This window comes from Natrinema longum, assembly GCF_017352095.1.
In the GTDB taxonomy this organism is placed as follows: domain Archaea; phylum Halobacteriota; class Halobacteria; order Halobacteriales; family Natrialbaceae; genus Natrinema; species Natrinema longum.
In genome coordinates this window covers 3,422,981-3,536,690 of sequence record NZ_CP071463.1, presented here as the reverse complement: position 1 = coordinate 3,536,690, position 113,710 = coordinate 3,422,981, and the positions used below count along the sequence as shown (strand labels likewise).

The window sequence follows — 113,710 nt, the reverse complement described above, 5'->3', positions numbered from 1 at the left end:
GTCGATGGCCTCGAGAACTCTGTCTACTGTCTCTACGTCTCGCCGCTCAAATCGCTCGCAAACGACATTCACCGCAACCTCGAGGTGCCCCTCGAGGGGATCGAAGCGATCGTCGACGACCGGGAAGGCGAGGAGATGGGCGAGATCCGCCACGCAATTCGCCACGGCGATACCTCCTCGAGCGACCGCCAGAAGATGCTCGAGGAGACGCCCCACATCCTCAATACGACGCCCGAAACCCTCGCGATACTTCTCAACTCGCCCAAGTTCCGCGAGAAGCTCCGGACCGTCGAGTACGTCATCGTCGACGAGATCCACTCGCTGGCGGCGGGCAAACGGGGCACCCACCTCGCGGTCAGTCTGGAGCGACTCGAGGCGATGGCCGAGGGCGAGGTTACGCGGATCGGCTGCTCGGCGACGATCGAGCCGCTGTCCCGCGTGGCGGAATTCCTCGTCGGCTGTGAGGAACCCAGCGGCGAGGCACAGGGCGCTTCCCCCCGCGACTACGAGATCGTCGACGCGCGCTTCGCCCGCGAGTTCGACATGCAACTGGAGTGTCCGACCGACGACCTGATCAACACCCCCCGCGAGGTCGTCCAGGATCGGTTCTACCGGATGCTTCACGACCACATCCAGGACCACACGAACACGCTGGTGTTTACGAACACGCGGTCGGGCGCGGAACGGGTCCTCCACAACCTCCGGGAACGCTTCGACGCCTACGACGAGGACAACTCGGGCTGTCACCACGGGAGCCTCTCGAAGGAGGTCAGACAGGACATCGAGGGGCGGCTAAAGGACGGCGCTCTCGACGTGGTCACCACCTCGACCAGCCTCGAGTTGGGGATCGACATGCCCCACGTCGACCTCGTCGTACAGGTCGGCTCGCCCAAGTCCGTCGCAGCCTTGCTCCAGCGGATCGGCCGCGCGGGCCACCGCGTCGGGCAGACCGTCACGGGACGGGTGATCGCGCTCGACCGGGACGAACTCCTCGAGTGTGCGGTCATGCTGAAAAAGGCCACGGAGGGGTTCGTCGATTCCGTGTCGATCCCCCGGAACGCCCAGGACGTGGCCGCCCAGCACGTCTACGGGATGGCGATCGCGGAAATCCGGCCCGAGGCCGATCTGAAGGCGATCCTCCGGCGGGCCTACCCCTACCGCAACTACAGCGAGGACGAGTACGAATCGCTCATGCGATATCTCACCGCCGACTACGCCGGCCTCGAGGAGAAGAACGTCTACGCGAAGGTTTGGCGCGACGCGAACGACCCGCCCGACGGCCAGCACCACCACGAGGCGTTTCCGGTCGGCGAACCGCTGATCGGCAAGCGCGGTCGGCTCGCACGGGTCATCTACATGACCAACATCGGGACGATCCCGGATTCCTTCACCTGCGACGTCTACACGCGTGCGAGCGACGACTGGGTGGGCCAGTTGGACGAGGAGTACCTCGACACCTTGGAGAAGGGCGACGTCTTCGTCCTCGGTGGCGATCACTTCGAGTACCGCTACCGGCGCGGGTCGAAAGTCTACGTCGATCGCACGAGCGCGCGTCCGACCGTCCCCTCGTGGTACTCCGAGCGGCTGCCGCTCTCGTACGATCTGGGCCGCGAGATCCTCGCCTTCCAGGGCGAACTCCTCGCGCGCTACGACGACGGCGGGCCGCCGCGAGTCCGCACGTGGCTCCGGGAGTTTCCGCTGGACGACGACAGCGTGCGGGCCATCGCCCGCCTGTTCGATCACCAGTGTCAGTACGCCGGCGTCGAAAGCGTGAGCACGACCGACCGGCTCGCGATCGAAGTCGTCCGGGATCGCGAGGAGTACGAACGTCACTACTACATTCACTCGACGTACGGCCGCAAGGTCAACGACGGCCTGTCGCGGCTGCTCGCCTATCGCTGTGCTCAGGAGGCGACGGCAAACGTCCGCGTCGCCGTCGCGGACAACGGTTTCGTCCTCTCGATGCCGCTGAACCGAAAGGTCGACATCGAGGGGATCGTCGCCGACCTCGAGGCCGAGCAGGTCCGCGATAACCTCCGAGCCTCCCTCTCGGGGACGGATCTGCTCCAGCGGTACTTCCGGATCAACGCGACCCGCTCGCTGATGATCCTCAAACGCTACAAGGGCTACGAGAAGTCCGCGAGCGAACAGCAAGTTTCCAGTGAGATGCTGCTTGGCTTCGCCGAGGACCTCGCGGAGTTCGCCGTGATCGAGGAGACCTACCGCGAGATCCTCGAGGACAAACTCAACGTCGACGAGATCGAGGCTCTCGTCCGCGCGCTCGCCAGCGACGAACTGACCGTCTCCCGGAGACTCCTCGATTCGCCGACGCCGCGGGCCTTCGGCCTCGCGACGCTCTCGGCCAGCGACGTCGTCCTCGCCGAAGACGAGAGCGCCGCCCTCCAGTCGTTCCACGAGCGCGTGCTCGAGGAGATCGGCGAGGAGTCGCTCGCGGGCCTGACGGCGGGTTCGGACGACGAATAGCGGCCGTCGAGCCCCGCTCTCGGCAATCTGTCGGGGGACGGAGCCATCGCGCCATTCTACAGTATAAATAGTTAACATCGGTAGTCCTCGCCCAAACTGACTTTATCTTGGAAACTGAATGAGGGTGTGTCACCAATGATTATGTGTGAACTACCGGCACGAACCAGCCGAGACGATCGGCAGCGGCCGCACGACGGTCCGGGTCGTCCGCCGACGGAGCGCTCCGTGAACGGAGGGGTCTAAATGGTCGATCACGAGACGTGGAGCGAGCGACAATCGTCGACGACGGTCGCGGTCGACGGCCACGACCTCGAGGTGGCCTACTACGAGGACGGCCCCGACGAGAGCGACGGGCCGCCGGTGGTCTTCGTCCACGGCATCCCGACGTGGTCGTTCCTCTGGCGCGATATCGTCCCCGCGATCGCCGACGATCGACGCACGATCGCACCGGATCTGGTCGGCTACGGCAACTCCGCGATGCACGACGGCTTCGATCGCTCGATTCGCGCCCAAGAGGCGATGCTCGAGGCCCTGCTCGCGGATCTCGATGTCGATCGGATCGCACTGGTCGCCCACGACATCGGTGGCGGCGTCGCCCTGCGATTTGCCGCACACAATCCCGAGATGGTCGATCAGCTCGTCCTCTCGAACGCGGTCTGTTACGACTCCTGGCCGGTCGAGTTCGTCTCGAACCTGGGACTGCCGTCGACCGCCGAGATAGGGCGTGAGGAACTCGAAGGGCGACTCGACGCGGCGTTCGTCGAGGGGGCGTACGGTGAGGCCGATCCCGAATTCATCGCGGGAATGAAAGCACCGTGGCTCACCGACGAGGGCCACGTGTCACTCGTTCGCAATGCAGTCTCGACGAACACGAACCACACGATGGAGATCGACTACGGCGCGATCACCGCAGAGACGCTGCTGTTGTGGGGCGAAGACGACGTGATGCAACCCTACGACTACGCCGAGCAACTGGCCACAGACATTCCGGCGGCCGAACTCGCGCCGCTGTCGGAGGCCTACCACTGGGTTCCCGAGGACCAATCGGACGCGTACGCCGACCGCCTCGGCGAGTTTTTGACCGAATCGAACACATAAAACCATGTATACGATGGAATTACAGCTAGTATGAGCGACGAATCACCGAACTGGGAATTCAAAGATCGCGATATCGCGATCCTCAGCGAACTCTCGAACGATCCGCAGTTGTCCTCGCGCGAACTGACGCAAGTACTCGAGTCCGAATACGACATCGACGTCTCCCACGTCACCGTCAGCGAGTCGATCCGGCGGATGCGCGACGAGGGCGTCTTCCGCGAGGCGATCATCCCGAACGAGGAGTACTACATCTTCGCGCTGTTCGAATTCAAGTTCAACCCCGAACACTTCGCCGACAACTGGCGCGACGCCATGGAGTACGTCAAGGCGGACAAACACACCCTGTTTTTCTTCCTCTCGGACGGGGAGTACCAGTGGAAAACGGTGATGATGTTTCGGGACCGCGAAGAGATCTCCAAGTGGATCCACGACTGTTATCGGGATTACGGAACGGTCATCGCGAACATTCGAAATTCGGCGGTCCACAACGTCCTCAAGTTCCAGACCGACCCACGGATCTTCGAAGAGCTCGGCGACGATCAGGAGGAGTGACCGACTCGTGATCCTCGAGTCGGACCCGAGCGGTCACTCCTCCCCGATCCCATCGCGGAACAAGCGGTAGGTAGTGCGACCGACGGCGGCCTCGCCGTCCGCGCCGCTGACGGTGACGTCGGTGACGCCGGTCGAACCGCCGGCCCGGAGCACCTCGGCTTCGGCTCGCAGGTCGCCAGTCGCCGGTCGCAGATAGGAGACGTTGAGGTCGGTCGTCGTCAGGAACGCATCGGCGGGATTCTCGAACGTCGTCCGCAGAGCGAACGCGCTCGAGGTATCGATCAGCGTCGCGACGATGCCACCGTGGACCGGATCGTGTCCGTCGTTGCCGACCGGGTTCTCGAAGTCCTCGTCCTGTTCGATCACCAGGACTGCTCGTCCGTCCTCGAGGTGTTCGACCTCGAGGTCGAGCCACGACAGGTAGCCGTGACGCTGGACGAACGACTCCCACTCCGGCCAGCCCGATGCGTCCGCCGGTCCGTCGGTCATCTTACTTGCCCTCGAACTCGGGCTCGCGGTCCTCGGCGAACGCGGCGGTCCCTTCCAGCACGTCGTCGGTGCTCGAGAGGAGGCCAAAGCCCTGGCTCTCCATGACCAGTGCGGCGTCGAGGCTGGCGTCTTGCCCCTCGTTCATGACCTTCTTGGCGACCTTGAGACCGATCGGCGGGCCCGAACGGAGGTCGTCGAGGAACTCGCCGACGGTGTCGTCGAAGTCCTCTCGCTCGACGGAGCGGTTGATAAGACCCCAGTCCTCCGCGCGGTCGGCGTCGATGTGGTTGCCACGGAAGACGAGTTCCTTCGCGCGGGTCTCCCCGAGGATCCGGGTGAGCCGCTGCGTGCCGCCGCCGCCGGGGATCAGTCCGAGGCCGATCTCGGGCGCACCGAACGACGAGCGCTCGGTCGCGATCCGCAGGTCACAGGCTAACGCGAGCTCCAAGCCGCCGCCGAGACAGAAGCCGTCGATCTTCGCGAGGACGGGCCGGGGGAACTCGTTGACCGTCTCGAAGCCGGGCGTGACGTCCATCATATCGGTCGGAGCCGTATCCGCGAATCCGGAGATGTCCGCACCGGCGCTGAACGCCCGGTCGCCCGATCCCTCGATCGTCGCGACCCGTACCTCGTCGGTATCGACCGAGGAGAACAGGTCGTCGATCTCGGAGAGCAGATCCTCCGACAGCGCGTTCATCCGGGACGGTCGGTCGAGTTCGACCTGCAAGACGCCGTCCTCGAGCTCGTAGTTCAGGTCGTGGTAGGGACCGAGTTCGTCGTCGCCGTAGTCGTAGAAGCCAGCGCCGGCCTCCTCTCCGGTCTTGCCCTCCTCGACGAGTTCCTCGAGGTAGGGATGGGGCTCGAACCGGTCCGCGCCCGTCTCCTCGTAGAGCGTCTCGAGTTTCTCGAGGACCGTCTCGAGGCCGATCTTGTCGCCGCGTCGGCAGATGCCCTCGGGGAAGCCCAGCCCGAGCTGGACGCCGGTGTCGACTTCTTCGGGGGTCGCGACGCCCTCGCCGACGAGGAAGGCCGCGCGGTTGATCATACGGGCCTCGACGCGGAGCCAGTCGAAGTCGCCCGCGTCCTCGGGTTCGTAGTCGGCACCGTCGCCGTCCTCGTAGTCGTAGAAGCCCTTGCCGGTCTTCTGGCCGAGGTCACCGGCCTCGACTTTCTCCTCGGTGATCGGCGGGATCGGGCTGTCGCCCTCCTTGCGGACGTGGTAGCCGACGTCGATACCAGTGAGGTCGCCGAGTTCGAACGGCCCCATCGGGTAGCCCCGCTCGTGGGCCATCGTCGCGTCGGCCTCGCGGATCGTCGCCTCGTCGTTCGAGACCATAAAGGCGGGTTCGCCGCCGAAGGGTCCGACGATGGTGTTGACGACGAAGCCACGAACGTCCTTGCGGACGTAGATCGGCGTCTTGCCGATCGACTCGACCCACTCGTAGCCGGCCTCGGCGGCCTCGTCGCTGGTGTCCTCGCCGTAGATGACTTCGACGAGGTCCATCTTCACCGGCGGGTTGAAGAAGTGCAGACCGAGCACGCGCTCGGGCGTGTCGACGGCCTCCGCGATGTCCGAGATCGGCAGGCTCGAGGTATTCGTCGCCAGCAGCGTGTCGCCGCTGGTGTACTCCTCGAGGTCCGTGAAGATCTCGTGTTTCAGGTCGAGCTCTTCGGGTGCGGCCTCGATGACGAGGTCGGCGTCGGCGACGGCCTCTTCGAGATCCGTCGTCGTGTCGATCCGCGAGAGGACCTCCTCGGCCGACTCGTCGATCATCTCCTTCTCCTCGAGTTTCTCGAGGCTCCACTTGATCGACTCGTAGCCGTCCTCGACGAACTCGTCTTTGATGTCCCGCATCGTGACGTCGTAGCCGGCCATTGCCGTGACTTCCGTAATTCCGTGCCCCATGTTCCCCGCGCCCAGCACCGCAACACGGTCAATGCTTTCGAGTGACATGGTCGTGTCGTCGGTCGGGAGTCTCTTAATTCCACCGACACCGCATTACCATTGTTAAGAGTTTCTCCGGCCCGTTCACCGCGTGTACGCACATCGTTGGCTGGTGAAATTTCTGTAATAGTTGTTGCAGTTCGGGCCAGTCAGTCGGGACGGGCCGGATCGGGCTCGAGGCCGACGACCGACCGGCCACGGACGTTCGCGTAGCCCGACGGCGTGAGCTTCACCGCCGGGACGCCGGGGAACGTCAGCGTCTGGACGGTCAACAGCGGACGGTCGATGTCGACGCCGCCCTCGCGAAGGGCGTCCTCGAGCAGGTCGAACTCTGTCGCGAACGTCTCCGGGGCCAGTTCGGCGGCGGTCGCGGCGATCGGCATCGCGAGATCCGCCACCACCTCGCCGTCACGAGCGACCGCAAACCCACCGCCCATCGACGCGACCCGGTCGGCAGCGACGACGGCATCGTCGGTGTCGGCGGCGACGGTCACCAGCCCGGGGCTCTCCCAGGTTCCGGTCGTCGCGATCGCCCCCGATTCGAGACCGTAGCCGGTGAGAAAGCCGGTAAAGCCGCGGTCATCGGTCGCCGGATCCCGGTCGAGCAGCGTCGCGGTGAGGACGTCGTTGTGCGGGTCGGGACCGAGCCGCGGCTCCCTGCCGTCGCCGGCATCGACGATACCGGCATCGACGGTCGTTTCGGTCGTCACGAGGCCACTATCGGCCGTCATCGCACGAACCGTCCCGTCCGGGGCCGCCTCGAGCGGTGCGGTGAACCGCTCGCGTTCGAGCGCGACCGAAACGGTGTCGTAGACGTACTCCGGGTACGGATCGGTTCTGGCCTCGACGAGCGGATCGCCGTCGGCGACGACGACCTCGCCTTCCGCACAGACCGTTTCGACGGCCATCGTCTCGAGGTCGTCGACGACGACGAGATCGGCGACGGCCCCCGGTGCGACGATGCCCCGGTTCGCGAGTCCGAACTGCTCCGCCGTGTTCCGGGTCGCGGCGTCGATCGCGTCGGCCGGCTCCACCCCGGCATCGATCAGCCGGCGGACGAGTTCGGCCATGCCAACGCCCTCGAGCAGATCGCCCGGCCAGACGCCGTCGGTCGAGAGGGAGACGCTCCCCGGATCGAGCGCCGGATACGCCTCGATAAGTGCCGCGAGGTCGTCGCGGATCGAGCCACAGCGCCCGACCACGTGGATCCCGTTCTCGGCGCGTTCACGGATTCCGGCGGCCGAAATCGCCTCGTGGTCGTTGTCCACGACGGTCGCGAACGCCCGCAGCGAGTCACCGCGACAGCCCGCACCGTGTCCGACGATCGCGGCGTTTTTCTCGCGGGCGCGCTCGTAGAGGCGCTCGATCGGCGCATCCTGCCCGACGACGTGGATCCAGTCGATCTCGCCGACGCCGACGACCCGCTCGCGCTCGAGCAGGCTCGAGAGCGCCTCGAGTTCGGCGGGGGAGCCGGTCGCCGGCTCGAACGTATCGACGAAGGCCTGCGGCGGCAGCGTCACGTAGGTCGAAATCGGACAGTCGGCGGTCCGCTCGAGGAACGTCTCGACCCCACGGCTTCCGAACAGCAGCCCCAGCCCGGAGCTCTCGGTGACGATCGCGGTCGTCCCGGTCGCGAGCAGTTCCGGGACCGCGCGATCGAAAATCAGCTGGATGTCCGCGTGCGTGTGGGCGTCGATCAGTCCCGGCAAGACGACGCGATCGGCCGCCGAGACGACCGTCGTGTCGGGCCCCGTGACCGAACCCGCGTCCTCGGGCAACGCAGCGATCCGGTCACCGACGACCGCGACGTCGCGCTCGAGGAACTCTCGGCGGTTCGAGCAGTAGACCCGTCCACCCTCGACGACCAGATCCGCGGTCGCGCCCTCGCTCTCGAGGGCGATCGGCTGTAACTCGTTCATCTTCACTCGATCTCGTGTGCCCTCCCACGTTAATCGCTCGTGTGGCGGATGATCCGCCGGCGACACTCGTCCGCCGCGCTGGATCGCGTCTGGAAAGCCCTATTCTGTTGTCTGCGAAAGAACTATATTCGCAGCCGACCTCTCTACGGGAGAGACTCACATGAACAAACACTTCGACGACAGCCGATACTACCTCACCCGCGCCGCCGACCACGCCCGCCTCGGCGTGTCCGAATCCCTCGCCGCTCCCGTGGCTCGCGTTCGAACCCTTCTCGGCCGAGAGCCGGAACCCGCCCCCAGCCGCGTCGACGGCGTCCTGGCGGCCGTGACCGCACTCGAGACGCGAGCGACGACGCGGACCCGCCGGACGGTCGGGTCGCTGCGTGAGCGGGTGGGTGCGGGTCGCTCGAGCGAATCGGACGACGATCGGTGAAAGGAAGCCTTAAGTTGACCGCACGGGAAGCACCTCGTGCGGGTTGGTGATCTAGTCCGGTTATGATACCTCCTTCACACGGAGGAAGTCGGCAGTTCAAATCTGCCCCAACCCACTCGTCGCTTTGTTCCTCGTAACGTAGTAAACTACCAGGGAACGGAATGGCACTGCCGGTTTACCTTATTAGTCGCCTCGCAATAACCACGACTGCGATTCCAGCAACGACGACGCCGATGATCGTCGGAGCGAGTTGACTTGCTCCCCACTCCCAGCCAAAGACCTGCGTGCCCACAACTGCGACCATGGCAACGATGAGGCCGAATGCAGTGACCAGGGACGATTGGTCCGGATACCTGGACGACATATCCGCCGTATTGTTGGACGTGTACGGTGGTAAATGTACGCACGATACGTCTCGGATACTGTTCAAATACGGCGATTCCCTGCGAAGTTAACCGCCCTGACCCACTCATCGGCTGTTTCCGGTGCGGTGTTAGCAAAAATATTTGGGTAATGGTATGTTCATCATATTATTTCTATAAAGATATGTTCAGCGGTGTTCCGTCTCCAGGCTGTTCGTCTCTGCAATCGAAGTACAGCGATAACATCCAGCGTGTACGGGCTGTGAACCATCAACGAGAGACACAGCGTCGTTACCGTCGTAGTTCCCACTGCGTTCAGTGAGAGACGACTGATCGAGATCCGTTGTTAAAGCTCGTTCGAGCGTTGTATAGGGCTGATTCGCTTATGCCATGACCAATTAGGATGTTCGTACACTAGTTTCATCAGTAAATCAGATCGCGGGTTTCGTCGCCCGAAACGTGATCCGCCAATCGTTCATCGCCCGACTGTAGAGCAGTTCTGTGAACCACTTCTAAACGGTCGCCCGAGCCGCTGGAGGATTTTATATATAAACAATAGAGACAGTATTCGAAAGAGAGTCTAGGTCGGTGTAGCTGACTATTCAGTTTCGTTAGCGGTCGCGGCGTCGCTGTACAACCCTCGAATCGATTCAGTCTCCACACCCGCTACGGCGGTGGATCGTTGGCATGGACACACAATCGTACCGCCTCGTTTTCCACCGTCCCTAAACACCGCTCCGCTCGCCCCCAAAGTTCTCCTAAATCACCCTCATAGCACTTGCTGAGCAGGTATGCGAACAGCAGTCGAAAGTAACTCAACGGTCTCGCTTACTGCTCTGCCCCAACTAGATAGTACCAAGCGGATCTCCATCTCGACTGTAGACAAATAACACATCCCTGACCGGACCTCGAGTGGCCCCCTCGTTTACCGACTTCCGAAACGAATCAAACGAACTCGAGTTCCGAGTGTTCGTACGTGTAACACTTGCTCTCGTTCTCTTCACAGTGCGCAGCCAACCTCCCGGGCCAAACGCCCTCCTCATCGAAATCGGTCAGGTACGCAACAGTAACAGCGGTAGACGGATTCGAAACCTGCCAACTGAAGATAAAGTTATACAAACGATCGAGAACTGGTCTCAGTATGGAAACGAAGCGGATCTCGGAAGTCGTCCAAAACGTTAATTATTCGTATCTTCTCCCCGCTATTCAGCGGGAATTCGTCTGGGAGACGGACGACATCGTGGATCTGTTCGATTCGTTACTTCGGGACTACCCGATCGGTGCGTTGCTTCAGTGGAATCTCTCCGCGGACGCCGCCGAGTCGCAGCCGAAGTATCAGTTCGTCACACACTATATTAACGAACCGAGCTTTCCACCATCGCTGACGACACCGACACATAGAAATCCGCCATACGAATCCGACGATCCGCTTCCGTCACCAGTCAAGTTAGTCCTCGACGGGCAACAGCGGCTCACCGCGTTGAACATCGGTCTCAAAGGATCGTATTTCGAACGAAAGCATGGCCACCGGCGTGATACGGCCAGTTCGTGGGTCCAAAAACGACTGTATCTCAATCTGCTCTCCGACCCAACGACTGTCGACTCCGAACTCGGTAACAAGTACGATTTCTCTTTTCGTGCTGAACGGTCGGTGACACGGAACGCATACTGGTATCCCGTAAACAGGATCCTCTCGATTTCCGATAGCGACGAGTTTTATTCCGAGCGTCAGGAGATAGAGCGTCGCATTCGCGAGTTGGTCTCCGATGCTCCGGACGGAAAGAATCCGGATTCCCTCGTCCTGAACGCCCAGCGAAACTTCGAGGATCTCCATCGTGCGGTCCACAAAGACGAGAAACTCCACTTCTTTACGGAAGACGAGGACGACATCACTCGAGTCCGAGACGTCTTCGTCCGGATAAATCAGGGGGGCGTGACACCGAACAGATCGGAAATCTTGTTGTCGCTTATGACGAGTTGTTGGCAACAGGAGCCACCTGCGATCAACGCTCGCGACGAGGTTCACTCGATGGTCGACGAACTGAACGGGTCGATCGACGGGGGAAACTCCCCGTTCAATACGAAACACGTTCAAAAGGTCTTGTTGGCCAGTAACGAAAACGAAATTCAGTACCGATTCGACAATTATACCCTCGAGTTGCTCCGCGAACTCAAAGAGATCTGGTTGACGGACACCTTCGAAACGACGATGAACCAGCTCGCCAGGTTGTTCGAGAGTTATTATCCGACGGTTGCTCACATCCTGAGCCCGGCACTGTACACACCCGTCGCGTACTATCTCTATCAAAACGGGAATCCGTCGCTCGACCCGACTTCGGTCGACGGACGCGAACGACGCGAGTCGATCCTCTACTATATTTGTGCGGCCCGACTGAACGGCTTCACGAGACAGTCGTCAAACCAGATCGCAGAGCGCGTCCGGGACGTGATCCGAGATAGTGAGGGGACGACGTTCCCCATCGATGAGATCAGTGAGGAGGTGGAATCGAGCTACGGGAGTTCCCTTCGGTTCACGGATGAAAAGATAGAAACGCTGTTCGAGGAACTTCGGTATGGAAAACGAGGCGTTCAGTTTTTGCTACAGCTATCTCACTATCCCGATGAGCCAGCGCGGGGGAAAGACTACGAGATCGATCACATCATTCCCAAGTCCGTTTTGCCCGATGACGCGGACGCAGACCGCGTCGGGAACTTACAGTTGTTGGTCGATAAAACGAACCGGATGAAATCCGACGACGACTTTCAGGAGTGGCTGCGATCGCGGACTGAATCGTATAGGACGACACATCACATTCCAGACGGTGCGACGGAAATGACCTTCGAGGAGTTCGTCGAGCACAGAGAACAGCAAATCAAGGCACACATTCTCGACCAACAACCACTGTAGTCCCCATTGTTCGTTCCGTAGGTGTTGGATATGATCACCGATCACAGCCACTGTCAGCCGCAACGTCCGTGGAAGTCACCCGTTCGAATCCGCTTTACCGTCGGAGCGATGCGTGCCGATAAATAGCGAGACACGTTCTCTTATAGGAGAGTTCGTTCCTGTCAGGAGGCAGGTGGGGTCAGCCGACGAACGTTTAATATGGCCCGTATGGTACGGCCACACATGGTTTATCGACTCCGCTGTGACAGCTGCGAACTCGACCGTGAGTGTCCTGACTGGGCCGAAGCGAACAGGTTCGCCAGCGACCACGAAGCCGAATACGTCGATCACTGGGTGAGTATCGTCGACCTGCAGGAGGCCTAAGGTCTCCAGCAGTTCGACCGAACGACGGGCGAGCGTTCCTCGGCTGGCCCGATGAGGACGGGATGGGTGTCGATCGGACGGCGACCGAACCTTCGCACGGACTCCTGTCAGTCAGCGCTGGCCCAGCCGCGATCCGCCGCGGGTGTGCCGGGAAACTCTGACAGGGGCCGTCTCAATCGTCCTCGAGTCCGTCCCTCGTCGAAAGGGATGCGGACAGGACGGCAGTGTGTACGGTGCGACTGTCCGTCTCCTGAATCGTGGCGGCCGCCTGGAAGCGCTCGCGGGCACGCGTCACCGTCCGTGGCTCGGCGGCGAGGTGGGCGAGGACGAACGCGTCGGCGTCGACTCGCCGCGCGGCGTCGAAATCCGCCTCGTCGTACAGGTCGGCGAAGGACGCGACCACGTCCGCGAGGAGGTCGTCGGTCGCATCAGCACCGGGATCGCCCACGGGAACGCCGGAGTCGGACGGATCGAAGTAGTTCCCGTAGTCGACGACGCCGGCCTCCGCGTACAGGTACTCCGCCAGCGCATCGAAGACATCCGCCGAGAGATAGACGCCGAACAGTGTGTAGCGATCGTCACTGGTCATAGATAGCTAGCCGTTCGCTCTCCCGGAAGAGAGGGCCTCGAGTACAATAAATCTATACGGGTCGACAGCCGTCCCAGCACTGTCGATTCTCGATCACACTCGTCGTCGACACGCAACGGACGATAGGAGTCTCCGAAACGATCGACACACCGACCGCAACGCCGTCATGCGGTCGACTGTGCAGGACGTTCAGTGGCTACGACAAGCTGTGCCGTCTCGAGACCCGCAGGCGTTGGGCCTGCTCGATCCAGTTCGCCGCGTTTCTCGGTGACCTCGGCTGCCTCGGCGACGGTATCCCTGTCGGCCCGCGCGAGGTCTGCGAGCGAGGAAATGCCCGCATCGACGAGCCGCTTGCGGCCCCTCGCGTCGAGCCCGTCGACTCGCTCGCCGGGGTGCTCCCGTCTGCCTGCTATGGCTTGGGTCCGACACCGGAGCGACCGTCTCCTGCTCCCATCGTCGCGGCGGCGATTCCGACGGGTACGCTGGCGACCGTCCCGGCGAGGTTCAACTGCTGTCGCTGTAGCGCGATCCCACTGGCGATGGAGGCTCCTGCGAGGCGACCGTGAAGCTCGGCCGTCCGTTTTGCCGGCTCCAGGGTCGCTCGCTGGACGGCGAACGTGACCGACAGCGGAGTGGGTGCTCGGCTCCGATCGTCGGTCCCAGCTGTTGTCGAGGAGCCGTGGGCCGCCCCGTCTTCGGGGACCGTCTCACGGTTCTCGACGGCCGTTCGGTCGTATTCTCCGGGAGTCTCGGCGGGTCGACGATCGATTTCCGAGCCGTCCTCGGTGACGATTCGACGGTCGACGGGTTCGCGGTGGCCTTCGGATTCGATTGGCTCCCCACCGATCGTATCCGGGTCGATGTCGGGACCCGTCTCGTGGTCGATTTTCGCGGCCGATTCGAAGTCCAACCCCCGATCGAGTTCGTCGACGAGGTCTCCCGCTTCGGACGGACTCGAGTCGATAATCACCAGTGGCCCCTCTCGGTCGCCGTATCGCGTTATCGATCATGACGTACCGCTGAGGTATAAAGCGTTTTAGCGCTGAGTCCTGAACGCTCGAGCGTGGCTTCTCGAGTACCGAATCCGTTCCGCTGGCTCCTGCTGTCGATCGGCCTCCTGCTCGCGCGGGTCGGGATCGTCGACGGGCGACGGGCCGAGCGGACCACCGATCTCGCCTGGCCGCGGATCGTCACGGGCATCGCGCGTATGTCCAAATCCGCCGCGGACGTGGCGATGGTCGGCATCGCCCTCGGTCCGGCAGCGATCGCTGGCGTCGGCTTCGCGACGCCCTTCTGGGCGATGGCGTTCGCGCTCGGTGGTGGGATCGCGGGCGCGACGATCAGCCTCGTCTCCCAGCGCTACAGCGCTCGAGCTACCGAGGAGTTGTCGATGGCGGTGACGACGAGCGCGCTGGTCGTCGTCGCGATCACCGTTCCCCTCGCCGCCCTCTACTGGACCGTTCCCGAACGGCTCATCTCGCTCGTCGGGGACGATGCGACGTCGCTGGCCTACGGCGCGGACTACCTTCGGGTCGTCGCTATCGGCGTGCCGATCGCCGCGTTGAACCTGATCGGCAGCCGAACGCTCGTCGGTGCCGACGACGCGTGGACGCCGATGGTCCTCCGAGCGGGGGGCGCGGCCGTCAACGTCGCCATCAACGCCGTCCTGTTGTTCGTCCTCGAGGTCGGCGTCGTCGGGGCGGCGATCGGCACGGTACTGGCGAACGCCCTCGTCCTGGCGGCGTTCGTCACCGGATTTACCCTCGGCCGGCTTCCGCTCGTGGGCGAGTTCCCGGTCACTGTGGCCGTTTCCCGCCCGTACACGACGGTCGACGACGTCCGGAACGTGGTCGGTATCGGGACGCCGCTCGTGTTTACGAACGTCGCCCGCCGAGCCGCACAGTTCCCCATGCTCGCCATCGTCGCGTTGTTTGGGCCGAACGTGGTGGCCGCCTACGTCGTTGCCCGACGCGTCCGTGACCTGATGGACACGCCCGGTTGGGGGTTTTCGCTCGCGTCCAGTAGTCTGGTCGGACAGGAACTGGGGACCGGCGACGAAGGAGATGCCGGCACCTACGGCCGCGAAGTCCTCTGGTTTGGCACTGCCGTCTACCTCTTCAGCGCGACCGTCGTCCTCGTCTTCGCCGGGCAGATCGGCCGACTCTTCGTGACCGATCCGTCGATCCTGCCGCTCGTGACGACGTTCATCGCCGTCGCTTGCGTAAGCGTCGTCTTCCGGGGCATCAGCGGCGGTGCGACCGGTCCTCTCCGCGCGAGCGGTGACACGCACTGGCCGTTCTACGGCCAGGTGCTCGGACTCTACGTGTTCGCCCTCCCCGTGGCCGCTCTCGGCGCGATCTCGGTCCCAGTCCCGTTCCTCGGAACGGTCACCCCGCTGGGGATCGGCGCGCTCTATGCGGCGCTGGTCCTCGAGACGCTCGTTCCGGCGGTCGTCACCTACCACCGGTTCGCTGCCGGCCGCTGGAAGGTCATCAGTCGGGAGTATCGCCCGGAGTCGGCACACGGTGATTGAACCCACCGTGTGACACGGTGTTGCCCGACCTCGAGAGAGCCAGTATACCGAGATCGAACGGGGCCGGAAACGCGAGTCGCCCGTCGTGTTGGGATCGTTCCGTATAATGATTGAAAATAGATAGAAATAAGGACGTACCAGATCGGCAGTATCTGCTCTCTGAGGGAGCTCGATATTACACGCCAGTTTCGGCTCGATCTGAAAATATTACTTTATGTATACTATTATTGAAGATATTCTAGTGATAAGACACAAACTGGCGAGGGGTTGGGTAGTCCTGATAAAAGCGAAGGCGAACGACGGTGCTGTCGCTCACGAATCAGGAGAACCCGAGAAAATCAGGCGGTGCTACCCGTAATCCACCTTGGCAATCTCCCGCCGGAACGGCTTCAACCGCACTGAGTAGTCGTCATTCGGATTCCTCCCCGGTCCAGTTTGATAAGCGTATCCGCCAATACCCACGCGTCGTAGAGCGCGACCGCCTAGAACCAAAACAACACGCGAACGGCGTACTGGTCGGTGTTCGTAAACGGAATGAAGTTCTGCTTCAACCCGGTAGTCCGTCTCCACGTTCCAGCGAGCCGCGTACTCACGGAGTTTCGTACGGACGCTCTCGCGGTTGTCCGGGACGTCGTGGCTGGTGACGTAGACGAACCATGGCCCGTCGTACTCCTCGATTTCGGGGTGGAGACACCGGGCATAGTATGCTCGTGCGTGAGCGAAGGGGTTGGTGCCGCGGTGACGGTCGCCCGTGATGTCCCGAAACGTGAACTTGTTCTATGTTGTGTACGCTTAATATCGATCACCGAATAGGTGGACACAAACGATGTCTCCCCGCACAACTGATCCTCCAGAACATGACCCCGTCGTTTCGGTCTCGGGCCTCACAAAACGCTATACAGGAGAAACAGGCCGTGTCACAGCCGTTGATGACGTTTCCTTTGGTATTCAGTCCGGGGAAATTGTCGGACTCCTCGGCCCAAACGGCGCTGGCAAAACGACAATCGTCAAAACTGTTCTCGGACTCATCACTCCCACACGTGGCGATGTTTCTATTCACGGCGTCCCTGTGCATGAGGCCCGTTCACGCGCATACAACTACGTGAGTGCTGTCCTCGAAGGCGCACGCAACGTCTATTGGCGTCTGAGCGTTCGTGAAAATCTCGCGTTTTTCGCTGGCCTCCATGGCATCGATCCCCGAACACGTGTCGACAGACACGAGGCGATCATCGACACGCTCGGACTCACCGGAAAGGCAGACGAACCCGCCAAGAATCTCTCGCGTGGCATGAAGCAGAAAGTCGCGCTCGGCTGTACACTCGCCCGCGAGACTCCTGTCCTCTTCCTTGACGAACCGATGCTTGGCCTCGACGTGGAAACGTCCCGCGATCTCCAAACCGAGTTACAACGCCTTGCCCATGAGGAGGACAAAACGATCGTGATTACGAGTCACGACATGGATATCATCGAAGCCGTCTGCGACCGCGTGATCGTTCTCAGTGACGGCGACATCGTCGCTGATGATTCCGTCGACAGCTTACTCGATGTCTTCCAGTCCCGATCATACCGCGTCCAACTGACCGAGAACCCGCCAGCACACTTACGAGAGCAACTCGACACCCGCTTCCAGCTACTTGACTGGCGGACCGACACTGACTCCGTGGAGTTCGAAATCGCGCTTGCAGGCAGCGAGGAGTTCTACGAGTGTGTCGATATACTTCAGACGGCAGAGGCGACTATCAGGTCGGTCACTGAAATCGAGCCTGATCTGGAAGACGTCTTCGTTGAGCTGACGACTGCTGAGTCAGTATCACCGGAGGAGGCGGAGTCATGAATCGGCATCTCATCTTGTTTCGAGTGATTGCGAGTAAATCAGTAACGCTCTCGCGTCGCTATCCCGTGAATACAGTGGTGGGATTCGTGACGCTGTATCTGTTTTTCGCGCTCATCTTCTTCGGCGGGCAGTTTGTGGCAGCGGATTTGATTTCCCGGTCAGTGGGACCACTCGTTGTCGGGTATTTCCTCTTCACGATGGCGGTGTCGGCATATGCCGATCTCACCCACGACCTGACTGATGAGGCGCAGTGGGGAACTCTGGAACAGTTGTCGATGTCGCCGTTCGGCTTCACAGAGGTTGTTGCGGTGAAGACCGTGGTCAATCTCTTGGGAACGTTCGCTACCGGCATCGTCCTTCTGGTGTTGATGATGGCGACGACAGGGACGTGGCTTTCTATTGCACCCCTATCACTCGTTGTGCTCGGTGTGTTGACGCTGCTCCCAGTGGTCGGCCTCGGGTTCGTCTTCGGTGGGGCGGCGCTTGTCTACAAGCAGATTGAGAAGGCGTTTCCGCTGATCCAACTTTCGTTTGCAGGCCTGATTGCCCTGCCAGTCCAAGAGTTTGTACTGTTGAAGCTCCTTCCAGTGTCGCTGGGGAGTCACTTATTGCAACGAGTGACGACGGATGGGGTCCGCATGTGGGAACTTCCGGTATTCGACCTTGGGCTGCTGGTCGGGCAGTCGATTGTCTACCTAGCGATTGGATTATTGGTCTTCCGGATTGGGACAGCCAAAGCGCGCAAACGGGGTGTTCTTGGGCACTATTGATCTGTGAGGGGCAGTGGCCCATAGTTGTGCTCGATCTACATCTCCACTTTAGGATCGGTCAAGAAAGTGGACAACCTATACTGACCGGTCTAACTTCGATTGAGAGCACATCTTAGCATCTGTGATGTTCAAGCGTCGTGCGGGAGATTGTTCCCACGACTGTAGGACGGTAGTGTACACCTATTGGTCAATTTGGTATCATAAATACGCCATATAGGTTGAATAGCTGGGGATAGCGGCTGAATATTAGTTGAGGATAACGTATGAGGAAGTGTCATTTCGTCGGATGAACCGTGGATATCAATGTCACCTCAGAGAGCAGAGTATACTGTTTCGAGACAGAGTGTCCGGTTCCGACACGGTCGAAACGGGACTCAAATCTCCTGAACGTACGTGTACGCGTCCGAAAGTGCTTCGGCGTCCTCACGGAGGAGCGCGACGACGAGACAGTCGACGTACTCCTCGAAGTAATCGACGAGATCGGCGATCCGGTTCGAATCGATCGCTTCGAGCGAATCGAGCAGCATGAACGGCACGACTTCGTGAACGTCGTGGACCAGATAGCCCGCAAGCGCGAAGACGAGCCCCGTCACTTCGCGTTCGCTCTCCGAAAGGTGATCGACGGTATCCTCGTAGGTCCGTCCCTCCTCGGTCGTCCGGACGATGTGCAGGTCGAACGCCGTCCGCGTGACCTTTCGACGCCCCTCACGAACCGTTTTCTCGCGCCGTTCGATCCAGATACGGTCGATGTTCCGATACTCGAGGATCGACAGGATCGAGTCCATGTGCTCGTTGAACGCGTCGACGGCCGTTTCCTCGATCCGATCGACGCGTGTCCTGAGATCGGTTAACTCGTCTTCGACGGTCCCGCGCCGATCCTCGAGCTCGCTCCGTTCCTCGATTCGGCCGTCGATCTCGTCGATTCGAGCCTGGACCTCGTCGCGTTCGTCCTCGAGATCCTCGCGCTCGAGTTCGAGTCGGTTCAGTTCGCGGTGCGTCTCGATGACGTCGCCGTACTCCGCGTTCTCGAACGTCTCGGCGTCCGATTCGAGTTCGTCGACGCGTTCCTGTTGGTCGTCGAGTTCGGCCTCGAGCTCGTCGATCCGCGTTGCCCGTCGCTCGAGTTCGTCATCGATCGCCGCGAGTCGCGTTTCGATCTGCCCCCGGTTCTGTGCTTGCTGGCGGAGTTCCTTTCGGCGGTCGGAGAGTTCGTCGATCCGTTCTTGCAGGTCGCTGCGCTCGTCGAGCTTTTCCTGTCGAAGCGACCGCAACCGATCCAGCGTCGATTCGATTCGGTCGCGCTCGACCTGCGAGCCACACGTCCAGCAGACGACGTCGGTCGACTCCGTGAGGAGCTGCTCGGTAATATCGTCGTCGTCGCTCGACTCGGCGGACGCCTCGAGATCGAGCCCGCCGTCGGCGAGGCGTTCCTCGTTGAACCGGATCACGCTCTGGAGTTCGCTGACGGTCGTATCGAGCGATCGTTTCCGCGATCGGAGCTCCTGGACCCGTCCCTCGAGTCGGTCCGGCGACTCCTGTGGATCGTCGAACGCCTCGAGTTCGGCCTCGAGTTCGTCGCGCTCTCGCTCGAGTTCGGCGTAGCTCTCCCGTTCGGTCTCGAGGTCGTACTCGATGGATTCGAGTTCCGTCCGGGCGTCCTGGAGGTCGGCGAAGGCGGACTCTATCTCCGCTTTTCGGGCGCGACTCGCGTCCACGTCGAGATCGAAGTCGTCGAGTTCGTTCTCGAGTTCGTCGATTCGCTCGTTCGTCGCTTCTATCTCCTCTTCCAGCGTGACGCGCTCTTCCTCGAGATCGGGAAGTTCGGTATCGAGCCGCGAGAGTTCCTCGAGGCGGTCGTCTAACTCGCGTTTTTCCGCCTCGAGCGCTTCGATCTCCGCCTCGATCTCGTCCGTATCGATCGGCCGCATGATGAGTTCACGGAGGTCGTCGCCGCGTCGTACCGCCCGCCGTGCCTCGTTGGACTCGAGCAGGAACGCGAAGAGATCCGCGAGCTCCGGGTCGTCGAGATAGGGATCGCCGTCGAAGACGATGTCGCCGTTTCGCCGCTCGAGGTATCGCGTGTACTGCTCGTCGTCGAACGTCAGTTCGACGTGACCGGCGTCCGCGTCGCCTTTCAGCGACGACCGTCGGCTGCCCAGGGCCGCCATAATCGTCTGGAGGAACGACGTTCGGTTCGTCGCGTTCCGGCCAGTCAGAACGTTTACACCGGGCTGTAGCAGTACCTCGGTTGTATCGATACCGCCGATGTTCTCCGCTTGGACGGTAATCGGCGAGGTGACTGACTCTGGAGATGACACGACGAATAGTTCTCGCCGCTGGCTATAAATGCTATTTGGTTACGGCGGTTTTCCGACTCCGACGTTACGCCCCGTCGTCGGTCTCACAGTCACAGCCGCCCTGATCGAGGAGATCGGCGATCGGATAGTCGGCCCCGCAGTTTCCACAGATGGTTCTGACGTCGACGAAGACCTCGTAATTTCGGTCCGTGATCTCGTCGGCATTGCTCAGCTCCTCGAGCGTGGATTCGGTAATAACCTGCGTTCGGCCGGCGAGGCGCTGGACGGTCTCTTTTTTCCGTTCGATGCGGTCTTCGCCGTCTTCCTCGGGAAGGGAGGCGTCGCGAACGTTCGTGAGATACGTATACACGGTCTGGTGGGTAACGAAGTCCGACGTGACGTCGTCGACGTCGACCCCGGAGCGCTCGAGGTCGCGTCGTTTCCGAACCGCGTCGGATCGCGACGCGTCGTCGTCGGTCAGCGTCCGATAGAGGGATTCGATGTCGGTATCGAGCGTGGACGAGCCTGCGTCGTGAACCGCCGCGCGGAGCACTGCCTGGTTGAACGCCGTCGCGAGGTCCCGGAGACTCGTTCGCTCCGTCCCGTCCCCGATCCACTCGGCCTCCAGCCGAGCCCCCCACTCCTCGAGGTCGTACTCGGCCATCACTCGCTCGACCTTCGTTCGTCGCCCACCACTCGCGTTGTCTGCCATGTCGGATGGCACTGATGCTGACGGTACAAAGGTTGCGGTGGATGGTGGCACTGCGAGTCCGCCCGGTCGACGCCATCGGGAAGCATACGATACCGATCGGTCAACGACATACTACGTCTTCCCTCTCAATTTTATAATCACGTCATCATAATAGCTCCCTCGGCATACCTCCGGTTTGGAAGGGACAGGGCGCTTGAAATCGGGATATATGGATCTCTCCACGACAAACTATATCCAAGTCTACATTTAATGGCCGGTCGTCTCCGTGTCCGGAGCGGCGGCGACTCCGTCTTCGACCGCCGATCCTGACAGTGCGTCGACGATGGCTCCGTTTCGCGCCACGCAAGGACCGTCACGGGTTCGAATCCGCCATGTGTTCGAACACGTCGCAGTACCCGAGTCCAACCGTACACTTTTGTCGGTCCGCCGGAGACACACGGGCACGACAATGGACGAAGACGCGCTCGAGTATCATCGGAGTGAACCGCCGGGAAAGATCGAAATCGCGACGACGAAGCCGACGAACACGCAGCGTGATCTCAGTCTCGCCTACTCGCCGGGCGTCGCTGCGCCGTGCCGTGAGATCGCCGCTGACGCGGGCGATGCCTACCAGTATACGACGAAAGGGAACCTCGTCGGCGTCGTCTCGAACGGCTCGGCTGTGCTCGGCCTCGGTGACATCGGCGCGCAGGCCTCGAAGCCGGTCATGGAAGGGAAGGGCGTCCTGTTCAAGCGCTTTGCCGATATCGACGTCTTCGACATCGAACTCGATCTCGACGACCCGGACGCGTTCGTCGAATCCGTCGCTGCGATGGAGCCGACGTTCGGCGGGATCAACCTGGAGGACATCGCGGCCCCACACTGTTTCGAGATCGAAGAGCGACTCCGTGATCGGCTGTCGATCCCGGTGTTTCACGACGATCAACACGGCACCGCGATCATCAGCGGTGCCGCCCTGCTCAACGCCGTCGAAATCTCCGGCAAAGACCTCGAGGATCTCGAAGTGACGTTCGCCGGTGCGGGCGCGGCGGCGGTCGCGACGGCCACGTTTTACGTCTCGCTGGGCGTCCGCCGGGAGAACATCACCATGTGTGATATCGACGGCGTACTGACGACGGCGCGGGCCGAATCCGGCGACTTGAACGAGTACAACCGGGAGTTCGCTCGAGACCGCCCCGAGGGAGACCTCGCGGACGCCATGGTCGGTGCCGACGCGTTCGTCGGCCTCTCGGCCGGCGGCATCGTCTCGCCGGAGATGGTCCGATCGATGGCCGACGATCCGATCATCTTCGCGATGGCGAACCCCGACCCGGAGATCGCCTACGAGGACGCCAAGCGCGCTCGCGACGATACCGTCATCATGGCGACCGGTCGCTCGGACTACCCCAATCAGGTCAACAACGTCCTCGGCTTTCCCTTCATCTTCCGGGGTGCACTCGACGTCCGCGCGACGGAGATCAACGAGGAGATGAAAGTCGCAGCGGCCCACGCGCTGGCCGATCTCGCCAAACAGGACGTCCCCGATTCGGTGGTCAAAGCCTACGGCGACCAGCCGCTGCAGTTCGGCCCCGACTACATCATTCCGAAACCGCTCGACGCCCGGGTTCTCTTCGAAGTCACCCCTGCAGTCGCACGTGCGGCGGTCGAGTCGGGTGCGGCCCGCCTCGAGCGCGACCTCGACGCGTACGTCGAACGGCTCGAGGCCCGTCTCGGGAAGTCCCGCGAGATGATGCGAGTCGTGCTCAACAAAGCCAAATCCGACCCGAAGCGGATCGCGCTGGCGGAGGGGACCGACGAGACGATCGTCCGGGCGGCGGCCCAGATGATCGAACGGGGGATCGCGGAGCCGGTGTTGATCGGGGACGAGGCCGAGATCCGGGGGACGATCGCGAACCTCGGACTCGAGTTCGAACCGGACGTCGTCGACCCCGAGAGCGGCGATTACGAGGCCTACGCCGAGCACCTCTACGACCGCCGCCAGCGCAGCGGGATCACCCGCCGCGAAGCGACGGCGAGGATCCGCGACGACACCAACTACTTCGGCAGCGTCATGGTCGACCGGGGCGACGCCGACGCGATGCTCACCGGGTTGACGAATCACTACCCGTCGGCGCTGCGACCGCCTCTGCAGGTGATCGGAACGGCCGACGACGCCGAGTACGCGGCCGGGGTCTACATGCTCACCTTCAAAAACCGCGTCCTCTTCGTTGCCGACGCGACGGTCAACCAGGCCCCCGACGAGGACGTCCTCGAGGAGGTCACCCGTCACACTGCCGATCTCGCACGCCGGTTCGACGTCGAGCCCCGTGCCGCCTTGCTCTCGTACTCGGACTTCGGCAGCGTCGACAACGAGGGAACCCGAAAACCCCGCGAAGCGGCCCGACGCCTCCGCGAAGACCCCGCGGTCGACTTCCCGGTCGACGGCGAGATGCAGGCCGACACCGCCGTCCTCGAGGAGATGCTGACCGGGACCTACGAGTTCAGCGACCTCGAGAAACCGGCGAACGTGTTGGTCTTCCCCAACCTCGAGGCCGGAAACATCGGGTACAAGCTGTTGCAACGACTGGGCGGGGCCGACGCGATCGGGCCGATGTTGGTCGGGATGGACGAACCGGTCCACGTCCTCCAGCGTGGCGACGAGGTCAAAGATATCGTCAACCTCGCGGCCGTCGCGACGGTGGACGCTCAGGGCGACCGTTCCTGAGCAGGGCCGGCGACCGTCTGTTCTTGGCGGCCCCGCCTCGGAGAGGCCGCCTGCTGTTCGTCGCTACGAACGCTTGTTCCCGCCTGCCGAAGGGCGGTGCCCGGTCGGGCGCTTCGAGAGGCGACAGCCAACTCACCGGACACGACCGAGAGAGGGGTACCGCGAGCCCGGTCGAATCCGCCCGGCGAAGACGGCGAGTTCTCGACCCGGGATTACGAACCTATGGGTGTAAACGATCGGGCGTTCGCGGGTACTCCTGATCGGATTCGGACAGCGTGGAAGCGGGGCTCCGAATACATATAAAATAGCGCATATGTGCACACAAATATAGAATAATTATAATTATAGCCCACTGGGCGAGTGTCTCTCCAGTGATCGATCGTTCGAGGCCGATACAGTCGCTAACTATCGGCACATTCCACGATACTCGGACGAGCAGATCGGAGAAGAGCGAGCGCGTTCTCGCGACTGGGGAGGGACGACTCACTCGTCGCCCGAAACGACTGCACTGGCTCTCACGTGCCCGTTACTGGCAGCTCTGAGAGAACGGGTTCGCTGTGCTATCCCATCATCCTCACACAGTTCAGAATGCATATATGACTTTTTTATTAGCAGTAATTTAGATAGAGTACTTCTCGAGAACGGCCTCCGATTTACAGAACGCAGAGCCCACTCATTACCTCCGTCGTGACGGTCTCCGTCACGTTACGGTCCAGTAAATCTCGTACTCACGCTACCGAATACATTCCTGTCACGTTTTCCCGTCCGTACAGCGAATCCGTTTTTGTGGACAGATCAGCGGCTGTACCGACCGGTTCGTTGTTGGAAACGTGAAAGAACTTACGTGAAGTTTATGACCCGCCGTGTGTGTACCGCCTACACTTTTATACTCGCTGACTCTACCGTCGAACCATGCGAGCAGCCGTACTCGAGGAACATGGAGAACCGCTCGCGGTCAAAGACGTCGACTACCCGGAGCCGACAGCGGACCAGGTCATCGTCGAGACCGAGGCCTGTGGGGTCTGTCGGAGCGACTGGCACGCCTGGCAGGGCGACTGGAGCTGGATCGGTGCCGGCGTTCCGGAGGGCCAGATCCTCGGTCACGAGCCCGCGGGTATCGTTTCGGCGGTCGGCGAGGACGTCGAGACGCTCGAGGAGGGAGACCGCGTCGCGGTCCCGTTCCACCTCGGGGACGGAACCTGCACACACTGTCGTGAAGGGCGGGCGAACAACTGCGAGACGGTCGTTCCGCTGGGCCTGACGGAGTTCGCACCGGGTGCCTTCGCGGAGGCGTTCCCCGTTCGGGAAGCCGATTTCAACTGCGTCAAACTCCCCGACGAAGTCGACTTCGCCGAGATGGCCGGACTGGGCTGTCGGTTCATGACGGCCTACCACGCGCTCGCCGACCGCGCCGATCTGCGGCCCGGCGACTGGGTCGCCGTCCACGGCTGTGGCGGCGTCGGACTCTCGGCGATCCACATCGCGCAAGCGCTGGGTGCACACCCGATCGCGATCGACGTCCTCGACAGCAAACTCGAGCGCGCCGAGGAACTCGGTGCCGTCGAGACGATCAACGGAGCCGACGTCGACAGCGCGCCCCAGGAAGTCAAGGCGATCACCGACGGCGGTGCGGACGTCTCGATCGACGCGCTGGGTATCGCCGAGACCTGCCAGAACTCGGTCGACAGTCTGGGCACCCGTGGCAGCCACGTCCAGGTCGGGCTCACGACCGGCGAGGAAGAGGGCCAGATCGAACTGCCCGTCGACGTCATGACGATGCAGGAGATCGACTTCCATGGCTCCTTTGGCATGCCCCTCGTCCGCTACGAGGAACTGTTCAACCTGATCGCGCAGGGGACCCTCGAGCCCGGCAAGATCATCGGCGAGACCCTGTCGCTCGAGGACGCCCCGGAGACGCTGGCCTCGATGGACGACTACGAGACGGTCGGCATCCCCGTCATCACGGAGTTCTGAACGTCGATTCGGGGCGTCGATAACCGGACGATCGGCCACGTGAGTTCGATGCGAGGCGCAGTCGTCCGTTGTCAAGCAAGCAGTCGGCTGATAGGACTCGAGCGCATAAAGACGGGCGGGCGGGAACCGCCCGTGGCGTGAGAGACATGAGCGTACTCGAAGCGGAAACGAGTCCACGTCCGAGCGATCCGGGCATGAACGCACGCAATCGGCTGGTCAACGCATCAGTTGGGCCGAACGCGTACCCGGCGGGGGTCTTCGCCCCGCAGATCGTACACGGTGACACTCACCCATTGTTATGCGGCCGTTTGGTCGTCGGTAGCAGTTCCAAACCGGCCACAGGCACTGTGTAATCCGTTCGTAGTCCCACGCTACGGGTCGATCCGTCGGAGAAACGGTCCCCGTCCTCGCGGGAAACGGCGGGCGGCGAAAAGCCGCGTTCAGTCGTCGCTCGGCTCGGTGCGGGGCCCGGTCGTCGACGACACGTCCTGTTGGCCGATCCACGTCGACGAGACCAGCGGGGCGACGGCGAAGGCGACGATCACGAGCACGAACAACGTCAGCATGACGCTTGCGACGGCCGCGATCCCCGTCGTGACAGTGAACAGCACGATACTCGGCGCGACTCCACTGGCGACAGCGAGGCTCATTGGTATCGTTTGTACCTTTCTACTCCCTCCATATGAGGGTTACTTCCCCGGGTAGGGTTGTGGATTGATCGCACACCTCGACCGAATTCCACGCGGAACCGGCGGTCGGCCTCCGGTCGGTCGACCCCTGGCCGGCTACAGCCGCCGGACCGCACCGATCGCACTCGAGAGCGGCGGTGCGTCGAAGAACTCACGGCCGGTGTAGGCGTTGGCACCGGCACAGTAGAGGTCGCTTGCGGTCTCGAGGACCGACTCCTCGAGCGGTTCGGGCGCTTCCTCGCAGCGGGATTTCCAGTCGGCGACGCCCTCTCGCTTCGCCTGGGCCTTGGCGGCCTCGACGGCCTGGACCCACTCGGGCTGGGTGCGCTTGTGGTACTGGCGGAGCACCTCCTTCGAGAGCTGGGTGCCCTCGTAGCTGAAGCGGTTTTCGTCGAACGTCCCGACCACGTCCGCGACGCGGATCTCGCCGTGGTAATAGCAACACTCGATCTTCCCGTCCTCGTGGACCAGTCCGGCGCTATCGGCCTGCTCGGTGACGATCCGGTTGACCTCGCGGGCGAGCGACACGAGGTCCTCGATCGCCGCGTTCCCGGCGATGTCGTCGGCCTCGGTGCGCTCGAGTTGGCGGTCGCTCTCCTCGTACTTCGTGGTGAACTCGACGATCGGCTCCGCGAGGTCGACGGCCTCGTCGGGCCACTCGTCGAAGTCGAGCCCGTGGTCGGCGGGATCGGTCCGACTCCGCAGGCTCGAGCCGACGGGCACTCGGTTGCGGAAGACGATCTCGAGGGGGATCAGGTAGTTCTCGCCGGCCGCGTCGTGGTAGTGGTCGTAATCGTACTCGCGACCCTCGTGGGGGAGGTCGGGCACTTGCGTGAGGTCGATGGCCATCTCCCAAGGTGGGTGGGAGGCCTCCGCGAGTGGAACGACGTCGCCGTTCTCGACAACACCGCGGTAGTGGGTCGGGACGCCCTCACCCTCGAGCAGTTCGAAGTTGAACGCACCCATCGTACAGAGGCTCGCCCCCTTCTGTGGGATCTGGTCGGGCATCTTTCCCCAGTCGAACACCGAGTAGTCGTCGGTGAAGACGAACGATCCGCGACCGAACTCCTCGTCGGTCGCCGCTTCCTCGATGCGGAACTCTTTGACGCTCGTCATACGAGACACCCCAGGACGTGTCCGCCACCGCAGTTCATATCCCAGTTGCCGTGGCCGGACCCTAAGAAGGTTTCAGTATCGGGCGGACGGCCCGCGATCGATGGGATCCCCCTCGACTCGGGTCCTTTCCCCATGCTCAGTCGTCGACGGCCGCGAGCAGCGCTTTGGCGTCCCGCTGGAACGCCTCCTCGAGTGACCCCTCCTCGACGAGTCCGCGCAGCGTCGAATCGCACTGTGGCGTCGCTAACGCTTCGAGGGCCTGCCGGCGATACCGCTCGTCGATCCCCTCCTCGCGGACGAGCGCCCCGAGTTCGTCGCACTCGTTTGCCGTCTTCAGTTCGCGAATCGCAGCCGTGCGCTTCGATTCGTCGGCCTCCTCCTTGAGAGCGATCGCTACGCATTCCTCCGGCGTCCGTGAACTCATGGATCGCCGTTCGCGGCCCACACCGATAGTTCCGAGACCTGCGTTCGACGGATCGGGACTCGAAACCGGACTCGCAACGTGAACGCAGACCTGATGGGGCGTTTTCATCGGATCCGCCCATCCCGGCGTCGTTCCGGGTCCACGAATCCATCATGCTTTTCTCGCTGTACTGGTATCGTTACGTCGATGGAGCGACCGGTGACCGAGGCCGACCTCACGTTCGATCACGTTCCCGAGACCGACCAGTCCTTCGAGAACGCACTGGCAAAGGCACGCGACGGCGACCGACTCACGGTCGACGACGCGATCGAGTTACTCACCACGGGGACGGACAGCGAGGGGATCGACCGCCGGCGCAAGGAACGCGTCCTCGAGGCGGCCGACCGCCGTCGCGCCGAGCAGGTCGGCGAGGAAGTCACCTTCATCGCGAACCTGAACAACAACGTCACGACGGCCTGTAACGTGGGCTGTCTCTTCTGTAACTTCAAAGACGCCGCTCACACCTTCGAAAGCGAGACCGAGATCGAGACGGCCGGCTTCACGAAGACGCCCGCGGAGTCTCGGGAAATCGTCGCCGACGCGGTCGACCGGGGCATCTACGAGGTAACCTCGGTTTCCGGTCTCCACCCCGCGTTCGCGCTCGACGAGGAACACCGGGAGATCCTCGAGGAGCACCCGAATCCGAAGGAAGTCAACTACAAGCCACCCGCGGTCTACGAGACGAGCCCTGGCACCTACACGGAGCAGATTGCAGCGATGAGCGTCGACGGCGTCCACGTCCACTCGATGACGCCCGAAGAGGCCTACCACGCACGGCGCGGTACCGACTGGTCCTACGAGGAAGTTTACCGGCGGCTGAAAGACGCCGGACTCGATACCGTCCCCGGAACCGCAGCCGAGATCCTCGTCGAGGAAGTCCGCGAGGTGATCTGTCCCGGCAAGATCAGCACCGACGGCTGGCTCGAGGCGATGGAGGCCGCTGCCAACGTCGGGCTCGGGATGACGGCGACGATCATGTACGGCCACGTCGAGAACGAGGCCCACCGCGCGATGCACCTGAAACGAGTTCGGGACTTACAGGACCGAACCGGCAATATCACCGAGTTCGTTCCGCTTTCCTTTATCCACCAGAACACGCCGCTGTTCGAACACGACGTGGTCTCGGGGGGCCCGAGCATCGACGAGGACGAACTGCTGATCGCGGTCTCCCGGCTCTTTCTCGATAACGTCGACCACATCCAGTCCTCGTGGGTCAAGTACGGCGACCAGCAGGGGCTGAAGATGCTCTCGTGTGGGGCCGACGACTACATGGGGACGATCCTCTCGGAGGAGATCACCAAGCGCGCGGGCGGGGGCTACGGCGAGTTCCGGTCGTTCGAGGATTACGTCGAGATGATCGCTTCGATCGGCCGCGTTCCCGTCGAGCGTTCGACCGACTACGAGAAACGCCGGGTCATCGACCCCGACGAGCCACCCTTCGGGCCCCGGCTCGGACCGAAAGCCGACGGCACGCCGTTGCTCACTCGAGCGGAGCGGGATGCGCGGACCGTTCCCGCCGACGACTGAGCGGGACGAACGGGCGTGTGGTTCGCTGGGGTTCGAGGACCGTTCGCGTCGAGTTCGAACGGCGTCGTCGACCGCCCCCGCTCGCCGCCCTGATCGTCGTCCGCTCGTGTGACCGGTCCGTTCTCGAGACGGTCGACGGGCAACGTCGCATCGCGGCTGTGACGACCGACATGCTTGATATCACACCGCGCCTATCCTGTTCGATGAGTCCCGAAGCACGCAGAACTGAAATCGACGACGAGCTGGCGACCGGTATCGTCAGCGCCGCCCGCACCAGCCTCGGCGACACCCTCAGGAGCGTCGTGTATTTCACGCCGTCGGCGCTCGAGGTCCTGTATCTCCGCCAGGGTCTCTACGATACGACGGCGGACGCTCGGCCGGCGAAGACGCAACTCGTCGAACTCGAGCGGGTCGGGTTCGCGGAGAGTTCGGTCCGAACGACGATCACGAACCAGGGGACTGGGTCGGAGATCGGGCCCTACGAGTTCACGGTCCGATTCCACGAGGACGGATTCGTCGTCAGGGTGCTACAGGGCGACGCCGGGGTCCTCCTGACGATCGACAGCATGGATGTCAACGCCTTCGAAGACGCGGCCACCGCCGTTCGACGGCTGCTCAGCGACGCGTAGCCGCGGATTTCGACCGGCACTGCTACACGAACAACGAGCGGCGGTTCAGCGTCGAACCGAACGCTTTCCGGGGTCTATCTCGACATCGGCGGTCGATCCGTCGCCGCATCGTCACCGCACCGTCGCCGCGAACGGCGCGGCAGGGTGGCACTACTATTCCATACGCTCGACGCCGACGGCCCGCACCGGCGCGCCGTCGCTCGCGAGGGCCATCGGGTAGGCACGGAGTTCGAACCGATCCCCGACCGACTCGAGGTTCGTCAGGTTCTCGAGGATCAGCAGATCGTTCCCGAGCAGCGCGTGGTGGACCTGGAACCCCTCGGGTTCGTCCTCAGTGGCGTCGTCCGTCGGCGTAGGATCGGGGTTGAGCGCGTCCACGGCCACGTCGTAGCCCCGTTCGACGCACGTTTTGGCCGCGGCCGGCGAAAGATAGGGGTGATCGAGGTACCGATCGGTCCCCCAGTGGGCGTCCCAGCCCGTCCAGCAGGCCACGAGATCGGCGTCGACGCCCGGAATACGGTCTGCCGGAATCGGCTCGCGGGCCCCGAGATCGCGGCAATCGATCCGAACCGCGTCGAAAACGAAGCGCTCGAGCGGGTACGACTCGAGCGTTTGGCCGTCTGCTTCGGTGTGTGCCGGCGCGTCGACGTGGGTGCCGGTGTGGCTGCCACACTCGAGGGCAGCGACGCGAGCGCCGTCGTCCTCGTGGGTTGTGTGGGGGCGGACGGCGACCGCGGGATCGCCGGGGTAGGTCTGCATTCCCGTCTCGATCGGCCAGGTGAGATCGACGTGCATACAGAACGGCCGTCGGCGGAGGGAGATAACGCTGTCCGACCCGTCGGGTCGTCTCTCTCGATTCGGTGTGACAATCGTTATATAGTACCTTGATAACGTGTGGGTATGCGACTCGAAGGCAAGACAGCATTTATCACGGGAGCGGGCTCCGGCCTCGGCCGGGAAGCAGCCGAACGGTTCGCCCGGGAGGGGGCGACGATCGTCGCGGCCGACATCGATCTCGAGGGTGCCGAGGAGACGATCGATCGCGTCGAGGACGCGGGCCAGGACGGAACGGCACTCGAGTTAGACGTCCGGGATTCCGATGCGGTCCACGCGGCCGTCGACGAGGCGGTCTCGGCGTTCGGCCTCGACGTCATGGTCAATAACGCGGGTGTCAGCCACGATCGGATGCGGATCGAGGAGATCGACGAGGGCGAACGCGACCGCGTCATCGACGTGAACGTCAAGGGCGTCTGGAACGGCTGTCACGCGGTGATCCCCCACTTCAAGGAGCAAGGGTCGGGTGCGATCGTCAACACCGCGTCGCTGGCCGGCGTCATCGGCGCGCCGGAACTCGGAGCCTACTCGCTGTCGAAAGGTGCGGTCGTCAATTTCACGCGAACGGTCGCCGCGGAAGTCGGCCCCGCCGGCGTCCGGGCGAACGCGGTCTGTCCGGGGGTGACCGACACGCCGATGCCCCGGAAGGGACAGACCACCGAAGAGTGGGAAGCGACCAAAGAGGAGATGGCGCGTCACTACCCGCTCAAACGACTCGGAGAGCCCGCAGACATCGCCAACGCGATGCTGTTCCTAGCCAGCGACGAAGCCGACTGGATCACCGGTCAGGCGCTCGTCGTCGACGGCGGCTTCTCCTGTACGTAGTTCCTCGAGGGGAAGCGTTTCGGGACCGGCGACCGAACGGCCGCTATGGCCACCGACGAGTCCTACGTGCGGCAGGCGATCGACCTCGCGGAATCGGCGGTCGACCACGGCAACACGCCGTTCGGCTCCCTACTCGTCGTCGACGACGCGGTCGTCCGGACCGCGGAAAACACCACGCTGACCGACGACGACATCGCCGCGCATCCGGAGTTCAAACTGGCCCGATGGGCCGCGAGCGAACTCGAGCCGGCCGAACGCGAGTCGTGTACGATGTACACCAGCACCGAGCCGTGTCCGATGTGTGCGAGCGCGATCGGCTACGCGGGACTCGGCCGCGTCGTCTACAGTGTGCCCGTCGAGTCGCTCGCGAAACTGCGCGAGGACGGCGTGATCGAGATCCCCTGTGAGGAAGTGGTCGATCGAGCCGGCGGGTCGACGACTGTGACGGGACCGATCCTCGAGAGCGAGGGCCTCTCCGTCCACGAGGACTTCTTCCAATAACCGTCGGGAGCACGATTTTCGGCGGTCACGGGAGCGCCCTCGTCGAAATCGGAGTTCTGCAGGAGTGACACCCCAGCGACCGCGTCGGCGATCAGCGCTTTGCGTGCGAACGCGCCGCCCAACGCGATGAAGCCCGTCCCGAGGACCGGGAGGAATCGTCGGACGACGTCACCGCGACCCGGTCGCCGTCTCGCGCCCAAGTACCGACCGATAGCGCTCGCCCGCCGGGTCGTCCGCCGAGAGCGCGTCCCGGATCGTCGCCGAGATCCACTCGCGATCGCCGCCGTCCGCACCGTCGGCGACCCTCCCGTCGAACCCGTCCGTTCGCAGGTCGGGCGACAGGAACCGTTCGTAGACGGGGAGCCGCTCTCCGAGCGGTAACTCCGCGGAGGCGGCGATCTCCTCGAGTTCGCGCAGCGCGGGCCACTCGTACTCGGGGTTGATGTGGTCGTCGGTGACCGGCGAGACGCCGCCCAGATCGTCGACGCCGCAGTCGATCAACTCCGTCGCGGGGGCGAGGTTCGGCGGGACCTGCACCGACACCTCTTCGGGGAGAGCCACCCGGGCCATCGCGGTCACCTGCCGCATCGTCGCGAGATCGGGCGAGCCCTCCGACCAGCGCTCGTTGTCGACGACCGGCTGGACGATCACCTCCTGGATGTGGTCGTAGCGCTCGTGGAGTTCGCGGATCGCCAGCAGGCTTTCCGCGCGATCGCGCCAGTCCTCGCCGATGCCGACGAGGATCCCCGTGGTAAAGGCCACGTCGAGTTCGCCCGCGTTTTTCAGGGTCCGCAGTCGCTGTCCTGGCACCTTGCGCCGCGGCCCGGCGTGGGCCCCGACTTCGGCGGTCGTCTCGAGCATCACGCCCATGCTGGCGTTGACATCCGCGACGGTCGCCATCTGCTCGCGGGTCTGGTCGCCCGGGTTCGCATGGGGGAGCAGCCCCTCCTCGAGCGCGACCTCGCAGGCCGCGCGCAGGTAGCTGTGAATCGAGTCGTAGCCCCACGCCGCGAGCTGGTCGTGGATCTCGGTGTAGCGGTCGTCCGGATCGTCGCCGAAGGTGAACAACGCCTCCGTACAGCCCGCGTCGGCCCCGCGCCGGCAGATCTCGCGGACCTCCTCGAGCGAGAGGAGGGAGGCATCTCCCGGCGGGTCGAAGTACGTACAGTAGGTACAGGTGTACCGACAGGCCGTGGTGAGCGGAACGAAGACGTTCCGTGAGAACGTCAACGCCGACGGCGACTCGACGTCGTTCGGGCTGACCTGCAAGAGCTCGTCGACGGCTCCATCGTCGACGGCGATGTCGACACCGTACTCGCTCGCCCCGGGAAACATTACCTCTGAATGCCGTCGCTCGGCACATAAGGGCTTCACTTCACGGCGGTCCGACCGGTCGCTATCGGGTCACTCCGCTCCGTGGTCCCCGTCGCGACCGACGTCGACCCGTCCATCTCTATCGTCGATTTCGAACCCGAACTCCCGGAGACAGGTCGGAGCACGAGCACCCTCGCGACCGTGGACGAGCACTTCGACCAGATCCGCCGGTTCGTCGATGTCGGTCGCCAGTCGGAACGAGTCGACGGTCTCGAGCGTCGCACCGACCTCCCGAGCGATCTCGCGGTGGTCCAGATAGGAGGTCCCGTGGTAATCGACGGCAAAACCGGGGTGGCGGACGACGAGCGCGTTCGTCCCGCCGCCCCGTCCCGGCGCGATCGCGACGTCGGCCGACGTCGCCAGCAACGCCTCGAGCGCGTCAGGGGTCGCCAGCGCGAGATCGGCCATGACGACGGCGACGGGGTCGATGCCATCGGTCGCGGTCTCCCCCTCGCCACCCGGCAGTCGCGCGTTGACCGCGTCCGTCAGCGACCGCTCGTCCAGCGTGACCGATGCCGACGCGAGAACCTCGCCCGGAAGCTCGAGGGTCTCGAGGTCGAGGGGGGCAGTCGAGACCACCATCGGCTCGTGGCCCGCCCCGACGACCGCACAGAGAACGTCCGCGAGCATGGCGCGGGCGACGGCGGAGCGCTCGGCCGACGTGAGTACCGACTCGAGACGGGTCTTCGGCGTCTCGGCAGCGAACGGGACCACGACGCGCATCTGAATCTGGTTGCGGTAGTCCGGGCGCGCTCAAAAGTACGTCGGAGTGGTACCGTCGACCGTCGGTGACCACCCGCTCGCGAACCGGTCGTCTGCGACCGCGCTACTGGCAGTTCGGCTCCACCTGTTAGAACGGAGTCTCGACGGCTACTATCGCGTCGAATTCGAGCGAACGGGAGGTTAGAACAGCGGCTCGAGTTCGTCTTCGTCGTCCTCGACGAGTTCCTCGAGGTTCTCCTCGCTCTCCCGCTGGATGTCGTCGATGTTGTCCTGGGCTTCGATAGCGACCTGCTGGAGGCGCTTGATTCGTGGCACGTTCGTCACGCCCGACAGCAAGATCGCTGCAGCCACCTCGGGCTCCTGGCGCGGGAAGTCGCCACCGCGAACTTCCATGCTGCCCGTTTCCTCCTCGAGCCACTTCCGGCCGCGTTCGATCCCTTTCCGGTTGAGATACTCCGAGGGACCGGAGAGGACGAGCAAGGCGCGTTCGGTGCCTTCGATCTCGCAGGGAAGCGTCAGCCGACCGAGCGCGGCTTTGCGGACGAGGCTCGTGATGCGGTTGGTCGTGTTCGCGGCGTCGAGGTCGTCGTCGGAGCCGCCGCCTTCGCCGGTAAACCGGGAGAGTAGCCCGCCGCCGGACTCCAACTCGACTTCCTCCGATGCGTAGCCGACAGTGGAGACACCACCGCCGGAAAGCGTATTGATGATCTCGGAGGAGTCGACGACGCTTTCGGCGACCTCCTGACCGTCACCGACCTCACCAGCGCCGAAGAGAATGCCAAAGCGGCGGACGATCTCCTCGTTGATCTGGTCGTAGCCGCCCTCGACGGACTCGCCGGTCTGTCGCCAGGAGTCGTTGTCGAAGACGAGCAGGTTGTCGACCTCGCGGACGAACGTCTGGAAGGATCGCGCCGCGTTGAGCGTGTAGATTCCGCCTTCGTCCGTCCCCGGCAGGACGCCGAGTCCGTAGACGGGGATCGTATAGATCCGTTTCAGATGTTTCGCGAGGACCGGCGAGCCACCGGACCCGGTGCCACCGCCCATGCCGGCGACGATCAGGAACGCGTCGACCTCGTGGGTCGGGATCTGGTCGATGGCGTTCTGTACCTCGTCGATGTCCTCCTCGGCGATTTCCGCCCCGAGTTCGTTGTCAGCACCGACACCATGGCCCTTGACGCGGGCCTGGCCGATGAGTACCCGATTCTCCTCTGGAATGTTGTCGAGACCGATGAGATCCGCTTTCGCGGAGTTGACAGCGATCGCTGCCCGGACGATCCCGCTGTTCGTCCGATCGTCGTAATCGAGGAACCGATCGACGATTTTGCCACCGGCCTGTCCGAATCCGATCATCGCCAGCTTCATTGTTTATCTGGGGGCTCCGTTGGCTTGGAAACAGAACAATACAGGATATAAGTCTTGTGCTAATCTGAATTTCTCGAATAATTGAATATCACGCCTGATAGCGCAACTGAGGGGGATTTTGAGTGGATATTCCCCCTTTCAAAAACACCCGACAATATAATTTCCCTGGCACGCTTATTATGTTTAATCAGTCGGGACCAGATACGAGCTTGTCTCACCGATCTCCGGCCGTCTCTGCCGCTGTCTCGCTGGACCCGCGTCCCCCACGGCCGAGATACGAACCGAGCGTCGTCAGTTCGTCCTGATCGCGGCCAAACGCCGTCACGTCGTTGTCGGCGACGGTGTTGTCGAACTCGAGGGAACGAGCCTGGTCGGGGCCAAAGGGGACGAACGGCAGCGAGCCGACCGTCGAGAGGCCGAGTTTCGTCACTCCCATCGGAATCGAAACGATCGTGACATCTTTCCCCTCGGCCGCGTAGACCAATTCCGTGACGTCCGCGAGCGTGGTGACCTGTGGCCCACCGATCTCGTACGTTTCGCCAACGTGCGTTTCGTCCTCGAGGGCCTCCGCGAGCATCGGGACGAGGTCGCCGACCCAGATCGGTTGAAAACGCGTCTTGCCGCCCCCAGGCAATCCAGTCAGGTACGGCGTCGTCAACGTCTTCGTGAACTCGACGAACTCGCCGCCGTCGCCGAAGACGACCGACGGACGGACGATCGTCCACTCCAGGGACGAGTCCCTGACGACCGCCTCCGCCGTGCCCTTGGCGCGAACGTAGGCGGTGGTCCCGTTCGGATCGGCTCCGAGCGCGCTCAGCTGGAGGAACCGGGAGACGTCACCGTCCTCGGCGGCGCGGACGAGGTTCTCGGTCCCGCCGAGGTGGACTTCTTCGTGGCTCGTCCCGCTGGGTGGCCGATAGAGCGGCGAGAGCGAGACGAGGTTCACGACGGCGTCGTGGTCCCCGACGATTCCGGCGATCGAATCGTAGGCGCTGACGTCCCCGATGGCCGACTCGACGCCGTCGGGCAGCCTCCCGTCGGCGGGAGAGCGGGACAGTGCCGTCACCTGGTGGCCGCGCTCGACCAGTTCCGCACACAGATTCGTACCGATGAAACCGGTTCCGCCAGCGACGAGGACGTTCATATTCGGAACGTGATCTCGCAGCGATAAATAGATGGGCGGCTACGTTGTAAGGCTCTCTCGACACATTGTAGTAGCCGTCACGACGAGGGACGACCATGCTCGTCACGCTCGAGGGACTGGACGGCAGCGGCAAGACGACGATCTGGGAGGCCTTACGCGAGCGCTATCCCGATGCCACGTTCACGCGGGAACCGACGAATTCGTGGTACGGCGACGCCGTCTATCGCTCGATCGAGGACGACGACGCGGACCCGTTGGCGGAACTCTTCCTCTACACCGCCGACCACGCCGATCACCTCTCGCGGGTGATCGAACCGGCCCTCGAGCGCGACGACCTCGTGATCTCCGATCGCTACTCCGACTCCCGGTTTGCCTACCAGGGTGCGACGCTCGCCGCGGCTGACGGGCACGACCTCGCGGACCCCCTCGAGTACGTCGTCGACGTCCACCGGCCGTTCTCGATCCAGCCCGACCTGACGATCTACCTCGACCTCGAGCCCGAGACCGCTGCGACCCGCGCGGGGACGACGAACAAGTTCGAGCGAGCCGACTACCTCGCGTCGGTCCAGGACAACTACGAACGGCTGATCGATCGTGATCCTGATCGGTTCGTCCGCGTCGACGCGACGCAGTCACCGCCGGACGTACTCGAGGCCGTGACCGACACACTGGCGACAGCAGTCCCGGACGGACGGTGAGAGCGCGAGTTCGACGGTTCGAATCGGCGTTCGGACTGTCGAACGACGGCAAGTCGGTCGGTGACCATCCCCTACTGCGATGTCTTCGAGGCGATGCAGTGCGGCGACCTTTTTCCGAGGGAGTCGGCTGGTATCGACGCGATCGACCCAGGTATTCGTGACAGGTCGGACGGCTTCAAGCGAGTTACTAGTGACGAGGATGTCATAGAAGTCCTCTCACGGCTCTTATCACAGCTACTTCTATATGACTCCCTTGGTGATACGTTTCGCACCGACGAAAGTCGAACACGATACCACGAGGGAGCGTAGAAAGGCTTTAGTCGTGACAGAGTGTACCACACCGCCGATGGTCCACGCCTTCATCATGGTCAAGACGGCCGCCGGAAAGTCCGAGGGGCTGCTCGCGGAGATCGCCGCCCTCGAGTCGGTCAGCGACGCGCACATCGTCGCGGGCAACTACGACATCATCGCGGAGGTCGACGCGCCGGAGGTCTACGACGTGCTCCAGACCGTCTCCTCGAAGCTACAGGGTCTCAGCGGTATCACCGACACGAAGACGTACATCGCGATGGGATAGCCCGTGACGTCGAGCCAGCAGGACCGTCGACGCGGTCGGCAGCGTCGGTTTCGGTGGGAACCACTCCTCGAGGGGCAGCGTCTGACCATGTACCATGGTAATCGGGGGCAACCTTATTCATCGGGGCGAGCATACGACCCACCATGCGGTTCGTGATTATCGGGGCCGGACGGGTCGGGCTGCGCACAGCACGCGTCTTGCGTGACGAGGACCACGAGGTGACGATCGTCGAACGCGACGAGCCAACGCTCAAACGGGCTCGTGAGCAGGACTTCGCTGTCGTCGAGGGCGATGGCTCCCGAGAGAACGTTCTCGAGGAGGCCGGCATCGAAGCGGCCGACGCCATCGGCGCGCTCTCGGGTAATCTCAACGTCAACTTCACCGCCTGCATGATCGGCAACCACTACGGCTGTCGGACGGTCATGCGGATCGACGAGGCCTACCGCGAGGGAATCTACCGCAAGTACGCCGATCAGGTCGACGAGATCATCTACCCCGAACGTCTCGGCGCGATCGGTGCGAAAAACGCCTTGCTCGGCGGGACGATCCGTGCCATCGCCGACATCGCCCCATACCTGCAGGTCGTCGAACTCACGATCACCGCCGATGCTCCCGTCAACGGCTACACGATCAGTGAACTGCATCTGCCAGCCGACGCGACCGTCCTCGCGTTCGGCAAGGGGGAAACCCCCCTCGAGATCCCGACCGAGGACCTCTCGCTCGAGGACGGCGACCGACTCGTCGTCCTCGCCGATTTCGACGTCCTGAGTTCGGTCCGCCAGCTCCTGGTCGGCGAAACCGCGAGTCGAGCGGCCGCCAACGCGGGCTCGGGCTCGAGTTCGGCCGCAGAACTGCTAGAAACCGAGACGGATCCCGACTCCGAGACGGATTCCGACACTGGAGGTGTCAACTAATGGTCACAGCATTCGTCATGATCAAGGCGAACACGGGCGAGGCGGATCGGCTCAGAGATAGCATCGAATCCATCGACGGCGTTCGATCGGCCCACATCGTCGCCGGCGACGTCGACCTCATCGCGAAAGCCCAGGTCGAGACGCCGGCCGCGGTCAAGGAAATCGCAGCCACCCACATCCAGTCCATCGAGGGCATCGAGGACACGCAGACGTACATCGCGATGGACTAGAGAACCGAAATTTTACGCTGCGGTCCGGTGCGCTCGCGACAGGATTCCCGTCGCGAGCGAACTGTCCCTCGGTGAAATTTCGATCAAAAGCACTCCTCTTTCCCCTTCACTCGGCTCGCGGCTACGCCGCTCGCTTCACCGCGGCCCAAAGCGCCGCGCTCTCGTTCCGGGTCAGTCGTCGGCCCGCTCGCTCACCCTTCGGGTTCGCTCGCGGTCGGTAGTGGGTAACGGCCTGCCCTCCCCCGAGTCGCGTGGCTCTCGCGTCTGCTCGAGCCACGCTCCCGGCCACAGCAGTCGTCCGACAGGATCACTGGCAGTCGTCCAACAGGACTCCGCGGGGAGTTATCCCTCGAGAACACTATCGATCCGCTATGGGACGGAGACGACACAGGGCGATCATCGGGGTCGCGATGGTCCTGCTGGGACTCGTTCAGGCAGGCTCGTCTGTCGTGGGTAGCGACTGGCAGTTTGCCGTGTTCGGTCTCCTCTATGCTCTCATCGGAATCGGGTACCTCTGGGCGGAGGTCTACACTGTCGACCGGTAGCCCCGAGCCGGGCGAGGAGTGTCTGTCATCGAACTCTCACATCGGCATTCCGCCAGTACCTGTATCACCGTCCGCGGCCTGCTGCCCTCGGTTCTGGGCGTTCTCGAGCAGCGTCGCCGCCTCGCCGCGATACTCGTAGCCGGGGATGATCCCCTGTGCGAAGGTCCCCTCGACGAACTCGATCAGGGCCTTGGCGTCGGCGACGCCCTCGCCGGCGTCCCAGGCGGTGTACTCGAGAGTGACCTGGACGTCGTCGCCGTCGCGTTCGACGACCGGTTCGTCGTGCGTGCTCGTGTGGGCGACGGTGAAGACGTCTCGGAGGCGGCGTTCGAGGGTCTCGAACCAGCCGTCCTCGACGGGCGGTGCGACGACTTCGTCGGCCACGGCGGCGTCGAGCGTCGGGAGGACGACCGTGACGCGAAACCGGCCGTCGCGTTTCCCCTCGGCGTCGTCGGCCGTGATCGTCGTCTCGAAGACGGTCGTCGTGAGGTCGTAGCCCGCGTCGCTCCGGACGAACGCGTCGTGAGACTCGAGTTCGCGCGCGACGGGAGCTGGAAAGTCGGTCATTGTAGCCCATCACGTGACTGGCGGAAAAGGGTGTTACGCTGTTCCGATCGCAGGGCAATCGCGTCGTCGGTGATTCCGATAGCACGGCGGTCGCGTCGTACGTAACTGTTACACGACGGAAATCCGGACGAAATCGCCCGCCTTCGCGGGGATCGTTTCGGACGGGAAGTGTCGCGTTTCGACCGAAAACGGCCCCCATTACTACAAGGGAAACCGTCCTCTATCGGGGGCATGAGTCTAGATCGACACGCCGCGGAACGTCGTCGCTTCGCTCGCCTCCTCGGAACGGACGGCGACCACGGCTCCGGCCTGCCGATCGGCGGGCAGGACGCCGACACCGAGGGGACCGACCGAGAGGGGGACGACGCTACTGACGGCGACGACCGCTCGAGCGACGACCTGGTTACGAAATCTCGCGGCTGCTGAGGAACGAATCGAGTGCCGTCGCGACTTCTTCGAAGTCCTTGACCGTCAGCCCGTCGGTCGTGACGAAGACGCCCTCGCTGTCGGTGGTGACGCGGACGAGGAAGCCGTTCTCGAAGACGCGAATCGTGTAGTCGTACTCGCCGAGTTCCGACCCCTCGTACGCCGTCTGGGTCGTTTTGAACCCGCGCCACTCGTGACCGATGAACGTCGAGAGGTCGGCGTCGCGCTCGAGGTCGTCCCGGAGGTAGACCTGTTCGAAGTCGTCGCGCGTGAAGTAGGTGATCGAACGAAGGCTGTCGCCGATGGCCGTTCGGCAGGTCGCGACGATCTGCTCCGTTGCCTCTGGCGTGAGTAATCCGGTCGGCATACGGGAGCAGTCGAACCGCGCGAACTTAACGACGAGGGCTAATCACCGCGCGTTGAAACCGCCGTGACCGGGTGCGGGCGCGGTCACTGGGTACTACACCTGCTCGATCGCTCGATCGAGGTCCGCGATCACGTCGTCGACGTCTTCGATGCCCACCGAGAGGCGCACGAGGTCGTCGGTCACGCCGCCGGCCAACTTCTCCTCTTCGGTGAGTTGCTGGTGGGTCGTGCTCGCGGGGTGGATGATCAGCGTCTTCGCGTCGCCGACGTTCGCGAGCAGGCTCGTGAGATCGACCTCGTTACAGACCGTCTCCGCGGCGTCGTAGCCGCCCTCGAGTCCGAACGTGATCATGCCGCCGTACCCCCCTTCGAGGTACTCCTCGGCGTTGTCGTGGGTCTCGTGACTCTCGAGGCCGGGGTAGTTGACCCACGAAACCTTCGAGTGATCCTCGAGGTACTCCGCGACGGCCATCGCGTTCTCGCAGTGTTTCTCCATGCGCAGCGGCAGCGACTCGAGTTTCTGCAGCGTGACCCAGGCGTCGAAGGGCGACTGCTGGTTGCCCAGATCCCGCAGGCCGCGGGTACGGGCGACGACCGAGAAGGCGGCGTCGCCGAACGTTTCCCGGAAGTTCACGCCGTGGTAGGCCGGGTTCGGCTCGGTGATCTCGGGGTAGTCGCCGTCTTCCCACGGGAACGAGCCGCCGTCGACGAGGATCCCGCCGATCGTCGAGCCCGCACCGTGGATCCACTTCGTCGTCGAGTTCCAGACCAGATCCGCGCCGTGCTCGAGGGGCCGGCACAGATACGGCGTCGCGAAGGTGTTGTCGACGAACAGCGGCACGTCGTGGTCGTGGGCGATATCGGCGATGCGTTCGATATCCGGCGTCACAAGCGCGGGATTGCCGATCGTCTCGAGGTGGACGAATGCGGTGTCGTCGTCGATGGCCTCGGCGTAGGCCTCGTAGTCCAGCGTATCGACGAACTTCGTCTCGATCCCCCGCTTGGAGACGGTATGCGTGAGATAGGTGTAGGTCCCGCCATACAGCGCCGACGAGGAGACGATGTTGTCGCCGACGTCCGCGAGGATGAACGTCGCGAGGTCGAAGGCGGCCATCCCCGATGCGGTCGCGAGGGCACCGACGCCTCCCTCGAGCGTCGCGATGCGTTCCTCGAGCATCGCGTTCGTCGGGTTCATGATCCGCGAGTAGATGTTCCCCGTCTCCTCGAGGCCGAACAGGGCGGCGGCGTGGTCCGTGTCGTCGAACTCGTAGGAGCTGGTCTGGTACAGCGGCGGTGCGCGGGCACCCGTCGTCGGGTCGGGTTCCTGGCCGGCGTGAATGCTGTTCGTCGCGAATCGGTGCCCATCGGAATCGGGGTCGTCGCTCATACTCGCCCCGTCGCAGGCGGTCCAAGTAAAACCACTAGACGTACCGCTCGGGCTGGGAAGTGCCGGGCGGTAGTCCGGGGGACGATGCGGCCGTCCGCGTCAGAGAACGCTGACGACGCCGAGGCTCTCGACGAGCAGCCAGCAGACGAACGCCCCGTACAGTCCCAAGAGCAGCCACCCCTCGCGTCTGGTGAGGGCCATCCCGGTTCGGGAAATCGCGAAGAACGCGACCGTCGCCAGGACGAGAAACCCCATCATCGGAACGATGTTGGCGAAGTTGACCGTCAGTGCCCCCTTGACGACGACGCCGACCGGCACGGCCACGAGCAGGTCGAACGTGTTGCTGCCCAGGACGTTCGCCAGCGTGACCGTCGGTCGGTCGGCCCGCGCGGCCGTCAGGCTGACGAACGTGTCCGGCAGACTCGAGCCGGCGGCGACGACGGTCATCCCCCAGAGAAAGGAGGGGGTCCCGAATGCGTCCCCGAGGCCGATCGCCGCCCGAACGAGCGCTTCCACGCCGACGACGATGAACGCCAGCCCGACGACGAACCAGAACCACGTGCGCGCGAGCGGAATCGTCCCGTCCGCCTGCTGCTCCGACTCCGCGGCGTCCAAGTACTGCGTGAACAGGTAGAGGCCGTAGAGGGCGAGCGGGAACAGGGCGAGCGGTCTCGAGACGGAACCCCCGATGCGGACGCCGGCCTCGTCGACGGGGTTGTAGATGACCGCCAGCGAGAACGTCAACAGCAGGGCGGCGACCGCGAGCATGTAAAACAGCGACTCCTTGTAGACCAGTTCGCGCGTCGTGTCGACCACGCCACCGGCGACGACGACCGCGAGCCCCGGAATCACGAGGAGGTTGAACACCGCCGAGCCGACGATCGAGCCGACCCCGAGTTCGAACTCCCCGTGTACCAGCGTCGCGAGCAACACGCTCGCCAGTTCCGGCGCACTCGAGCCGACCGCGGCGATGACGGCACCCTGAACGACCGCCGGCAGCCCGTACGCGACCGCGAGCTTGTTCGCCGAATCCTCGAGCCAGGAACTCCCTTTCCACACGACCGCCGTCCCGACGGCCGCCATGAGGAGTAGCGTGACGATTTCGAGCACGAGACCTCCTTCTCAGGACCGTCGAATAAACCAATCGACAGAACCGTCCGAGTCGCGTTTCGGTCGCCGTCGCGTGATCGCGACCCCTGTACCGGGACCGAACACAGCACTCACCACGGGACCGCCGCGTCGAGGGAGGCGTCGAAAGAATTGGCCAAGCGGGTCACCGGGACCGCGCGAGCAGGGCTGCCGCGAGGAGGCCGATCGCGACGAGCGCGGTCCCGCCCTCGAAGCCGGAGACCGAGTCCGAACCCGAACCCCGGTTCGAGCCACCCGAGCCACTCCCATCACTGGAATCGGTACCGCCGTCGGCGTCGCCGTTCCCACTCTCTGGGGACGCCGGTGTCCCGTCGTCGACGGTGAGCGTTCCGGCCTCGAGCACGGGGTCGATGCGGGACCCGCCGTCCGCGTCGACTTGCAGCTCCGTGATCTCGAGCGTCGCCGAGCCGGTGTCGGTTCCGGTCACTGCGACCGTCGCGAGCGTGACGTCGGTCGCACCGGGAGTCACCTCGTCGGTGAGGTCGGCAGCCTCGACGGTTACCGACTGTCCGTCGTCGCTTACGACGGGATCGGTCGTCTTCCCGTACGTGTCGGGATAGCTGGCGTTCGAGACCGTCGCAGCGTCGGTCGATAGCTCGAGCGTGATCTCGAAGCCCGCGAGGCCGTCCGGGGCGTCGGTGAGCGCGATGCGATGGGTCGCGGTCGCTCCGGGTTCGACGGTCGCGTCGGCGACGACGAGACTGCTTCCGGTCTCCGTGGTTGCTCCGATGCCGAGAGCCGCCCCACCGCTCGCGGCCGTGACCGCGACCGGGAGCCCGACCGCAAGCCCGACCGCGAGGGCGACGGCGAGCGCGCCGACCCGATGTCGTGGCGATCTATCGCTCACAGTTCGTCGTACAGTTCGTCGATGTCGTCGTAGTCGATGCGGCCGTTGTCGTTGAAGTCGTAGGCGTCGACGTTGAGCGTGATCGACTCGTCGTCGAGGTGTTCGAAGAGGAGGACGATGTCGTCGTAGTCCAGCCGACCGTTCCCGTTGATGTCCTCGAACGTCCCGTCGCCATCGGGGTCGGTCGGAGCCCGTCCACCGGTACCGCCTCCGCCGACCGGCGGCGGGCCAGTGACGACCACGCCGGGCCGAGGCTGGGCTTCGATCGCAGTCCCCTCGTCGTCGTCCAGGGATCGTACGTCGGCCGCGATGTCTGTCGTTCCACCGCCGACGCCCTCGAGTTCGACGGTCGCCAGCGTGACGTCCGTCGTACCGGGTTCGATCTCGTCGTCGATGTCTGCGAATCGGAACTCGACCGTCGATCCGTCGTCGCTGATCGTCGGTCCGGCGGTGAGTTCGAGCGCGTCGTGATAGCTCGCGCCCACGATTTCGGCGACGTCCGTGTGCTCGAGGGAGACGGAGACTCGACCGCCGGCGAGCCCGTTCGGGACCGACGAGAGCGTCAGGTCTGCTTCGCCGCTCGTCGCCTGGCTGATCGCGACGGAGTCGACGTGAAGCGATGTCGGCGGCTCGTAGACCCACAGCGCGTCGTTGGGATACGAGCGACCGAAACTTCCCTTGTCCTCACAGAGGAGGACGCGGCCGTCGTCGAGGACCATCACGTTGTCGACGTTGATCGGCGCGGCGTCGACGACCGACTCGCGATCGGTCGCATCCGGGCCGACGACGACCGGCTCGAGCGTCGAGACGTCGTAGCCGGACTCCAGTTCGGCCCGGTAGACGACACCGCCGTCGACGCGTTCCATCCGAACGTCTCCCGCGTCGTCGGCCATGCCATCGTTGAGTTCCGAGATACCGACGTAGAGGAAATCGCCGGGTTCGGCGTCGTCGAGCGAGTCGATTCCCTCCGCCTTGCGGAACTCGACGCTGGCACCGATCGCTTTCGCTGCGGCCCGCGTCTCGAGGAACGGGACCCGACGGAGATCCTCGTCGACCCCATTGGGACCCTCCTCTGCGTACTGTGTGGCCCACTCGAGGATGTCCGCATCTGCGATGTAATCCTGGTTGCCGTTGATCGCGACTTCCTCGTCGGCTTCCGCCAGTGCGGTCTCGAGGTCCTCGGCCCAGTCGGTCTCGGCGTGGGTCTCGAGGTAATCGACCTGCGTGAGATCGTCGTAGTCGGCGATCCAGGACTCGACCTCGGCGTTGCTCGCGGTGCCCAGTTCCACCCACTCGATCTCGAGGTCGACGTCGGCGGGTGGCCGGTTCTTCGCAGCGTCCTCGTTAGTCACGCGGGCGGCAAACAGCGTCCCGCGGACGTCCATCCGGTCGTCGTAGCTCGGAATCGGCTCCTCGGCGACGAACTTGTAGAGACCCTTGTTCGCGCCATCGGAAGCGAGATACACGGTCCGCTCGTCGGGCATGAACTCGGGGCACTCGAAGGCGGCCCGACCCATGGCGTGGTGTTTGACCGGGGTCGGCTCCGCACTCGTCGGCTCGGTAATCTCGACGATGTGCCCGTATCGATACCGGTTCGGATAGCCGTCGCCGATGGGATCGGTCGTGTTCGTCTCGCCGTCCTGATCGACCGGCTCGGCCCCGAGATAGTAGGCCTGCATCTCGAGGCCCGCCAGCGCCCACGTTCCCTGTGGGTACCAACTCTCCTCGAACAGTTCCTCGATCGAGTTCCCGATCTCGGTCGGGTTTGGACGGTTCCAGAACGCTGCCGCGCCACGAACGCCGACGCCGCTTTCGGCGTCGACGACGTCGCTCACCGTCGCCGGCCCCGATACGCGCGGGTGGCCGTAGTCTTCCTCGGCGGACATCGGCGTCTCCCAGGGGCTCAGATCGCCATAACAGTTGATCCGGGTGCCGCCGATTTCACGAAAGGCCGCGAGGTTCTCGAGGTTCAGCGCGTTCTCGAGGTCGGCCTCCCAGCCGTCCTCGTCGCGGCTGATCGGCGTGCGCGTGATGCTTCCGGGACTCGTCTCGTTGTTCGTAAACAGATACCCCTCGAGCCCCTCATCGTCGGTCGGGACGAAGAAGTTCATGTCGGGGTTGTAGCCGACGTCACCGTACCGACTGCCGTCGAACGCGGCGATATCCGTGCCGTCGGGCGTCTCCGGGTGGCCCCACTTCCCGTCGCCGCCGGCGATCGGCACCCCTTCCTGGACGAGGATGTCGTACTCACCGCCAGCGACCTGGACTCGTCCCTGTGCGTCAGCAGACCGGGGAGCCTCGAGTGCGTCGAACTCGTCGTTCTTGCCGTTGAACTCGAACTGGTGGCCGGCGAGGACCCCGACGGCCGCCGTATCGTACGGCTCCGGATTGTCCCGGCTCGGATGCTGCAGGCTGAACAGTACTTCGCCGTTCTCGAAGACGAACGGGCCAGTCACTTCGGCACCGCGGGCCGTCGTCGCGAGCCGCTGGAGGTCCCCGCGTATCGTCGGTGCACCTGGAGTATCGGCGTCAGCCGCGGTTGCCGTCCCGATCGCTCCAACGCCGATCGCAGCCGCCGCTGATGTTGCCATCAGCGTCCGCCTGGTAAATTCGACCATATGCGACAGAAACGACTCTCGGTACTATAGTTAGATTTTATAATATAGATATATGCAAGAAATAACTCCGTCGAACGCTACTATTGCCATGCAATGTAATAGATCGCTATGAGCGGTACCGACCGCTATACGATCATACTGAGCGGGGACTGTACCGACACGTCGATCGGGATCACTCCACATCTCCTCGAGTGGACATCGAGCAGTTCCGTCGGATCGATCGAGTGTGCCGGTCGCTTCTGGCGAAGCGACGGCCATCCCCAGGCAGTACCCACAGAACAGAGCGTCAACCGCGCTCGAGACGACTCGAGGCAGGGCTACTCGAAGTCGCGTTCCTCGATCTGCGTTCGTATCTCGTCGGCCCGGTCACGGACCCACGAACAGTACCGGTCGATCTCCGCAGGGGTCGTCCCGTAGAACGACGCGACCCAGTTGCCGTCCGCCCAGGGGCACGTGGTGAGGTACGCAGCGAGGGTATCCTTGCCGGCCTGGACGATTTCGGGTGGGACGCCGCGTTCACCGGTGTTCTCCTCGACGAAGCCGTTGACGTCGAAGTAGACGTCCGCGTAGCGGCGAGCATCCTCGAGGTCGTCGAACGTGACCTCGGTGTGGTTCGGTGCCTCGAATCGGTACCGCGAGTCGTCGCCGTCGATCGCGTCGATCTCGACGATTCGAACGTCGAACACGTACGCGTCGACGACTGACTCGTCCGTATCGGGGGCGGGAGTTGACTGGGACATATCGAAACGGGTCCGGACGACCCTATCCTCGCCGATTTATTGAACGTTCGTATGTGGCGTATATATCACTCGGGAACCAGCCGTTCCAGTACCGAGACGTCCGGTGGTCCCCGTGACGTCTATTCCCCCGCTGGCTGCGTCACCGCGCTATCCGCCTCCGTAGACTCGAGAACGCCGGGAAGACGAACGACCGCGGTCGTGCCATCCGTCTCCGTCTCGAAGGAAAGATCGCCACCGAGTGCCGTCACGGCCCACCAGGCGATCCACAGCCCCAGTCCGCTGCCGTGTTCCAGGGCGGTCTCCTCGCCCCGCTCGAGGACGGCGAGTTCGTGTGCCGGAATGCCGGGGCCGTTATCGCGAACGGTGAAGACGGCGGTTCGATCGGCCGCCGCGCTCTCGAGGTCGATCGTCACGTGTGGATCGTCCGCGTCGCTGTGGACGAGTCCGTTCTCGACGAGGTTCGCGAATGCGACCGCGAACAGCTCCCGGTTCGTCCGGAGGGTCAGCGCCGCCGGCACTGCGACGTCGACGCGCCCCTCCTGTTGGGCCTCGAGATCGATTGCGATGGACTCGAAGACATCACGGGCGGTCACCGTCGCTGCCGACGGGGTCGTCTCGATCGCACGCTCGAAGGTGCGGGCCTTCTCGGCCATCGCGAGAACTTCATCGACGTCGTCGTGGACTCCCTCGAGCATCGCCGTGAGCTCGTCGTCGTCGACGCGGTCGGCGGCGATCCCGACGTAGCCCCGGACGGCGGTCAGATCGTTTCGGAGGTTGTGACGAAGGACCCGATTGAGGATCTCGAGGCGCTGTTCGCGTCGCCGCTGGTCGGTGATATCCTGCAGGACGAGCGTGTGACCGACGATCCGTTCGGACTCGTTTCTGAGCTGTGACGTCGAGACGGTGAGCTCCCGGTGGTCGCCGCCGTCAGTATCCGTGATGATCCGCGCATCCGCGTCAGCGACGGTCAGGCCGGTCACCCGCTCGAGCGGTTCGCCCAGAACGCCCGGTTTCGCGACATCGAATGCCGTTTCGGCCGCGGGATTGCAGTCGACGATCCGCTCGTCCGTGTCGACGACGAGAAACGGGTTCTCGAGCTCTTCGATGGCGGATCGATCGGCCGTGCGCTGGACCGACGGGCTGTACGTGAACATGTTTCCGCCGACGAACGCGTAGGTGTCGAGCACGACGTGGGGGAGAAACAGCACGGCCGAGAGGTTGAGCTGATCGACCGGGCCCAGTCCGAAGAGCCACACGAGCAGACCGACCCCCGGCGGGAGCGTACTGAGTCCGACCGCGAGCGCCTCCGTTCGGTAGAGCGGGCCGTAGCTGATGACCGTATCGAACAGGAGCAACGTTCCCGACGCCGCAAAGACCGTCCCGACCATGATCGCGAAGAACGCCCAGGCGTTGAGGTCGTAGGACACCGTCGCCGCGCCGTAGACCGGATCGATTCGGAACCCGCTCCAGACGATTTCGTGGAGCGGATTCGTCGCGACCAGTACCGTCGTGATCACCGGGACGAGGACCAGCGATCCGAACCAGGGCGTTCGAACGAGCGAGCCGCGACCGGTGTACTCGAGGCCGAAGGCCAAAAACGGCACCCCGGTCCAGACGATGCCGGTCCAGGTCAGGACTTCGAGGCCCCACCGCAACGTGGGATCGAAGACCAACAGCCCGATGCCATACGAGAAACACCACAGCGCCTGTGCGAGCAGTGCCACCAACAACCAGTCCGCGCCGGGTTTCCCCCCGTGTTGGCGGAGATACTGGAGCAAAAACAGCGTTCCGACGCCGGAGAGGATCGACCCAGCAGCCGGCCACGGAACTGCACCCATGCTACGGAGGGTACGAGCACAGCGACTTCGGTGTTGTGGCCCGCTGGGGACCCGAGGCTGGCGCGTCGTCCCGTCGCCAGAGCCCGACAGGCCGACGCCGCGCTCACTCGAGCAGCGACTCGCCGGTCATTTCGGGGGGTTGCTCGAGATCGATCACCTCGAGGATCGTGGGCGCGATGTCGGCGAGCGTTCCGCCGTCACGAATCGTTCGCCCTCCCGCGGTTCCGTCGGCTGCCTGGTAGATCAGGGGGACCTCGTTGTACGTGTGCGCGGTGTGGGGGTCTTCCGCCGTTCCCATGTCGTCCGCGTTGCCGTGATCCGCAGTGATGAGGACGTGTGCGCCGGCGTCCTCGAGCGCCGCGACGAGCCGACCGAGTTGGGCGTCGACGGCTTCGACGGCCTCGATCGCGGCCTCGTAGTCGCCGGTGTGGCCGACCATGTCCGGATTCGCGTAGTTGAGCACGAGCACGTCCGGGTCGTCGGAGTCGATGGTATCGATCGCGGTGTCGGTCACCTCGGGCGCACTCATCTCCGGCTGCAGATCGTAGGTCGGGACGTCGGGGCTCTCGACGATCGTCCGGATCTCGCCGTCGAACTCGACCTCGCGGCCGCCGTTCAGGAAGTACGTGACGTGGGCGTACTTCTCGGATTCGGCGATCCGCAGTTGCGTCCGGCCCGCGTCGGCCAGTACCTCGCCTAACACCTGTTCGGGTTGGTGCGGCGGGTAGGCCACGGGGAGGTCGAACGTCTTGTCGTACTGCGTCATCATGACGACTTCCGCATCCGGCGGGCTGGTCTCGAGGTCGTCCGCCCAGTCCGCGGGCCGAATGTCGGCGAGCATCCGGGTGAGCTGGCGGGCGCGATCCGAGCGGAAGTTGAACCAGACGACCGCATCGCCGTCCGCGAGCGCTGGCTGCTCCGCGACCACCGTCGGCTCGACGAACTCGTCGGTCTCGCCGCGGTCGTAGGATTGCTCGACGGCGTCGACCGCCGACTCGGCGGTCCACTCGCCTTCGCGGTTCACGATGGCGTCGTAGGCCCGGTTCGTCCGCTCCCAGTTCTGGTCGCGGTCCATCGCGTAGTACCGGCCCGAGACCGTCGCCACGTCGCCCGTGCCGTGCTCGGCGACGACGTCCTCGAGCGTGCCGAGGTACTCCCGGCCCCCGGTCGGAGAGGTATCACGACCATCGGTGATCGCGTGGGTGACGGCCTCGACGTCGCGGTCCGCCGCCAGTTCGATCAGCGCGTGCAGGTGTTCCTGATCCGAGTGGACTCCACCGTCGCTGACGAGGCCGAGGAAGTGAACGCGGCCGTCGTTCGCCCGCGCTCGATCGAACGCCGTATTGATCGCGTCGTTCTCCCGGAACGAGCCGTCCGCGATCGAGTCCGAGATCCGCGTGTACTCCTGGTAGACGACCCGGCCGGCACCGATATTGAGGTGGCCGACCTCGCTGTTTCCCATCTGGCCGTCCGGGAGGCCGACGCGCCGCCCCGCGACCTCGAGGCGGCCGTACGCACCCGATTCGGCGAGCCGGTCGAACACCGGCGTATCGGCTGCCTGAACCGCATCTCTGCCGCCGTCACCGAGTCCCCAGCCGTCGAGGACGATCAGCGCAGCTTCCATACTGGATCGGAAACCGGCGTATCCTAATTAGCTGTCGTTGTCTGTCGTCGGCAAACCCATTCATATCCTTAAATAGCTACCGCAATTAAGATGCTATTTATACGCCATTTTATAAAAATATATTATAAATATCATTACTAATCAGCAAATGCAATTATAATAGAAAGTAATAAGTAATGAGAGGTCATACAATTTCCTATGCCAGAAGAGAGTATGAAAAAACTCACTAGGAGAAATGTAATTAAATCAGTGGGAGCCGCAGGAATTTCTGCCGGTCTATTCACCGGAACGGCCAGCGCTGCCACGTCAAGTCCCCATACCGAAGCCATCTGGAATTTAATGAGAGACTACAATATCCCTGGGCTCTCCTGTACGATCAATACCGATTGGTACGGTTCTCGATCGACTGCGGACAGAATACACCTCGGAAAAATATACGCTGATCCAAGATCGGAAACGGAGGTTGATTCCTCACACCGATTCAGAATCGGTAGCATCTCCAAGACACTTACTTCCGCGGCGGTCCTGACACTCGTTGAAAACGGATCAATCTCGCTGGGCGATCCGGTGTTCGGAGACACCTTCTCAGAGAATGGTCCGCCTATCTTCAACAGTAAATATCCGCTGGCTACTCACAGTTATCAACCTCTGTTTGAGAACATCACCGTCGAAAACCTCCTGTCTATGACATCAGGTTTCGAGTTCGGATCGGACTACCCCGTATACGACGGAACGAAGGGAATGACCCAAGATGAGGTTATTACTGAGATATTAAATGAGCATACGGTCGAATACACCCCGGGAAGCAGATACGAATATCAGAACTTCTGTTACCTTGTCCTCGGACAGTTGATTGAAGAAGTCACCAACCGATCGTACGCGGACTACGTGCAACAGACTGTCCTTGAGCCCGTCGGCGCTACTGGTATGCAGATTGGTGGTGACAGCAAAACAGACAGAATTAATAACGAAGTGTTCTATCACAGTGACCGTCCCGTCTACGGAGATGATGCTCGACTTGAGTTTCGGGATGCACATGGTGGATGGGTTGGATCGCCAACGGAGGTGCTGCGGATCGTCGATGACATCGCCTATCTCTATAAGGACGGCGGTCACTATGAGACCGGGAGCGAGATACTCGCTACGTCGACTGCCGAGGATGCACTCGAGATACGGAAGGATCCCTACGCCCTTGGGTGGGTATCCTATGACTCGGCGATGGGACACAATGGCCGAAGCCGGGGTGCATGGTCGTCGGTTCGGTGCCGTGACGATCGATACTCATTCTGCGTGATGGCCAACCATGATAATACGGCTCCACGAAACAAGATTCTCAACCACATTGACAACTACATCGATGACGAGGTGAAAGACGACAGTAACCGAACATAGTACGGAATGCCGCCGATCATAAATTGTTCGATCCGACGACGGCCCGCTTCCCGAAACGGGCAAAGCCGATCAAAGAAGTTGTAATTTTAATATATTCTGGTCTGAATGAGGGAGATTCAACGGCTAATGGTGAAGATTATTGTGTGAAGTCGTCTGGATTGGCGGTAACTACCTCCTCTAGAGAGTCGTCCGTTTTCGTAGAGGCACGATCAGCCACCTGTATACTGGTAAAAACACATCCCATACGTCGACTAAAGTGACTTCCGACTAATGGTCCTTAATCCAACTTTTATATAAAGATACAGCCAAACCTAGCTTATTCGCCAATCTGATAGTTGTTCCACTAGAGAATGAAACCTTCGAGCAAGCGGGGAGAACGCCAGCTATTCTATCAGTAGACCGAAGCAACGACTGAAACGGACTGAGTCGAACGTGTCATCAGTTCTGATGTTCGAAGGTTGCGCCGCAGTCGCCGCAAGTCGTCCCTCGCCCCGGTTTCACCCGTTGGGCGAACACCGCGCCACACTCGTCACAGATCATAAAAAGCCGGTGTTCGGGGTCGACCCCGGCCTCGAACTCAGCCCGGATCCAGGCGTCGGCGTTACCTTCCTCGTAGAGGGTGACGCCGGAACTGTGCTGTCGCCAATTGACTGGACTGTCCCCGCACTCGACCGCCGCCGACTCTCGCTCGGACATCGGGATATGCCGACCCTCGAACCGCCCATACATACGCTTTCTGATAGTAATTTACACGGGCTCGAGTGAACGTCTTCGCCGCCACGACCACTGGCTTTTTGCCGGTCGGGTGGGAGCCACCTGTCATGACGCTCGATCCGGTCCACTTCGACGGCATCGCGCGACTCGCAGGGCGGATCGATCACGGGGCCGACGAGCGCGACCGTCGTGCGTTCGCCGAAACCGTCTGGGCGGAGTTTCTCGACCCACTGCGCTACGACGGGCGGACGGTCCTCGAGCCGGTCGACGAGCAGGCCCGTCGGGTCGTCGACTGCGAGGGGGTTGCCCTCCGCGACCGCGAGTTCCCGACCGAACACGGTCTCGACGCGGGGACGATCAACCCGACGACGTTCAAAAACGGGCTCGTCATCGATATCGCGCAGGCGGCCATGAGCGCGACGCCGAGCGACCTCGACCTCCACCGGTCGCGAACGACCGTGATGACGGTCCACTCCAACGACGAGACGATGACCGTCGACGAGTCGTGGGGGAAGTTCGACGAGGGATACAGCCGGAGTCGAGCGGTCAAGATCCCGCCGCTCCCGCGGTTCGCCGAGGGCGTCGTCCACGCCCTCGCACTCTACCTCGCGGAAAGCAAACACGCCCGCGACCACGCCGAAACGGTCTCGGATCTGCTCGTCCTCGACGGCCCGCTGTATCCCCGCGGCCTGCTGCGCTGGGCCGACCAGCACCCCGACCTCGCGGACTTCCTGCTCGAGGATCCCCGGCCGACGACGGTGCTGGAGAACTACGTCCGGCTGGTCGAAGACTTCGTCGAGCGGGACGTTCCGCTCGTCGGCTTCGTCAAAAACCCCGCGACGCGGGTGCTCACGCGGAGCCTGAAGTCAAAGCGAGACGTCGACATCAGCGTCCCCTGGAGCGACGACTCGGCGCTGTTCACCCGCCTGCTCGAACGCGGCGAGTACGTCGACGACGTCGACGGCGAGCGCTGGGAGCGGGACACCGCGGGGCTGACGTACACGAACTGGTTCCGCTCACGCGGTGGCGTCGACGGGCCGCTGTCGGCCGAGGGCGACGCACTCGGCGTCGACCGACACCTCGAGCACGAGGCCTACGAGGTCACCTTCTTCGTCGTCTACGATCCCCGCGACGACCTCCTCTATCGGATCGAGGCACCCTACGCGTTCACCAAAGACTCCGAAACGCGAGAACGGCTGACGCTGCAACTGTTACAGGACGTCGCCATCGCACACGGCCCGCCGACGATCGTCGGGAAAGCCGACGAACTCGCACGGATCAGCAACGCCGAAAAGGCGTCGCTCCGGGAGACGCTCGAGGATCGATTCGACACGGCACAGGACCGGACCTACGACGACCACCGGTGGAGCGAGGAACCGTTTTGAATCGGTCCCGCCGTGTGGCGGCGCGGGCCACCCACAGACCGGGAACCGGTCGCTGGCCGCCGCCGTCGGCCGCTGAACTGTATGATATATTATAGTCGTCTGACGTACGTTTATGTGGCCGGACCGGTCCCTAGTTGATATGTCGAACAACCGTGTCGAACAACTGGAATCGACGGTTGCGGAACTCGAATCGACGGTAGAGGGGCTGACGGACGAACTTATCGAAGCGAAAGAGCGGATCCGCGTCCTCGAGGCCGAGCTCGATGCGGAGACGCCGACGCGTGTCCCCGAGCGACGTAGCGAGGAGACGAGGACGACCGCGGTCGAGGAGGACGAAACGCCCGAAGCCGAACCCGACGAAGTCGCCGAAGCGGCGGCCGACGCCGAGGACGTCGACGAGACTGCCGGTGACGAAGCGGAAGACTCAGGTAGCGACGACATTATCGTTGCATAACTGCGGCGGAATCGAGGGGCGGGACCGTGGACCGCGGTCGGCGCTCGCTTCGACGGCTACTGGCGGTCCGGAGGGTTCGAAAGGAGCATGTACATCAAGTCGATCGTTCTCGACGATTTCAAGAGCTTCGGTAGAAAGACGAAGATACCGTTCTACGAGGATTTCACCGTCGTCACGGGCCCGAACGGCTCCGGCAAATCGAACATCATCGACGCCGTCCTCTTCGCGCTCGGACTGGCCCGGACCCGCGGGATTCGGGCCGAGAAACTGACCGATCTCATCTACAACCCCGGTCACGAGGGCGGCGACACCTCCAGTGGCCCCCGCGAGGCGACCGTCGAGGTCGTTCTCGACAACTCCGAGGGCACCCTCGAGCGATCACAGGTCGTCAACGCCGCCGGCAGCGAGGACGTCGGCGACGTCGACGAGATCCGCATCCGCCGTCGGGTCAAGGAGACCGAGGACAACTACTACTCCTACTACTACCTGAACGACCGCTCGGTCAACCTCTCGGACATCCAGGACCTGCTCGCACAGGCGGGGATCACGCCGGAAGGATACAACGTCGTCATGCAGGGCGACGTGACCGAGATCATCAACATGACGCCCCACGCCCGCCGGGAGATCATCGACGAGATCGCGGGGGTCGCGGAGTTCGACGCCAAGAAGGAAGACGCCTTCGAGGAACTCGAGACCGTTCAAGAGCGGATCGACGAGGCCGAACTCCGCATCGAGGAGAAACGCGACCGCCTCGAGCAACTCGCCGACGAGCGCCGGGAGGCAATGCGCTACCGCCGGCTCCGCCGCGAGAAAGACGAATACGAGGGCTACAAGAAGGCCAGCGAACTCGAGGAGAAACGCGAGGAACTCGAGTCCGCCGAGGCCGAGGTCGACGATCTCGAGGCCGAACTCCGGGAACTCCAGCGGGAACTCGACGAACGCGAAGGGGCGGTCGTCCGCCTCCAGGAGGACCTGGAGGACTTGAACGCCGAGATCGAGCGCAAGGGCGAGGACGAACAGCTCCGGATCAAAAGCGAGATCGAGGAGGTCAAAGGCGACATCTCGCGGCTCGAGGACAAGATCGAAGCCAGCGAGGAGGCGATCGAGGACGCCGAGTCCGAGCGACGCGAGGCGTTCGTCGAGATCGATCGCAAGCAAGAGACGATCGACGATCTCGACGACGAGATTCGCGAACACAAACTCGAGAAGGCACAGGTAAAAAGCGAGATCCAGGAACGCGAGGCCGACCGCGACGACCTCGAGGCCGAAATCGAGGCCGTCGACACCGAGTTCGACGAACTCAAGGCCGAACTCGCCGAGCGAAAGGACGATCTCGAGGCGGCCAAGACCGAGAAAAACGACCTCCAGCGCGAGCAAGACCGCCTGCTCGACGACGCTCGCCGACGCTCGAACGCGATCAGCGAGAAAGAGGCGACGATCGAAGAGAAACGCGAAACGATTCCGGAGATCGAGAGCCAGCGAAGCGACCTCGAGCGGGAACTCGAGAAGGCCGAACGGAATCGCCAGAACATCGCGGAGGTCGTCGACGACCTGAAAGCCCAGAAACGCAGGCTCCAGTCGGACGTCGACGATCTCGACGACGAGATCCAGGCCAAACAACAGGAGTACGCCGAACTCGAGGCCAACGCCGGCGAGAGCGGCGACTCCTCGTTCGGTCGTGCGGTGACGACGATCCTCAACTCGGGAATCGACGGCGTTCACGGCGCGGTCGCACAGCTGGGGACCGTCGCCGGCGAGTACGCGGTCGCCTGTGAGACCGCCGCGGGGGGTCGGCTGGCGAACGTGGTCGTCGACGACGACGTTATCGGCCAGCAGTGCATCGAGCATCTCAAGTCCCGAAACGCGGGTCGAGCGACCTTCCTGCCGCTGACGGACATGAGCCAGCGCCGGCTGCCATCGGCCCCCAGCGATCCGGGGATCGTCGACTTCGCGTACAACCTCGTCGACTTCGATCGGGAGTACGCCGGCGTTTTCTCCTACGTCCTCGGGGACACGCTGGTCGTCGAGGACATCGAGACCGCCCGCTCGTACATGGGCGACTACCGGATGGTCACCCTCGACGGCGACTTAGTCGAGAAGAGCGGCGCGATGACCGGCGGCTCCGGCGGCGGTTCGCGCTACTCCTTTACCGGCGGCGGCGAGGGGCAACTCGAGCGCGTCGCCAAACGGATCACGGAGCTCCAGGAGGAACGCGAATCGCTGCGCGAGGAAGTCCGCAGCGTCGAGGAGCGACTCGACGACGCCCGCGACCGCAAGAGCGACGCGGCCGACGAAGTCCGCTCGATCGAGTCCGAACTCGAGGGGATAGCCGAGAAACGCGAGGCCCTCGAGGCGGAGATCGAGGACCTCGAGACCGATCTCGAGGAGCTCCGCGAGGAACGCGACTCCGTCGACGAGCGGATGAACGAGATTGCCGCGGAGATCGACGCCAAGACCGAAGCGGTCGAGGAACTCGAGGCTGAGATCGAGGACCTCGAGACCGAACTCGCCGACTCGAAGATCCCCGAACTGACCGATCGGATCGAGACGCTCGAGGCCGAGATCGACGACCGCGAAGAGCGGATTCAGGAACTCGACAACGACCTCAACGAACTGAACCTCGAGAAGGAGTACGCCGAGGACGCCATCGAGGACCTCCACGACGACATCGAGGCGGCCCAGAACCGCACGGCCGAACACGAGGATCGGATCGAAGAGTACGAGGCGGAGATCGAGACGAAGCGCGAGGAACTGGCGGCAAAGCGCGAGGCCGTCGAGGAACTGGAAGCGGAGTTGACGGAGCTGAAAGACGAACGGAGCGACCTCAAAGAGGAACTCTCCGACGCCAGGACGGCACGCGATCAGCAACAAGACCGGGTCAACACCGTCGAGAGCAAACTCGAGGACGCGAGCGAGCGCGCCAACAGCCTCGAGTGGGAGATCGAATCGCTGGAGTCGGAAGTCGGCGACTACGATCCCGAAGACGTGCCCGACCACGAGACCGTCCGCGAGATGATCGACCTTCTGGGGGCCGACATGGAGGCGATGGAGCCGGTGAACATGCTCGCGATCGACGAGTACGACGAGGTCCGAAGCGACCTCGAGGAACTCGAGGAGGGACGGGAGACGTTAGTCGAGGAGGCCGACGGCATCCGCGATCGGATCGAGCAATACGAGACCCAGAAGAAGCGGACGTTCATGGACGCCTACGATGCGATCGCGTCCCACTTCACGGAAATCTTCGAGAAGCTCTCCGAAGGGACGGGGACGCTCCACCTCGAGAACGAGGCCGATCCGTTCGACGGCGGACTGACGATGAAGGCTCAGCCGGGCGACAAGCCGATCCAGCGGCTGGACGCGATGTCCGGCGGCGAGAAGTCGCTGACCGCGCTGGCTTTCATCTTCGCCATCCAGCGGCACAACCCGGCTCCCTTCTACGCGCTCGACGAGATCGACGCCTTCCTCGACGCCGTCAACGCCGAGCGGGTCGGCGAGATGGTCGAGGAACTCGCCGGCGACGCTCAGTTCGTCGTCGTCTCCCACCGCTCGGCCATGCTCGATCGCTCCGAGCGGGCGATCGGCGTGACGATGCAACAGGACAACGTGAGTGCGGTGACCGGCATCGATCTGAGTAGTGGGGAGGTGCCTGCTGATGACTAGGGAGCCGCGTAGCGGCTCCGAAACGTCGAGTAGCGCGGAACGGAGTTCCGCGAACAGTCGAGCGGCAGAGCCGCGAGACGACGGGGAGCAAAGCGACCCGCGAGACGGCGATGAGCCTGAGGAGCCAACGGCGACGCAGGGCTCCTCGAGAACGCAAGCGGGGAGCGAAGCGACCCGTGAGCGAAACGAGTCGCGAAGCGCTGAATCACACGCCCCCGGTCGAACCCTCCGAACCGACGGCGGCGACGAGATTCCGCTGCACATCGCCGGACACGAGGATCGCGAGCGGCCGGGCGACTCGAGCCCGGATTCCGACCCGAACGAGGGCGGTGCTGACGGCCGTGACCCCGAGGCGGGGGAGTCGGTCCTCGAGTTCACGGGCGTCGAGACGGGCGACCCTGCGGACGACGACGGGGAGCCGGAAGTCGAACCGGTCGAACTGCTCGTCCAACTCGCCAAAGACGGCGAGATCGACCCGTGGGACATCGACATCGTCGACGTGACGGACACGTTCCTCGAGGCGATCGACGAGGTCGACCTGCGGACCTCCGGCCGGGCGCTGTTCTACGCGAGCGTCCTCCTGCGGATGAAAAGCGACGAGCTGTTCGCGGTCGAGGAACCCGACCAAGAGGAACTCCCACCGTGGGAAGCGCCCTTCGCCGACGACGGACCGACGGATCCGGACGGCGACGACGGGAGGGAGCACCCACCGGGGTTCGACCCCGTCGAGAACCTCGAGGAAGAGATGGAGCGCCGCCTCGAGCGCAAACACGCCCGCGGGAAGCCCGAGACCCTGGACGAACTCGTTCGCGAGCTCCGGACCGCCGAACGCGACAGCTGGTGGAAGGAGTCCCGGAGTTACGACACGAGCGGCTCGCCGACGGGGTACGATCGCGGCGTCCAGGAGTTGAACTACCACTCCGGTGACGATCTGCGGGTCGACGACGAGCCGACCAGCGACGACGTCACCCATACGACCCACGAGGAGGACATCGAGGCGGTCATCGACGACGTCGAACGCGAACTCGAGACCCACTACGAACAGGGACGCGACGAGGTGTTGTACGCCGAGATCGACGAGGTCGGTGGCTCGCGCGTGATGACCTACCTCGCCTTGCTCTTCTTGGCCCACCGGGGCCGTGTCACGCTCGAGCAGGACGAACTGTTCGGCGATCTCTGGGTACAGCAGGTCGCGGTCGAGGCGGACCCGGGCGAAGCGATCGCCGACTGACTCGGTCCGGACGACGTCCGACGGGACGCGGGTCCGTCGCGTGCTCGCGTCGAAAGGGTTATTTGTTCGTTCGAAAATCGATTACACGAATGACACGACCGGACCGGCAACGGAGCGTCGGGAGCGGACTCCGACGCGTGGCCGATTACGCCGGGTTCGTGTTCGTCTGGGGCTGGATTCTCGTATCGCTGCTGTTCGTGCCGGCGATGCTCGGTGCTCCCTTCGTCGGCATCGCGCTCTTTCTCGTCGGGCTCGTCGTCTGCTGGCAGGCGGCCGAAGCCTCGAGCGACCCCGTTTACACTTTCGGCACGATGCGGGAGGTTCGAACCGGCCACGTCGACTCGGCGACCGTCGACTGCGGCGAGTGCGGGCGGCCGGCCGAGGGCGGCGAGTACCGCCGCTACGAGGAACGGCGCGTACTGTTCGGAACCACGATTGCGGTTCCGGAAGCGGGAGAGAACGTCTACTGCGAGGCGTGTGCGGTCGATCCGCGCGATCCGTTCGAATCGGGCAGAGACGGTGAACGCGACCCGACGACGGCCGGCGACCCGACCGCCCGGGAATCGCCGGACTCCGCTCCGTCCTCCGATCTCGAGTCGGAGCGGTCGTGACGGTGGGACTCGACGCCCGCGTTACTCCAGATACTCGCCGGCCAGCAGATCGACGCGCTCGAGGGTCTCTTCGGGGATCGCTTCCTGTGGCGTGTTGATCGTCCCTTCGAGGGCGCTCCAGGCCTCGCTCTCGAAGTCGTCGGGCATCGTCCTGATGGCGTGTTCGACGACCGTGTTGATCGCGTCCTCGTTGGCCGCGGCGTTCTCGAGGACCTCCTCGAGGGAGACTTCGCTGTCATCTTTCCAGACGTCGTAGTCGGTGACGCCGGCCACCGTGGCGTAGCTCAACTCGGCCTCGCGGGCGAGTTTGGCCTCGGGGATGGCGGTCATCCCGACGATGTCCCAGCCCTGGTCGCGATAGAACTCGCTTTCGGCCTTCGTGGAGAACTGCGGGCCTTCGATGCAGACGTAGGTGCCGCTCTCTTGGATTTTCGTCTCGTCGGCCGTCGCGTCGTGGCTCTCGGGGTGGCCGCTCGTGTGGGTCTCCGAGCGGAGCACGCTGCGGGCCGATTCGGCGAGGTGATCGACCATCGCCGGACAGTACGGCTCGGCAAAGCCCATGTGGACGACCATGCCGTCGCCGAAGAAGGTCGGCGAACGGTGTTTGGTCCGATCGAAGATCTGGTCGGGAACGACCAGCGTCCGGGGTGGCAACTCCTCTCGCAGGCTCCCGACCGCGTTCGTTGCGATGACCCGGTCGACCCCGACCGACTTGAGCGCGTAGATGTTCGCGCGATAGGACGCGTCGGTCGGCGGATGCTGGTGATCCTCGCCGTGACGCGGGAGGAACGCGACGTCCCGCCCGGCCAGTTCGCCGAGGGTAACCACGTCGCTTGGCTCGCCGTACGGCGTCGAAATCGCTTCCGTCCGCGTGTTCTCGAGTGGCAGTGCGTCGTAGATGCCGCTGCCCCCGATAACGCCGATCGTCATGCGTGGTCGTGGGTCGACCAGTCACCTAAACGGTCCGGTTGCCGGCCTCGAGGGCGTCCGTACCGTCGTGGTAGGCGGTATCACCGTTCACGAGTGCACAAGTAGGGTCGGCAACATTGGTCGGTTATGGCTGTCGACGAGGAGCCACCCGGCGGGCTCACCGAGGGGCCGCTCGTCCGCCCGATGGTCCGATTGGCGTGGCCGCTGGTGGTCATCCAGTTGTTGCAGGTGGCGTACAACGTCGGTGACACCTTCTGGCTGGGCGCGCTCTCGCCCGATGCAGTGGGGGCGGTGAGCCTCGCCTTTCCGCTCCTCTTCTTGCTGATCGCGATCGGCGGTGGCTTCACCACGGCCGGCGCGATCCTGATCGCCCAACACACCGGTGCGAAGAGCGGGGATGCGGGCCTGATCGCCGGGCAGACGCTGTCGTTCGTCTCGCTGGTCGCCGTCGGGCTGAGCGCGCTCGGCTTTTTCGCGACCGAGCCGATGCTCGCGGCGTTGCCCGCCGACGCCGAGACTCAGGCCGCGATCATCCCGCTCGCCGCCGAGTACCTGCGGGTGTTCTTCCTGGGACTCCCCTTCCTGTTTGGCTTCTTCGTCTTCGTCGCGCTCATGCGGGGCTACGGCAGCACGCGCGCGCCGATGAGCGTTATGCTCGTCAGCGTCGTCATCAACCTCGCGCTCGACCCGCTGTTCATTTTCGGCCTCGGTCCCGTTCCCCGCCTCGAGGTCCAGGGAGCCGCCGTCGCGACCCTCATCTCGCGGGGCATCGCGACGGCGATCGCGTTCTACCTGCTGTACTACACCGACGTGGGTCCGGACATCCGGGCGGCCCACCTCCGGCCGCGACGCGAGTACGTCGCGAAGATCACCCGGTTGGGCGTCCCGACGGCGCTCGAGCAGTCGATGACGGCGCTGGCGCTGGTCGCGATGACGGCGATGGTCGTGACCTTCCCGCCGGCAGTCGTCGCGGCCTACGGGTTGGGGAACCGGCTGATTTCGCTGGCCTTCCTGCCGGCGATGGGCATGGGACAGGCGACGGACACGATCGTCGGCCAGAACCTGGGTGCGGGCAAGCCCGACCGGGCGGCGAGGGCCGTCCGGATCGCCGCAGGGACGATTGCCGGCGTCATGGTCGTCGCCGGGCTCCTCGCCGCGCTGTTCCCGGAGCCGTTCGTCTCGGTGTTCGTCACGGCCGACGCGGCGGGGAAAGCGGCGACGATCGAGTACGGGGTGACCTACCTCCGATACGCCGCGGTCGGCTTCGCGTTCATGGGCGTGTTACAGGTCATTCAGGGGGCGTTCCGCGGGGCCGGAAACACGAAGACGGCACTCGTGTTCGCGGTGCTCGGACTGTGGATCGTGCGCGTCCCCGTTACCGCCTATCTGGTCTTCGTCGCCGACTGGGGACCGACCGGGATCTGGACCGGCGTCGTGGTCGGCGACGTCGTCGGCGCGATCGCGGCCGTCGCGTGGTTCACGCGCGGGACGTGGAAGGAGTCGCTGGTAGACGAACGGGACGGATCGGGACAGGCGATCTCGGAAACGACTGATGCCGAGTCAGTTACCGAGTAACACGTACGGTCTGCTCCCGACTGTAACTGCCGGGACGTACACGTCGCTTATTCGCTATCGGTATTGATCGTCTCGAAGCCGAGTGACTCGAGCAGTGTTACTCCGTGCTCGGAATGGAATTGAAACTCTCCATCCTCATCGGCGTCCGTCGAATCCGGTTCGTCGGCCGAGCGGGCGACAGTTCGTCTCACGATTTCTTTGAGCGCATACCGGTGGTCCCCATACTCTACGTACCGGTTTTCTGATTGATGATTCTTACACGGATCAAGCGTTGCGAGCGCGTGCAAAACGTCGACGTTCGAGACGGTCACGCTTTTAATCCGCGCAGTTCGGAGTACGGTCTCGGTTACGTTCGCCTCGTATCGTATCTTGGTTTTACCCATGTATTGAACAGTATGTTACGATAACATAAATCGTGGCACCGATTCGTCGTGGGCACCCAAATCGTGGCAGAAATCCCGAGCGGTAGCTGCTATTCGTCGACGAGCGCCCACTCGTCGGTCCCGACCGACTCGAGTAGCCCGCGTCGGTCCATCTCGCGTAGAACCTCCGACAGCCGGTCGGGCTGGGCGATCTCCATCTCGATACGCTCGATACCGTGGTGGTCGGTGAGGGAGTGGCGGATCTCCTCGTTCGTGAACGTTTCCTGGTCGGTTTTGTCCATCGCACTCGAGATGAGATCGATCAGATCTTCGATGAAGTTCCACGGGTAGACGATCCAGGTCCACTCCTCGAGGCGTTCGCCGACGTAGTCGGGTTGGAACTCGCTGGTGCCAAGCAGTTGCAGGGTCGCGGTGCGGACCTCGCCGGCGTCGCGGTCGTCGACGTACTCGTAGGCGCGTTCGATCGAGCCGCCGGTGTCGGCGATGTCGTCGATGATGAGCACGTCCTTGTCTTCGACGCTCCCCTCTGGCATCGGGTAGCGGACGGTCGGTTCGCCGGATTTCTCGGCGGTGCCGACGTAGTGTTCCATCTTCAGGCTCGTCAGGTCGTTCAGCCCGAGGAAGTCACAGAGACACCGCCCGGCGAACCAGCCGCCCCGGGCCAGTGCGACGACGACGTCCGGCTCGAACTCGTCGTCGCGGACGTCGTCGGCCACGTCCCGGCACAGACCGTAAATGTACTCCCAGTTGGTTATCGTACAGTCGAAATCGTCCGGTAGGTCGGACATCTGATGGCCACCTACTCGAGAGAGTATGGTGCAACCCCCTTAAGATAGCCGAAACCGTCCACGCGCTCGAGCCGGGTCGACTCCGGTCGACGACCGGGCCCGTCGCGTCCCGGTACGTGCCATCCCGAGATTTATTATCGAGTAGTATAACCTAGTTATCCATGGCGCATACGCAGCTGCAAGCCGCCCGCGATGGGAGGGTGACCCCCGAGATGGAACGCGTCGCCGAGCGAGAGAACCGCGAGCCGGAGTTCGTCCGCGAGCAGGTCGCGGCGGGACAGGCCGTGATCCCGGCCAACCGTCACCACGACGCACTCGACGCGATGATCATCGGCCGCGAGTTCGCGACGAAGGTCAACGCCAACATCGGCAACAGCGAGACGACCAGCGACCTCGAGACGGAACTCGGAAAGCTCCACACTGCGGTCCACTACGGTGCGGACACCGTGATGGACCTCGGCACCGGCAGCGATCTCGACGAGATCCGGGAGGCCCACGTCGAACACTCACCGGTGCCCCTGGGTACGGTGCCGCTGTACGAGGCGGTCAAACAGGCTGGCAGTCCCGAGGCGATCACGAAAGAGTTGCTGCTCGAAATCGTCGAGAAACAGGCCCGACAGGGCGTCGACTACATGACGATCCACGCGGGCATTCTCGCCGAGCACCTGCCGCTGACCGACGGCCGAAAGACCGGCATCGTCTCGCGGGGCGGTTCGATCATAGCCAAGTGGATGGAGGAGAACGGCGAGCAGAACCCGCTGTATCAGATCTTCCCCGAGATCTGTGAGATCTTCGCCGAACACGACGTCACGTTCAGCCTCGGCGACAGCCTCCGACCCGGCTGTCTGGCCGATGCCTGCGACGAGGCCCAGTACGCCGAACTCGACACGCTGGGGGAACTCACGCGGGTCGGCTGGGATCACGGCGTTCAGGTGATGGTCGAAGGGCCGGGCCACGTCCCGATGCACAAGGTCGCCGAGAACGTCGAACGCCAGCAGGAGGTCTGCGACGGTGCCCCCTTCTACGTGCTCGGGCCGCTGGTGACCGACATCGCGCCGGGCTACGACCACATCACGAGCGCCATCGGTGCGGCGATGGCGGCCCAGGCCGGCGCGGCGATGCTGTGTTACGTCACGCCGAAGGAACACCTCGGCCTCCCCGAGGAGGAAGACGTCCGCGACGGCCTCGCGGCGTACCGGATCGCCGCCCACGCCGGCGACGTGGGCAACGAACGCCCCGGCGCGCGCGACTGGGACGACGCCCTTTCCGAAGCGCGCTACGAGTTCGACTGGCGCGAGCAGTTCGACCTCGCGCTCGACCCCGACCGCGCCCGGTCGTTCCACGACCAGACCCTGCCCGGAGACAACTACAAGGAGGCCCGCTTTTGCTCGATGTGCGGGGCCGAATTCTGCTCGATGCGGATCGATCAGGATGTTCGAGAATCGCGGCGCGATTCTCGAAGCAGTCAGAGCCCGGAGGGGTCTGACCAGCCCCGCGAGGACGGCGAGATGCAAGCGATCGAAGGCGAGGCGCGGACCGACCTCGAGTCCTCGGCCGCTGCGGAGGTCAACCGGCCGCCCGTGGGAACGCATCGGTCGGGCGAGTTGCCGCCGATGGCGGACCACGATCACAGTGACCCGCTCGAGGAACTGGGGGACGACTGAGACGGGTTGCTGTCCCGATGTCCCGGTGGGTCCGCAGGGCGGTCCCGGTCCCGCCGGCACTGACGGACAGGCGACCGTATGAATCCCAGCGAACGTATCGGGATCGAATACAGTCACAGAGAAACGACCTCGTCTTTATCCGACGGACCGTGGACGGTTCGGTATCGATGGCACCCCGACGGCGAACCGTACTCGCGGCGGTATCGACGGCGACAGCGTCGGCAGTGGCCGGCTGTGCCGGTCTCCTCTCTGACACGACGGACGAGGACCCCGGGACGGAGACTGCCGACGAAACGGCGGTGGCGTTCGTCGAGGAACTCGCGACCGATCGATTCGAGCAGGCAAGCGAGCGTTTCGTCTCGGGTAACCGAGAGCGCTACGGCGACCCCGGCAGGCTCGAGCGACTCTGGATGGCCTATACTGCGATCGGTGGCGCGTTCGACGACGTCGTCGACACGGACGTGACGACGAGCAACGAGGTCGACGCGGTCGATCTGCGACTGTCGTTTGCCCGGAGTGAACACGACTGCCGCGTCATCGTCGACAGCGAGTCGCGACTCCTCGATTGTGGGATCACCGACGAGTACGAACGCCCGTCCTACGTCGATTCGAGTGCGGTCACCGACGAGGACGTGACGCTCGCGGCGGACGACTGTTCCCTGCCGGGGACCGTTACCACCCCTGCGACCGCCGGCGAGGCTCCCGGCGTCGTCCTGGTCCACGACTCCGGACCAGTGACCGGCGACACCGCTCGCGGCGGAACGCAGCTGTTTACGGATCTCGCCGCGGGGCTCTCGACCCGGGGAATCGCGTCCCTCCGGTACGACAAGCGCGTGCCCGCATGCGAGGTCCAGTCCGGTACGTACACCCTCGATCACGTCACCGTCGACGACGCGCTGGTCGCGATCGATCGCCTGCGGTCGACCGAGGGAGTCGATTCGGATCGGATCGTCGTCGTCGGCCACGGCCTCGGCGGCCGGGCAGCCCCCAGAATCGCCGCTCGAGACGGCGAACTCGCCGGCGTCGTCGGACTCGCCGCACCCGCACGACCCTACCACGACCTCACCCTCGAGCAACTCGAGTACAAGGTGTCGGTCGGCGACCACGGGTGGGCCGACCTCGAGCAGGTCTTGGAAACTTGGTCGACAGAGATCGAACGGGTTCGGTCGGGCGAGTACGAGGCCGACGAGACGCTCCTGGGCAAACCGGGCGCGTTCTGGGACAGCCTCGAGTCCTACGACCACCTGGGTGCCGCGGCGGACGTCGACGCCCCCCTGTACTTGCTCCAGGGCGAGCGCGACTTTCAGGTCACCGTAACCGACGACCTCGAGCTGTGGCGATCCGAACTCGATGGCAGGTCGGAGACGACGTTCGAGAGCTACGACGGCCTCAATCACCTCTTTATGCCGGGCGACGGCGAGTCGGTGGAGTTCGCCTACGCTGTCCGGAACAACGTCGCAGAGCGGGTCGTCGCCGATCTCGTGGACTGGATCGACGACCTGTAGTCCGACCGGGGAGCCACGACTCGAGCAGGGGCACTACGTCGCTCGCCCGCGTGCGGCTCGCGGATGGCGTGCGGGTCGGCGGCTCACGTACCAACCCGGTTTGTTACTTTGCGGGTAGCGACATCCACGCCAGTAGTAAATGAAATGATGAGGACGGCGGCCGGAAACATAGCGTAGGGATACCCAACTAAGATGTCCGACTCGCCACCTGTTCCCAGTAGTCCCCAAAACGTGAGGGTAGTCGCAGCGAACAACCCGACTAACGCGCCCACGTTTCCACGGGTTGCAAAAATGTACACTGGGACTCCGGCCTGAAGCGCCACTAGCGGAACGACGATCATGAAGACCCAGAGGGAATACTGGAACCTGAAGACACCGGAGGCAAACGTATCATGTACATATCGCGGACTAAGATAGACCACGGAACAGATTATGACGTACCAGACACTGCTGGCTGCAGCGCCACCTTCCGGTGTGTCGGCTCGCGTCTGACGGACATACAGTCCGAGGAGGGCAACCGATGCGAGCACGATCGAGACGGCAGCATTAACCAGCCTGCTCCCAAAGGCCGGGTCAATACTTCCCTGCATAATATTTCAGTACTGCTGGCGTGCAGATAGTTGCCACGTTATACTGGACAGAAAGGAGGACATCCGATACTGTCACCATCGTCGTTGATATCACCCTCGATATAATCGTAATTGCCGGAGGCAGAGTCGATATTTGCGTTTCCTGCGTATTTCGTTTTCACGTCTGTTCACTCGTCCGACACTTCCCTGCGTGTCTCTGATACTCACCAGTTGACACCACAGCCGATACCGACTGCGGAACGACCTCGACCAACCCGTTCTCGACGATCTCGTCGCTTGGATCGGCGGCCTGTAGGGCAGTCGGTAGCGGCGACCGGCGTGGTCGAGCGCCGGTATCGTGACGACGACCGAGGATTCATACGCCCCTCGCCCGACCGACGTCGTATGGAGACGATTCGGGTCTTGCAGGTCGATGCCTTCACCGACGAACCGCTGACCGGGAACCCGGCCGGCGTCGTTCCGGACGCGGACGGCCTCTCGGACGACCAGATGCAGGCGATCGCCGCCGAGATGGCCGTCAGCGAGACGGCCTTCCTTCGCTCGAGCGAGACCGCCGACCGCGGGATCAGATACTTCACGCCCACGCAGGAGGTGGACCTCTGCGGTCACGCGACGATCGGGACGTTCGCACACCTCCACGACGAGGGGCTCGAGCCCGGGACGACGACCCTCGAGACGAACGTCGGCACGCTCGAGATCGAGGTCACGGACGATGGCACGGTCTGGATGACACAGGACGAGCCGACGATCCGCGAGGTCGACGTCGGCTACGACCGCGTCGCCGACGCGCTGGGCGTCGATCGGGCCGCCCTCGAGGGAGCCAGCGCCGACCTGCCGCTCGCGGTGGCGTCGACCGGGCTCCCGTTTCTGATCGTCCCGATCACGTACCTCTCGGACGTCGGCGCGGCCGAGCCCGACCCGACTGCGATCGAGGCGCTCACCGACGAACTCGATGCGACTGGGATCTATCTGTTCACCTTCGATGCACTCGAGGCCGAGTCGACGGCCCACGGCCGCATGTTTGCGCCGGGAGCCGGGGTTCCGGAAGACCCCGTCACCGGCACCGCGAGTGGAGCCGCCGCCGCGTACCTCGACCGCTTCGACGCCTTCGACGGCGATCTACCCGCGGAGCTTCGACTCGAGCAGGGCCACTACGTCGACCGGCCGGGCCAGGTTCGGGTTCGTCTCGACGGAGCGGTACAGGTCGGCGGCCGCGGCGTGACCGTCCTCGACGGGTCGCTCGTCGTCCCCGATAGCGACGACGACGAGATACTCGAGGCCTGAGTTCGGACGACCGTGTGGCCCCTCGAAAACCCCGACTAAACGCGACGCTGACAGGTTCGAACGCGGTCGAAACAGAAACTCATTCGGTTGTGAGTTGCGATCGGTAGCGGTTGTTCGCAACCTTCTTTATTCGTACCAGCGATCACGCAGATAGAGATGGCTGTACTCTGGCTGGACGAGATCAGTGCCGGCGACCTCGAGCAGGTCGGCGGCAAAGGTGCTTCCCTGGGCGAGCTTACGGGTGCGGGGTTACCGGTGCCACCGGGATTCGTCGTGACGGCCGGCACGTATCGGCGGTTCATCGAGGACGCCGAAATCGACGAGGAACTGTTCGCCGCCGTCGACGTCGATGTCGACGACTCTGCCGCGTTGGCCGACGCGGCCGACCGCGCACAGGAACTCATCGTCGAGACGCCGTTCCCCGACGAACTGCGCGAGGAGATCCTCGAGAGCTACCGCGAGGTCGGCGACGGCGAGGCGTTCGTCGCCGTCCGATCGTCGGCGACCGCCGAGGACCTGCCCGACGCCTCGTTTGCGGGCCAACAGGAGACGTTCCTCAACGTGACCGAGGAAGACCTGTTGAATCGCGTTCGGGAGTGTTGGGCCTCGCTGTTCACCCAGCGGGCGATCTACTACCGCCAGGAACAGGGATTCGACCACTCGGCAGTGAACATCGCGGTCGTCGTCCAGCAGATGGTCGACGCCGAGAAATCCGGCGTGATGTTCACGAGCCACCCCTCGACGGGCGATCCGACCATGATCATCGAGGCGGCGTGGGGCCTGGGCGAGGCCGTCGTCTCCGGTGCCGTCTCGCCGGACAACTACGTCATCGACCGGGGAGACCGATCGATGGACCTCACCATCGCCGAGAAGAAGGTGATGCACGAGAAAGACGAGGAAACGGGGCAGACCGTCGAGCGCGACGTGCCCGAGGAGAAGCGAACGCAGCGGGTCATCTCCGACGACGAGATCGACGCGCTGATGGACCTCGGCGAGCGCGTCGAGGACCACTACGGCGAGCCACAGGACGTCGAGTGGGCGATCGTCGATGGCGACGTCTACATGCTCCAGTCCCGGCCGATCACCACCATCGACGAGGACGAAACCGCCGCCGACGCGACCGGCAGCGTCGACCCGACGAAGGGACTGACCGACGGCAGCGGCAGCGCCCAGGCCGCCGACGGAAGCAGTGCCACCGGTGCCAGCGCCGACTCGAGTGCTAGTTCGGGCGAGGTCATCGTCGACGGATTGGGCTCGAGCCCCGGAACCGTAAGCGGGCCGGCGAAGATCGTCACCAAGCTCGACGACCTGGCGAAGGTCAGCGAGGGCGACATCATCGTCACCGAGATGACGATGCCCGACATGGTCCCCGCGATGAAGCGGGCCTCGGGAATCATCACCGACGAGGGCGGCATGACCAGCCACGCCGCCATCGTCTCGCGGGAACTGGGCGTCCCAGCCATCGTCGGGACGACCAACGCCACGACCGTCCTGCAGGACGGCCAGGTCGTCACGCTCGACGGCGACAAGGGCGCGGTCCTCGAGGGGAAGACGGTCGAGCCCGACGAGGAGACCGAGCCCGTCGAGGAGGTCCGCCCGCAGTCGCCGGTCAAACCGATGACCGCGACCGAGGTCAAGGTCAACGTCTCCATTCCCGAAGCCGCCGAACGCGCGGCCGCGACGGGTGCCGACGGCGTCGGCCTGCTCCGCACGGAGCACATGATCCTCTCGCTGAACCAGACGCCAGAGAAGTTCATCGCCGAAAACGGTACGGACGCTTACATCACGGAACTGGTCGAGGGCATCCGCGGCGTCGCCGACGAGTTCTACCCCCGCCCCGTCCGCGTGCGCACCCTGGACGCCCCCACCGACGAGTTCCGCCAGCTCGAGGGCGGCGAGGACGAGCCCGAGGAACACAACCCGATGCTCGGCTACCGGGGCATCCGCCGCTCGCTCGATCGCACCGACGTCTTCGCCCACGAACTCGAGGCGTTCCACCGCCTCTACGAGCTGGGCTACGACAACGTCGAGATCATGCTCCCACTGGTCAACGACGCCGAGGACATCTATCGGGCCAAAGAGTGCATGAAGGAGGCGGGCATCGACCCCGAAAAGCGCAAGTGGGGTGCCATGATCGAGACCCCCGCCGCGGCGCTCTCCGTCGAGGAGATGGCCGACGCCGGTATCGACTTCGCTTCCTTTGGCACCAACGATCTGACCCAGTACACGCTCGCGGTCGATCGCAACAACGAGCACGTCGCCGACCGGTTCGACGAACTCCACCCGGCCGTGTTGCGACTCCTCGGCGACGTCATCGAAACCTGCCGCGAACGCGGCGTCGATACGAGTATCTGTGGCCAGGCCGGCTCCAAACCGGAAATGGTCCAGTTCCTCGTCAACGAGGGTATCAGCTCCATCTCCGCGAACATCGACGCGGTCCGCGACGTCCAACACGAGGTCAAACGCGTCGAACAGAAACTCCTGCTCGACTCGGTCCGGTAAGGAAACGGCGCTTCTGGAACCGCGTTTTTGGCCGGCGACCGACGGACACAGTCGCGACCTCGAGAGAGTCGACCACGATGGTCCGGCCCGGGGTCCCGTCACCGCGACGCGGAACCCGTCGGCTATCCGATCGCTGTCGTGGGGAAAGGCCCATGGTGCAGCCCCGCTTCAGTTGACATATGAGCGACCGCTCGGACGAGGTAACCCGGAGTCAGGACGCTCCTGGCACCGACGATCTCCTCGAGGAGACGGACCGCCTGCTCTCGGAGTCGGGCGCAGACGTCGGCGACGCATCCCACGAGTCCGCGGAGACATCCCCCGGCGCAGCCGGCGGTGATGGACGCCGGGAGTCAGCCGGCGGGTTCGATCGTGGACGGGACCTCGAGCGCGAACGACAGCCCGAATCCGACCGCGAGGCCGACGCTGGCTCGTCGCGCTCGTGGCTCCCCACGCTTCCGTCACGGTTCTCGCTTGGCGGCTATTTTTCGCCGAAGGGGTACCTCGCGCTCGTGCTCGTACTCAGTGCCAGCTTGCTGGCCGGGGCGACCGTGCTGCCGTTCGCCGGCCGTCTGATCGGCATGTTCGCCGCCGCCTTCACTATCGGACTCCTCGCGTCGAAACGCCGCTACCTCGAGATGGGCGCGGCTGGCGCTTCCGTCGGCGGCGTCGGGGCAGTGCTCAATCACGTCTTCATCGCTGCCTTGGGCACCGGACAAACGCTCGTGGCCGTCGGCGCGACCGTCGGACTCCTCGCGTCGGTCGTGGGGTACTACTTCGGCCGCGATCTTCGGAACGGGCTCTCGAGGGACGTCGACTGAGGCGGGCTGTTGCCACCGGTCCCGGCACACCCACAGCGGGTCGCGGCTGGGCTGGCACCGACTAATAGGTGTCCGTACGAGCCGTGTTCGAGGACCGTGTTACCCGTTTGTGGTTAACTCCCAGCCGTCCTCGGTCCGGCGAACGATCCCGTTGTCGGCCATCACCTCGAGCAACTCGGCGACGACTTCTCGGGGAGCGTCGATGTCCTCGCTGAGGTCGCCGACCGATTTCGGTTCCGAACGCACGCTCGCGAGCAGGTCGGCGTAAATCCGACTCTCCGGGCCAGCGCCAACGGTCTCCGAGATGCTATCGAGGACGTCGTACAGCCGCCCCTGTACCCACCGCTGGGCCAACGAGAGCTCGTTTTCGAGCTGTTCGAGGTCTTCCAACGCGGCGAGCAGTTCGTCGAGATCGTCGGTGTCGTCCAGGGTGGCATCGAACGTGAGGTGACGACAGGTCGTGATATCGAAACTGTTGTTCGAGGGATAGGCGCTCTTGCTCGCGAAGCCGTAGGGAGAGACGTTCACCTCGAGTCGAACGTTGCGTGCGATATGAAAGTACTTCCGCCGCTGGTCGTCGACGCGGCTCTCGATCAGTCCTGCCTCCTCGAGTTTTCGCAAGTGTTCGATAACCGCCTTGGGACTCACACCGAGATACTCAGAAATTTCAGTAACATAACAGGGTTTGCGGGCGAGCAACCGAAGGATCCGCCTTCGGTTTTCGTTCCCGAGTAAATCCAACAACGCGGCGGAGTCCATCGAGTGGGGGTAAGTGACCGTCGCTGAAAAGCGTGTCTGCTTCCCGGACGCGAGGCGACGGCCGACGCCCCGTTCCGTCGAGACGGAACCCATCGTCGTCCCGATAGCCACGAATCGGAACGGTAACAATTATCATACTTCCAGTGGATCTTACTCTCATGACAGACGAGAGTACCACGACCGGTCTTTCCGCGATCGCACTCGCGGCTCGAATCCGAACGGGAGCGATCACGGCGACCGAGGCCGTCGAGGCCCACCTCGAGCGAATCGATGACCGGGACGACGCGATCAACGCCTTCGTCACGGTCTGTGCGGACGACGCACGCGAGGCCGCCGCCGAAGCCGACCGGGCGCTCGCGGACGGCGAGGAGGTGGGGCCGCTTCACGGCGTGCCCCTGGCGCTGAAGGACCTCGGCGCGCTGAAAGCGGGCGTCCGTCATACGTACGGTTCGGCGCTGTTCGCGGACCACGTCGCCGAGCGAACGTCGGCGATCGTCGAGCGACTCGAGGACGCCGGCGCGGTCGTGATCGGGAAGACGAATACGCCGGAGTTCGGTCACAAGGGAACGACCGACAACGAGTTGATCGGGCCGACGGCGTCGCCGATCGACACCGACCTGAACGCGGGGGGCTCCTCGGGTGGCTCGGCGGCGGCGCTGGCCGCAGGGATGACGCCGATCGCGACGGGCAGCGACGCGGGCGGCTCGCTGCGCATTCCCGCCGCGGCGTGTGGCGTCTACGGGTTCAAACCGACGTTCGGGCTGGTTCCGGACGACGGACGACCGAGCGCGTTCGGCCGGGAACTCCAACACACGACGAAGGGGCCGATGACCCGAACCGTCGAGGACGCCGCGCTGTTGCTCTCGGTGATGGACGGGCCGCATCCGGACGACCCGAACAGCGTCCCGGTCGATATCGACTACCGTGGAGCCGTCGATCGGTCGATCGACGACTATCGCATCGCGTACAGCCCCGACCTCGACGTCTTTCCGGTCGTCGACGAGGTCCGTGCGGTCGCCGACGAGGCCGTTACCGCGTTCGCGGACGCGGGTGCGACGGTCGAGACAGTGACCGTCGATCACGGCTATTCGATGGCCGAACTGACCGAGGCCGCGATGCCGGCGTACACGACCTCCGTTCTCGAGAACGCGACCCTCATCGAGGAGAGCCACGGCGTCGACTTTCGGGACCAGTCCGAAGCGGTCTCCGACAGTCTGCTCGCGATGCTCCACGTCGCCGAGGAGTACGGCCCCGAAGACGTCGCCCGATCCGGCATCGCTCGGACGGACATGTACGACGCCGTCCAGGACGTCCTCGCCGACTACGATCTGCTCGTGACGCCGACGCTCTCGCGCGCCGACCGCGAACTCTACGCCGACCTCGGTGACGACGCCTGGGAGTGGCCGATGACCTGGCCGTTCAACTGGACCGGCCACCCCGTCGCGTCCGCACCCGCCGGAGTGACCGACCGTGGCCACCCAGTCGGCCTCCAACTCGTCGGGCGACGGTTCGCGGACGACGACGTCCTCGCGGCGAGCGCGGCACTCGAGCGCGAGCGCCCCTGGAACCACCTGTACGAGTAGCACTCGAGTGGGCCACGACTGCCATTCGTACTCCCGTTCGGTCACCGTCGGTCGATTCGGCTGTCGCAAGGCGAACCGCTGACCGGTACCAAAACCCCTTTTCGCACGCTGGCTGTTCGGTCGTACATGGCAACTCACGACGCCGATACCATCGCACCAGAGACGTGTCCGACCACCAGCGGGATACCGATGCTCGGCCTCGGAACCTGGCAAAACGAGGACCCCGAACAGTGCGCCGAGAGCGTCCGAACGGCCCTCGAGATGGGCTACCGTCACATCGATACGGCCCAGATCTACGACAACGAGGAAGCGGTCGGCGAGGGGATCGCCGCCGCGGACGTCGACCGCGAGGATATCTTCCTCGCGACCAAGATCTGGATCTCGAACCTGTCACACGAGGACGTCCTCGAGACGGCTCGGGACAGTCTCGACCGGCTCGGTGTCGAGTACGTCGACCTGCTGTACGTTCACTGGCCGGCCGGAGAGTACGACGCCGAGGAGACACTCTCGGCACTTTCCGAACTCTACGAGGAGGGACTGATCGAGAACGTCGGCGTCAGCAACTTCCAGCCCGAGCACCTCGAGGAAGCAGTCGACGTCTGTGACGCGCCGATCGTCGCGAATCAGGTCGAACTTCACCCGCTGCTTCCCCAGGCGGAGATCCGGGAAACCTGTACAGAGCACGATATCGAAGTCGTAGGCTATTCGCCGCTGGCACGTGGACGGGTCTTCGACCAACCCGAGATACAGGAGATCGCCGCGAAACACGACGCCAGCGAGGCGCAGGTCAGCCTCGCCTGGGCGCGCGAGAAGGGCGTCATCGCGATTCCGAAGGCGACGGGCGAGGACCACATCGGCGACAACTGGGAGTCGCTGACGGTCGACCTCGATCCGGCGGATATCGACGCCATCGACGCCATCGACGAGACGAACCGCGCGGTCGATCCCGACTTCGCGCCCTGGAACTGATCGGCGACCGTTACTTCGTGTCCCGGCTGTTCGGAACTCGCGTTCGCGACGTTGCCGAGCGCCCCGACGGGTGACGTGTCGTCGGCGAAGAAAAAGCAGGAAAGTTTACGGTACATCGGCTTTTTGGCTCGCGTATGGCTACCCGCTCACGAAGCGGTGGCGGTGGTGGGTTCGTCGGCGCGGTAAAAGCCGACATCCGCCGGTTACACGGTGCCTGGATGGAGCTCGTCTTCCGCCGGCAGCGTGGCCGGGGTCACTCCGTCATGGGCAAATGGAAACCCGAGACCCTCCCACAGAAGGTCGCTTACCACGGCTGGAGCGCGCTCGGAGTCCTCGGCTTGCTCGTCCTCTATCCGCTTACCGTTCTCGGACTCGCGACCCGCTTCTACGCGGCGAAACTCGACTCGACACAGACCCGGCTGGGAATCATCGGCGTCACGGCTATCGCGCTGCTGGGCTGGGGACTGTTGACCCTCGCCTGGGGCGCGATGTCGTACATGGAACAGGTCGATATCCCCCTCGACGCGGTCCTCGCGGTCGCAGCGGCGAGTGGCGTCGCGACGCTTTCGACCGCGCTCGCCGCGACGTGCTCGAAGCTCGGCGGTCGCGGGACGACGGTCGGCCTCGCGTACCCGTTCGCGATGACGGCGCTGTTCCTGCCCCCCGTCGTCGCCGCGCTCGTGACGCCGTCGCTGCATCCCTACGTTCTCGATCCCAGCTACGACTTCGCCGTCTGGGTGCTCGACAACGTGTTGTTCGTCGGCGGCCTGAGCGAGTACCTTCGCGAGAACTTCACCCTCGAGGGCGCTGCCTACGCCGGGATGTGGGTCGGAATCTCCTTCCCGCTTGGCTGGTTCCTCGGCGGCGTCGTCACGCTGGCGAACCTGGTTCGTCCCTCGGAGTAGCCGTCGGATCGCTCCGAACCAACCGTCGTGAACGGACTGCCGATTCCCGATACCATTAGGAGTCTCCTTCCTAAGGATCGCACATGAAGTTCGATCTTCCAAAGACGGCAGTCGCGTTTATCGTCGTGATCGGGATCGGAATCGGGGGCATGATCGCCACCCCCATGGGAACAGACACCATACTGATGATGGTCGCGCCGTCGATGATCGTCTTCGGGCTGCTCATGCTCGCCCTGGGCGTCAAACACGGCGAGTACCGCGCCACGGGCCGATAGCAGCGGACTGGAATTTCGTTCTCGCCGATCGACCGATTTCTACCCAGCGGAGCTGTGACGATCGCGATTCAGCGGGCGACGATCGCGCCCGCACTGCCGCTTCTTCGAGCGAGCGAACCGAAAAATCGCTACTTAGCGTCTCGAGCGGTCCTCGACCGCGGTCGGCCTACATGTAGCCCAGATCGCGCAGGCGCTCCATCAGGTCTTCCTTGTCCTGGGCGCGGCCGGCGCGTTCGGTGGTCCCCTCGAGGTCCTGCAGCCAGGCGGGGTCCTCGTCGCTCTTTTCGGTACTGACTTCGCTGCCCAGCGAGCGGAAGCCGGCGAAGTACTTCGGCGAGATCGGAATGTCGTCCTGTTCGACGCCCTCGGGGAGGTCGTCGTCGGCTTCTGGAACGTAACCTTCCTCGGGGAAGTTCTCGACCGTGTCCGGCACCACGAAGTTCCAGAAGGCCTCCCACACTGCGGCTTCGTCGAACTGCAGGATGGGCTGGATGCGGTCGTGAGGCGGGTAGATGTCGGGGTCGTGGCGCGGCGAGAAGAACGTCTCGTCGGCGCGGGCCTCCTGTTCGTCCCAGCGGACGCCGGAGATGACGCCGTCGATGTCGTGCGTCTCGAGCGCGTCGTTGAGCGCGACCGTCTTCAGCAGGTGGTTGCCGACGTAGGTGTCGAGCAGGAACGGGAAGGTGTCCTCCTCGTACTCGAGGATCTCGCGGACGTGGTGCTGGTTGTGCTCGGAGAGCTCCGAGATGTCGATGTCGTCGCCGGGCTCTAAGCCGTGTTCGTCGACGTACTCGCCGACGTCCTCGTTGCGCGCGTAGATGACCTCGAGATCCCACTCGTCGGCCCAGTGGTCGACGAAGTCGTGGATCTCGTCGAAGTGCTGGTAGTGGTCGATGAAGACCGCGGGCGGTACCTCGAGGTCGAATCGGTCGGCGACCTCCTTGATGAAGTACAGCGTGAGCGTCGAGTCCTTGCCGCCGGTCCACATGACCGCCGGGTTCTCGTACTCCTCGAGCCCCTCGCGGGTGACCTCGATCGCCTTCTCGATCTTGTCCTGAATGTGCTGGTAGTCGACGGGATCTTCGCCTTCGCCGTCAGTGTAGTCGACGTCTGCGTAGTCGGGAGCGTTGTCGCTCATCTCGTAATTAGATATAATTAGGAGGTGTAAATCCTTTGGGTCGGCGGAAAGCTCTGTCGGATTCCCGGATCGCTTCGAACCGCCGCGTCGACGGTCTGGACAACTCTTTCGCTCGCGGTCGGTCCACGATTGGCCGAAACGGCCCGTCTCGCGTGGCGACAAACGAACGTATTACTTCCTGGACGACGACTGTCACCACATGACGGATGTAGACGGCGAGACGATCATCGTTACTGGCGCGAGCAAGGGACTCGGACGCTCGATGGCACTGCATCTCTCGGGGCTCGGTGCGAACGTCGTCCTCGTCGCCCGAAGCGAGGACGAACTCGAGGCCGTCGCGGCGGACGCCGAGGGCGAGACGCTGGTCGCGCCGGCGGACGTTCGCGACGCCGACGCCGTCGACGACGTCGTCCGGTCGACGATCGATCGGTTCGGCGGTATCGACACCCTGATCAACAACGCCGGCGTCCCAGGGGAACACTTCGGCGACGAACGCGGCTCGCTCCTCAACGTCGACGAAGACGAGTGGACCCGCATCATGGATATCAACGTCAACGGCGTCTACCGGTTCACGAAGCGGGTCCTCGAGGCGATGCTCGAGGCCGATCAGCCCTCGGGGAACGTCCTGAACGTCTCCTCGGGACTCGGAAGATACGCGGTCCCCAACGCCGCACCCTATATCACGTCGAAATGGGGACTCGAGGGGTTCACCCGTGCGATCGCGCTCGAGGTCGAAGACGACGGGATCAACGTCAACGCGATCGACCCCGGCGGCCGGGTCAACACGCAGATCTGGGAGCACCTGCCCGAGGACGAACGCACGGAGATCCTGCAACCCGACGTGATGGACGACGCCGCCGCGTCGCTCGCGGCGCAGGGACCCGACGGCGTGACCGGCGAATCGAAGACCACCGAGGAGTGGGAAGCACACTTCGAATAAGACGCTGGAGCGGCGCTCGAGTAGGTAATAGGGACGAGAAACGCGCCATACCGGCTCCCTCGCGTGTGTCCGACGGGCCCGCGAGGGGTCAGGGCGATCCGAGCCGGCCCTGGCAGTCGTGACAAAACGTGACGCCCGCCCGATTCGGCGTTCCACACGCCGGACACCGGACGGTCGACGAGTCGTCAGCCTCGATGCCGACGCCGCGTGCCAGCACGGCGAGGACGTCGTCTTGGTCCGTGATGTCGTGGTTGCTCCCACGAGTTCGTGCCCACCCGTTGATCAGATCGTCGTCGCGTAACCGCTCGAGCCCCCTGACCAGCCCCAGAAAGCAAAGCGTCGGGGCGATCATCACGAACCCTGCCACGGCGAGGCGGCCGAGGAGTTCGTACGATCCCGGATCGTCCATAGGCATCGTTGGCTGTGGGGAGTACAAACGTCTACCGCTGAACGGTCCTCGGCGTGCTCGAGTGTCGGGATCGATCTGCCGCGAGGAGCGGCGTCCCCGGTCACGTGGCGGGGATCACCCGATAGAGGCCACCGTCGTCGACCCCCGTTCCGAGCACGTACAACTCCCCCGCTTCGTCACGGCCAAACGAGAAGAGTTGCTCGAGGCGGTCCCCGTCGGCGACCTCGACGACGGTAGTCGGCCACAGGTCGGTCCCGTCTTCGGGACGGGTGGCGGCGAACAACCGGCCCGCCGCCAGGAAATCACCGAAGACGTAGGCGTCCTCCAGTGCCGGCAGTTCACTGCCCCGATATACGTAGCCGCCGATGACTGAGACGCCGGCCACGCCCGATTCCGTAGCCTCGCGTGGATACTCGATGATGGGATCGCGGAGCGACTCGCCACCCCGGACATCGGCGGGCGTCTCGTCCGGACAGTCCTCGTCACGGTAACAGTGGGTTCCCTCTTTGATGTTCCAGCCGTAATTCCCGCCCTTCTCCACGAGATTTACTTCCTCGTAGTCGTTCTCGCCGACATCCGCGACGAAGAGGTCGTCGTCGTCGAACGACAGCCGCCACGGGTTCCGAAAGCCCCAGGCGTAGTACTCGTCGAGCCCCGCGCGATCGACTAACGGGTTGTCATCCGGGACGGCGTACGCTCGGTCGCCGCTCCGCTCGTCGACGTCGAGCCGCAAGACGCTGCCGAGGAAATCCGTGGTCACGTCCTGCCCGCCGCCACCACCCCCGCCGCCGGCTCCGATCCCGACGTAGAGGAAGCCATCCGGCCCGAACGCGATATCGCCGCCGTTGTGGTAGTCCTGTGGCTGTGGAACCTCGAGAATCACGCGTTCGGACTGCGGTTTCGCTCGGCTGCCGTCGTCGGTGACTTCGAACGCCGCGAGCACACCTGTGTGGTCGAACGCCGCCGGCGTCCCCGGTCGACGCGGGGAACTGTAGTGGACGAATAGCCGGCGGTTCTCCGCGAAGTCAGGGTGGAGCGTCAATCCCAGCAGGCCTCGTTCGCCACCGGTCACGACCGTCTCGCGCAGGTCGAGTAACGGGTCGTCGAGGAGGCCGTCCTGCTCGTGGACGACGACGCGGCCGTCCCGCTCTGCGACGTATCGCCGATCGTCTTCGGGCGGGAATCCGACGGCCAGTGGTGACTCCAGCCCGTCGACTATCGGCTCGAGGGCCACCGTCTCCGGCAGCCGGTCGATAGCCGCGGGCGAATCGTGGTCACCGGTGGCCGACCCGATCGCGGATCCGATGACCCCCGCCGTTGCACCGACGATCGTCGCCGACAGGACCTGCCGTCGGCTCGGTGATCGTCCCATACCGATCGTGGTACCACCTCGAGGCGCAAATAGCCACAGGAGAGTGCGTCGCTCGAGGCGGTCCCTGGTCGACTCCGAACCGCTCTGGCTGAACGTCCCCGAGAGAGCGCTCAGTCCGTGATGAACTTGTTATCTCGCCAGTTGACGCCGCCCTGCCCCGAGCCGTGGTCGCGCGGTCCTTCGACGACTTCGATGTCGGCCGGACGCGGTTCGCCGTCGACGATCCGGGTTGCCTCGAGATCGCCGTCGTGCTCCGAAATCGCCGTCAGCGTGCCTTTCTCGGCGGCTTCGGCGATCCCACAGAGAACGAGGAACATCTGGTACTGGAGCAGCGAGTTCTGGAGGACGGTCTCGCGGTCGCCCTTGAACGCGGCGAACTCGACGAGTTCGGACTCGATCTCCTCTTCCTCTTCTTCGTCCCAGCTGAACGATTTCTGTCTGCGCTCGTCCGGATCTTCCTCGTAGACCCGGTTTTCCGTGACGCTGGCCTTGAGCTGGGCCGTCGGGGTGTACTTGCTAACGGACTGATCCTCGGCGACCGCTTTCAGAATCAGCGTGTTGTTACGCCGCGTGATCTCGACGTCGGTGACCCCCTCGGGGAACGTCGCGTCGTCGATATGATCGCGGAGATCTTCGAGGGGCAATTCGAGCGTCGAGTGGAGCCGATAAACGTGTCTGGATTCCTCTGTTGACATAGTGGGAAGGTGTGTACGGCGATAGTCGTGATCTGTTAGTACGAGGGCGTGACTTATATGACCTGCTATTAGATTCGTGAGATGTCAAGATATATTGATTAACTTACGGATCAGTCTAAACGTCGGTGAGCGTCGCCTCGAGTTCGCCACGCTCGTCGAGTTCCTCGAGGATGTCGGAGCCGCCGACGAACTCGCCGTCGACGAAGGTCTGTGGGATCGTCTCCCAGCCGCTCTCCTCGTTGAGTGCCACGCGGTACTCGTCGAGGGACTCGAGGACGTCGACGGTTTCGTACTCGTCGCGGTACTGGTCGATCAGGCCGAGCGCTTTCCGAGAGTACCCACACTGGGGCATCAGCTCGGTGCCTTTCATGAAGAGGACGACGTCGTTTTCCTCGATGGCGTCGGTGACCTGCTGGGTGACTTCTTCCTGATCCTGGCCCTGGTTCGGTGGGAACTCCATGCTCGCCTCTAGGGCGGTGATCGGGATATGCCTTGCGTCATCGACACTCTCCGGGTCCGTTCGCCTCCCAGCCGAAGACGACACAGGGACAACGGGATCGATGTCACAGCGGTCGGCAGGGGACCCCGACCACCCGGCCACGGCTTCAGCCGTGGGCGTTCTTTCGATACGTCAGTCCGCCGCGGTCGGCGTCTCGAGAACCTCGAGTTTCTCCGCAGCGTAGCCGAACACGTCCTGGTAGCCGTTGGGGGACATGAGGACCGGGTAGAACGACTCGTCGGCGATCTGTTCGTCGCCGTCGGCCGCGGCGAAGGGGGCCCCCGCATCGACCTCCGTGAAGTTCTCGACGAAGACCTCGTAGGTGTCGGCCTGGCCCTTTCGGATGACGTCGACGAGTCGGTATACGGGGAGTTCGCGGCGGACGGTGTCGCCGGGCAACGCGTCGACTGCGGTGAGAAAGGCACGCGTCAGTCGGTCGGCGTTCTCGGCGGCCGTCTCCGAGCCCTGCAGTCCACACTCCACTTCGACCGTATCGATGGCCGAGAAGAGCCGACCCTCCGCGAAGTTGCTCGTCTCGACCATGGCGGTCACGGGGAGTTGCGGGACGATGTCTTTCGCCGTCTCGCTGACGCCGTTGACGATCGCGAAGGGGTCGGCGTGGCTCTGCGTCGAATGCATCGAGAACGTGAGACACCCCTCGAGTTCGGCGACGAGTTCGTTCGCGAGCTGGCCTTCGTGTGTCTTCGCGTCCGGAGTCCCGGGGAACGCGCGATTGAGATCTTCGTCGATAAAACGCACCTGTCGCTCGAGGGCCGCCTCGTTGGCGACGACGAGCTTGACGGGCCGTTTGACGGTCGGGCGGTCGTCGAGCAGTCGTTCGACGGCGCGGACGCCACAGGGTTCGTCCCCGTGGATACCCGCGACGACTGCGATCTCCGGCGTTCCCGACCCGAGCTGTGCGACTCTCATTGTGATATAGTTGGGCCGAGTCCTCAAAGGCGATTCGGTCTCTCACAACGCGAACCTGTCAGCGGTCACGACCGACCGACCGTTGCCATGCCAACGCCTCTCGATGAGCAGTCACTCGGTCCCCCGGCGGGAGCCGACCTGTCACGCACACCGAACGACGAGCCGGTTCGGTCAGTCCTCGAGCGAGTCGGCGTACTCGTAGTCGACGGCGCGAGCGTCCGGTCGCTCGCCGTCGAGTGGAATCGCCCAGCCGTCGATCCGCGTCGGGTCCTCGAGGGCCTCGGTAAGCGCCGTTCGGACCGCGCGGACGTCGACCCCGTAGTAATCGGTCGGGACGTCCTGTAGGTACTGGCGTGCGGTCTCGAAGAGGCTCCGCATCCCGTCGTCGTTGTCGAAGTCGACGCGTTTGTAAGCCCCCGCAGCGACCTGGACCATCCCGTGACAGAACCTGCTCTCGAGCGAGCCGGTGCCGTAGTTGTACCACTCGTCCTCGAAGCAATCGTGGGACTCGTGGAACGCCCCGTCATTGAACAGCCTGACGCCGTGGCCGGTCGCCCGGCGCAGCGTCGCGTGCTCCCAGCGACCCGCAGTGGGGTCCCAGCCCGTCGGATTCCCGTCGGGCGGCTCGACCGTGGGGTCGCGGGTGTGGTCGTCCATGGGCGTACGAAAGATCGCAGTGCGGGTAATTTCGTCGGTTTGGGACATCCTATTCGCGTGTAAGCACGGAATTTATGTCGTTACGGGCCGCCATATACACTCGATGAGCCAGCCCTACGGCCGGTGTCAGCACTGCGGCGAACGCCTCTATGCACACATCGAGGGGGGCTACCAGTGTCTGAACTGCGATCGGCGGTACACGGAGGCGGCGCTCGAGGACCAGTCGACGTAAGCCGGTCGTTCCGACCCGACCGGCGCGACGGACTCGAGTACCCCCGGCCTACCGCTCGGGGACAGCGGACGGAATGGCTTTGCCGCGAGCGCGCTAAGACGGGGGCATGCTGCCCGATTTCGTCTGGGACCGTCATTCGAACCCGAAAAGCGGGTGGACGCGGCTGCTCGCGTATCCGCTACTGATCGCGGCGGGCTACACGCGGCGGTGGCGCGTGCTCGGAGTGACGGTGCTGTTCGTCCTCCTGAATCCGGTGTTGTTCCCCGAACCCGAGTCGCCGTCGGACGACTGGATGGCCACCGTCGTCCGCGCCGAACGACAGTGGAGCGATCGCGGACGGTCGTTTATCGGCGTCGGCTTTCCGCAGGTGTTGAACCTCGTTCAGCTCCCGGTCTTCGCGTACAATATCTACGCCGTGTACGAGCGACAGCCCCTCGAGACGGTCGTCGCGACTGCGGCGACGATGGGGCTGAAACTGTGGTTCGTCGCCGAACTGGTCCGGCGGTACGACGGGGCGGACACCGCCTCGGCCAGCCGCTCCGGCGGGCGTCGCTGACCCGGATCGACCGGGACGGCGACGACCGACTGGCGACAGGAATCGGACGATTTAACCGCGACGGGCGTCTCAGATGCAACTGCGTGCGAGGGTAGCCAAGCGGTCAACGGCGGCGGACTCAAGATCCGCTCTCGTAGGAGTTCGTGGGTTCGATCCCCTCCCCTCGCACTCACCATAGTGCGCGGCAAGACGGAGCGTCTTGCCCTCGCAAACTTCTGACGCAAATCATCATTGTCTGGGAGACGGAGTCATAATGACAGTACCGTCCGCCTCGATTCAGTGTAAAACGAGCAGGTCGTTGAGTGAATTGGTAGGATGCTCGCAGCCCTGCTCAGCGAGGGCCACGAGGCGGACGTAGAAGAATCGTGGGAGAACGAGCGGACGGCGACGCCCGTCAGGGCGTTCACCGTCCGCCTCCATCAGACCGGTTTCCGCTTCGGGAGACAACAACGATCCTCGCTGAATGAGGCGTTGAACGCTCTCACGGAGCAGTCTGCGAACTGTACACGAGGTGAGAATTCAGTTCTTCCTCATTTAGAGTTACGTACGTAATATTCCAGTTTTCCAAACGGTTTCTAAGATCAGATACAATCATACATAAGATAACAATCGAACCGAACATCACACCAATTACTGAGCCGAAAACCCCATCAACAACCATACCAAAGAACCCACAGACCAAAACGGGTAGTGTAATCAACATTGGTTCTAATATTCTCATTTTTATCGCGGATATATTGTTTAGATACAGTTATAATATATCTGTTGTCGGCCATATTATTCTCTTACTTGTCACGGGTTCCGTAAGCCGTTCAGAATGAAGAAACAGGGCAACGGTCTACCGACACCCTCGCGACTGTGATGTCGTGTTTGTCCTCCCGAGAAGGGTGCGGGGCGGTCGAGCTGTCACGAGATGGCGTATGACTTCTGCGCGACAGCACCCACGAGACTGTGGTATTGATCGCACACCAACTCACCGGCACTCCTCCAAGCCACCCTGGTCCACCCTCGAGTTACGGGTTCCGAACGACCGGAGTCGAGAGTCACTCATTTCGTTCGTCGAGTGTGTTCTCGTCGAATTCACACATGCAGATGTCGATGCCGAGTATCGATCGTCGAACGTTTGGGAGTCGAACGAACCCAGTACATCGCCACCGAGACGACTGGTCAACCCTTCAGGAAGCGTCATTATGACGAACGGCTTGGCTGGCACGAACAGGCAATCTCTCGGCAGGACGTGCGTAATGAACTGATCGACCGCCTTGCACGGCCCGCGTCACTGGCGACGAACCGGAGTCATCCCTATCCTGCTGAGGAATCAGAGACGTTCCAAGTGAAGCTAACGTGGAAACTACGAACAGGCCCACAGACTGGTGAGAGGGAGCCATCAGCTATCAGTATGCCAGTCCGTTGGCCGTTCTTCATCGTAGTACAATCTTTGCCAGAATGAGTCGTGAAATCATGGAGAGTACAGCAGAAATGATACGGACACCCGGCCTCACCCACTCAGGAAACTATTCCTCGAAGTAAGAATTATGTCGGTAGCCACGCAAGAACGAGTATGCCCAATACAGAGTCTCCAGATGATCCCCCATCCTTTGAGGATGCGTTTCGTGACGATGACGTTGAACAGCGCATCTACGGGACAATCCTTCAGACTCGCGAGCCTGCAACGGCGAGCGCTATCGCAGAACGGGCCGAATGCGACCCGAAGACAGCCCGAAAGTATCTGGGCTGGTTCAGCGACCTCGGAATCGTTACGCGTCACGACGGCCATCCGACGACTTACGAGCGCAATGATGCATACTTCCAGTGGCGGCGCATCAATCAGCTCGCTGCCGAGCACACCGTCGACGAACTCCAAGAGCACGTCCGCACGCTCACGACACGGATTACCGAGTACGAAGACACGTACGATGCCACAACGCCGGCAGCCGTCGACGCCGTCGATGCTGCAGAGACGAGCGACGAACGGACGATCGACGATGTGTATGGCGATCTTGCCGACTGGTCGACCGCTCGAGATGAGCGCAAGCGCTACGAACGCGCCCGTCAGCAACGTGCTGGCGCTGATACCGACCAAGCATCCGGGTAATCCCATCGATGACGCCGCCTGCTGGAGATGGACGTAGCCCTGCGCCTATCGACCGCCCAGTGCTCGAGTTTCTCCAGACACGCCTCCAAGCCACGGCTCAGGTCGCTCGAGCGACGATCACGGATGCGAGTGGACATCTCGAACTCTATGTGACACTCGCACCCTCGTACTATCCTGAAACCGTGGAGGAGGCGAGTCTCACTGTTCGCTGGTACACGAACGACGACTTCAAAATCCATTACCGAGAGGTGCATCCTGCTCACGCCTGGGTGTGCCGGTGGGATCGGCATCCGAACCCTCACAATACGCGAGACCACTTTCATCCTCCGCCCACTGCCCCGACACCCGGCGAGGACAGTTCGTGGCCACGCGATCATCGGGATGTACTGCGACTCGCCCTCGATAAGATCGAAGAACGAATTACCGGATTGTGGGACGGGTGAGCTATTAGTGATTGCAGTTTTTCTGCGCCAAAGTGGATTCACCCGCTTCCAACGGTGACATCTTGTACGTGATCGCCGACCAAGACGAGCCCCATGGTCTCTCGATCAAAGACGAACTCGAGAGCGCGTCGGTGACGTGGCCCGACAACGAGTTCAGGGAAGGCGAGACAGTTCCGATTGACATCGACGGGACTATCGTCCGGGTGCTGTTCGACGGTGACGAAATCACTAAACTCTAAACGCAACACAAATTTGCAGAGTGGTTTACCCGGCGGGGCTCGAGCGCCGAGCGCCGCGTTACTCGTCGGTCCCGTCGTCGTGCTCGCGATGGACGCTGCTGTCGCGCTCGCGGTGGATGCCGCTGTCGCTCTCGTGGTGGATCAGCCCAGGGGCGACCGAACAGCCACAGGGCCTGACGACGCCGGTGTGGGGCCCGGTCGAGGTCAGCCCGGTAATGGGCTGGCCACAGCTGGGACACGAGAGCAGCGCCGCGTCGTCCGCTCGGCCGTCGTCGTCGTTTCGCGTCTCCTCGCTACACATCGCGATCGTCCCTCGTGATTCGGTACGGCGTCGACACTGATCGCGTCGGGCGATTCTGCTGTCGTGCGGGACGTTTATATCCCGGTAGAATCAACGTAATCATGGCAACCGAATCCCTCAGCGGGTTTGGAAGCCACGTCTCGGGTGTCCTCACCACCCGGGGCATTTCGATACAGCCCCCTTGTCGCTGGAGACCGACTTCCGGTTTCCCATTTGATGTGTTATAACTTATATCTACTGCTAATCGTCCGTAACGAGGTGGGGACTACCCCCTCGAGACGCCGGCGCGCCGTGGCTCTCGAACCGGACCACCGAGCGACCATCCTCGAGGACAGGGAGCGACTCGCGAACGGAGAGGACGACCACTTTTGACCCCGGCGCACCGAGAGAGGGCAATGAGCGAAGCCGAACCGGATTCCAGCCGCGCGGCCGTCGCGGTTCGTGCGGCCAGCGACGGTGCTGCCGTCGCGGCCGACTCCTTTCGAACCGAACTCGCGGTCGAACGAAAAGCGAACAAGACGGACGTCGTCACGCAGGTCGATCGTGACGCACAGGAGACGGTCATCGAGACCATCCGCGACGCGTTCCCGGACGATCCGATCGTCGGCGAGGAGGAGGACGCGCTGAAGCAGGTCCCGGAAGCGGGACCGGCGTGGATCGTCGACCCCATCGACGGGACGAACAACTACGTCAACGGCTCCCGTGCGTTCGGCACCGCGGTCGCGGCCGTCGTCGACGGCGAACCCGTCGGTGCGGCGATGGACTGCCCCGCGCTCTCGGATGCCTACCGCGTCGGCCCGGACGGCGCGTATCGCAACGACGACCCGCTCTCGGTCAGCGACTGTACCGACCCCGAGGGGGCGACCGTCTGTCCGACGTTCTGGTGGGACTTCGACCAGCGCGACCAGTACGCCGCGGCCACCCGCGCGGTCGTCGAGCGGTTCGGCGACATGCGCCGGTATGGCTGTGCCCAACTCGAGCTCGCGATGGTCGCCTCGGGCGCACTCGAGGGGACGATGACCAACCTGCGGGCGAACCCGTGGGATACCGTCGCCGGCGTCCAGTTGGTCCGCGAGGCCGGCGGCGTCGTGACCGATCTCGAGGGCGACCGCTGGCGACACGACAGCACCGGGCTGGTGGCCTCGAACGGCGGGATTCACGACGAGGTGCTCGCGGCCGCCCGCGCGATCGAGGCCTAATCCGGTCGTCTCGCGTCGCGGTATCGGACACTCTCGTGTGCTGAAACCGGAAACGGTAAGCGGCCCCCAATACCGGATTCGGGTATGGACGACTTCATCGATCGGGTCGGACCCGAGCGGGTCTGGGCCCTGACCGTCGCGAGTCTCGCGGCCATCGTGGCCCTTGGTGCCGTCCTGTTTCCCCAGCGGGTGTACGTCGAGTTCATCTGGCAGTACTTCTGGGGGCCGGTCGTCGCCGACGCCCACAGCTGGAACTGCGTCGCCTGGGCAAACGGCCAGGAGATCGCCTGCAGCGAGGCAGGCCCCAACGCCGGCCCGACCGCCGAACCCGGCTACACGTTCGTCTCCTACTCGGGGTACATTCCGACCCTGGTCCTGTTACTGATCGGAATCATCTTCCTCATCCGTCGCCTCGAGATCGAACGCTACCGTGCGGGCTTTTTCGCCCTGTTCCCGTTCATGCTCTTCGGCGGTGCCCTGCGCGTCGTCGAAGACGTCAACGCGACGGCGTTCGCGGCGACCGGCGATATGGCGATCCCCCTCCCGTGGTCGGGGTTCATCATCAGCCCGCTGATCTACTTTACCGTCTTCTTCATCGCCCTCTTCGCGGTCGTCTTCTCGGTCTGGCTCGATCGCAACGAGTACGTCTCTGGCTACGAGTACCCGCTGGCCGGCATCGGGACGCTCGCGGTGACGATCACGATCGCGTATCTGGCCACCACCGCGGCGACGGAGCCGTATTCGGAGTTCCATCCGCTCATCCCGCTCGTGATCCTCGTCGGGGCGACGCTGACGACGGCGATCACGTGGGTCGCACTCGAGCGCTTCGCTCCCGAATTGAACCGCGGCACCGAGTCGATGGGACTCGTCGTCATCTGGGCCCACGCGGTCGACGGCGTCGCGAACGTCGTCGGCCTCGACTGGGCGACGTCGCTTGGACTGCCCGCGAACCTCGTTCCGAAGCACCCGATCAACCGGGCGATCGCCAACACGACGGCCAACGTGCTTCCCGCCGACGTCGTCGCCGTTACCGGCTCGGCCTGGCCGTTCTTGCTGGTGAAAATCGCCGCCGCCGTCTTCGTCATCTGGATCTTCGACGAGACGGTCTTCGAGGACAGCCCACGCTACGCGATCTTGCTCATGATCACCGTCGTCGCCGTCGGTCTCGGTCCCGGGACTCGAGACATGCTGCGCGCGACCTTCGGGGTCTAGACCGGGCTGATTCGACCGATCGTCTGGGTCCGCGCTTCCGTCTCGGATGGTCCCTCGTCCCTCTCGAGCGGAGCCTCTCCGGCCTCCGACTCGCCCCGCCAACCGAACGGGGCCTTTAATCGCCCGCGGCGGGAACGAGCGTGCATGAGTGATACGGACGGGTGGTTCGTGGCCGGGGACCGCGACGATCCCGATGCGACGACGACCGCAATTCGCGAGGGGAGCGCAGACGAGCCCCGCGACTGGCCCGCCCTGGCCGTCGAGGCTGGGTTCGCGAGCGACGAGGCCGAGTACTACGAGGCCCTCCGCGAGGCGACGACGGCAGCGACGCGGGCCGCAGTGACCGAACGCGAGCGAGCCGACGACCGGCAGCTGATCCACGCGATCCGGACCATGGACGACTGCAACCGGACGGCAAACGAACTCGCCGAGCGCCTGTCCGAGTGGGCCGGGACCGTCGATCCCGAGGTGGGGACCGGCGTCGAATACGCGCGGACGCTGGCGGATGGGGATACCGACGACGAACTCGAGGAACCAGCGATCCGATCGCTCGCCCACCGCGTTGCCGACCTCGCGGACGAGGCAGACGACCTTCGGGCGTTCGTCGAGCGCCAGACGCCGGCCGTCGCGCCGAACCTCTCGGCGCTCGCGGACCCGGTCCTCGCAGCCCGGCTGATCTCGCTCGCCGGGGGGCTCGAGGAACTCGCGAAGAAACCCAGCGGGACGGTGCAGGTGTTGGGCGCGGAGGACGCCCTGTTCGCCCACCTGCGGGGCCACGCGCCGTCGCCCAAACACGGGATCATCTACACGCACGACGCGGTGCGGGGGACCCACCCCGAGAACCGAGGCTCGGCGGCGCGTGCGGTCGCCGGCAAACTCGCCATCGCGGCCCGCGTCGACCACTACGCGGGCGAGATACGGCCCGAACTCGAGGCGGAACTGGTCGAGCGGATCGAGACGATTCAGGCACGGACCATGGACGACGATTCCGGAACCGACGGGGGGCCCGACGATGAGTGAGGAGCTTCCGACGGGGGTCCAGCGCCGTACGTTCGACGGGACCGAGCGACTCGCGACGCGGGGCGAGTCGGTCTACGGCGAGCCGACGGAGGGCGAGTGGCGCGCCTGGAATCCTCATCGATCGAAACTCGGTGCGATGCTCGAGTTGAGCATGGAAACCGGTCTCGCGGGCGGCGAAACCGTCCTCTACCTGGGTGCAGCAAGCGGAACGACGGTGAGCCACGTCGCGGATTTCGCCGGCCCGACCTACGCGGTCGAGTTCGCCCCGCGGCCGGTCCGGGACCTGCTCGAGGCTGCGGACTCACGCGAGCGGCTCTTTCCGCTCCTGAAGGACGCCCGGAAACCGGAGACCTACGCCCACGTCGTCGAGGCGGACGTGGACGTGATCGTCCAGGACGTGGCGACGCGCGGGCAGGCGCGGGTCGCACTCGAGAACCGGCGGTTCCTGGCCGACAACGGGCGACTCCTGTTGGCCGTGAAGGCTCGCAGTGAGGACGTGACGCGGGAGCCTGCTGCTGTGTTTGCGGACGTTCGCGAAGAGCTGTCGGAGGGGTACGAGATTCTGGAGACCCGGACGCTCGAGGAATACCACGCGGATCATCTCGGGATCGTCGCGCGGCCACGATAACCGGTCGTTTCGGTCTGTGCGGCTCGCCGGCGAACCGCGAGTCGTTGCGAGTCCGTTCGATTCCGACTGGCGGAACGAGCGAACCAGTATCCGGCGGACCGACCTCGCGTCCGCAACTCGAGTTTCCATCGGTTCGGCAGCGACACCCCGCAGCCACCGGAACGGTCAGGCCGTTCGATGACGGCGGGCTCGGCGGGCACGCAGCAGTTTCCAAGTCCCTAAGTAGCCCGGCGCGAACCGGCCAGTATCGACGGATGGGAGGGAAATGACGCTCACCGATAACGACAGGGCCATCGCGGCGTTTACGATGCTTTCACACGCGATCGTTCACTGGTTCGAGCTGGCGATCCCGATCTTTCTCGTCGTTTGGCTCGACACGTTCGAGGTGAGCGTCGCTCTCCTCGGTAGCATCGTCGCACTCGGCTACGCACCCTTCGGGCTCGGCGCGTTACCGGCCGGACTCCTCGCCGATCGGTACGGCCCGAAGCGACTCGTCCTGGTCTGTCTCGCCGGCATGAGTCTCTCGTTCGTCGCGCTCGCGTTCGCGACCTCGATCTACGCCCTCGCGGCGGGGCTGTTGTGTTGGGGCGTGATCGCGAGCATCTATCATCCCGCCGGGCTCGCCCTCATCAGCACGGGGGTCGAAGACCGCGGCACGGTCTTCGCCTGGCACGGCATCGCCGGCAACCTCGGTATCGCGCTGGGCCCCTTCGCCACCGCGACGTTACTGCTCGTCTTCGAGTGGCGACTCGTCGCCATCGCGCTCGCCGTTCCCGGCGTTCTCGCGACCGGCTACGGACTCACGGCCCGGTTCGATCCGACTGCCGCACTCGAGGAGGGAACGATATCGCGGGACGACGCGACCGAATCGGGCTCCGGCTCGTCGTTCGTCGCGAACTCGCGGACGTTGTTTGCGGGGTCGTTCCTCCTCGTGTTCGCGATCGTGACGGTCGTCGGGCTCTACTACCGTGGGGTCCTCACCTACCTGCCGGAACTCCTCGGCGGGCTTCCGGCGATGGACGGCATCGAACCACCGGACGGTCTCGAGGAGTTCTCCCTCGGCGACTACTTCTACGTCGGGTTGCTCGTCGTCGGGATGGCGGGGCAGTACACCGCTGGAAAGTTGACCAGTCGGGTGCCCGTCGCTCGCGGACTGGTCGTCGTCTTCCTCGGCCTCGCGCTCCTGGCGGTCGCGTTCGTTCCGGTGTCCACGATGGGGCTCGGTGTGATCGCCCTGTACTGTGGGTGCATCGGCTTTTCGCTGTTCGCTATCGAGCCGTTCTATCAGGAGGCCGTCGCCGTCTACACGCCCGCTGACGCTCGCGGGCTCTCGTATGGCTACACCTATCTGGGAATGTTCGGGCTGGGTGCGGTGAGCATCTCTCTGGGCGGCTTTCTGCTGGATCAGGCCACGATGAGTGTGTTCTTCGTGGTGCTCTCGGCGATCGCGCTGCTCGGTGCCGGTATCTCGGTCCGGCTCTTGACCGGATCGGCGGTCCCTCCGCGAGTGGAGAGCCCCCAAAACAGTGCCGAGGACTGAGTACAAAGGAGAGTACTACGCCGTCGACTCGTCCTCTTCGCCGTTCGTCGTCTCGGTATCGGCCGTCTCGTTCGTCCCGTCCGCCGTCTCCTCGAGCGTGATCAGTGCGTCGTCGATCACCGGCTCGCCGTCAGTGACGTAGGGGTCGTCGGCCTCCGGGAACTCGTACGTCTGATTGTCGTTCGTGTCCTGGTGGGCCATCGCGATCAACACCTGGCTCTCCTCGAGGGACTCGTTGAGTTCGACGGTCACGTTCTCGTGGTCGCCGGGTTCCAGGAAGGTGGAGTTACCCAACACCTCTCCGGGGTCGTACTCTTCGGACATGTTCATCACGACCTCGTCCTCGGTCGCATTGTCCCCGTCGGCGGGCGCAGCCGCGTGGATGACCGCGAAGCCACCCTCGGGCAGCGACGTGTCGTTGACCACGACCGCGGTCCCGTTCGACGTCTGGTTCTCGAAGGTCACTGTGGCCGTTTCGTTCTCGGTCCGGTTCTCCTGGGTCGCGACTCCGGCGTCGGCTGCGGCGAACGCGATGCTCGCCCCCGAGAGGAAGACGAGCGTCACGACGACTGCGACGCCGATCGGTCTTGGACGTGGCATCGTAACCGTCGATGGTACCGCCGTCGGTCGGCAAAAACCGGCCCTTTCGTTCGAGCGTTTCAGACGCGGAAACGTCCACATTCGGGAGCAGGGGCGAGCGCGGTAATCGAGTTGTTCCGATCGTTAGTCCCACAGTCACATTCGTAACATCAGTTTCTGTCGAGACGCGTCCGTCAGAGACACACCGAACACACGGTAGCGTTCGGGGAGCTCGTACGGGGCACCGAGCTGCTGAGTGGGCGTCCGGACACACTCGGCTGACCGTCGATCGGTCCAGCGATAGTCGATCCAGAGTGTCGACAGAACGCCTCGAGATCGCACCGCGACCGACCAGGATCCCGTCTGAACCGGGCTCGAGACCCGGCTATCGGGCCCCAACCGATGATGGGGGCACGTCCGCTCGCGGATTCGATTCCCCGGAAGGCGCATAAGAGTCAGACACCTACCGTGACACCATGACCCAATACGCGGATGGACAGTGCCCGGACTGCAACGGCAAGCAGATCACACGGGCCGACGGATCGATCTGGTGCCCGAACTGTGCCCTGTTTAGCCCCCGGAAAACGAAGCCATAAGCGAGCCGATCGTGCGATTACACAGGACCGTTCAGTCGTCGGTACCGGCTCCGCAACTCGCCGACCACCGGAAGCGCGTCGAGGCGACCGATCGTGACGTTCGCCGCCATCGCTGTCACGCGATCCCCTCCGAACGAACGGACGACCTCCCCGCGGGACACTCGGCCGTCCACGTTGAACGGCCGCGCTCCGTGTCCAACCGGACGGTTTTCGCGACATAATGTAGGATCGTATATTATATATAAATACTCACAGGTCGTTGGATATACTGATGAAACCATGACCACAGCTACCATGGATGCGGAACAGTACACGCCCCAGACGGCATGGCGTCCGCTCGCGTTCGCGGGAGGGATCGTCGCAGTAATCGGGCTACTCGCGATCCTCCTGCCGTTTGCGACGGGAATCGCGCTGACGTACGTCCTCGGTGGGATACTGCTATTCGTCGGGGTCGTCCACGCGGGTCACGTTCGCTCCGCACGGGGCTGGCGGGGATCGTTCTGGCAGGGGACGCTCGCGATCGTCTCGATCGTCGCGAGTATCGTCCTCCTCCTCGATCCGGTCGTCGGTCTGCTGAGCCTGACACTCGGGGCCATCGCATACCTGATCCTCGATGGAGTCGCGGAACTGGTATCGAGCGTGCGGATGGGTGCCCAGGCGGGTCGAAGCTGGATTGCTGTCAGCGGCGTCCTCTCGCTCGTGCTCGCTGCCCTCCTCTGGGCCGGGTTCCCGGTCAGCGCGACCTGGTTCGTCGGATTCATCGTCGGGCTAAGCTTGCTCACGACGGGCGGTTCGATGATCGCCGTCGCCAACAGTACTCGTCGAACCAGCGGGGACGTCTCGCCTGCCACGACCGAACCCCGTGGTGCCTGACCCACTCTTTTTATTGGGAATTCGAGCCGTACCGACGGTCCCGTTCCGACTCGCCGTCGTCGCCTGACGGCGACTCTCGAGTGAGGCCCTGTTCAATAAAGAATATAAGGTATTTCGTGGTAGCATATTATGGTATGTCAGAACATCCCACTATAGGGAGCACCCTCGAGGGCACGGTCGACCGTCACCCCGACCGGGACGCGATCGTCTATCCGCGGAAGGACCAGCGGTGGACCTACGCCGAGTTCGACAGACGAGTCAATCGGCTGTCAAACGCTTTGCTCGAGGCGGGGATCGAGAAGGGCGACAGGGTCGCGACGGTGCTGTACAACGGGTCGGAGATGGCACTCACCGTCTACGCGTGTGCGAAGATCGGGGCCGTCTTCACCCCGTTGAACTTCCGGCTGCCGGCGGGCGAGATCGAGTACATCGTCAACGATGCGGCGGCCGAGATGGTACTCTTCGAGTCCGCTACGCGGGAGGCGGTCGAGGGCGCACGACCGACCCTCGAGACCGTCGACGAGTACGTCTTCATCGACGACGACCGCAAGGGCATCCCCGCATACGCGAGCGGGTTCTACGACCTGCTCGAGTCAGGGTCCACTTCCCGACCCGACGTCCGCGTCGCGGAAGACGACGTCTACGCCTTCATCTACACGTCCGGGACGACGGGCCGTCCCAAGGGAGTCGTCCACGAGCACCGGGACATGGTCGAGCACAACCTCCTGTGTATCGCGGAGGGCCGGATCACCCGCGACGACGTCGGGCTGTCGATGATGCCGTTGTATCACTGCGCGGAGCTCCACTGTAACCTCTTCCCGCGAGTCCACCGCGGTGCGACCAACATCATCCACCACGAGTTCGACCCGCAGGCGGTTCTCGAAGCGATCGAGGAGCACGGCGTCACGCTCGTCTTCGCGGCCCCGACCGCGTGGAACGCGCTCTCGATGACCGCGGCCGAGATGGACGTCGATACCTCCTCGCTCCGGCTAGGGCTATACGGCGCGGCCCCGATGCCCGAACAGGTCCTCGAGAACTGCATGGAACAGCTCTGCGAGGACTACTTGCAGGCCTACGGGATGACAGAGATCGGTCCCGCCGGCGTCTTCCAGCCCCCGGAAGATCAACTTTCGAAACAGGGGACGGCCGGGTTGCCCGCGCTCAATCACAAACTGCGAATCGTCGAACCCGACGCGGAGCCGGATCGGGAGGTCGAGCGAGGCGAGATCGGCGAGATCCTGATCGCCAGTCCGTGTACGATGCGGGAGTACTGGAACCGTCCCGAGGCGACCGAGCGGTCGCTTCGCGAGGCCGACGGGACGACGTGGTACTACACCGGCGACCTGGGCTACCGCGACGAGGACGGCTATCTCACCGTCGTCGACCGCAAAGACGACATGATCGTCTCCGGCGGCGAGAACATCTATCCCGCCGAGGTCGAGGACGTGCTGTTCGCCCACGACGCCGTCGACGAGGCGGCCGTCGTCGGCGAGCCCGACGACGAGTGGGGCGAACTCGTCACCGCCTACGTCGTCGCCGACGGCGTCGACGCGGCCGACCTCGATTCGTTCCTCCTCGAGAGCGAGCACCTCGCCGACTTCAAGCGCCCGCGGCGGTACTACTTCGTCGACGAGCTTCCGAAGAACCCCAGCGGCAAGATCCAGAAGTTCAAGCTCCGAGAGGACGAAGCAGGGCTCGAGCCCGAGGTGGAGTCCGTCGCGTCCTGATCGGCGGCCGCCGGCTCGGTTCCGGCCGAACGCTCCGACTCCAAACCGTATTTACTATCGGCGACGAAAACTGAGCACGATGGAACGCGGGTCCCGGGAATCGTTTACGCGCATGGGTACGTTGGGGATCGAAGAGGAGTGTTTCGTCGTCGACGAGGACGGCCGCCCCACCAGCGGGACCGACGAACTCGTCTACGAACACGAGCCGCCCGAAATCCTCGAGGGGCGGCTGGATCACGAACTGTTCAAGTTCGTCATCGAAACCCAGACGCCGCTGATCGAGGAGCCCGGCGACGCCCGCGAGTCGCTGCTCGCGATTCGCGAGGCACTGATCGACCACGCCGAGGCCCACGGCTATCGTATCGCAGCCGCCGGCCTCCACCCGCTCGCGAAGTGGCGGGAACTCGAGCACGCGGAGAAACCGCGCTACCGCTCGCAACTCGATCGGATCCAGTATCCACAACACCGGAACACGACCGCAGGGGTTCACGTCCACGTCGGCGTCGACGACGCCGACAAGGCGGTCTGGATCGCCAACGAACTGCGCTGGTACGTCCCGATCATGCTCGCGCTGTCGGCGAACTCGCCGTACTGGAACGGGTTCGACACCGGACTCCAGTCCGCCCGCGCGAAGATCTTCGAAGCGCTGCCCAACACCGGGATGCCCACCCACTTCGAGGACTTCGAGGCGTTCGACCGGTTCGAACGCCGGATGCTCGAGACCGACTCGATCAACGATCGGGGCGAACTCTGGTACGACGTCCGTCCACACACGGCTCACGGGACCGTCGAGCTCCGTACCCCCGACGGGCAGGCGGATCCCGAAATCGTCCTCGCGTTCGTCGAGTACGCGCACGCACTCGTCGAAGCCCTGGCCGAGGCCTACGAGGACGGCACGAGCGGCCACCGCCATCGCCGGGAACTGCTCGACGAGAACAAGTGGCGGGCCATCCGCTACGGCCAGGACGCCTCCTTCATCGACCGCGAACTCGAGGGGACCGTCGGACTGGGAGAACTCGTCGACCGCGAGTGCGAGCGGCTCGGAATCGACGGGATCAAACGCGTCTACGAGCGGGAAAGCGGCGCGGACCGACAGCGCAGGCTGCTCGAGGACGAGGGCCCCGACGCGCTGTGTGAGTCGCTGTTCTTACAGGACGAGAGCTGACGCTTCCCACGAGTGAAGTCGTGGACGGGGTCCTCGAGTCGCGTAATACGTTTGCTACATTCGCAGTGGGTAGACTCTCGCTTCGTGTCTCCGTCGAAACGACGGCAGCCGGGGGGCGTCGACGACCGCGTCCGGAGGGGTGGGACCACGGCGGACCGGTTGCTCCGTCGGCGCGGGTTCTCGACGTGACCCGTCCCCGAACCTTCATTGCGCTGTCGGCAAATATTACGCCTATGTACGACGACGAGGATCTCGAGGCGATCCGCGAGGCAGGCGATCAGTGGGAAGCGGAGACGCTCGAGTCGACCCTCGAGCGTCGTGGCGAGCGCCAGGATCGGTTCGCGACCGTTTCGAACCACGAGGTCGACCGGCTCTACACCCCCGACGACGTCGGCGATCTCGACTACCTCGAGGACCTCGGGTTTCCCGGTGAGGAACCCTACACCCGCGGTCCGTATCCGACGATGTACCGCGGTCGGACGTGGACGATGCGCCAGTTCGCCGGCTTCGGCACCGCAGAGGAAACCAACGAGCGCTTTCACTACCTGATCGACGAGGGCCAGACCGGGCTCTCGGTGGCCTTCGATATGCCCTCGTTGATGGGACTCGACTCGGACGACCCGATGAGCGAGGGCGAGATCGGGAAGGAAGGCGTCGCGGTGGATACGCTCCGGGACATGGAGATCCTCTTCGAGGGCATCGACCTCGCCGAGATCTCGACGTCGTTTACGATCAACCCCTCCGCGCCGGTGATCTACGCGATGTACGTCGCGTTGGCCGACCAGCGGGGCGTTTCGCGCGAGGAACTCCGGGGAACCCTTCAGAACGATATGTTCAAGGAGTTCATCGCCCAGAAGGAGTGGGTGATCCCGCCGGAGCCGTCGATCGACCTCGTGACGGACGTCCTCGAGTTCAGCACGGCGGAAACGCCCAAGTTCCACCCGATCTCGGTCTCGGGCTATCACATCCGCGAGGCGGGCTCGACGGCGGTTCAGGAACTCGCCTTCACCCTCGCGGATGGCTTTGGCTACGTCGAGGACGCAATGGACCGGGGGCTGGACGTCGACGAGTTCGCGCCCCGACTCTCCTTTTTCTTCAACTGTCACAACTCCTTCTTCGAGGAGATCGCGAAGTTCCGGGCGGCCCGCCGAATCTACGCCCGGGTCATGGGCGACTGGTACGACGCCGAGGCCGACGAGTCCAAGCGACTCAAGTTCCACACCCAGACCGCGGGGCAGTCGTTGACGGCCCAGCAACCGCTGAACAACGTCGCCCGGGTGACGATCCAGGCGCTGGCCGGCGTCCTCGGGGGCACCCAGTCGCTCCACACGAACAGTTTCGACGAGGCACTGGCGCTGCCCAGCGAGAAGGCAGTTCGGGTCGCGTTGCGGACCCAGCAGATCATCGCCGACGAGTCCGGCGCGGCGGACATCGTCGACCCCATGGGCGGCTCCTTCGCCGTCGAGACGCTCACGAACGAGATCGAGGAGCGAACGATGCGCTACATCGCGGAGATCCGAGAGATGGGCGAGGGCTCGGTTCGCGACGGCATCCTCAAGGGAATCGGTGACGGCTATTTTCACCGGGAGATCCAGGACGCCTCCTACGAGTACCAGGAACGCGTCGAGCGCGGCGAGGAGGTCGTCGTCGGCGTCAACAAGTACACCCTCGAGGAAGACACCAGCCCCGACACCCTCAAGATCGACGAGACCACGGCCGAACGCCAGCTCGGCCGGCTCGCAGAGGTAAAGGCCGAACGGGACGACGCCGCGGTCGCGGAAGCGCTCGACGCCCTCCGCGAAGCCAGCGAGCGCGGCGAGAACACGATCCCGTCCCTCGTCGACGCGGTGAAAGCCTACGCGACGATGGGCGAGATTATGGGCGTCTTCGAGGAGCAGTACGGTGCGTACAGCGAGAGCCTCGGGCTCGCCTGAGCCGCCAGTCACGGCGTCGCCGCCGGCCCCGAGTCCCAACGGTGTCGTGGCGGTTCGTCCGTGCTCGTCGCGCAACTCACCACGACCCAGCCGGGACGGAGGTTTTTCCATCCCGGCGACGACGGAGGCAGTATGAGCGAGAAGGAACTGTTCGGGCTCTTGCTGGTCGCGATCGCGATCCTGATGGCAGTGACCGGGTTCGTCCTCGTCCTCAACTGAGACGGTCTCCTGTCCCGAGTGACCGGTGCAACCGCGACCTGTCTTGGGGTGCGCCGTCACTGACTGACAGCGGACCGTCTGACATCGGCTCTCGTTGGAGGCGGGCACCGGTCGACTCAGGTCCCGTTTCGCGTCCGCTCGTCGGTTTCGATCACTCGAGCCGCGAGCAACGTTACGACCGCGAGCGTGCCCATCGTCGCCACCAGGATGGCGAACTGAATCGTCGACTGGAGCGGATCGAACCCCCACGGGTTGAAGACTGCAAAGACCACGACGAAGAACGCGATGATCGCGAACGGGAGCACGTTGACCGCCAGATCCAGCGCGATTTCCGCGTCGAAGGCACGTCGACTCATCGGAAAGGTCCCTCTCTCGGAGCCCCCTCGCGGGGTCGCGTCCGGTAGCGGTCCGTTCGTTCGGGTCCCGTATCGGCGGTGGTGACATCGATCATGCTATTCCCGTTGGGTACCGACGATCCCGGCTCCGACGATCGTCACGAGGCCGGCGAGAACGAGTGTCCCCCCGCGACTCGCCAGTCCCGAGAGCGACTCGAGGGGGCGAATCGGGATCGTCCCGCTCCCGTGAGCGACCAGTATCGCCCCGACGACGACGAACACGACGCCGAATTCGGCAGCGAGCACCAAGGGCCGGTCGACGTAGTCGGCGTCCGCCAGGATGCCGGCGACGCTCGCCGCGAACACGACGAGTCCGCCGACGGCGACGGGGACGAGGCCGACGACGATGCCGACCTCCGAACCGGCGAGCCCGACGGCCACGAGAACGGGCCACGGCCTCGCGGGATCGGCCGGTTCGGTCTCCCCAGGCCTCGAGTGATCGGTCATAGTCGGCGTTCCACATCCAGTCAGTAGTATCTAGTGCCGTCTCAAGCCTGCCACTCCAGTACCGAACCGACACCCACTCGCGGCCATGCTCGAGTCGACGGACGCGTGGGAGGGGACTGTTCCCCCGATCGAACGGACCGTTCGGCGTCCGCGGCCTTCGACTGGCTACCGGTCGCTCGAGCGACCGGCTCGAGTAGTCGACCCGCCACCGGTTACGGGACCGTGCAGTCGGGCTGACGGCCGACCTTCCCGCTCGTAGCGAACCCAAACCAGAGACCTAAGGCCGTTGACCGCTTACGGCCTCCGTATGAAAGCACGAGCCGTCCTCGGTGGCGCTCTCGGCGCGGTCGGTGGCGCTGTCGTCGGTAACTACCTCCTGAAACGACGTGCGAGCGACCTCGAGAACCCGCTGCCCGGTATCGAACGGACGTATCGCTGGCGCGGGATCGAAACGACGTATACCGTCGCTGGCGACCCGAACGATCCGGATATGCTTCTGGTCCACGGGATCTACGCGGGTGCGAACAGCCACGAGTTCGCGCCGATCGTCGAACAACTGGCAGCGGACTACCACGTCTACGCCGTCGACCTCCCCGGGTTCGGTCGGTCCGAGCGACCGCCGCTGGTCTACTCCGCCGACCTCTATGGCGAGTTCGTTCGCGATTTCGCGGGGGAGATCACCGACGAACCGATCGTGGTCGCCTCGTCGCTGTCCGGCACGTTCGTCGTCGAAGCCGCCGACGAGACCGAGTTCGAACGGCTCGTCCTGATCTGTCCGACCGGCGAGACGGCCGAGGAGCGACCGTGGCTCCGCACCCTGCTGCGGGCACCGATCGTCGGCACGACGCTGTACAACCTGCTCGCGAGCAAGCCGTCGATCCGGTACTTCTACGACCGGGACGGCTACTACGATTCCGATCGGATCGACGCGGACGAGGTCCAGTACGCCTGGAACAGTGCCCACCAGCCCGGCGCACGCTACGCTCCTGCCTCCTTCGCCGCGGGCACCCTCGACCCGGCGTTCGACCTCGGGACGGAACTGGCCGCCCTCGAGCCGCCGACGACGTTGGTCTGGGGCCGGGACGCCGAACTCGTCCCGCTCCGGGACGGTCGCGACCTCGCCGAGGCGGCGGACCTCGATCTGGTCGTCATCGACTACGCGACGCAGTTGCCCCACGCCGAACATCCCGACAAGTTCGTCGAGTACCTGAGTGCGGAACTGCCACGAGCCGATTTCGACGCGCACGAATAGTCACGTCTCGGCCGTCGTTTCTCTCCGCGGACTCGACCTTCGGCAGCGATTCCGGCTTCCCGTCGGCACCTCCCAGTCGTGACGCCGAGCGGGGCAACAGGATCAGTCCCGCGAGGAAAACAGTCGTTCCCGACCCTAGACCGGGCGAAGTGAGAGTACGCGCTCGCCCGTCGTCTCCGAAACGGTGATCTCGAGTTCGACGGTCAGGCCGGTCTCGACGTCCTCGAGATCGATCCCGACGAGCTGTCCGGTCAGGGAAACGGGGCCGAAGTCGACGACGGCCGTCGCATACGGGGCGTCTTCCGCGAAGGCCGGCGTCGGGACGTGAGTCACGGTAAACGTCCGCACGTCGCCGGTGTCGGGGAGGTCTGCCTCCGCGAGGTCGGTCGAGCCACAGTCGGGACAGACGCGTCGCGGTGGGAGGGAACCGTGGCCGTTGGCACACTCGAGGTAGGTGGCGTCGCCATCCGCGGCGGCGGCGAGCCACTCGTCGAAGCCGGCGTCGGCGACGTCGGATTCACCGTCGGTCATCGGTCGCTCACCTCCAGGACGTGAACGGTCGCGCTCGCGACCGTCCCACCTGCGTTGTGGGCGACGCCAGTGGTTGCACCGTCGACGTACTCGCTGTTGGGGTGCTCACCCGCCAGTAGATCGGTCACTTCGGCGATCTGTGACGCACCGGTCGCGCCGACCGGATGGCCTTTGGCTTTCAACCCGCCCGAGAGGTTGATCGGCGTCTCGCCGTCGCCAGTCGTCCGCCCGTCACGGGCCGCCGAGATTCCCTCGCCGATCGGTTCCAGATCCAGTGCCTCGAGTGCGAGCACTTCGGCGATGGTAAAGCAGTCGTGGACCTCCGCGAGGTCCACGTCGCCGGCGTCGACACCGGCGTCGGCGTAGGCCTCTTCGCCCGCCTCCCGTGCGGCCGGTGAGCGGGCGAGGTGCTCGCGGTCGTGGAGCGCCATCCGGTCGCCGCCCTGTCCGGTGCCGGTGATCGAGACCGGTGCCTCGAGGTCGTGGTCGTCGGCGTAGGACTCGCTCGTCAACACGAGCGCGGACGCGCCGTCGGAAATCGGGCAGGCGTCGTAGAGTCCGAGCGGTTCCGAAACTGGCGGTGCCTCGAGGACGTCAGAGACGTCGATCGCCTTCTGGTACTGGGCTTTGTCGTTGCTCAGTGCGTTTTCGTGGTTTTTGACGGCGATGTGTGCCAGATCCTCGCGCTCGCCGCCGAACTCCTCGAAGTACGCTCGGGCCATCAGCGCGTACGCGCCGGGGAAGGTCACGCCGGCCCGTACCTCCCAGAGGTCGTCCGCGGCGATCGCGAGCGCTTCGGTCGCACCCGCGGTACCGAGGTTCGTCATTCGTTCCGCACCGCCGACGAGCAAGACGTCGTTTTCGCCGTTCCGGATCCGTGTGACCGCCTCACGGACCGCAGTCCCGCTCGAGGCACACGCGGACTCGTAGCGGGTCGCCGGGGCCTGGACGCCGGCCGCTTCGGCCATCAGGGGGCCCTGGTGGCCCTGATGTTCGGAAAGTTCGCCCATGAAGTTGCCGTAGAGGACCGCTTCGACGTCCTCGCGGGGAACCTCGCTGTCCTCGAAAGCGGTGATGCTCGCTTCGGCAAAGAGATCTCGGCTCGTCCGTTCGGGGCTGTTCCCGAACGAGGTCAGCCCTGTGCCTGCAACGCGTACGTTACTCATATACACGCCAGTAGTGGACGGATCCGTTAATACTCCGCGGTTGAGAACCGCCATCACAGCTGACTCGTCGCTGCCGACAGCAAACCCCCGCCCACCGCGGTTACACCTGCTGACGCGCGTTTCCACGGGCTTTTATTCCGTCACGCCACATGTGACGCCATGACATCCGCTCCCTTCGATTGGGATCTCCTGAAAGCATTGACGGAGACCAGTGGCGTCCCCGGCTACGAGGACCGCGTTCGCGACCTCGTCGTTCGGGAACTCGAGGAATCGGTCGACCGCGTGCGAACCGACGCGATGGGGAACGTCGTCGGGACCCTCGAGGGTGACAGCGAGTATTCGGTGGCCGTCGCCGCACACATGGACGAGATCGGCTTTATGGTCCGTCACGTTCGCGGGGACGAAGACGGCTACGGCTTCGTCGAACTCGATGCGCTCGGGGGCTGGGACGCACGCGTTCTCAAGGCCCAACGCGTGACCATCCACGCCGAAGACGGAGACGTTCCGGCCGTCATCGGCTCGCCGCCGCCCCACACGCTCGACGACGAGCGAAAAGAGAAGACGCCCGAGGTCGAGGACGTCGTGGTCGATCCCGGCCTCCCCTACGAGGAACTCGACGACCGCGTTACCCGCGGTGACCTCGTCACGACGTGCCAGACGACCGAACGCGTCGGCGAGACCATCACCGGGAAAGCGCTCGACGATCGGGTCTGTCTGCTCGCGATGCTCGAGGCCGCCCGCGAACTGACGAACCCGGCGGTAACGATCCACTTCTGTGCGACCGTCCAGGAGGAGGTCGGACTCCGGGGTGCACGCGCCCTCGGCGTCGATATCGACCCCGACCTCGCGCTCGCGATGGACGTCACCGTCGCCAACGACATCCCCGGCTTCGACGACGGCGAACACGTGACGGAACTCGGCGAGGGCACCGCGATCAAGCTCAAAGACTCGAGCGTCATCACGAACCCGAAACTCCACGGCCGCCTCCAGTCGCTCGCCGAGGAGGAAGGGATCGAGTACCAACTCGAGATCCTGCCGTCGGGTGGTACCGACACCGCCGGCTTCCAGCAGGCGGCCGGCGCGAAACCGGTCGGCGCGATTTCGGTCCCGACGCGGTACCTCCACACCGTGACCGAAACCGCCCACGTCGACGACGTCGCGGCGACGATCGACCTGCTCGAGGCCTTCCTCGCGACCGAAGACGGGCAGTACGAGTACACGCTGTAAACGGTCGGGCGACGGCCCCGGCGTGCACGCCGGGCGCGACGGTTCGTGACGGTTACGAGCCGTTCGCGAAGGCCGAACGCGACCGATTCCACCGCTGCCTGACGGAACGCATTTCAGGCCCCCTTGGTATTTCTCTCGTAACTGACGCTCATGGATGCTTCCGACCTCCCCGACCCCGAGGGCATCTCTCCACTGGCGTGGCGACTCCTCCGTGTCGCGGCCGGATACGAACAGCGAGCAGTCGAACGGGAGATAGACGACCTCATGCAGGCACACCTCTCGATGCTCGAGAGCGGGAACCGGTCCCTGTCTCGACCGCGCCGGGAAACGCTGCTGGAACTCTACGCCGCGGAACTCACTGCCGAACAGGTGTGGGCGATCGTCGACCACTTCTAGGGGCGCTCTCGAATGGAAGGGCTTAAGATCCGTAATGATAATTCCCTCTGTATCAATGATACACCGACTCTTGGGTGGCCTAAACCGTCGAATATCCCTATTCGCCCTCGCAACGATCGGGACGGTAGCAATCGCGGCCGCACCGTCGCCGTCGGGACTATCGATGACGGGCCAGTACGCACTCGCGACGATGTTCTTCGCCGGGTTCCTCTGGGTCACCGGCGCACTACCGCTCGCGGTCACCGCCCTGACGATCCCCGTCTTGCTCACGGGGACCGGCGTCTACGACTCGATGGACGCGGCGCTCGTCGGATTCGCCGATCACATCATCTTCCTGTTCCTGGCCGGGTTCATGCTGGCCAACGGGATCCAGAAGTACGACATCGACCGTCGGATCGCGCTGTACTCCATCGCCAAGATGGGCAGTTCGCCGCGGCGGCTGATCTTCGCGATCATGGGCGTGACCGCCGTGTTGTCGATGTGGGTTTCCAACACCGCGACGGCCGCGATGATGATGCCGATCGCGGTCGGCGTTCTCACCCAGGTCCTCGATCGAGACGATCTCGCGTCCTCGGACGAGCAGGACCGGGCGAGCGACGCCACCGAAACGGTCGCCGACGGCGGTGACGTCGAGTCGACGGCCGCGTTTACGAACCTCCAGATCTCGATGCTGCTCGGGACCGCCTACGCCGCGAGCGTCGGCGGCGTCGGAACGATCATCGGCACGCCACCGAACGCGATCCTCGTCGGCCAGCTCAACGCCATTCTGGACTACGAGATCGGGTTCGCCGACTGGTTCCTCGTCGGGTTTCCGATCGTCGTCGTGACGTTGCCGCTGGTCTGGTTCCTCCTGACGTACGTACTGTACCCGCCCGAGGTGCCGGACGTCGAGCGGGCGCGAGCCACCGCCCGGGAACAACTCGAGGCCGAAGGGGACCTCGATCCCCGCGGGAAACGGATGGCGGCGATCTTCGCCGTGACGGCTGGGCTCTGGATGCTCGGCGGGCTGGGCGACCTCTTCGGGCCGTACCTCCCGGACGTCTGGACGACGACCGTGTTCGGCGGCGAGGGCATGACGGTCTTCGGTGTCGAGGGCCATCAGGGGCTGCTCTACTACGTCATGGTCGGCGTCGCGGCGGTCCCCGCGCTCGTCCTGGCCGACACGATGGAGTGGGAGGAACTGGTCGACATCGACTGGGGGACGCTGTTGCTGTTCGGCGGCGGCATCTCCCTCGCGAACGCGCTTGCGGACACGGGTGCGACGGAGTGGATCGCCGACACTGTGTTCGGCGGGCTCGTCGGCGCGCCCATTCTCCTCGTCATCGGCGCAGTCGTCCTGGTGGTCATCTTCCTCACGGAGATGACGTCGAACTCCGCGACGACCAGCATCATCGTCCCCATTCTGATCAGCCTCGGGAGCGTCTTCTCGGCGACGCTCGGGCTGACGGACTTCTCGACCGCGCTCTTCCTCTCGGTCGCCGGTGCGATCGCCGCGAGCTTCGCCTTCGCGCTGCCGGTCGCGACGCCGCCCAACGCCATCGTCTTCGGCAGCGGGTACGTCGAACAGCGCCACATGCTCCGGGCGGGACTGGTCCTGAACGCGGTCATGACGGTCGTGCTGACGGCCATCATCTGGTTCCTGTTCACCTTCGTCTGGCCGCACCTGCTCTGGTGAGCCGCCCCGAGGACAAGTGGTTCGGGACCGGAGTCTCGCTACCGTGGGGAACGAAGCTCTCGAGAGGGCGGCGAAATCCCGGTTTCGCTCGCTCACGGACGATGAAACGTTTTCCGATCGATCTGTTCGCGGTGGGCTCTCGCTCTCTCAGTGAACCGCCTCGGGGTCACGCCCCGAGGAACCCGGCCTGCTTTTTGTGTAGATCGTGACACGGGTGCGTTTCCAGAAGTCCGCTCGAAACCGAGTCGGGAAATGCTGTCACGACAGGTACGTACCGGGCACGTCTCACCCGTGACTCCCTGAATATCTTTTTTATTTGATATAGGTATTTACGCCTGATTGTGATACGACGGCGTATGGAGCCCAGAGTTGAACGCCGGTGTCATATATTGATCGGCAGTTCGCTGCTTCTACTCACGGTCGGTATCGGGTACTGCGTTATCGTTGGGACTTGTTTGGCTGACTTCCTGGTAGTGATCGCAGGACTCTTGCTCGGATGGGTGGGGTTGTTCTACTGTGTCGGGAACTCCTCCATCTGGGGGCCGTGACACTATCGCAAAGGTGCTAATAGATCGCCCTTGGAGGTCACAGTACGCCCGATACGTACTCCGTAGTCTTGACGGGTCCTCACAGTCAGAACGCGAGCGCGTCGACGAGGATCGCGACCAGCACGGCCCCGAGGAAGGCGTTGGAGGCGTGGAACGATCGGAACGCCGCGACCTCCGTCTGTTCGAAGTGGAGGCGAACGGCGGCCCAGAGGAAGATCCCCCCGAAGAGGACGACCGTCGCCGCGTACAGCGCGCCGAGTTCGGTGATCGTGGCCAGCGCGATCGTGCCGACGAGCGTCGCGGCGATGTAATAGAGGATGTGTTTTCTGGTGACGGTCCTGCCGCGGACGACCGGCATCATGGGGAAGCCGCCGCGGGCGTAATCCTCGCCGTAGGCCAGCGCGAGGTTGTAGAAGTGGGCCGGCGTCCACAGGAAGATGACGCCCGCGAGGGCGAGTGCCGGCCAGCCGATCTCGTTCGTGACGGCGGCCCAGCCGATGAGTGCGGGTAGCGCGCCCGCGAAGCCGCCGATGACCGTGTTCTGGACGGTGTTCGGCTTGAGGAGGAGCGTGTAGACGACGCTGTAAAACAGGATTGCGGCCAGCCCGAGTGCCGCGGCGAGGCGATTGATCGTCAGGAACGCAGCCAGCGACGCCGCGGTCAGCGTGAGGCCGAAGGCGAGCGCGTTCCGAACGGGGATCAGATCGACCGCGAGCGGACGGTCGGCCGTTCGTGACATCTTCTGATCGACGTCGCGCTCGAGGAGGTGGTTGAACGTCCCGGAGGCACCGATCGCGAGGACGCCCCCGCCGAGCGTCGCGACGATGGTGTACGTGTCGAGAACCGGGTCGGCGGCCAGGGCCATCCCGGCGGCGGCGACGAGACAGAGCAGCCACATCAACCGCGGTTTCATCATCTTGAAGTACGCGAACGCGGTCAGCCGAGCGCGGGCCAGGCGACTCGAAGGGAGGGTCCGCGCGGCCCCAGCGGGGACGTCCTCCCCGATCGGGTCCGGCGAGTCGATGGCGTCGTCCTCGCTGCCGGTCGCGAGCTCGAGGTCCCAGGCCAGCGCGAGGACGATCCCCGAGAAGATCACGAGCCCGAGCACGAGGTGGAGTCCAGGGACGATCGCGGCGGGGCCGATCGTCGCCGTGACGGCACCGACGCCGATCTGGACGACGTAGAGCACGGCGGCGACGACGAGCGTCGCTCGGACGCGACGCGAGACGTCACCGAGCGTCGCGGCGACGGCGGTCGTGGCGACGAGCAGGCCGACGACGACCGCAGTGAGCCGGTGGGCCCACGCGATCGCGAGTTCGGTCTGGTTCAGCGGATCGACCGGCGCGTGACAGCCCGGCCACGTCGAACACGACGCGGCCGCGTTCGTCAGCGATGTCGTCGCGCCGACGATCAACAGCAAATAGACGCCCAGCGCGGTCGCTGCAAGCAGTGCGGAGAAGCGGCGTCGTGTACCGATCGGGCGTGGAAACGACTCTGTTGACACGGCTATTCTCGTCTACACCGTTTGACTCCGCGTATTTAGGGCTCCCGCTTTTTCCCACCGCTGGGGATCGACCGGGGTGTAGCGGTCGGCAGGACCGCTCTCGAGCGCAGCCCAAAGAACGATCCAGCCGGTCGTCGTAGCTCCCACCGTGTCCGGCGACCCGCGCGGCCACGCACCTGCGGTCGAGAGCGTCCCCGAAGAGCGATTCGAGAGCGATGCTCGCGGCGGTCACCCCCCCGTTCGGTGTCCGTACTGCGACCGCCCGTTTCGCCGGGCGCGATACGAGTCGCTTCACCGCGGCCTCGAGCACTCCGAGCGGCTCTCGGACCGTGAGCGTGCGGCTGCCGAGCGGGCCGCCCGGACGGAGCAGGCGGCGTATCGCCGCGTTCGACTGTATGCCCTCGCTACCCTCGTGTCGCTGTACTTCGGCCTGTTGATCGTCGCCGCGTTCGTCGTCTGATCGCCCCCGGGCGGCGACGGCGGCTCACATCCCCATATCCGCGGCCGCATCCGGAATCGGCAGTTCGTGGGGCGACACGCCGAGCAGCTCCCCGGCGTGATCGAGCGCCATGTCGAACCCGTAGTAGCGCTCGAGTTCGTCCCCGTCCGCAGTCGGCCGCACTTTCAACATCGCGTACCCCTCGTGATTCTGTGCGATCGCGGCTGTCCGCCCTCCGTTGCCGTCGAACGCGAGGACCCGTTCCGTCTCCGTTTCGTCGTAGGTGGCCGTGATGCCGTTGGCGTCGGCCGTCCGGTCGTCGGTCATGGCCGGTACTCGGGACGCAACGACCGGGAACCTGTCGGTTCCGGTCGCGCTCTCCGGTGGCGGCCGACATCGACACCGATTTTTCGATCCCCTTCGACGACCGTCCCGTGAGCCGTTCGGAACCCGCCGCGGTCCGCCGCCCACTCGCCGCGTTTCGACTCACTCGAGCGGTCGCGCTCCAGTGGCTGGTCGTCTCCGGCGTGGGATTCTTCGGCTTTGCGTACGCCTTCGGACACCTCCTCGCCTGGATGCGTGGCACCTCGCTCGAGCCGATCGTGATCGCGCCGTCGTCGCCGCCGACGATCGCGGGCTGGTTGGCCGTCTCGCTTGGCCTGCTCGTTTGCGTGGTCGTCCCCCACGAACTGCTCCACGGCGTCTTCATGCGCAGGTACGGCGACAGTCCACGGTACGGCATCGGCGTCTCCTACTTCGTGTTGCCCTACGCCTACGCCGAAACCAGCGGGGCGAGCTACACCCGCAATCAGCTGCTCGTTGCCCTGCTTGCCCCGTTCGTGGGGATCACTGTCGTCGGGCTCGCCGCGATGACCGTCGTCCCCTCTCCCCTGTTGATCGTGCCGCTGGCGGCGAACGCGGCCGGCTCGATCGGCGATCTCTGGATGGCCGCCGTCCTCTGTCAGTATCCCGCCGACGTTCGCGTGGGCGACCCGCCCGGCGGCGTTCGCGGATTCGGGATCTACGGTCCGGACGAGCGGTCCGTGAGCCGCCTGCCGGGAACGAGGCTCCTGTCGCGGTTCCTGACCGGCACCGTCGGAACCCTCGTCACAGTCACAGCCTACGCCCTCCTGGTCGTGTTCCTCTCGCTTGCGTTCGGCTCCGGCGACGTCGTTCTCGGCGATCCGGATCGAGGCTGGCTGCTCTTCCGTCACGACCGCCAGCCCGGCGGCACCGCCGTCCTCGAGATCGGTGACCGCACCCTGATCGGCACGGCCGTCCTCGGTGGACTCGCGTGGACAGTCGTCGGGGCCGTCCGGCGACGACTCCAGGGCGAGTAGGACGGAAACCGTAACGCTCGAGCGCCTCGGCGTCGACGACCGTGCCATGACCAAGTGGCTCCGGAGCGGCCGCCGCCGAGACATCTGTCTCCTGCTCGTGGCGGCGGACGACGAACTGCGCGGCCAACAGCTCAAATCCCGCCTCGAATCCCACTACGACGACCGGCTCGAGCCGAAGTCGTTCTACGGCTCGCTGTCGGCGCTCGTCGATGCCGGCTTCGTCGCGAAACGAACCGAGGGACTCCACGACGTGTACGCGCTGACCGACGGCGGGGAGCAGCGAGTTCGAGAGCACTACGAGTGGGTTCGGGAGTGTCTGGAGGGCGAGTGACGACACCGTGGTGGCGGCTGCGGTCAGTCGAGAGACGGATTCCTGAATAGGTGCACGACGACGTAGATCGGGAGCGCGAACAGCAATACGAACAACGGGATCATCGCGCCCTCGGCTTCCCTGCCGAACGTCCGCACGATCAGCGTATATGCGATGATCGCGAGGAACAGCTCCGTTCGATCCATACGTCGACTGTATCCCGACTTGTTGTAAGTGTTCTGGAACGAAAATCGTGGAAAAATTCGGCCAGCGAAGCGCTTCGGCGGCCGGTCCGCGAGCGGCTACTACTCAAGCGCCGGCTCGAACGGCTACTCCTCGAGCAACTGATCGCCGATCGTGTTGCGCAGCACCTCGCTGGTTCCCTCGTAGATCTCGTTGAGTTTGGCGTCGCGGTAGAACCGCTGGGCGGCGAAGTCCTTGGTGTAGCCGTAGCCGCCGTGGATCTGGATGCCCTCGTTGGCGACCTCGCGGCTGACTTCCGAGGCGTAGAGCTTCGCCTGCGAGGCGTCCTTGATGTAGTCCTCGCCGCGGATCTTCTTGTCCGCGGCCTTGTGCATGAGCATCTTCGCGGCCTGGATCTTGGTGTCCATGTCCGCGAGCTTGTGCTTGATCGACTGGAACTCGCCGATGGGCTGGCCGAACTGCTCGCGCTCGCCGGCGTAGTCGCGGGCCTCCTCGAAGGCCGCGCGGGCGATACCGACACCGCGGGCGGCGATCGTGATCCGACCGCCGTTGAGCGTCTTCAGCGCGTGGACGAAGCCGTCACCTTCCTCACCGAGCCGGCGCGATTCCGGGATCCGAAGGTCGTCGAATCGGAGTTCGGCGGTCGGACAGCCCTTGTCGCCGAGTTTGTCCTCGGTGCCTTCGACGATGAAGCCGTCGTCCTCCTCGGGGCGGACGATAAAGGAGGAGATACCCTTGTTACCCGCATCCGGGTCCGTCTTCGCAAAGAGCGTGACCGTGTCCGCCACGGAGCCGTTCGAGATCCAGAGCTTCCCGCCGTTGATGACGTACTCGTCGCCGTCTTTCTCGGCGGTGGTCTCCATCGCCGGCACGTCGCTGCCCGCACCGGCCTCCGAGAGCGCGAACGCACCGATGTCCTCCCCCGCGGCGACGGGCGTCAGGAACTCCTCTTTCTGGGACTCGTCGCCGAACTCGTAGAGCATGTTCCCCGCCAGCGAGGTGTGAGCGGCGACGATCGTCCCCAGCCCGCCCGAGCCGCGGGCGATCTCCTCGAGGCCGATCGCATACGAGTGATAGTCCAGCCCGGCACCGCCGTACTCCTCCGGGAAGGGCATCCCCATCAGCCCCAGTTCGGCCATCTCGCTCACGAGGTCGGCGGGGAACTCGTCGTCGTGGTCGATCTCCTCGGCGACGGGGACGACCTCCTCGTCGACGAACTCCGACACCATGTCTCGAATCTGTTGCTGCTCGGCCGAGAGTGCAAAGTCCATACCCGAAATTAGGAATCGTGATCCTTTACTGTTCTCTCTTTGCTCTATCGTGTCTCTCAGTACCACGATAGGACACGTCGTGCAGTAGTGTCTCGACCGGCGGTAGTCGACGGCGAACCGCACTCGAACCCGGTACGAACGCGGAGCCACG

108 protein-coding genes, 2 tRNA genes and 2 pseudogenes (1 of these 112 only partly in view) are annotated in these 113,710 nt (G+C 64.1%); 64 read left to right on the top strand and 48 right to left on the bottom strand.

Annotated features, from left to right (window positions below; translation table 11 throughout):
• From J0X27_RS17535 to J0X27_RS17525, 3 genes are all read left to right on the top strand, one after another.
• A protein-coding gene (locus J0X27_RS17535; RefSeq protein ID WP_207270424.1) for an ATP-dependent helicase crosses the window boundary here: on the top strand, positions 1–2,484 show its 3' portion. Its footprint begins 348 nt before the window's first position; only the last 2,484 of its 2,832 coding nucleotides appear in the window; its start codon lies beyond the left edge, outside the window; its stop codon occupies positions 2,482–2,484.
• A gap of 243 nt (positions 2,485–2,727) precedes the next feature.
• The gene (locus J0X27_RS17530; RefSeq protein ID WP_207270423.1) at positions 2,728–3,582 is read left to right on the top strand and encodes an alpha/beta fold hydrolase; all 855 of its coding nucleotides are present in this window, start codon (positions 2,728–2,730) and stop codon (positions 3,580–3,582) included.
• 30 nt (positions 3,583–3,612) lie between these two features.
• Entirely contained in the window at positions 3,613–4,134 is a 522-nt protein-coding gene (locus J0X27_RS17525; protein ID WP_207270422.1) for an Lrp/AsnC family transcriptional regulator, read from the top strand.
• A 33-nt stretch (positions 4,135–4,167) separates the two neighbouring features.
• On the opposite strand, the gene J0X27_RS17520 is transcribed toward J0X27_RS17525, so the two are convergent.
• The 3 genes from J0X27_RS17520 to J0X27_RS17510 all read right to left on the bottom strand — a co-directional run bounded on the left by J0X27_RS17520 (position 4,168) and on the right by J0X27_RS17510 (position 8,487).
• Positions 4,168–4,623, bottom strand: a complete 456-nt coding sequence (locus J0X27_RS17520) for a PaaI family thioesterase (protein ID WP_207270421.1) — start codon at positions 4,621–4,623, stop codon at positions 4,168–4,170.
• 1 nt (position 4,624) lies between these two features.
• Complete coding sequence (locus J0X27_RS17515; RefSeq protein WP_207270420.1) at positions 4,625–6,577, bottom strand: 3-hydroxyacyl-CoA dehydrogenase/enoyl-CoA hydratase family protein; 1,953 nt, start codon at positions 6,575–6,577, stop codon at positions 4,625–4,627.
• A 140-nt stretch (positions 6,578–6,717) separates the two neighbouring features.
• Entirely contained in the window at positions 6,718–8,487 is a 1,770-nt protein-coding gene (locus J0X27_RS17510; RefSeq protein WP_207270419.1) for an adenine deaminase C-terminal domain-containing protein, read from the bottom strand.
• Positions 8,488–8,647: 160 nt separating this feature from the next.
• Here J0X27_RS17510 and J0X27_RS17505 point away from each other — a divergent pair, with 160 nt between their 5' ends.
• The gene (locus tag J0X27_RS17505; protein ID WP_207270418.1) at positions 8,648–8,920 is read left to right on the top strand and encodes a DUF7553 family protein; all 273 of its coding nucleotides are present in this window, start codon (positions 8,648–8,650) and stop codon (positions 8,918–8,920) included.
• Between the two features lie 40 nt (positions 8,921–8,960).
• Positions 8,961–9,035 (top strand) — tRNA-Val (locus J0X27_RS17500).
• 60 nt (positions 9,036–9,095) lie between these two features.
• On the opposite strand, the gene J0X27_RS18040 is transcribed toward J0X27_RS17500, so the two are convergent.
• Positions 9,096–9,284, bottom strand: a complete 189-nt coding sequence (locus J0X27_RS18040) for a multidrug transporter (protein ID WP_224214530.1) — start codon at positions 9,282–9,284, stop codon at positions 9,096–9,098.
• A 1,139-nt stretch (positions 9,285–10,423) separates the two neighbouring features.
• Between J0X27_RS18040 and J0X27_RS17495 the strand changes: the two genes are divergently transcribed.
• Together J0X27_RS17495 and J0X27_RS17490 are read left to right on the top strand one after the other, a co-directional pair.
• The gene (locus J0X27_RS17495; RefSeq protein ID WP_207270417.1) at positions 10,424–12,190 is read left to right on the top strand and encodes a DUF262 domain-containing protein; all 1,767 of its coding nucleotides are present in this window, start codon (positions 10,424–10,426) and stop codon (positions 12,188–12,190) included.
• Between the two features lie 222 nt (positions 12,191–12,412).
• A complete protein-coding gene (locus J0X27_RS17490) occupies positions 12,413–12,553 on the top strand; it encodes a hypothetical protein (RefSeq protein ID WP_207270416.1) in 141 nt (46 codons plus the stop codon).
• 172 nt (positions 12,554–12,725) lie between these two features.
• Here J0X27_RS17490 and J0X27_RS17485 read toward each other — a convergent pair whose 3' ends face one another.
• Both J0X27_RS17485 and J0X27_RS17480 read right to left on the bottom strand, forming a co-directional pair.
• A complete protein-coding gene (locus J0X27_RS17485; protein ID WP_207270415.1) occupies positions 12,726–13,142 on the bottom strand; it encodes a hypothetical protein in 417 nt (138 codons plus the stop codon).
• Positions 13,143–13,551: 409 nt separating this feature from the next.
• A complete protein-coding gene (locus tag J0X27_RS17480) occupies positions 13,552–14,112 on the bottom strand; it encodes a hypothetical protein (RefSeq protein ID WP_207270414.1) in 561 nt (186 codons plus the stop codon).
• 93 nt (positions 14,113–14,205) lie between these two features.
• Here J0X27_RS17480 and J0X27_RS17475 point away from each other — a divergent pair, with 93 nt between their 5' ends.
• The 3 genes from J0X27_RS17475 to J0X27_RS17465 all read left to right on the top strand — a co-directional run bounded on the left by J0X27_RS17475 (position 14,206) and on the right by J0X27_RS17465 (position 18,279).
• Positions 14,206–15,675: an MATE family efflux transporter gene (locus tag J0X27_RS17475; protein WP_207270413.1), complete on the top strand. Its 1,470-nt coding sequence runs from the start codon at positions 14,206–14,208 to the stop codon at positions 15,673–15,675.
• Between the two features lie 826 nt (positions 15,676–16,501).
• The gene (locus J0X27_RS17470) at positions 16,502–17,509 is read left to right on the top strand and encodes an ABC transporter ATP-binding protein (RefSeq protein WP_207270412.1); all 1,008 of its coding nucleotides are present in this window, start codon (positions 16,502–16,504) and stop codon (positions 17,507–17,509) included.
• Positions 17,506–18,279: an ABC transporter permease gene (locus J0X27_RS17465; RefSeq protein WP_207270411.1), complete on the top strand. Its 774-nt coding sequence runs from the start codon at positions 17,506–17,508 to the stop codon at positions 18,277–18,279. The genes J0X27_RS17470 and J0X27_RS17465 overlap by 4 nt, the downstream gene beginning before the upstream one ends.
• Before the next feature lie 374 nt (positions 18,280–18,653).
• Here J0X27_RS17465 and J0X27_RS17460 read toward each other — a convergent pair whose 3' ends face one another.
• The gene (locus J0X27_RS17460) at positions 18,654–20,597 is read right to left on the bottom strand and encodes an archaea-specific SMC-related protein (protein WP_207270410.1); all 1,944 of its coding nucleotides are present in this window, start codon (positions 20,595–20,597) and stop codon (positions 18,654–18,656) included.
• A gap of 64 nt (positions 20,598–20,661) precedes the next feature.
• On the bottom strand, positions 20,662–21,288 hold the full coding sequence (rdfA, locus tag J0X27_RS17455; RefSeq protein ID WP_207270409.1) for a rod-determining factor RdfA: 627 nt from the start codon (positions 21,286–21,288) through the stop codon (positions 20,662–20,664).
• Between the two features lie 448 nt (positions 21,289–21,736).
• On the opposite strand from rdfA, the gene J0X27_RS17450 reads away from it, so the two are divergent.
• Together J0X27_RS17450 and J0X27_RS17445 are read left to right on the top strand one after the other, a co-directional pair.
• Positions 21,737–23,992: an NADP-dependent malic enzyme gene (locus tag J0X27_RS17450; protein ID WP_207270408.1), complete on the top strand. Its 2,256-nt coding sequence runs from the start codon at positions 21,737–21,739 to the stop codon at positions 23,990–23,992.
• 912 nt (positions 23,993–24,904) lie between these two features.
• The gene (locus J0X27_RS17445; protein ID WP_207270407.1) at positions 24,905–25,966 is read left to right on the top strand and encodes a zinc-dependent alcohol dehydrogenase family protein; all 1,062 of its coding nucleotides are present in this window, start codon (positions 24,905–24,907) and stop codon (positions 25,964–25,966) included.
• 440 nt (positions 25,967–26,406) lie between these two features.
• Here the strand turns inward: J0X27_RS17445 and J0X27_RS17440 are convergent, their stop codons facing one another.
• The 3 genes from J0X27_RS17440 to J0X27_RS17430 all read right to left on the bottom strand — a co-directional run bounded on the left by J0X27_RS17440 (position 26,407) and on the right by J0X27_RS17430 (position 28,195).
• Positions 26,407–26,616 (bottom strand): hypothetical protein, encoded by a 210-nt coding sequence (locus J0X27_RS17440; RefSeq protein ID WP_207270406.1) that lies wholly within the window; start codon positions 26,614–26,616, stop codon positions 26,407–26,409.
• 135 nt (positions 26,617–26,751) lie between these two features.
• Complete coding sequence (locus tag J0X27_RS17435; RefSeq protein WP_207270405.1) at positions 26,752–27,771, bottom strand: phosphoribosylaminoimidazolesuccinocarboxamide synthase; 1,020 nt, start codon at positions 27,769–27,771, stop codon at positions 26,752–26,754.
• A gap of 136 nt (positions 27,772–27,907) precedes the next feature.
• Positions 27,908–28,195 (bottom strand): hypothetical protein, encoded by a 288-nt coding sequence (locus J0X27_RS17430; RefSeq protein ID WP_207270404.1) that lies wholly within the window; start codon positions 28,193–28,195, stop codon positions 27,908–27,910.
• A gap of 186 nt (positions 28,196–28,381) precedes the next feature.
• On the opposite strand from J0X27_RS17430, the gene cofH reads away from it, so the two are divergent.
• A complete protein-coding gene (cofH, locus tag J0X27_RS17425) occupies positions 28,382–29,761 on the top strand; it encodes a 7,8-didemethyl-8-hydroxy-5-deazariboflavin synthase subunit CofH (RefSeq protein ID WP_207270403.1) in 1,380 nt (459 codons plus the stop codon).
• A gap of 203 nt (positions 29,762–29,964) precedes the next feature.
• On the top strand, positions 29,965–30,390 hold the full coding sequence (locus J0X27_RS17420) for a DUF7522 family protein (protein ID WP_207270402.1): 426 nt from the start codon (positions 29,965–29,967) through the stop codon (positions 30,388–30,390).
• Positions 30,391–30,543: 153 nt separating this feature from the next.
• Here J0X27_RS17420 and J0X27_RS17415 read toward each other — a convergent pair whose 3' ends face one another.
• Entirely contained in the window at positions 30,544–31,185 is a 642-nt protein-coding gene (locus tag J0X27_RS17415) for a cyclase family protein (protein WP_207270401.1), read from the bottom strand.
• 105 nt (positions 31,186–31,290) lie between these two features.
• Between J0X27_RS17415 and J0X27_RS17410 the strand changes: the two genes are divergently transcribed.
• Together J0X27_RS17410 and J0X27_RS17405 are read left to right on the top strand one after the other, a co-directional pair.
• Complete coding sequence (locus J0X27_RS17410) at positions 31,291–32,049, top strand: SDR family NAD(P)-dependent oxidoreductase (protein ID WP_207270400.1); 759 nt, start codon at positions 31,291–31,293, stop codon at positions 32,047–32,049.
• Positions 32,050–32,094: 45 nt separating this feature from the next.
• Entirely contained in the window at positions 32,095–32,550 is a 456-nt protein-coding gene (locus J0X27_RS17405; protein WP_207270399.1) for a nucleoside deaminase, read from the top strand.
• 168 nt (positions 32,551–32,718) lie between these two features.
• Here J0X27_RS17405 and cofG read toward each other — a convergent pair whose 3' ends face one another.
• From cofG to J0X27_RS17385, 4 genes are all read right to left on the bottom strand, one after another.
• On the bottom strand, positions 32,719–33,885 hold the full coding sequence (gene cofG, locus J0X27_RS17400; protein WP_207270398.1) for a 7,8-didemethyl-8-hydroxy-5-deazariboflavin synthase subunit CofG: 1,167 nt from the start codon (positions 33,883–33,885) through the stop codon (positions 32,719–32,721).
• A 69-nt stretch (positions 33,886–33,954) separates the two neighbouring features.
• Positions 33,955–34,647 carry a 2-phospho-L-lactate guanylyltransferase gene (cofC, locus tag J0X27_RS17395; RefSeq protein ID WP_207270397.1) on the bottom strand — a complete coding sequence of 231 codons (693 nt, stop codon included), beginning with the start codon at positions 34,645–34,647 and terminating at the stop codon, positions 33,955–33,957.
• A gap of 180 nt (positions 34,648–34,827) precedes the next feature.
• Positions 34,828–36,009 (bottom strand): tubulin/FtsZ family protein, encoded by a 1,182-nt coding sequence (locus J0X27_RS17390; RefSeq protein ID WP_207270396.1) that lies wholly within the window; start codon positions 36,007–36,009, stop codon positions 34,828–34,830.
• 214 nt (positions 36,010–36,223) lie between these two features.
• Complete coding sequence (locus J0X27_RS17385; protein ID WP_207270395.1) at positions 36,224–37,153, bottom strand: complex I NDUFA9 subunit family protein; 930 nt, start codon at positions 37,151–37,153, stop codon at positions 36,224–36,226.
• A 95-nt stretch (positions 37,154–37,248) separates the two neighbouring features.
• On the opposite strand from J0X27_RS17385, the gene tmk reads away from it, so the two are divergent.
• The 5 genes from tmk to J0X27_RS17360 all read left to right on the top strand — a co-directional run bounded on the left by tmk (position 37,249) and on the right by J0X27_RS17360 (position 40,117).
• Positions 37,249–37,851, top strand: coding sequence for a dTMP kinase (tmk, locus tag J0X27_RS17380; RefSeq protein WP_207270394.1), 603 nt, complete (start codon positions 37,249–37,251; stop codon positions 37,849–37,851).
• A 346-nt stretch (positions 37,852–38,197) separates the two neighbouring features.
• Positions 38,198–38,428 carry an Lrp/AsnC family transcriptional regulator gene (locus J0X27_RS17375; protein ID WP_207270393.1) on the top strand — a complete coding sequence of 77 codons (231 nt, stop codon included), beginning with the start codon at positions 38,198–38,200 and terminating at the stop codon, positions 38,426–38,428.
• Positions 38,429–38,571: 143 nt separating this feature from the next.
• Positions 38,572–39,342 (top strand): potassium channel family protein, encoded by a 771-nt coding sequence (locus J0X27_RS17370; RefSeq protein ID WP_207270392.1) that lies wholly within the window; start codon positions 38,572–38,574, stop codon positions 39,340–39,342.
• Positions 39,342–39,572 carry an Lrp/AsnC family transcriptional regulator gene (locus tag J0X27_RS17365; protein ID WP_097378891.1) on the top strand — a complete coding sequence of 77 codons (231 nt, stop codon included), beginning with the start codon at positions 39,342–39,344 and terminating at the stop codon, positions 39,570–39,572. Before J0X27_RS17370 ends, J0X27_RS17365 begins: the two co-directional genes overlap by 1 nt.
• Before the next feature lie 371 nt (positions 39,573–39,943).
• Positions 39,944–40,117 (top strand): hypothetical protein, encoded by a 174-nt coding sequence (locus J0X27_RS17360; protein ID WP_207270391.1) that lies wholly within the window; start codon positions 39,944–39,946, stop codon positions 40,115–40,117.
• Between the two features lie 36 nt (positions 40,118–40,153).
• Here the strand turns inward: J0X27_RS17360 and J0X27_RS17355 are convergent, their stop codons facing one another.
• On the bottom strand, positions 40,154–40,684 hold the full coding sequence (locus J0X27_RS17355; RefSeq protein WP_207270390.1) for a DUF5813 family protein: 531 nt from the start codon (positions 40,682–40,684) through the stop codon (positions 40,154–40,156).
• 231 nt (positions 40,685–40,915) lie between these two features.
• Between J0X27_RS17355 and J0X27_RS17350 the strand changes: the two genes are divergently transcribed.
• On the top strand, positions 40,916–41,110 hold the full coding sequence (locus J0X27_RS17350; RefSeq protein WP_207270389.1) for a hypothetical protein: 195 nt from the start codon (positions 40,916–40,918) through the stop codon (positions 41,108–41,110).
• On the opposite strand, the gene J0X27_RS17345 is transcribed toward J0X27_RS17350, so the two are convergent.
• The 8 genes from J0X27_RS17345 to gpmI form a co-directional block, all read right to left on the bottom strand.
• Positions 41,088–41,477 (bottom strand): DUF7522 family protein, encoded by a 390-nt coding sequence (locus J0X27_RS17345; protein WP_097378888.1) that lies wholly within the window; start codon positions 41,475–41,477, stop codon positions 41,088–41,090. The two genes, J0X27_RS17350 and J0X27_RS17345, sit on opposite strands and share 23 nt — an antisense overlap.
• A gap of 93 nt (positions 41,478–41,570) precedes the next feature.
• Positions 41,571–42,863, bottom strand: a complete 1,293-nt coding sequence (locus J0X27_RS17340; protein ID WP_207270388.1) for an O-acetylhomoserine aminocarboxypropyltransferase/cysteine synthase family protein — start codon at positions 42,861–42,863, stop codon at positions 41,571–41,573.
• 99 nt (positions 42,864–42,962) lie between these two features.
• The gene (locus J0X27_RS17335) at positions 42,963–43,973 is read right to left on the bottom strand and encodes a sodium:calcium antiporter (protein WP_207270387.1); all 1,011 of its coding nucleotides are present in this window, start codon (positions 43,971–43,973) and stop codon (positions 42,963–42,965) included.
• Between the two features lie 163 nt (positions 43,974–44,136).
• Complete coding sequence (locus J0X27_RS17330; RefSeq protein WP_207270386.1) at positions 44,137–44,859, bottom strand: hypothetical protein; 723 nt, start codon at positions 44,857–44,859, stop codon at positions 44,137–44,139.
• Positions 44,856–47,477 (bottom strand): alkaline phosphatase PhoX, encoded by a 2,622-nt coding sequence (locus J0X27_RS17325; protein ID WP_207270385.1) that lies wholly within the window; start codon positions 47,475–47,477, stop codon positions 44,856–44,858. The genes J0X27_RS17330 and J0X27_RS17325 overlap by 4 nt, the downstream gene beginning before the upstream one ends.
• Before the next feature lie 317 nt (positions 47,478–47,794).
• Complete coding sequence (locus tag J0X27_RS17320) at positions 47,795–48,217, bottom strand: hypothetical protein (protein ID WP_207270384.1); 423 nt, start codon at positions 48,215–48,217, stop codon at positions 47,795–47,797.
• A 119-nt stretch (positions 48,218–48,336) separates the two neighbouring features.
• The gene (locus J0X27_RS17315) at positions 48,337–50,055 is read right to left on the bottom strand and encodes a sensor histidine kinase (RefSeq protein WP_207270383.1); all 1,719 of its coding nucleotides are present in this window, start codon (positions 50,053–50,055) and stop codon (positions 48,337–48,339) included.
• A 103-nt stretch (positions 50,056–50,158) separates the two neighbouring features.
• Complete coding sequence (gpmI, locus tag J0X27_RS17310; protein WP_207270382.1) at positions 50,159–51,679, bottom strand: 2,3-bisphosphoglycerate-independent phosphoglycerate mutase; 1,521 nt, start codon at positions 51,677–51,679, stop codon at positions 50,159–50,161.
• A gap of 198 nt (positions 51,680–51,877) precedes the next feature.
• Between gpmI and J0X27_RS17305 the strand changes: the two genes are divergently transcribed.
• The gene (locus tag J0X27_RS17305) at positions 51,878–53,071 is read left to right on the top strand and encodes a serine hydrolase domain-containing protein (RefSeq protein ID WP_207270381.1); all 1,194 of its coding nucleotides are present in this window, start codon (positions 51,878–51,880) and stop codon (positions 53,069–53,071) included.
• Positions 53,072–53,509: 438 nt separating this feature from the next.
• Here the strand turns inward: J0X27_RS17305 and J0X27_RS17300 are convergent, their stop codons facing one another.
• Entirely contained in the window at positions 53,510–53,767 is a 258-nt protein-coding gene (locus tag J0X27_RS17300) for a hypothetical protein (protein ID WP_224214531.1), read from the bottom strand.
• 125 nt (positions 53,768–53,892) lie between these two features.
• Between J0X27_RS17300 and J0X27_RS17295 the strand changes: the two genes are divergently transcribed.
• The 5 genes from J0X27_RS17295 (at position 53,893) to J0X27_RS17275 (ending at position 61,126) form a co-directional block, all read left to right on the top strand.
• Positions 53,893–55,170 (top strand): DNA double-strand break repair nuclease NurA, encoded by a 1,278-nt coding sequence (locus J0X27_RS17295; protein WP_207270379.1) that lies wholly within the window; start codon positions 53,893–53,895, stop codon positions 55,168–55,170.
• A 139-nt stretch (positions 55,171–55,309) separates the two neighbouring features.
• On the top strand, positions 55,310–55,624 hold the full coding sequence (locus tag J0X27_RS17290) for a DUF7518 family protein (RefSeq protein ID WP_207270378.1): 315 nt from the start codon (positions 55,310–55,312) through the stop codon (positions 55,622–55,624).
• Positions 55,625–55,711: 87 nt separating this feature from the next.
• Positions 55,712–59,284: a chromosome segregation protein SMC gene (gene smc / locus J0X27_RS17285; protein ID WP_207270377.1), complete on the top strand. Its 3,573-nt coding sequence runs from the start codon at positions 55,712–55,714 to the stop codon at positions 59,282–59,284.
• A complete protein-coding gene (locus tag J0X27_RS17280; protein ID WP_207270376.1) occupies positions 59,277–60,515 on the top strand; it encodes a segregation and condensation protein A in 1,239 nt (412 codons plus the stop codon). Before smc ends, J0X27_RS17280 begins: the two co-directional genes overlap by 8 nt.
• Positions 60,516–60,604: 89 nt before the next feature.
• Positions 60,605–61,126 (top strand): DUF8108 domain-containing protein, encoded by a 522-nt coding sequence (locus J0X27_RS17275; protein WP_207270375.1) that lies wholly within the window; start codon positions 60,605–60,607, stop codon positions 61,124–61,126.
• Positions 61,127–61,147: 21 nt separating this feature from the next.
• On the opposite strand, the gene mtnP is transcribed toward J0X27_RS17275, so the two are convergent.
• On the bottom strand, positions 61,148–62,056 hold the full coding sequence (mtnP, locus tag J0X27_RS17270) for an S-methyl-5'-thioadenosine phosphorylase (protein WP_207270374.1): 909 nt from the start codon (positions 62,054–62,056) through the stop codon (positions 61,148–61,150).
• 126 nt (positions 62,057–62,182) lie between these two features.
• Here mtnP and J0X27_RS17265 point away from each other — a divergent pair, with 126 nt between their 5' ends.
• Positions 62,183–63,631, top strand: a complete 1,449-nt coding sequence (locus tag J0X27_RS17265; protein ID WP_207270373.1) for an MATE family efflux transporter — start codon at positions 62,183–62,185, stop codon at positions 63,629–63,631.
• Between the two features lie 47 nt (positions 63,632–63,678).
• Here the strand turns inward: J0X27_RS17265 and J0X27_RS17260 are convergent, their stop codons facing one another.
• Together J0X27_RS17260 and J0X27_RS17255 are read right to left on the bottom strand one after the other, a co-directional pair.
• Positions 63,679–64,014 (bottom strand): hypothetical protein, encoded by a 336-nt coding sequence (locus tag J0X27_RS17260; RefSeq protein ID WP_207270372.1) that lies wholly within the window; start codon positions 64,012–64,014, stop codon positions 63,679–63,681.
• A gap of 89 nt (positions 64,015–64,103) precedes the next feature.
• Complete coding sequence (locus J0X27_RS17255; protein ID WP_207270371.1) at positions 64,104–64,802, bottom strand: phosphoribosyltransferase; 699 nt, start codon at positions 64,800–64,802, stop codon at positions 64,104–64,106.
• A gap of 161 nt (positions 64,803–64,963) precedes the next feature.
• Here J0X27_RS17255 and thiC point away from each other — a divergent pair, with 161 nt between their 5' ends.
• Together thiC and J0X27_RS17245 are read left to right on the top strand one after the other, a co-directional pair.
• A complete protein-coding gene (gene thiC / locus J0X27_RS17250) occupies positions 64,964–66,466 on the top strand; it encodes a phosphomethylpyrimidine synthase ThiC (RefSeq protein ID WP_207270370.1) in 1,503 nt (500 codons plus the stop codon).
• 167 nt (positions 66,467–66,633) lie between these two features.
• Positions 66,634–67,971: an alpha/beta hydrolase family protein gene (locus tag J0X27_RS17245; protein ID WP_207270369.1), complete on the top strand. Its 1,338-nt coding sequence runs from the start codon at positions 66,634–66,636 to the stop codon at positions 67,969–67,971.
• Between the two features lie 83 nt (positions 67,972–68,054).
• Here the strand turns inward: J0X27_RS17245 and J0X27_RS17240 are convergent, their stop codons facing one another.
• Positions 68,055–68,561, bottom strand: a complete 507-nt coding sequence (locus J0X27_RS17240; RefSeq protein ID WP_207270368.1) for a hypothetical protein — start codon at positions 68,559–68,561, stop codon at positions 68,055–68,057.
• Positions 68,562–68,945: 384 nt separating this feature from the next.
• Here J0X27_RS17240 and J0X27_RS17235 point away from each other — a divergent pair, with 384 nt between their 5' ends.
• The 3 genes from J0X27_RS17235 (at position 68,946) to J0X27_RS17225 (ending at position 73,165) form a co-directional block, all read left to right on the top strand.
• A complete protein-coding gene (locus J0X27_RS17235; protein WP_207270367.1) occupies positions 68,946–69,845 on the top strand; it encodes a PhzF family phenazine biosynthesis protein in 900 nt (299 codons plus the stop codon).
• A 156-nt stretch (positions 69,846–70,001) separates the two neighbouring features.
• On the top strand, positions 70,002–72,347 hold the full coding sequence (ppsA, locus tag J0X27_RS17230; protein WP_207270366.1) for a phosphoenolpyruvate synthase: 2,346 nt from the start codon (positions 70,002–70,004) through the stop codon (positions 72,345–72,347).
• A 179-nt stretch (positions 72,348–72,526) separates the two neighbouring features.
• A complete protein-coding gene (locus J0X27_RS17225) occupies positions 72,527–73,165 on the top strand; it encodes a DUF456 domain-containing protein (RefSeq protein WP_207270365.1) in 639 nt (212 codons plus the stop codon).
• A gap of 99 nt (positions 73,166–73,264) precedes the next feature.
• Here the strand turns inward: J0X27_RS17225 and J0X27_RS17220 are convergent, their stop codons facing one another.
• Positions 73,265–73,924, bottom strand: coding sequence for an ArsR/SmtB family transcription factor (locus J0X27_RS17220; protein WP_097381533.1), 660 nt, complete (start codon positions 73,922–73,924; stop codon positions 73,265–73,267).
• Positions 73,925–74,082: 158 nt separating this feature from the next.
• Here J0X27_RS17220 and J0X27_RS17215 point away from each other — a divergent pair, with 158 nt between their 5' ends.
• The 4 genes from J0X27_RS17215 (at position 74,083) to J0X27_RS17200 (ending at position 77,656) form a co-directional block, all read left to right on the top strand.
• Positions 74,083–75,507, top strand: coding sequence for an amidase (locus J0X27_RS17215; protein WP_207270364.1), 1,425 nt, complete (start codon positions 74,083–74,085; stop codon positions 75,505–75,507).
• A 126-nt stretch (positions 75,508–75,633) separates the two neighbouring features.
• The gene (locus J0X27_RS17210; protein ID WP_207270363.1) at positions 75,634–76,476 is read left to right on the top strand and encodes an aldo/keto reductase; all 843 of its coding nucleotides are present in this window, start codon (positions 75,634–75,636) and stop codon (positions 76,474–76,476) included.
• A 134-nt stretch (positions 76,477–76,610) separates the two neighbouring features.
• Positions 76,611–77,381, top strand: coding sequence for a hypothetical protein (locus J0X27_RS17205; protein WP_207270362.1), 771 nt, complete (start codon positions 76,611–76,613; stop codon positions 77,379–77,381).
• 83 nt (positions 77,382–77,464) lie between these two features.
• Positions 77,465–77,656: a DUF7333 family protein gene (locus J0X27_RS17200; RefSeq protein WP_207270361.1), complete on the top strand. Its 192-nt coding sequence runs from the start codon at positions 77,465–77,467 to the stop codon at positions 77,654–77,656.
• Positions 77,657–77,822: 166 nt separating this feature from the next.
• Here the strand turns inward: J0X27_RS17200 and J0X27_RS17195 are convergent, their stop codons facing one another.
• Positions 77,823–78,794 carry a phosphoadenosine phosphosulfate reductase family protein gene (locus J0X27_RS17195; RefSeq protein ID WP_207270360.1) on the bottom strand — a complete coding sequence of 324 codons (972 nt, stop codon included), beginning with the start codon at positions 78,792–78,794 and terminating at the stop codon, positions 77,823–77,825.
• Positions 78,795–78,993: 199 nt separating this feature from the next.
• Here J0X27_RS17195 and J0X27_RS17190 point away from each other — a divergent pair, with 199 nt between their 5' ends.
• Complete coding sequence (locus J0X27_RS17190) at positions 78,994–79,734, top strand: SDR family NAD(P)-dependent oxidoreductase (protein ID WP_207270359.1); 741 nt, start codon at positions 78,994–78,996, stop codon at positions 79,732–79,734.
• Between the two features lie 88 nt (positions 79,735–79,822).
• On the opposite strand, the gene J0X27_RS17185 is transcribed toward J0X27_RS17190, so the two are convergent.
• The 6 genes from J0X27_RS17185 to J0X27_RS17160 all read right to left on the bottom strand — a co-directional run bounded on the left by J0X27_RS17185 (position 79,823) and on the right by J0X27_RS17160 (position 84,296).
• On the bottom strand, positions 79,823–80,143 hold the full coding sequence (locus J0X27_RS17185) for a DUF7577 domain-containing protein (protein WP_207270358.1): 321 nt from the start codon (positions 80,141–80,143) through the stop codon (positions 79,823–79,825).
• Positions 80,144–80,243: 100 nt separating this feature from the next.
• Entirely contained in the window at positions 80,244–81,515 is a 1,272-nt protein-coding gene (locus tag J0X27_RS17180) for a PQQ-dependent sugar dehydrogenase (protein ID WP_207270357.1), read from the bottom strand.
• Positions 81,516–81,625: 110 nt separating this feature from the next.
• Entirely contained in the window at positions 81,626–82,210 is a 585-nt protein-coding gene (locus tag J0X27_RS17175) for a DUF7110 family protein (protein ID WP_097378855.1), read from the bottom strand.
• Between the two features lie 115 nt (positions 82,211–82,325).
• Positions 82,326–82,670 (bottom strand): glutaredoxin family protein, encoded by a 345-nt coding sequence (locus tag J0X27_RS17170; RefSeq protein ID WP_207270356.1) that lies wholly within the window; start codon positions 82,668–82,670, stop codon positions 82,326–82,328.
• Positions 82,671–82,841: 171 nt separating this feature from the next.
• Positions 82,842–83,639, bottom strand: coding sequence for a M14 family metallopeptidase (locus tag J0X27_RS17165; RefSeq protein ID WP_207270355.1), 798 nt, complete (start codon positions 83,637–83,639; stop codon positions 82,842–82,844).
• A gap of 171 nt (positions 83,640–83,810) precedes the next feature.
• Positions 83,811–84,296, bottom strand: coding sequence for a DUF309 domain-containing protein (locus J0X27_RS17160; protein WP_207270354.1), 486 nt, complete (start codon positions 84,294–84,296; stop codon positions 83,811–83,813).
• Positions 84,297–84,399: 103 nt separating this feature from the next.
• Between J0X27_RS17160 and J0X27_RS18150 the strand changes: the two genes are divergently transcribed.
• The 8 genes and pseudogenes from J0X27_RS18150 to J0X27_RS17135 all read left to right on the top strand — a co-directional run bounded on the left by J0X27_RS18150 (position 84,400) and on the right by J0X27_RS17135 (position 87,861).
• Positions 84,400–84,528 (top strand): hypothetical protein, encoded by a 129-nt coding sequence (locus J0X27_RS18150; RefSeq protein WP_277410029.1) that lies wholly within the window; start codon positions 84,400–84,402, stop codon positions 84,526–84,528.
• A 106-nt stretch (positions 84,529–84,634) separates the two neighbouring features.
• Positions 84,635–85,084: a DUF6653 family protein gene (locus J0X27_RS17155; RefSeq protein ID WP_207270353.1), complete on the top strand. Its 450-nt coding sequence runs from the start codon at positions 84,635–84,637 to the stop codon at positions 85,082–85,084.
• 85 nt (positions 85,085–85,169) lie between these two features.
• Positions 85,170–85,252 (top strand) — tRNA-Leu (locus tag J0X27_RS17150).
• A 147-nt stretch (positions 85,253–85,399) separates the two neighbouring features.
• Positions 85,400–85,548, top strand: a pseudogene (locus tag J0X27_RS17145) (IS6 family transposase); the annotation flags it as partial.
• Between the two features lie 456 nt (positions 85,549–86,004).
• A pseudogene (locus tag J0X27_RS18270) lies at positions 86,005–86,534 on the top strand (DUF8030 family protein).
• Between the two features lie 111 nt (positions 86,535–86,645).
• Complete coding sequence (locus tag J0X27_RS17140; RefSeq protein WP_207270352.1) at positions 86,646–87,179, top strand: DUF7342 family protein; 534 nt, start codon at positions 86,646–86,648, stop codon at positions 87,177–87,179.
• 8 nt (positions 87,180–87,187) lie between these two features.
• Complete coding sequence (locus tag J0X27_RS18035; protein ID WP_224214532.1) at positions 87,188–87,622, top strand: toxin-antitoxin system TumE family protein; 435 nt, start codon at positions 87,188–87,190, stop codon at positions 87,620–87,622.
• 32 nt (positions 87,623–87,654) lie between these two features.
• On the top strand, positions 87,655–87,861 hold the full coding sequence (locus J0X27_RS17135) for a hypothetical protein (RefSeq protein ID WP_207270351.1): 207 nt from the start codon (positions 87,655–87,657) through the stop codon (positions 87,859–87,861).
• Between the two features lie 58 nt (positions 87,862–87,919).
• Here J0X27_RS17135 and J0X27_RS17130 read toward each other — a convergent pair whose 3' ends face one another.
• Positions 87,920–88,162, bottom strand: coding sequence for a hypothetical protein (locus tag J0X27_RS17130; RefSeq protein ID WP_207270350.1), 243 nt, complete (start codon positions 88,160–88,162; stop codon positions 87,920–87,922).
• 395 nt (positions 88,163–88,557) lie between these two features.
• Here J0X27_RS17130 and J0X27_RS17125 point away from each other — a divergent pair, with 395 nt between their 5' ends.
• From J0X27_RS17125 to J0X27_RS17105, 5 genes are all read left to right on the top strand, one after another.
• The gene (locus J0X27_RS17125; RefSeq protein ID WP_207270349.1) at positions 88,558–89,361 is read left to right on the top strand and encodes an inositol monophosphatase family protein; all 804 of its coding nucleotides are present in this window, start codon (positions 88,558–88,560) and stop codon (positions 89,359–89,361) included.
• A gap of 84 nt (positions 89,362–89,445) precedes the next feature.
• The gene (locus tag J0X27_RS17120; protein WP_207270348.1) at positions 89,446–90,573 is read left to right on the top strand and encodes a DUF63 family protein; all 1,128 of its coding nucleotides are present in this window, start codon (positions 89,446–89,448) and stop codon (positions 90,571–90,573) included.
• Positions 90,574–90,717: 144 nt separating this feature from the next.
• Positions 90,718–91,593, top strand: coding sequence for an NOP5/NOP56 family protein (locus J0X27_RS17115; protein WP_207270347.1), 876 nt, complete (start codon positions 90,718–90,720; stop codon positions 91,591–91,593).
• Positions 91,586–92,221, top strand: a complete 636-nt coding sequence (locus tag J0X27_RS17110; RefSeq protein WP_207270346.1) for a fibrillarin-like rRNA/tRNA 2'-O-methyltransferase — start codon at positions 91,586–91,588, stop codon at positions 92,219–92,221. The genes J0X27_RS17115 and J0X27_RS17110 overlap by 8 nt, the downstream gene beginning before the upstream one ends.
• Before the next feature lie 265 nt (positions 92,222–92,486).
• Positions 92,487–93,761 (top strand): MFS transporter, encoded by a 1,275-nt coding sequence (locus J0X27_RS17105; protein WP_207270345.1) that lies wholly within the window; start codon positions 92,487–92,489, stop codon positions 93,759–93,761.
• A 15-nt stretch (positions 93,762–93,776) separates the two neighbouring features.
• Here J0X27_RS17105 and J0X27_RS17100 read toward each other — a convergent pair whose 3' ends face one another.
• Entirely contained in the window at positions 93,777–94,361 is a 585-nt protein-coding gene (locus tag J0X27_RS17100) for a DUF7282 domain-containing protein (RefSeq protein WP_207270344.1), read from the bottom strand.
• An 854-nt stretch (positions 94,362–95,215) separates the two neighbouring features.
• Between J0X27_RS17100 and J0X27_RS17095 the strand changes: the two genes are divergently transcribed.
• The 5 genes from J0X27_RS17095 (at position 95,216) to J0X27_RS17075 (ending at position 100,854) form a co-directional block, all read left to right on the top strand.
• Complete coding sequence (locus J0X27_RS17095) at positions 95,216–95,809, top strand: HdeD family acid-resistance protein (RefSeq protein WP_207270343.1); 594 nt, start codon at positions 95,216–95,218, stop codon at positions 95,807–95,809.
• A 134-nt stretch (positions 95,810–95,943) separates the two neighbouring features.
• A complete protein-coding gene (locus J0X27_RS17090) occupies positions 95,944–97,536 on the top strand; it encodes a fatty acid--CoA ligase (protein ID WP_207270342.1) in 1,593 nt (530 codons plus the stop codon).
• A 79-nt stretch (positions 97,537–97,615) separates the two neighbouring features.
• Positions 97,616–98,701 (top strand): glutamate--cysteine ligase, encoded by a 1,086-nt coding sequence (locus tag J0X27_RS17085; RefSeq protein WP_207270341.1) that lies wholly within the window; start codon positions 97,616–97,618, stop codon positions 98,699–98,701.
• A 233-nt stretch (positions 98,702–98,934) separates the two neighbouring features.
• Positions 98,935–100,635 (top strand): methylmalonyl-CoA mutase family protein, encoded by a 1,701-nt coding sequence (locus J0X27_RS17080; protein WP_207270340.1) that lies wholly within the window; start codon positions 98,935–98,937, stop codon positions 100,633–100,635.
• 60 nt (positions 100,636–100,695) lie between these two features.
• Positions 100,696–100,854, top strand: a complete 159-nt coding sequence (locus J0X27_RS17075; RefSeq protein WP_207272113.1) for a hypothetical protein — start codon at positions 100,696–100,698, stop codon at positions 100,852–100,854.
• A gap of 116 nt (positions 100,855–100,970) precedes the next feature.
• On the opposite strand, the gene J0X27_RS17070 is transcribed toward J0X27_RS17075, so the two are convergent.
• A complete protein-coding gene (locus tag J0X27_RS17070; RefSeq protein WP_097378836.1) occupies positions 100,971–101,210 on the bottom strand; it encodes a DUF6684 family protein in 240 nt (79 codons plus the stop codon).
• Between the two features lie 96 nt (positions 101,211–101,306).
• The gene (locus J0X27_RS17065) at positions 101,307–101,696 is read right to left on the bottom strand and encodes a DUF7541 family protein (RefSeq protein ID WP_207270339.1); all 390 of its coding nucleotides are present in this window, start codon (positions 101,694–101,696) and stop codon (positions 101,307–101,309) included.
• 307 nt (positions 101,697–102,003) lie between these two features.
• On the opposite strand from J0X27_RS17065, the gene J0X27_RS17060 reads away from it, so the two are divergent.
• Positions 102,004–102,948, top strand: a complete 945-nt coding sequence (locus J0X27_RS17060) for an alpha/beta fold hydrolase (RefSeq protein ID WP_207270338.1) — start codon at positions 102,004–102,006, stop codon at positions 102,946–102,948.
• A gap of 135 nt (positions 102,949–103,083) precedes the next feature.
• On the opposite strand, the gene J0X27_RS17055 is transcribed toward J0X27_RS17060, so the two are convergent.
• On the bottom strand, positions 103,084–103,479 hold the full coding sequence (locus J0X27_RS17055) for a Zn-ribbon domain-containing OB-fold protein (RefSeq protein WP_207270337.1): 396 nt from the start codon (positions 103,477–103,479) through the stop codon (positions 103,084–103,086).
• Complete coding sequence (locus tag J0X27_RS17050) at positions 103,476–104,645, bottom strand: thiolase C-terminal domain-containing protein (RefSeq protein WP_207270336.1); 1,170 nt, start codon at positions 104,643–104,645, stop codon at positions 103,476–103,478. Before J0X27_RS17050 ends, J0X27_RS17055 begins: the two co-directional genes overlap by 4 nt.
• Before the next feature lie 159 nt (positions 104,646–104,804).
• Here J0X27_RS17050 and J0X27_RS17045 point away from each other — a divergent pair, with 159 nt between their 5' ends.
• The 3 genes from J0X27_RS17045 (at position 104,805) to J0X27_RS17035 (ending at position 107,943) form a co-directional block, all read left to right on the top strand.
• Positions 104,805–105,872: a M42 family metallopeptidase gene (locus J0X27_RS17045; RefSeq protein WP_207270335.1), complete on the top strand. Its 1,068-nt coding sequence runs from the start codon at positions 104,805–104,807 to the stop codon at positions 105,870–105,872.
• A 150-nt stretch (positions 105,873–106,022) separates the two neighbouring features.
• Positions 106,023–106,268, top strand: a complete 246-nt coding sequence (locus J0X27_RS17040) for a hypothetical protein (RefSeq protein WP_207270334.1) — start codon at positions 106,023–106,025, stop codon at positions 106,266–106,268.
• Positions 106,269–106,323: 55 nt separating this feature from the next.
• Positions 106,324–107,943, top strand: a complete 1,620-nt coding sequence (locus J0X27_RS17035; RefSeq protein WP_207270333.1) for an SLC13 family permease — start codon at positions 106,324–106,326, stop codon at positions 107,941–107,943.
• Positions 107,944–108,576: 633 nt separating this feature from the next.
• Here the strand turns inward: J0X27_RS17035 and J0X27_RS17030 are convergent.
• Positions 108,577–109,995: a heme o synthase gene (locus J0X27_RS17030; protein WP_207270332.1), complete on the bottom strand. Its 1,419-nt coding sequence runs from the start codon at positions 109,993–109,995 to the stop codon at positions 108,577–108,579.
• A gap of 148 nt (positions 109,996–110,143) precedes the next feature.
• Between J0X27_RS17030 and J0X27_RS17025 the strand changes: the two genes are divergently transcribed.
• The gene (locus J0X27_RS17025) at positions 110,144–110,455 is read left to right on the top strand and encodes a DUF7410 domain-containing protein (protein WP_224214535.1); all 312 of its coding nucleotides are present in this window, start codon (positions 110,144–110,146) and stop codon (positions 110,453–110,455) included.
• 24 nt (positions 110,456–110,479) lie between these two features.
• On the opposite strand, the gene J0X27_RS17020 is transcribed toward J0X27_RS17025, so the two are convergent.
• Entirely contained in the window at positions 110,480–110,761 is a 282-nt protein-coding gene (locus J0X27_RS17020; RefSeq protein ID WP_207270331.1) for a DUF7111 family protein, read from the bottom strand.
• Between the two features lie 107 nt (positions 110,762–110,868).
• On the opposite strand from J0X27_RS17020, the gene J0X27_RS17015 reads away from it, so the two are divergent.
• Complete coding sequence (locus tag J0X27_RS17015) at positions 110,869–111,774, top strand: DUF3267 domain-containing protein (protein WP_207270330.1); 906 nt, start codon at positions 110,869–110,871, stop codon at positions 111,772–111,774.
• 46 nt (positions 111,775–111,820) lie between these two features.
• Positions 111,821–112,105 (top strand): PadR family transcriptional regulator, encoded by a 285-nt coding sequence (locus tag J0X27_RS17010; RefSeq protein ID WP_207270329.1) that lies wholly within the window; start codon positions 111,821–111,823, stop codon positions 112,103–112,105.
• 23 nt (positions 112,106–112,128) lie between these two features.
• On the opposite strand, the gene J0X27_RS17005 is transcribed toward J0X27_RS17010, so the two are convergent.
• Together J0X27_RS17005 and J0X27_RS17000 are read right to left on the bottom strand one after the other, a co-directional pair.
• Complete coding sequence (locus tag J0X27_RS17005; RefSeq protein WP_207270328.1) at positions 112,129–112,290, bottom strand: hypothetical protein; 162 nt, start codon at positions 112,288–112,290, stop codon at positions 112,129–112,131.
• Between the two features lie 123 nt (positions 112,291–112,413).
• The gene (locus tag J0X27_RS17000; protein ID WP_207270327.1) at positions 112,414–113,559 is read right to left on the bottom strand and encodes an acyl-CoA dehydrogenase; all 1,146 of its coding nucleotides are present in this window, start codon (positions 113,557–113,559) and stop codon (positions 112,414–112,416) included.
• Positions 113,560–113,710: the final 151 nt, after the last annotated feature.

Coding starts and splice junctions, on each gene's coding strand:
- J0X27_RS17365 (WP_097378891.1), top strand. CDS start 39,342: ATGGTCACAGCATTCGTCATGATCAAGGCGAACACGGGCGAGGCGGAT.
- J0X27_RS17225 (WP_207270365.1), top strand. CDS start 72,527: ATGAGCGACCGCTCGGACGAGGTAACCCGGAGTCAGGACGCTCCTGGC.
- J0X27_RS17435 (WP_207270405.1), bottom strand. CDS start 27,771: ATGACGAGCGTCAAAGAGTTCCGCATCGAGGAAGCGGCGACCGACGAG.
- J0X27_RS17165 (WP_207270355.1), bottom strand. CDS start 83,639: ATGAGAGTCGCACAGCTCGGGTCGGGAACGCCGGAGATCGCAGTCGTC.
- J0X27_RS17440 (WP_207270406.1), bottom strand. CDS start 26,616: ATGAGCCTCGCTGTCGCCAGTGGAGTCGCGCCGAGTATCGTGCTGTTC.
- J0X27_RS17080 (WP_207270340.1), top strand. CDS start 98,935: ATGTACGACGACGAGGATCTCGAGGCGATCCGCGAGGCAGGCGATCAG.
- J0X27_RS17185 (WP_207270358.1), bottom strand. CDS start 80,143: ATGGACGATCCGGGATCGTACGAACTCCTCGGCCGCCTCGCCGTGGCA.
- J0X27_RS17355 (WP_207270390.1), bottom strand. CDS start 40,684: ATGACCGACTTTCCAGCTCCCGTCGCGCGCGAACTCGAGTCTCACGAC.
- cofC (WP_207270397.1), bottom strand. CDS start 34,647: ATGCGCGTCGTGGTCCCGTTCGCTGCCGAGACGCCGAAGACCCGTCTC.
- cofH (WP_207270403.1), top strand. CDS start 28,382: ATGGAGCGACCGGTGACCGAGGCCGACCTCACGTTCGATCACGTTCCC.
- J0X27_RS17180 (WP_207270357.1), bottom strand. CDS start 81,515: ATGGGACGATCACCGAGCCGACGGCAGGTCCTGTCGGCGACGATCGTC.
- J0X27_RS17085 (WP_207270341.1), top strand. CDS start 97,616: ATGGAACGCGGGTCCCGGGAATCGTTTACGCGCATGGGTACGTTGGGG.
- J0X27_RS17290 (WP_207270378.1), top strand. CDS start 55,310: ATGTCGAACAACCGTGTCGAACAACTGGAATCGACGGTTGCGGAACTC.
- J0X27_RS17050 (WP_207270336.1), bottom strand. CDS start 104,645: ATGAGTAACGTACGCGTTGCAGGCACAGGGCTGACCTCGTTCGGGAAC.
- J0X27_RS17060 (WP_207270338.1), top strand. CDS start 102,004: ATGAAAGCACGAGCCGTCCTCGGTGGCGCTCTCGGCGCGGTCGGTGGC.
- rdfA (WP_207270409.1), bottom strand. CDS start 21,288: ATGGCAGACAACGCGAGTGGTGGGCGACGAACGAAGGTCGAGCGAGTG.
- J0X27_RS17160 (WP_207270354.1), bottom strand. CDS start 84,296: ATGGACGACCACACCCGCGACCCCACGGTCGAGCCGCCCGACGGGAAT.
- J0X27_RS17115 (WP_207270347.1), top strand. CDS start 90,718: ATGAGTGATACGGACGGGTGGTTCGTGGCCGGGGACCGCGACGATCCC.
- J0X27_RS17370 (WP_207270392.1), top strand. CDS start 38,572: ATGCGGTTCGTGATTATCGGGGCCGGACGGGTCGGGCTGCGCACAGCA.
- J0X27_RS17305 (WP_207270381.1), top strand. CDS start 51,878: ATGCCAGAAGAGAGTATGAAAAAACTCACTAGGAGAAATGTAATTAAA.
- smc (WP_207270377.1), top strand. CDS start 55,712: ATGTACATCAAGTCGATCGTTCTCGACGATTTCAAGAGCTTCGGTAGA.
- J0X27_RS17350 (WP_207270389.1), top strand. CDS start 40,916: ATGAGTCTAGATCGACACGCCGCGGAACGTCGTCGCTTCGCTCGCCTC.
- J0X27_RS18035 (WP_224214532.1), top strand. CDS start 87,188: ATGACGCCGCCTGCTGGAGATGGACGTAGCCCTGCGCCTATCGACCGC.
- J0X27_RS17195 (WP_207270360.1), bottom strand. CDS start 78,794: ATGAGCGACAACGCTCCCGACTACGCAGACGTCGACTACACTGACGGC.
- J0X27_RS18150 (WP_277410029.1), top strand. CDS start 84,400: ATGAGCCAGCCCTACGGCCGGTGTCAGCACTGCGGCGAACGCCTCTAT.
- J0X27_RS17105 (WP_207270345.1), top strand. CDS start 92,487: ATGACGCTCACCGATAACGACAGGGCCATCGCGGCGTTTACGATGCTT.
- J0X27_RS17240 (WP_207270368.1), bottom strand. CDS start 68,561: ATGCAGGGAAGTATTGACCCGGCCTTTGGGAGCAGGCTGGTTAATGCT.
- J0X27_RS17345 (WP_097378888.1), bottom strand. CDS start 41,477: ATGCCGACCGGATTACTCACGCCAGAGGCAACGGAGCAGATCGTCGCG.
- J0X27_RS17410 (WP_207270400.1), top strand. CDS start 31,291: ATGCGACTCGAAGGCAAGACAGCATTTATCACGGGAGCGGGCTCCGGC.
- J0X27_RS17265 (WP_207270373.1), top strand. CDS start 62,183: ATGGCTGTCGACGAGGAGCCACCCGGCGGGCTCACCGAGGGGCCGCTC.
- J0X27_RS17055 (WP_207270337.1), bottom strand. CDS start 103,479: ATGACCGACGGTGAATCCGACGTCGCCGACGCCGGCTTCGACGAGTGG.
- J0X27_RS17520 (WP_207270421.1), bottom strand. CDS start 4,623: ATGACCGACGGACCGGCGGACGCATCGGGCTGGCCGGAGTGGGAGTCG.
- J0X27_RS17385 (WP_207270395.1), bottom strand. CDS start 37,153: ATGAACGTCCTCGTCGCTGGCGGAACCGGTTTCATCGGTACGAATCTG.
- J0X27_RS17040 (WP_207270334.1), top strand. CDS start 106,023: ATGGATGCTTCCGACCTCCCCGACCCCGAGGGCATCTCTCCACTGGCG.
- J0X27_RS17170 (WP_207270356.1), bottom strand. CDS start 82,670: ATGGAGTTCCCACCGAACCAGGGCCAGGATCAGGAAGAAGTCACCCAG.
- J0X27_RS17340 (WP_207270388.1), bottom strand. CDS start 42,863: ATGAGCGACGACCCCGATTCCGATGGGCACCGATTCGCGACGAACAGC.
- J0X27_RS17280 (WP_207270376.1), top strand. CDS start 59,277: ATGACTAGGGAGCCGCGTAGCGGCTCCGAAACGTCGAGTAGCGCGGAA.
- J0X27_RS17175 (WP_097378855.1), bottom strand. CDS start 82,210: ATGTCAACAGAGGAATCCAGACACGTTTATCGGCTCCACTCGACGCTC.
- cofG (WP_207270398.1), bottom strand. CDS start 33,885: ATGTTTCCCGGGGCGAGCGAGTACGGTGTCGACATCGCCGTCGACGAT.
- J0X27_RS17010 (WP_207270329.1), top strand. CDS start 111,821: ATGACCAAGTGGCTCCGGAGCGGCCGCCGCCGAGACATCTGTCTCCTG.
- J0X27_RS17065 (WP_207270339.1), bottom strand. CDS start 101,696: ATGACCGATCACTCGAGGCCTGGGGAGACCGAACCGGCCGATCCCGCG.
- tmk (WP_207270394.1), top strand. CDS start 37,249: ATGCTCGTCACGCTCGAGGGACTGGACGGCAGCGGCAAGACGACGATC.
- J0X27_RS17200 (WP_207270361.1), top strand. CDS start 77,465: ATGAAGTTCGATCTTCCAAAGACGGCAGTCGCGTTTATCGTCGTGATC.
- J0X27_RS17255 (WP_207270371.1), bottom strand. CDS start 64,802: ATGTCCGACCTACCGGACGATTTCGACTGTACGATAACCAACTGGGAG.
- J0X27_RS17220 (WP_097381533.1), bottom strand. CDS start 73,924: ATGGACTCCGCCGCGTTGTTGGATTTACTCGGGAACGAAAACCGAAGG.
- J0X27_RS17495 (WP_207270417.1), top strand. CDS start 10,424: ATGGAAACGAAGCGGATCTCGGAAGTCGTCCAAAACGTTAATTATTCG.
- J0X27_RS17420 (WP_207270402.1), top strand. CDS start 29,965: ATGAGTCCCGAAGCACGCAGAACTGAAATCGACGACGAGCTGGCGACC.
- J0X27_RS17320 (WP_207270384.1), bottom strand. CDS start 48,217: ATGTCCCAGTCAACTCCCGCCCCCGATACGGACGAGTCAGTCGTCGAC.
- ppsA (WP_207270366.1), top strand. CDS start 70,002: ATGGCTGTACTCTGGCTGGACGAGATCAGTGCCGGCGACCTCGAGCAG.
- J0X27_RS17125 (WP_207270349.1), top strand. CDS start 88,558: ATGAGCGAAGCCGAACCGGATTCCAGCCGCGCGGCCGTCGCGGTTCGT.
- J0X27_RS17315 (WP_207270383.1), bottom strand. CDS start 50,055: ATGGGTGCAGTTCCGTGGCCGGCTGCTGGGTCGATCCTCTCCGGCGTC.
- J0X27_RS17515 (WP_207270420.1), bottom strand. CDS start 6,577: ATGTCACTCGAAAGCATTGACCGTGTTGCGGTGCTGGGCGCGGGGAAC.
- J0X27_RS18040 (WP_224214530.1), bottom strand. CDS start 9,284: ATGTCGTCCAGGTATCCGGACCAATCGTCCCTGGTCACTGCATTCGGC.
- mtnP (WP_207270374.1), bottom strand. CDS start 62,056: ATGACGATCGGCGTTATCGGGGGCAGCGGCATCTACGACGCACTGCCA.
- J0X27_RS17465 (WP_207270411.1), top strand. CDS start 17,506: ATGAATCGGCATCTCATCTTGTTTCGAGTGATTGCGAGTAAATCAGTA.
- J0X27_RS17505 (WP_207270418.1), top strand. CDS start 8,648: ATGAACAAACACTTCGACGACAGCCGATACTACCTCACCCGCGCCGCC.
- J0X27_RS17070 (WP_097378836.1), bottom strand. CDS start 101,210: ATGAGTCGACGTGCCTTCGACGCGGAAATCGCGCTGGATCTGGCGGTC.
- J0X27_RS17090 (WP_207270342.1), top strand. CDS start 95,944: ATGTCAGAACATCCCACTATAGGGAGCACCCTCGAGGGCACGGTCGAC.
- J0X27_RS17045 (WP_207270335.1), top strand. CDS start 104,805: ATGACATCCGCTCCCTTCGATTGGGATCTCCTGAAAGCATTGACGGAG.
- J0X27_RS17035 (WP_207270333.1), top strand. CDS start 106,324: ATGATACACCGACTCTTGGGTGGCCTAAACCGTCGAATATCCCTATTC.
- J0X27_RS17140 (WP_207270352.1), top strand. CDS start 86,646: ATGCCCAATACAGAGTCTCCAGATGATCCCCCATCCTTTGAGGATGCG.
- J0X27_RS17360 (WP_207270391.1), top strand. CDS start 39,944: ATGGGACGGAGACGACACAGGGCGATCATCGGGGTCGCGATGGTCCTG.
- J0X27_RS17390 (WP_207270396.1), bottom strand. CDS start 36,009: ATGAAGCTGGCGATGATCGGATTCGGACAGGCCGGTGGCAAAATCGTC.
- J0X27_RS17100 (WP_207270344.1), bottom strand. CDS start 94,361: ATGCCACGTCCAAGACCGATCGGCGTCGCAGTCGTCGTGACGCTCGTC.
- J0X27_RS17155 (WP_207270353.1), top strand. CDS start 84,635: ATGCTGCCCGATTTCGTCTGGGACCGTCATTCGAACCCGAAAAGCGGG.
- J0X27_RS17120 (WP_207270348.1), top strand. CDS start 89,446: ATGGACGACTTCATCGATCGGGTCGGACCCGAGCGGGTCTGGGCCCTG.
- J0X27_RS17260 (WP_207270372.1), bottom strand. CDS start 64,014: ATGGGTAAAACCAAGATACGATACGAGGCGAACGTAACCGAGACCGTA.
- J0X27_RS17525 (WP_207270422.1), top strand. CDS start 3,613: ATGAGCGACGAATCACCGAACTGGGAATTCAAAGATCGCGATATCGCG.
- J0X27_RS17245 (WP_207270369.1), top strand. CDS start 66,634: ATGGCACCCCGACGGCGAACCGTACTCGCGGCGGTATCGACGGCGACA.
- J0X27_RS17325 (WP_207270385.1), bottom strand. CDS start 47,477: ATGGTCGAATTTACCAGGCGGACGCTGATGGCAACATCAGCGGCGGCT.
- J0X27_RS17375 (WP_207270393.1), top strand. CDS start 38,198: ATGGTCCACGCCTTCATCATGGTCAAGACGGCCGCCGGAAAGTCCGAG.
- J0X27_RS17205 (WP_207270362.1), top strand. CDS start 76,611: ATGGCTACCCGCTCACGAAGCGGTGGCGGTGGTGGGTTCGTCGGCGCG.
- J0X27_RS17405 (WP_207270399.1), top strand. CDS start 32,095: ATGGCCACCGACGAGTCCTACGTGCGGCAGGCGATCGACCTCGCGGAA.
- gpmI (WP_207270382.1), bottom strand. CDS start 51,679: ATGGAAGCTGCGCTGATCGTCCTCGACGGCTGGGGACTCGGTGACGGC.
- J0X27_RS17490 (WP_207270416.1), top strand. CDS start 12,413: ATGGTTTATCGACTCCGCTGTGACAGCTGCGAACTCGACCGTGAGTGT.
- thiC (WP_207270370.1), top strand. CDS start 64,964: ATGGCGCATACGCAGCTGCAAGCCGCCCGCGATGGGAGGGTGACCCCC.
- J0X27_RS17295 (WP_207270379.1), top strand. CDS start 53,893: ATGACGCTCGATCCGGTCCACTTCGACGGCATCGCGCGACTCGCAGGG.
- J0X27_RS17210 (WP_207270363.1), top strand. CDS start 75,634: ATGGCAACTCACGACGCCGATACCATCGCACCAGAGACGTGTCCGACC.
- J0X27_RS17215 (WP_207270364.1), top strand. CDS start 74,083: ATGACAGACGAGAGTACCACGACCGGTCTTTCCGCGATCGCACTCGCG.
- J0X27_RS17190 (WP_207270359.1), top strand. CDS start 78,994: ATGACGGATGTAGACGGCGAGACGATCATCGTTACTGGCGCGAGCAAG.
- J0X27_RS17000 (WP_207270327.1), bottom strand. CDS start 113,559: ATGGACTTTGCACTCTCGGCCGAGCAGCAACAGATTCGAGACATGGTG.
- J0X27_RS17110 (WP_207270346.1), top strand. CDS start 91,586: ATGAGTGAGGAGCTTCCGACGGGGGTCCAGCGCCGTACGTTCGACGGG.
- J0X27_RS17130 (WP_207270350.1), bottom strand. CDS start 88,162: ATGTGTAGCGAGGAGACGCGAAACGACGACGACGGCCGAGCGGACGAC.
- J0X27_RS17430 (WP_207270404.1), bottom strand. CDS start 28,195: ATGAGTTCACGGACGCCGGAGGAATGCGTAGCGATCGCTCTCAAGGAG.
- J0X27_RS17275 (WP_207270375.1), top strand. CDS start 60,605: ATGACACGACCGGACCGGCAACGGAGCGTCGGGAGCGGACTCCGACGC.
- J0X27_RS17445 (WP_207270407.1), top strand. CDS start 24,905: ATGCGAGCAGCCGTACTCGAGGAACATGGAGAACCGCTCGCGGTCAAA.
- J0X27_RS17020 (WP_207270331.1), bottom strand. CDS start 110,761: ATGACCGACGACCGGACGGCCGACGCCAACGGCATCACGGCCACCTAC.
- J0X27_RS17530 (WP_207270423.1), top strand. CDS start 2,728: ATGGTCGATCACGAGACGTGGAGCGAGCGACAATCGTCGACGACGGTC.
- J0X27_RS17235 (WP_207270367.1), top strand. CDS start 68,946: ATGGAGACGATTCGGGTCTTGCAGGTCGATGCCTTCACCGACGAACCG.
- J0X27_RS17485 (WP_207270415.1), bottom strand. CDS start 13,142: ATGACCAGTGACGATCGCTACACACTGTTCGGCGTCTATCTCTCGGCG.
- J0X27_RS17415 (WP_207270401.1), bottom strand. CDS start 31,185: ATGCACGTCGATCTCACCTGGCCGATCGAGACGGGAATGCAGACCTAC.
- J0X27_RS17470 (WP_207270412.1), top strand. CDS start 16,502: ATGTCTCCCCGCACAACTGATCCTCCAGAACATGACCCCGTCGTTTCG.
- J0X27_RS17510 (WP_207270419.1), bottom strand. CDS start 8,487: ATGAACGAGTTACAGCCGATCGCCCTCGAGAGCGAGGGCGCGACCGCG.
- J0X27_RS17005 (WP_207270328.1), bottom strand. CDS start 112,290: ATGGATCGAACGGAGCTGTTCCTCGCGATCATCGCATATACGCTGATC.
- J0X27_RS17450 (WP_207270408.1), top strand. CDS start 21,737: ATGGACGAAGACGCGCTCGAGTATCATCGGAGTGAACCGCCGGGAAAG.
- J0X27_RS17300 (WP_224214531.1), bottom strand. CDS start 53,767: ATGTCCGAGCGAGAGTCGGCGGCGGTCGAGTGCGGGGACAGTCCAGTC.
- J0X27_RS17095 (WP_207270343.1), top strand. CDS start 95,216: ATGACCACAGCTACCATGGATGCGGAACAGTACACGCCCCAGACGGCA.